General features: G+C 70.8%; 115 protein-coding genes, 4 tRNA genes and 2 riboswitches (2 of these 121 cut by a window edge). Of the genes, 62 read left to right on the top strand and 57 right to left on the bottom strand.

Annotation, left to right across the window (positions count from 1 at the left end):
- Nucleotides 1-682 carry the beginning of a DNA repair protein RadA gene (gene radA, locus AC5RV6_RS06585; protein ID WP_494006470.1) on the bottom strand. 686 nt of this gene lie to the left of the window's left edge, so the window shows 682 of its 1,368 coding nt (coding positions 1-682); the start codon lies at nt 680-682; its stop codon lies beyond the left edge, outside the window.
- A gap of 40 nt (nt 683-722) precedes the next feature.
- Nucleotides 723-1,853, bottom strand: coding sequence for an FUSC family protein (locus AC5RV6_RS06590; RefSeq protein WP_494006471.1), 1,131 nt, complete (start codon nt 1,851-1,853; stop codon nt 723-725).
- 231 nt (nt 1,854-2,084) lie between these two features.
- Between AC5RV6_RS06590 and pstS the strand changes: the two genes are divergently transcribed.
- From pstS to pstB, 4 genes are all read left to right on the top strand, one after another.
- The gene (pstS, locus tag AC5RV6_RS06595; RefSeq protein ID WP_494006472.1) at nt 2,085-3,203 is read left to right on the top strand and encodes a phosphate ABC transporter substrate-binding protein PstS; all 1,119 of its coding nucleotides are present in this window, start codon (nt 2,085-2,087) and stop codon (nt 3,201-3,203) included.
- Nucleotides 3,204-3,371: 168 nt separating this feature from the next.
- A complete protein-coding gene (gene pstC / locus AC5RV6_RS06600) occupies nt 3,372-4,307 on the top strand; it encodes a phosphate ABC transporter permease subunit PstC (RefSeq protein ID WP_494006473.1) in 936 nt (311 codons plus the stop codon).
- Nucleotides 4,307-5,410 (top strand): phosphate ABC transporter permease PstA, encoded by a 1,104-nt coding sequence (gene pstA, locus AC5RV6_RS06605; protein ID WP_494006474.1) that lies wholly within the window; start codon nt 4,307-4,309, stop codon nt 5,408-5,410. Before pstC ends, pstA begins: the two co-directional genes overlap by 1 nt.
- Nucleotides 5,411-5,441: 31 nt before the next feature.
- On the top strand, nt 5,442-6,221 hold the full coding sequence (gene pstB / locus AC5RV6_RS06610) for a phosphate ABC transporter ATP-binding protein PstB (RefSeq protein ID WP_494006475.1): 780 nt from the start codon (nt 5,442-5,444) through the stop codon (nt 6,219-6,221).
- Between the two features lie 14 nt (nt 6,222-6,235).
- On the opposite strand, the gene AC5RV6_RS06615 is transcribed toward pstB, so the two are convergent.
- The 3 genes from AC5RV6_RS06615 to AC5RV6_RS06625 all read right to left on the bottom strand — a co-directional run bounded on the left by AC5RV6_RS06615 (nt 6,236) and on the right by AC5RV6_RS06625 (nt 8,762).
- Nucleotides 6,236-7,249, bottom strand: a complete 1,014-nt coding sequence (locus AC5RV6_RS06615; RefSeq protein ID WP_494006476.1) for an inorganic phosphate transporter — start codon at nt 7,247-7,249, stop codon at nt 6,236-6,238.
- Nucleotides 7,250-7,867, bottom strand: coding sequence for a DUF47 domain-containing protein (locus tag AC5RV6_RS06620; RefSeq protein WP_494006477.1), 618 nt, complete (start codon nt 7,865-7,867; stop codon nt 7,250-7,252).
- 250 nt (nt 7,868-8,117) lie between these two features.
- Nucleotides 8,118-8,762 (bottom strand): hypothetical protein, encoded by a 645-nt coding sequence (locus tag AC5RV6_RS06625; RefSeq protein WP_494006478.1) that lies wholly within the window; start codon nt 8,760-8,762, stop codon nt 8,118-8,120.
- 170 nt (nt 8,763-8,932) lie between these two features.
- Between AC5RV6_RS06625 and AC5RV6_RS06630 the strand changes: the two genes are divergently transcribed.
- Nucleotides 8,933-9,005: transfer RNA gene (locus AC5RV6_RS06630), tRNA-Lys, on the top strand.
- A 71-nt stretch (nt 9,006-9,076) separates the two neighbouring features.
- Here the strand turns inward: AC5RV6_RS06630 and AC5RV6_RS06635 are convergent.
- Both AC5RV6_RS06635 and AC5RV6_RS06640 read right to left on the bottom strand, forming a co-directional pair.
- Nucleotides 9,077-9,343: a CDGSH iron-sulfur domain-containing protein gene (locus AC5RV6_RS06635; protein ID WP_494006479.1), complete on the bottom strand. Its 267-nt coding sequence runs from the start codon at nt 9,341-9,343 to the stop codon at nt 9,077-9,079.
- Entirely contained in the window at nt 9,340-10,431 is a 1,092-nt protein-coding gene (locus tag AC5RV6_RS06640) for an iron-containing redox enzyme family protein (RefSeq protein WP_494006639.1), read from the bottom strand. The genes AC5RV6_RS06635 and AC5RV6_RS06640 overlap by 4 nt, the downstream gene beginning before the upstream one ends.
- A 210-nt stretch (nt 10,432-10,641) precedes the next feature.
- Between AC5RV6_RS06640 and AC5RV6_RS06645 the strand changes: the two genes are divergently transcribed.
- From AC5RV6_RS06645 to AC5RV6_RS06660, 4 genes are all read left to right on the top strand, one after another.
- On the top strand, nt 10,642-11,232 hold the full coding sequence (locus AC5RV6_RS06645) for a hypothetical protein (RefSeq protein WP_494006480.1): 591 nt from the start codon (nt 10,642-10,644) through the stop codon (nt 11,230-11,232).
- A gap of 49 nt (nt 11,233-11,281) precedes the next feature.
- The gene (locus tag AC5RV6_RS06650) at nt 11,282-11,590 is read left to right on the top strand and encodes a GNAT family N-acetyltransferase (RefSeq protein WP_494006481.1); all 309 of its coding nucleotides are present in this window, start codon (nt 11,282-11,284) and stop codon (nt 11,588-11,590) included.
- Between the two features lie 145 nt (nt 11,591-11,735).
- Nucleotides 11,736-12,455 (top strand): hypothetical protein, encoded by a 720-nt coding sequence (locus AC5RV6_RS06655; RefSeq protein WP_494006482.1) that lies wholly within the window; start codon nt 11,736-11,738, stop codon nt 12,453-12,455.
- Nucleotides 12,452-13,198, top strand: a complete 747-nt coding sequence (locus tag AC5RV6_RS06660) for a hypothetical protein (protein WP_494006483.1) — start codon at nt 12,452-12,454, stop codon at nt 13,196-13,198. The genes AC5RV6_RS06655 and AC5RV6_RS06660 overlap by 4 nt, the downstream gene beginning before the upstream one ends.
- A 176-nt stretch (nt 13,199-13,374) precedes the next feature.
- Here AC5RV6_RS06660 and AC5RV6_RS06665 read toward each other — a convergent pair whose 3' ends face one another.
- The 4 genes from AC5RV6_RS06665 to AC5RV6_RS06680 all read right to left on the bottom strand — a co-directional run bounded on the left by AC5RV6_RS06665 (nt 13,375) and on the right by AC5RV6_RS06680 (nt 18,725).
- Nucleotides 13,375-13,653 carry an HPr family phosphocarrier protein gene (locus AC5RV6_RS06665; RefSeq protein ID WP_494006484.1) on the bottom strand — a complete coding sequence of 93 codons (279 nt, stop codon included), beginning with the start codon at nt 13,651-13,653 and terminating at the stop codon, nt 13,375-13,377.
- A gap of 66 nt (nt 13,654-13,719) precedes the next feature.
- Entirely contained in the window at nt 13,720-15,423 is a 1,704-nt protein-coding gene (ptsP, locus tag AC5RV6_RS06670; protein WP_494006485.1) for a phosphoenolpyruvate--protein phosphotransferase, read from the bottom strand.
- A gap of 30 nt (nt 15,424-15,453) precedes the next feature.
- On the bottom strand, nt 15,454-17,706 hold the full coding sequence (locus AC5RV6_RS06675) for a PTS fructose transporter subunit IIABC (RefSeq protein WP_494006486.1): 2,253 nt from the start codon (nt 17,704-17,706) through the stop codon (nt 15,454-15,456).
- Nucleotides 17,706-18,725, bottom strand: a complete 1,020-nt coding sequence (locus AC5RV6_RS06680; protein WP_494006487.1) for a 1-phosphofructokinase family hexose kinase — start codon at nt 18,723-18,725, stop codon at nt 17,706-17,708. The genes AC5RV6_RS06675 and AC5RV6_RS06680 overlap by 1 nt, the downstream gene beginning before the upstream one ends.
- A gap of 183 nt (nt 18,726-18,908) precedes the next feature.
- On the opposite strand from AC5RV6_RS06680, the gene AC5RV6_RS06685 reads away from it, so the two are divergent.
- The 3 genes from AC5RV6_RS06685 (at nt 18,909) to AC5RV6_RS06695 (ending at nt 20,851) form a co-directional block, all read left to right on the top strand.
- Nucleotides 18,909-19,529 (top strand): alpha/beta hydrolase, encoded by a 621-nt coding sequence (locus AC5RV6_RS06685; RefSeq protein ID WP_494006488.1) that lies wholly within the window; start codon nt 18,909-18,911, stop codon nt 19,527-19,529.
- A gap of 158 nt (nt 19,530-19,687) precedes the next feature.
- Nucleotides 19,688-19,954, top strand: a complete 267-nt coding sequence (locus AC5RV6_RS06690; protein WP_494006489.1) for a GlsB/YeaQ/YmgE family stress response membrane protein — start codon at nt 19,688-19,690, stop codon at nt 19,952-19,954.
- 141 nt (nt 19,955-20,095) lie between these two features.
- Complete coding sequence (locus AC5RV6_RS06695) at nt 20,096-20,851, top strand: hypothetical protein (protein WP_494006490.1); 756 nt, start codon at nt 20,096-20,098, stop codon at nt 20,849-20,851.
- 27 nt (nt 20,852-20,878) lie between these two features.
- Here the strand turns inward: AC5RV6_RS06695 and AC5RV6_RS06700 are convergent, their stop codons facing one another.
- The gene (locus tag AC5RV6_RS06700) at nt 20,879-22,135 is read right to left on the bottom strand and encodes a DUF445 domain-containing protein (protein ID WP_494006491.1); all 1,257 of its coding nucleotides are present in this window, start codon (nt 22,133-22,135) and stop codon (nt 20,879-20,881) included.
- 194 nt (nt 22,136-22,329) lie between these two features.
- Here AC5RV6_RS06700 and AC5RV6_RS06705 point away from each other — a divergent pair, with 194 nt between their 5' ends.
- The 3 genes from AC5RV6_RS06705 to AC5RV6_RS06715 are packed head-to-tail and all read left to right on the top strand — an operon-like array spanning nt 22,330 to nt 24,199.
- A complete protein-coding gene (locus tag AC5RV6_RS06705) occupies nt 22,330-23,229 on the top strand; it encodes a glycerophosphodiester phosphodiesterase (RefSeq protein ID WP_494006492.1) in 900 nt (299 codons plus the stop codon).
- Between the two features lie 50 nt (nt 23,230-23,279).
- Nucleotides 23,280-23,675, top strand: a complete 396-nt coding sequence (locus AC5RV6_RS06710; protein WP_494006493.1) for a DoxX-related protein — start codon at nt 23,280-23,282, stop codon at nt 23,673-23,675.
- The gene (locus tag AC5RV6_RS06715; protein ID WP_494006494.1) at nt 23,675-24,199 is read left to right on the top strand and encodes a metallophosphoesterase family protein; all 525 of its coding nucleotides are present in this window, start codon (nt 23,675-23,677) and stop codon (nt 24,197-24,199) included. The genes AC5RV6_RS06710 and AC5RV6_RS06715 overlap by 1 nt, the downstream gene beginning before the upstream one ends.
- Here the strand turns inward: AC5RV6_RS06715 and AC5RV6_RS06720 are convergent.
- Together AC5RV6_RS06720 and AC5RV6_RS06725 are read right to left on the bottom strand one after the other, a co-directional pair.
- Nucleotides 24,196-25,554, bottom strand: coding sequence for an MFS transporter (locus AC5RV6_RS06720; protein ID WP_494006495.1), 1,359 nt, complete (start codon nt 25,552-25,554; stop codon nt 24,196-24,198). The two genes, AC5RV6_RS06715 and AC5RV6_RS06720, sit on opposite strands and share 4 nt — an antisense overlap.
- Before the next feature lie 216 nt (nt 25,555-25,770).
- The gene (locus tag AC5RV6_RS06725; RefSeq protein WP_494006496.1) at nt 25,771-26,952 is read right to left on the bottom strand and encodes a zinc-dependent alcohol dehydrogenase; all 1,182 of its coding nucleotides are present in this window, start codon (nt 26,950-26,952) and stop codon (nt 25,771-25,773) included.
- A 117-nt stretch (nt 26,953-27,069) separates the two neighbouring features.
- On the opposite strand from AC5RV6_RS06725, the gene AC5RV6_RS06730 reads away from it, so the two are divergent.
- Complete coding sequence (locus AC5RV6_RS06730) at nt 27,070-27,762, top strand: AzlC family ABC transporter permease (RefSeq protein ID WP_494006640.1); 693 nt, start codon at nt 27,070-27,072, stop codon at nt 27,760-27,762.
- Nucleotides 27,759-28,070 carry an AzlD domain-containing protein gene (locus AC5RV6_RS06735; RefSeq protein ID WP_494006497.1) on the top strand — a complete coding sequence of 104 codons (312 nt, stop codon included), beginning with the start codon at nt 27,759-27,761 and terminating at the stop codon, nt 28,068-28,070. Before AC5RV6_RS06730 ends, AC5RV6_RS06735 begins: the two co-directional genes overlap by 4 nt.
- A gap of 15 nt (nt 28,071-28,085) precedes the next feature.
- Here the strand turns inward: AC5RV6_RS06735 and AC5RV6_RS06740 are convergent, their stop codons facing one another.
- From AC5RV6_RS06740 to pta, 3 genes are all read right to left on the bottom strand, one after another.
- The gene (locus AC5RV6_RS06740; protein ID WP_494006498.1) at nt 28,086-28,592 is read right to left on the bottom strand and encodes a hypothetical protein; all 507 of its coding nucleotides are present in this window, start codon (nt 28,590-28,592) and stop codon (nt 28,086-28,088) included.
- Nucleotides 28,593-28,724: 132 nt separating this feature from the next.
- Nucleotides 28,725-29,894, bottom strand: a complete 1,170-nt coding sequence (locus AC5RV6_RS06745) for an acetate/propionate family kinase (protein ID WP_494006499.1) — start codon at nt 29,892-29,894, stop codon at nt 28,725-28,727.
- The gene (pta, locus tag AC5RV6_RS06750; RefSeq protein ID WP_494006500.1) at nt 29,894-31,969 is read right to left on the bottom strand and encodes a phosphate acetyltransferase; all 2,076 of its coding nucleotides are present in this window, start codon (nt 31,967-31,969) and stop codon (nt 29,894-29,896) included. Before pta ends, AC5RV6_RS06745 begins: the two co-directional genes overlap by 1 nt.
- Before the next feature lie 214 nt (nt 31,970-32,183).
- Here pta and AC5RV6_RS06755 point away from each other — a divergent pair, with 214 nt between their 5' ends.
- From AC5RV6_RS06755 to AC5RV6_RS06770, 4 genes are all read left to right on the top strand, one after another.
- A complete protein-coding gene (locus AC5RV6_RS06755) occupies nt 32,184-33,701 on the top strand; it encodes an APC family permease (RefSeq protein ID WP_494006501.1) in 1,518 nt (505 codons plus the stop codon).
- A 2-nt stretch (nt 33,702-33,703) separates the two neighbouring features.
- Nucleotides 33,704-34,030 carry a thiamine-binding protein gene (locus AC5RV6_RS06760; RefSeq protein WP_494006502.1) on the top strand — a complete coding sequence of 109 codons (327 nt, stop codon included), beginning with the start codon at nt 33,704-33,706 and terminating at the stop codon, nt 34,028-34,030.
- A 72-nt stretch (nt 34,031-34,102) separates the two neighbouring features.
- The gene (locus AC5RV6_RS06765; RefSeq protein ID WP_494006503.1) at nt 34,103-34,651 is read left to right on the top strand and encodes a GNAT family N-acetyltransferase; all 549 of its coding nucleotides are present in this window, start codon (nt 34,103-34,105) and stop codon (nt 34,649-34,651) included.
- A gap of 189 nt (nt 34,652-34,840) precedes the next feature.
- On the top strand, nt 34,841-35,731 hold the full coding sequence (locus AC5RV6_RS06770) for a spermidine synthase (protein WP_494006504.1): 891 nt from the start codon (nt 34,841-34,843) through the stop codon (nt 35,729-35,731).
- Here AC5RV6_RS06770 and AC5RV6_RS06775 read toward each other — a convergent pair.
- Nucleotides 35,728-37,155 carry an NCS2 family permease gene (locus AC5RV6_RS06775; protein ID WP_494006505.1) on the bottom strand — a complete coding sequence of 476 codons (1,428 nt, stop codon included), beginning with the start codon at nt 37,153-37,155 and terminating at the stop codon, nt 35,728-35,730. The two genes, AC5RV6_RS06770 and AC5RV6_RS06775, sit on opposite strands and share 4 nt — an antisense overlap.
- 134 nt (nt 37,156-37,289) lie before the next feature.
- Here AC5RV6_RS06775 and AC5RV6_RS06780 point away from each other — a divergent pair, with 134 nt between their 5' ends.
- Entirely contained in the window at nt 37,290-37,958 is a 669-nt protein-coding gene (locus AC5RV6_RS06780; RefSeq protein ID WP_494006506.1) for a copper resistance CopC family protein, read from the top strand.
- 185 nt (nt 37,959-38,143) lie between these two features.
- The gene (locus AC5RV6_RS06785; protein ID WP_494006507.1) at nt 38,144-39,148 is read left to right on the top strand and encodes a universal stress protein; all 1,005 of its coding nucleotides are present in this window, start codon (nt 38,144-38,146) and stop codon (nt 39,146-39,148) included.
- A gap of 37 nt (nt 39,149-39,185) precedes the next feature.
- On the opposite strand, the gene AC5RV6_RS06790 is transcribed toward AC5RV6_RS06785, so the two are convergent.
- Nucleotides 39,186-40,118: a cation diffusion facilitator family transporter gene (locus tag AC5RV6_RS06790; RefSeq protein ID WP_494006508.1), complete on the bottom strand. Its 933-nt coding sequence runs from the start codon at nt 40,116-40,118 to the stop codon at nt 39,186-39,188.
- A gap of 13 nt (nt 40,119-40,131) precedes the next feature.
- Nucleotides 40,132-40,503: a metallopeptidase family protein gene (locus AC5RV6_RS06795; protein ID WP_494006509.1), complete on the bottom strand. Its 372-nt coding sequence runs from the start codon at nt 40,501-40,503 to the stop codon at nt 40,132-40,134.
- A gap of 155 nt (nt 40,504-40,658) precedes the next feature.
- Here AC5RV6_RS06795 and AC5RV6_RS06800 point away from each other — a divergent pair.
- The 9 genes from AC5RV6_RS06800 (at nt 40,659) to AC5RV6_RS06840 (ending at nt 44,301) form a co-directional block, all read left to right on the top strand.
- A tRNA-Glu gene (locus tag AC5RV6_RS06800) sits at nt 40,659-40,731 on the top strand.
- A gap of 58 nt (nt 40,732-40,789) precedes the next feature.
- Nucleotides 40,790-40,863: transfer RNA gene (locus AC5RV6_RS06805), tRNA-Asp, on the top strand.
- Nucleotides 40,864-40,918: 55 nt separating this feature from the next.
- Nucleotides 40,919-40,994, top strand: a tRNA-Phe gene (locus tag AC5RV6_RS06810).
- A gap of 129 nt (nt 40,995-41,123) precedes the next feature.
- Nucleotides 41,124-41,570 carry a pyridoxamine 5'-phosphate oxidase family protein gene (locus AC5RV6_RS06815; protein WP_494006510.1) on the top strand — a complete coding sequence of 149 codons (447 nt, stop codon included), beginning with the start codon at nt 41,124-41,126 and terminating at the stop codon, nt 41,568-41,570.
- A gap of 55 nt (nt 41,571-41,625) precedes the next feature.
- Nucleotides 41,626-42,288: an Asp23/Gls24 family envelope stress response protein gene (locus AC5RV6_RS06820; protein ID WP_494006511.1), complete on the top strand. Its 663-nt coding sequence runs from the start codon at nt 41,626-41,628 to the stop codon at nt 42,286-42,288.
- Nucleotides 42,289-42,373: 85 nt separating this feature from the next.
- Nucleotides 42,374-42,565 carry a hypothetical protein gene (locus AC5RV6_RS06825; protein ID WP_494006512.1) on the top strand — a complete coding sequence of 64 codons (192 nt, stop codon included), beginning with the start codon at nt 42,374-42,376 and terminating at the stop codon, nt 42,563-42,565.
- Nucleotides 42,562-42,948 (top strand): hypothetical protein, encoded by a 387-nt coding sequence (locus AC5RV6_RS06830; RefSeq protein ID WP_494006513.1) that lies wholly within the window; start codon nt 42,562-42,564, stop codon nt 42,946-42,948. The genes AC5RV6_RS06825 and AC5RV6_RS06830 overlap by 4 nt, the downstream gene beginning before the upstream one ends.
- On the top strand, nt 42,945-43,619 hold the full coding sequence (locus AC5RV6_RS06835; RefSeq protein WP_494006514.1) for a DUF6286 domain-containing protein: 675 nt from the start codon (nt 42,945-42,947) through the stop codon (nt 43,617-43,619). Before AC5RV6_RS06830 ends, AC5RV6_RS06835 begins: the two co-directional genes overlap by 4 nt.
- A gap of 61 nt (nt 43,620-43,680) precedes the next feature.
- Entirely contained in the window at nt 43,681-44,301 is a 621-nt protein-coding gene (locus AC5RV6_RS06840) for a hypothetical protein (RefSeq protein WP_494006515.1), read from the top strand.
- 64 nt (nt 44,302-44,365) lie between these two features.
- Here the strand turns inward: AC5RV6_RS06840 and AC5RV6_RS06845 are convergent, their stop codons facing one another.
- The 4 genes from AC5RV6_RS06845 to nadE all read right to left on the bottom strand — a co-directional run bounded on the left by AC5RV6_RS06845 (nt 44,366) and on the right by nadE (nt 48,640).
- Nucleotides 44,366-45,967, bottom strand: coding sequence for an HNH endonuclease (locus AC5RV6_RS06845; protein WP_494006516.1), 1,602 nt, complete (start codon nt 45,965-45,967; stop codon nt 44,366-44,368).
- 99 nt (nt 45,968-46,066) lie between these two features.
- Nucleotides 46,067-46,921, bottom strand: coding sequence for a DUF8083 family protein (locus tag AC5RV6_RS06850; RefSeq protein WP_494006517.1), 855 nt, complete (start codon nt 46,919-46,921; stop codon nt 46,067-46,069).
- Between the two features lie 3 nt (nt 46,922-46,924).
- Complete coding sequence (locus tag AC5RV6_RS06855; RefSeq protein ID WP_494006518.1) at nt 46,925-47,728, bottom strand: exodeoxyribonuclease III; 804 nt, start codon at nt 47,726-47,728, stop codon at nt 46,925-46,927.
- Between the two features lie 84 nt (nt 47,729-47,812).
- A complete protein-coding gene (gene nadE, locus AC5RV6_RS06860) occupies nt 47,813-48,640 on the bottom strand; it encodes an NAD(+) synthase (RefSeq protein ID WP_494006519.1) in 828 nt (275 codons plus the stop codon).
- 156 nt (nt 48,641-48,796) lie between these two features.
- Between nadE and pyrE the strand changes: the two genes are divergently transcribed.
- Both pyrE and AC5RV6_RS06870 read left to right on the top strand, forming a co-directional pair.
- Entirely contained in the window at nt 48,797-49,366 is a 570-nt protein-coding gene (gene pyrE / locus AC5RV6_RS06865; protein ID WP_494006520.1) for an orotate phosphoribosyltransferase, read from the top strand.
- Nucleotides 49,367-49,421: 55 nt separating this feature from the next.
- Nucleotides 49,422-50,423 (top strand): alpha/beta fold hydrolase, encoded by a 1,002-nt coding sequence (locus AC5RV6_RS06870; RefSeq protein ID WP_494006521.1) that lies wholly within the window; start codon nt 49,422-49,424, stop codon nt 50,421-50,423.
- On the opposite strand, the gene AC5RV6_RS06875 is transcribed toward AC5RV6_RS06870, so the two are convergent.
- Nucleotides 50,420-51,211 carry an HAD-IIA family hydrolase gene (locus AC5RV6_RS06875; protein WP_494006522.1) on the bottom strand — a complete coding sequence of 264 codons (792 nt, stop codon included), beginning with the start codon at nt 51,209-51,211 and terminating at the stop codon, nt 50,420-50,422. The two genes, AC5RV6_RS06870 and AC5RV6_RS06875, sit on opposite strands and share 4 nt — an antisense overlap.
- A 77-nt stretch (nt 51,212-51,288) precedes the next feature.
- On the opposite strand from AC5RV6_RS06875, the gene AC5RV6_RS06880 reads away from it, so the two are divergent.
- From AC5RV6_RS06880 to AC5RV6_RS06890, 3 genes are all read left to right on the top strand, one after another.
- Entirely contained in the window at nt 51,289-51,999 is a 711-nt protein-coding gene (locus AC5RV6_RS06880; RefSeq protein ID WP_494006523.1) for a TrmH family RNA methyltransferase, read from the top strand.
- Between the two features lie 101 nt (nt 52,000-52,100).
- Nucleotides 52,101-53,120, top strand: coding sequence for a class II fructose-bisphosphate aldolase (fbaA, locus tag AC5RV6_RS06885; protein ID WP_494006524.1), 1,020 nt, complete (start codon nt 52,101-52,103; stop codon nt 53,118-53,120).
- A gap of 2 nt (nt 53,121-53,122) precedes the next feature.
- Entirely contained in the window at nt 53,123-53,551 is a 429-nt protein-coding gene (locus AC5RV6_RS06890) for a DUF3151 domain-containing protein (protein WP_494006525.1), read from the top strand.
- 338 nt (nt 53,552-53,889) lie between these two features.
- Here the strand turns inward: AC5RV6_RS06890 and AC5RV6_RS06895 are convergent, their stop codons facing one another.
- The 4 genes from AC5RV6_RS06895 to AC5RV6_RS06910 form a co-directional block, all read right to left on the bottom strand.
- Nucleotides 53,890-54,783 (bottom strand): lantibiotic dehydratase C-terminal domain-containing protein, encoded by an 894-nt coding sequence (locus AC5RV6_RS06895; protein WP_494006526.1) that lies wholly within the window; start codon nt 54,781-54,783, stop codon nt 53,890-53,892.
- Nucleotides 54,784-55,299: 516 nt separating this feature from the next.
- Complete coding sequence (locus AC5RV6_RS06900; RefSeq protein ID WP_494006527.1) at nt 55,300-56,022, bottom strand: class F sortase; 723 nt, start codon at nt 56,020-56,022, stop codon at nt 55,300-55,302.
- A 22-nt stretch (nt 56,023-56,044) separates the two neighbouring features.
- A complete protein-coding gene (locus AC5RV6_RS06905; protein ID WP_494006528.1) occupies nt 56,045-56,422 on the bottom strand; it encodes an excalibur calcium-binding domain-containing protein in 378 nt (125 codons plus the stop codon).
- 299 nt (nt 56,423-56,721) lie between these two features.
- Nucleotides 56,722-57,345, bottom strand: a complete 624-nt coding sequence (locus tag AC5RV6_RS06910) for a hypothetical protein (RefSeq protein WP_494006529.1) — start codon at nt 57,343-57,345, stop codon at nt 56,722-56,724.
- A gap of 201 nt (nt 57,346-57,546) precedes the next feature.
- Here AC5RV6_RS06910 and AC5RV6_RS06915 point away from each other — a divergent pair, with 201 nt between their 5' ends.
- On the top strand, nt 57,547-58,836 hold the full coding sequence (locus AC5RV6_RS06915; protein ID WP_494006530.1) for an adenylosuccinate synthase: 1,290 nt from the start codon (nt 57,547-57,549) through the stop codon (nt 58,834-58,836).
- A 92-nt stretch (nt 58,837-58,928) separates the two neighbouring features.
- On the opposite strand, the gene AC5RV6_RS06920 is transcribed toward AC5RV6_RS06915, so the two are convergent.
- On the bottom strand, nt 58,929-59,426 hold the full coding sequence (locus AC5RV6_RS06920) for a MarR family winged helix-turn-helix transcriptional regulator (protein ID WP_494006531.1): 498 nt from the start codon (nt 59,424-59,426) through the stop codon (nt 58,929-58,931).
- A gap of 100 nt (nt 59,427-59,526) precedes the next feature.
- On the opposite strand from AC5RV6_RS06920, the gene AC5RV6_RS06925 reads away from it, so the two are divergent.
- Nucleotides 59,527-60,360: an alpha/beta fold hydrolase gene (locus AC5RV6_RS06925; RefSeq protein ID WP_494006532.1), complete on the top strand. Its 834-nt coding sequence runs from the start codon at nt 59,527-59,529 to the stop codon at nt 60,358-60,360.
- A gap of 48 nt (nt 60,361-60,408) precedes the next feature.
- Here AC5RV6_RS06925 and AC5RV6_RS06930 read toward each other — a convergent pair whose 3' ends face one another.
- From AC5RV6_RS06930 to AC5RV6_RS06940, 3 genes are all read right to left on the bottom strand, one after another.
- Nucleotides 60,409-60,822 carry a VOC family protein gene (locus AC5RV6_RS06930; RefSeq protein ID WP_494006533.1) on the bottom strand — a complete coding sequence of 138 codons (414 nt, stop codon included), beginning with the start codon at nt 60,820-60,822 and terminating at the stop codon, nt 60,409-60,411.
- 144 nt (nt 60,823-60,966) lie between these two features.
- Nucleotides 60,967-61,173 (bottom strand): hypothetical protein, encoded by a 207-nt coding sequence (locus AC5RV6_RS06935; RefSeq protein ID WP_494006534.1) that lies wholly within the window; start codon nt 61,171-61,173, stop codon nt 60,967-60,969.
- A 105-nt stretch (nt 61,174-61,278) separates the two neighbouring features.
- Nucleotides 61,279-61,821: a CueP family metal-binding protein gene (locus AC5RV6_RS06940; RefSeq protein ID WP_494006535.1), complete on the bottom strand. Its 543-nt coding sequence runs from the start codon at nt 61,819-61,821 to the stop codon at nt 61,279-61,281.
- Between the two features lie 78 nt (nt 61,822-61,899).
- Between AC5RV6_RS06940 and AC5RV6_RS06945 the strand changes: the two genes are divergently transcribed.
- Both AC5RV6_RS06945 and AC5RV6_RS06950 read left to right on the top strand, forming a co-directional pair.
- The gene (locus AC5RV6_RS06945) at nt 61,900-63,201 is read left to right on the top strand and encodes an ATP-binding protein (RefSeq protein ID WP_494006536.1); all 1,302 of its coding nucleotides are present in this window, start codon (nt 61,900-61,902) and stop codon (nt 63,199-63,201) included.
- The gene (locus tag AC5RV6_RS06950) at nt 63,198-64,988 is read left to right on the top strand and encodes a tetratricopeptide repeat protein (RefSeq protein WP_494006537.1); all 1,791 of its coding nucleotides are present in this window, start codon (nt 63,198-63,200) and stop codon (nt 64,986-64,988) included. Before AC5RV6_RS06945 ends, AC5RV6_RS06950 begins: the two co-directional genes overlap by 4 nt.
- A gap of 18 nt (nt 64,989-65,006) precedes the next feature.
- On the opposite strand, the gene AC5RV6_RS06955 is transcribed toward AC5RV6_RS06950, so the two are convergent.
- Entirely contained in the window at nt 65,007-65,999 is a 993-nt protein-coding gene (locus tag AC5RV6_RS06955) for a DUF2804 domain-containing protein (RefSeq protein ID WP_494006538.1), read from the bottom strand.
- 273 nt (nt 66,000-66,272) lie between these two features.
- On the opposite strand from AC5RV6_RS06955, the gene AC5RV6_RS06960 reads away from it, so the two are divergent.
- Nucleotides 66,273-66,815 (top strand): RNA polymerase sigma factor, encoded by a 543-nt coding sequence (locus tag AC5RV6_RS06960; protein WP_494006539.1) that lies wholly within the window; start codon nt 66,273-66,275, stop codon nt 66,813-66,815.
- Nucleotides 66,812-67,741, top strand: a complete 930-nt coding sequence (locus AC5RV6_RS06965) for a hypothetical protein (protein ID WP_494006540.1) — start codon at nt 66,812-66,814, stop codon at nt 67,739-67,741. Before AC5RV6_RS06960 ends, AC5RV6_RS06965 begins: the two co-directional genes overlap by 4 nt.
- 25 nt (nt 67,742-67,766) lie before the next feature.
- Here the strand turns inward: AC5RV6_RS06965 and AC5RV6_RS06970 are convergent, their stop codons facing one another.
- Entirely contained in the window at nt 67,767-68,273 is a 507-nt protein-coding gene (locus AC5RV6_RS06970) for a CoA-binding protein (protein ID WP_494006541.1), read from the bottom strand.
- Nucleotides 68,266-69,648 carry an O-acetylhomoserine aminocarboxypropyltransferase/cysteine synthase family protein gene (locus AC5RV6_RS06975; RefSeq protein ID WP_494006542.1) on the bottom strand — a complete coding sequence of 461 codons (1,383 nt, stop codon included), beginning with the start codon at nt 69,646-69,648 and terminating at the stop codon, nt 68,266-68,268. The genes AC5RV6_RS06970 and AC5RV6_RS06975 overlap by 8 nt, the downstream gene beginning before the upstream one ends.
- Before the next feature lie 148 nt (nt 69,649-69,796).
- Between AC5RV6_RS06975 and AC5RV6_RS06980 the strand changes: the two genes are divergently transcribed.
- On the top strand, nt 69,797-70,057 hold the full coding sequence (locus AC5RV6_RS06980; protein WP_494006543.1) for a hypothetical protein: 261 nt from the start codon (nt 69,797-69,799) through the stop codon (nt 70,055-70,057).
- Here the strand turns inward: AC5RV6_RS06980 and acs are convergent.
- The 4 genes from acs to AC5RV6_RS07000 form a co-directional block, all read right to left on the bottom strand.
- The gene (gene acs / locus AC5RV6_RS06985) at nt 70,054-72,051 is read right to left on the bottom strand and encodes an acetate--CoA ligase (protein WP_494006641.1); all 1,998 of its coding nucleotides are present in this window, start codon (nt 72,049-72,051) and stop codon (nt 70,054-70,056) included. The two genes, AC5RV6_RS06980 and acs, sit on opposite strands and share 4 nt — an antisense overlap.
- Entirely contained in the window at nt 72,042-72,920 is an 879-nt protein-coding gene (locus AC5RV6_RS06990; RefSeq protein ID WP_494006544.1) for an ABC transporter permease, read from the bottom strand. Before AC5RV6_RS06990 ends, acs begins: the two co-directional genes overlap by 10 nt.
- Entirely contained in the window at nt 72,917-73,957 is a 1,041-nt protein-coding gene (locus tag AC5RV6_RS06995; protein ID WP_494006545.1) for an aliphatic sulfonate ABC transporter substrate-binding protein, read from the bottom strand. The genes AC5RV6_RS06990 and AC5RV6_RS06995 overlap by 4 nt, the downstream gene beginning before the upstream one ends.
- A gap of 123 nt (nt 73,958-74,080) precedes the next feature.
- Nucleotides 74,081-74,899, bottom strand: a complete 819-nt coding sequence (locus AC5RV6_RS07000; RefSeq protein WP_494006546.1) for an ABC transporter ATP-binding protein — start codon at nt 74,897-74,899, stop codon at nt 74,081-74,083.
- A 351-nt stretch (nt 74,900-75,250) separates the two neighbouring features.
- Nucleotides 75,251-75,343: riboswitch (SAM riboswitch) on the top strand.
- A 6-nt stretch (nt 75,344-75,349) separates the two neighbouring features.
- On the opposite strand from AC5RV6_RS07000, the gene AC5RV6_RS07005 reads away from it, so the two are divergent.
- Nucleotides 75,350-76,747, top strand: a complete 1,398-nt coding sequence (locus AC5RV6_RS07005; protein ID WP_494006547.1) for an LLM class flavin-dependent oxidoreductase — start codon at nt 75,350-75,352, stop codon at nt 76,745-76,747.
- On the opposite strand, the gene AC5RV6_RS07010 is transcribed toward AC5RV6_RS07005, so the two are convergent.
- The 5 genes from AC5RV6_RS07010 to AC5RV6_RS07030 form a co-directional block, all read right to left on the bottom strand.
- A complete protein-coding gene (locus AC5RV6_RS07010) occupies nt 76,748-77,698 on the bottom strand; it encodes a type I phosphomannose isomerase catalytic subunit (protein WP_494006548.1) in 951 nt (316 codons plus the stop codon). It abuts the gene before it with no gap.
- Nucleotides 77,699-78,053: 355 nt separating this feature from the next.
- A complete protein-coding gene (locus AC5RV6_RS07015) occupies nt 78,054-78,836 on the bottom strand; it encodes an ABC transporter permease (protein ID WP_494006549.1) in 783 nt (260 codons plus the stop codon).
- Complete coding sequence (locus AC5RV6_RS07020; protein ID WP_494006550.1) at nt 78,833-79,651, bottom strand: ABC transporter permease; 819 nt, start codon at nt 79,649-79,651, stop codon at nt 78,833-78,835. The genes AC5RV6_RS07015 and AC5RV6_RS07020 overlap by 4 nt, the downstream gene beginning before the upstream one ends.
- Nucleotides 79,648-80,520, bottom strand: a complete 873-nt coding sequence (locus AC5RV6_RS07025; RefSeq protein WP_494006551.1) for an ABC transporter ATP-binding protein — start codon at nt 80,518-80,520, stop codon at nt 79,648-79,650. Before AC5RV6_RS07025 ends, AC5RV6_RS07020 begins: the two co-directional genes overlap by 4 nt.
- Complete coding sequence (locus AC5RV6_RS07030; RefSeq protein ID WP_494006552.1) at nt 80,520-81,584, bottom strand: ABC transporter substrate-binding protein; 1,065 nt, start codon at nt 81,582-81,584, stop codon at nt 80,520-80,522. Before AC5RV6_RS07030 ends, AC5RV6_RS07025 begins: the two co-directional genes overlap by 1 nt.
- A gap of 186 nt (nt 81,585-81,770) precedes the next feature.
- Between AC5RV6_RS07030 and AC5RV6_RS07035 the strand changes: the two genes are divergently transcribed.
- The 3 genes from AC5RV6_RS07035 (at nt 81,771) to AC5RV6_RS07045 (ending at nt 83,501) form a co-directional block, all read left to right on the top strand.
- Nucleotides 81,771-82,493, top strand: a complete 723-nt coding sequence (locus AC5RV6_RS07035) for an AAA family ATPase (protein ID WP_494006553.1) — start codon at nt 81,771-81,773, stop codon at nt 82,491-82,493.
- Nucleotides 82,494-82,565: 72 nt separating this feature from the next.
- Nucleotides 82,566-82,823, top strand: a complete 258-nt coding sequence (locus AC5RV6_RS07040) for a metal-sensitive transcriptional regulator (protein WP_494006554.1) — start codon at nt 82,566-82,568, stop codon at nt 82,821-82,823.
- A 393-nt stretch (nt 82,824-83,216) separates the two neighbouring features.
- Nucleotides 83,217-83,501 carry a hypothetical protein gene (locus AC5RV6_RS07045; protein WP_494006555.1) on the top strand — a complete coding sequence of 95 codons (285 nt, stop codon included), beginning with the start codon at nt 83,217-83,219 and terminating at the stop codon, nt 83,499-83,501.
- Between the two features lie 15 nt (nt 83,502-83,516).
- Here the strand turns inward: AC5RV6_RS07045 and AC5RV6_RS07050 are convergent, their stop codons facing one another.
- Nucleotides 83,517-83,732, bottom strand: a complete 216-nt coding sequence (locus AC5RV6_RS07050; protein ID WP_494006556.1) for an FAD-binding protein — start codon at nt 83,730-83,732, stop codon at nt 83,517-83,519.
- 45 nt (nt 83,733-83,777) lie between these two features.
- Complete coding sequence (locus AC5RV6_RS07055) at nt 83,778-84,695, bottom strand: LysR family transcriptional regulator (RefSeq protein ID WP_494006557.1); 918 nt, start codon at nt 84,693-84,695, stop codon at nt 83,778-83,780.
- Between the two features lie 129 nt (nt 84,696-84,824).
- Between AC5RV6_RS07055 and AC5RV6_RS07060 the strand changes: the two genes are divergently transcribed.
- From AC5RV6_RS07060 to AC5RV6_RS07070, 3 genes are all read left to right on the top strand, one after another.
- A complete protein-coding gene (locus AC5RV6_RS07060; RefSeq protein ID WP_494006558.1) occupies nt 84,825-88,367 on the top strand; it encodes a bifunctional proline dehydrogenase/L-glutamate gamma-semialdehyde dehydrogenase in 3,543 nt (1,180 codons plus the stop codon).
- A 302-nt stretch (nt 88,368-88,669) separates the two neighbouring features.
- Nucleotides 88,670-89,317, top strand: a complete 648-nt coding sequence (locus tag AC5RV6_RS07065) for a maleylpyruvate isomerase family mycothiol-dependent enzyme (RefSeq protein ID WP_494006559.1) — start codon at nt 88,670-88,672, stop codon at nt 89,315-89,317.
- 81 nt (nt 89,318-89,398) lie between these two features.
- Nucleotides 89,399-90,172 (top strand): alpha/beta fold hydrolase, encoded by a 774-nt coding sequence (locus AC5RV6_RS07070; RefSeq protein ID WP_494006560.1) that lies wholly within the window; start codon nt 89,399-89,401, stop codon nt 90,170-90,172.
- A 16-nt stretch (nt 90,173-90,188) separates the two neighbouring features.
- Here AC5RV6_RS07070 and AC5RV6_RS07075 read toward each other — a convergent pair whose 3' ends face one another.
- Together AC5RV6_RS07075 and AC5RV6_RS07080 are read right to left on the bottom strand one after the other, a co-directional pair.
- Nucleotides 90,189-90,725: a GNAT family N-acetyltransferase gene (locus AC5RV6_RS07075; RefSeq protein ID WP_494006561.1), complete on the bottom strand. Its 537-nt coding sequence runs from the start codon at nt 90,723-90,725 to the stop codon at nt 90,189-90,191.
- Nucleotides 90,726-90,805: 80 nt separating this feature from the next.
- Nucleotides 90,806-91,567, bottom strand: a complete 762-nt coding sequence (locus AC5RV6_RS07080) for a 3-keto-5-aminohexanoate cleavage protein (protein WP_494006562.1) — start codon at nt 91,565-91,567, stop codon at nt 90,806-90,808.
- Between the two features lie 182 nt (nt 91,568-91,749).
- On the opposite strand from AC5RV6_RS07080, the gene AC5RV6_RS07085 reads away from it, so the two are divergent.
- The 8 genes from AC5RV6_RS07085 (at nt 91,750) to AC5RV6_RS07120 (ending at nt 99,119) form a co-directional block, all read left to right on the top strand.
- Complete coding sequence (locus tag AC5RV6_RS07085; protein WP_494006563.1) at nt 91,750-92,166, top strand: CoA-binding protein; 417 nt, start codon at nt 91,750-91,752, stop codon at nt 92,164-92,166.
- Nucleotides 92,167-92,233: 67 nt separating this feature from the next.
- Nucleotides 92,234-92,557 carry a hypothetical protein gene (locus tag AC5RV6_RS07090; RefSeq protein ID WP_494006564.1) on the top strand — a complete coding sequence of 108 codons (324 nt, stop codon included), beginning with the start codon at nt 92,234-92,236 and terminating at the stop codon, nt 92,555-92,557.
- A gap of 104 nt (nt 92,558-92,661) precedes the next feature.
- Nucleotides 92,662-92,759, top strand: a riboswitch (SAM riboswitch).
- Nucleotides 92,760-92,878: 119 nt separating this feature from the next.
- Nucleotides 92,879-93,730 (top strand): methionine ABC transporter ATP-binding protein, encoded by an 852-nt coding sequence (locus AC5RV6_RS07095; protein WP_494006565.1) that lies wholly within the window; start codon nt 92,879-92,881, stop codon nt 93,728-93,730.
- Nucleotides 93,723-94,388 (top strand): methionine ABC transporter permease, encoded by a 666-nt coding sequence (locus tag AC5RV6_RS07100; RefSeq protein WP_494006566.1) that lies wholly within the window; start codon nt 93,723-93,725, stop codon nt 94,386-94,388. The genes AC5RV6_RS07095 and AC5RV6_RS07100 overlap by 8 nt, the downstream gene beginning before the upstream one ends.
- 134 nt (nt 94,389-94,522) lie before the next feature.
- Nucleotides 94,523-95,455 carry a MetQ/NlpA family ABC transporter substrate-binding protein gene (locus AC5RV6_RS07105; protein ID WP_494006567.1) on the top strand — a complete coding sequence of 311 codons (933 nt, stop codon included), beginning with the start codon at nt 94,523-94,525 and terminating at the stop codon, nt 95,453-95,455.
- A gap of 24 nt (nt 95,456-95,479) precedes the next feature.
- Complete coding sequence (locus AC5RV6_RS07110; RefSeq protein ID WP_494006568.1) at nt 95,480-96,973, top strand: LLM class flavin-dependent oxidoreductase; 1,494 nt, start codon at nt 95,480-95,482, stop codon at nt 96,971-96,973.
- Between the two features lie 5 nt (nt 96,974-96,978).
- On the top strand, nt 96,979-97,872 hold the full coding sequence (locus AC5RV6_RS07115) for a MetQ/NlpA family ABC transporter substrate-binding protein (RefSeq protein WP_494006569.1): 894 nt from the start codon (nt 96,979-96,981) through the stop codon (nt 97,870-97,872).
- On the top strand, nt 97,869-99,119 hold the full coding sequence (locus AC5RV6_RS07120; protein ID WP_494006570.1) for an acyl-CoA dehydrogenase family protein: 1,251 nt from the start codon (nt 97,869-97,871) through the stop codon (nt 99,117-99,119). Before AC5RV6_RS07115 ends, AC5RV6_RS07120 begins: the two co-directional genes overlap by 4 nt.
- 9 nt (nt 99,120-99,128) lie before the next feature.
- Here AC5RV6_RS07120 and AC5RV6_RS07125 read toward each other — a convergent pair whose 3' ends face one another.
- Complete coding sequence (locus AC5RV6_RS07125; protein ID WP_494006571.1) at nt 99,129-99,956, bottom strand: DUF1206 domain-containing protein; 828 nt, start codon at nt 99,954-99,956, stop codon at nt 99,129-99,131.
- A 76-nt stretch (nt 99,957-100,032) separates the two neighbouring features.
- Here AC5RV6_RS07125 and AC5RV6_RS07130 point away from each other — a divergent pair, with 76 nt between their 5' ends.
- Entirely contained in the window at nt 100,033-100,419 is a 387-nt protein-coding gene (locus AC5RV6_RS07130; RefSeq protein WP_494006572.1) for an MmcQ/YjbR family DNA-binding protein, read from the top strand.
- 21 nt (nt 100,420-100,440) lie between these two features.
- Here AC5RV6_RS07130 and AC5RV6_RS07135 read toward each other — a convergent pair whose 3' ends face one another.
- Nucleotides 100,441-101,280: a DUF1206 domain-containing protein gene (locus AC5RV6_RS07135; RefSeq protein WP_494006573.1), complete on the bottom strand. Its 840-nt coding sequence runs from the start codon at nt 101,278-101,280 to the stop codon at nt 100,441-100,443.
- Between the two features lie 116 nt (nt 101,281-101,396).
- On the opposite strand from AC5RV6_RS07135, the gene AC5RV6_RS07140 reads away from it, so the two are divergent.
- Nucleotides 101,397-101,972, top strand: coding sequence for a DUF1990 family protein (locus AC5RV6_RS07140; protein ID WP_494006574.1), 576 nt, complete (start codon nt 101,397-101,399; stop codon nt 101,970-101,972).
- On the opposite strand, the gene AC5RV6_RS07145 is transcribed toward AC5RV6_RS07140, so the two are convergent.
- Nucleotides 101,936-102,520 (bottom strand): GNAT family N-acetyltransferase, encoded by a 585-nt coding sequence (locus tag AC5RV6_RS07145; protein ID WP_494006575.1) that lies wholly within the window; start codon nt 102,518-102,520, stop codon nt 101,936-101,938. The two genes, AC5RV6_RS07140 and AC5RV6_RS07145, sit on opposite strands and share 37 nt — an antisense overlap.
- 129 nt (nt 102,521-102,649) lie before the next feature.
- Between AC5RV6_RS07145 and AC5RV6_RS07150 the strand changes: the two genes are divergently transcribed.
- Nucleotides 102,650-102,973 (top strand): hypothetical protein, encoded by a 324-nt coding sequence (locus AC5RV6_RS07150; protein ID WP_494006576.1) that lies wholly within the window; start codon nt 102,650-102,652, stop codon nt 102,971-102,973.
- Between the two features lie 85 nt (nt 102,974-103,058).
- On the opposite strand, the gene purL is transcribed toward AC5RV6_RS07150, so the two are convergent.
- The 5 genes from purL to AC5RV6_RS07175 all read right to left on the bottom strand — a co-directional run.
- Nucleotides 103,059-105,365, bottom strand: a complete 2,307-nt coding sequence (gene purL / locus AC5RV6_RS07155; RefSeq protein WP_494006577.1) for a phosphoribosylformylglycinamidine synthase subunit PurL — start codon at nt 105,363-105,365, stop codon at nt 103,059-103,061.
- Complete coding sequence (gene purQ, locus AC5RV6_RS07160; protein ID WP_494006578.1) at nt 105,366-106,136, bottom strand: phosphoribosylformylglycinamidine synthase subunit PurQ; 771 nt, start codon at nt 106,134-106,136, stop codon at nt 105,366-105,368.
- Nucleotides 106,137-106,391 (bottom strand): phosphoribosylformylglycinamidine synthase subunit PurS, encoded by a 255-nt coding sequence (gene purS / locus AC5RV6_RS07165; protein WP_494006579.1) that lies wholly within the window; start codon nt 106,389-106,391, stop codon nt 106,137-106,139. It lies immediately after the preceding gene.
- 231 nt (nt 106,392-106,622) lie between these two features.
- Nucleotides 106,623-107,078 (bottom strand): hypothetical protein, encoded by a 456-nt coding sequence (locus tag AC5RV6_RS07170; protein WP_494006580.1) that lies wholly within the window; start codon nt 107,076-107,078, stop codon nt 106,623-106,625.
- A 190-nt stretch (nt 107,079-107,268) separates the two neighbouring features.
- Nucleotides 107,269-107,649, bottom strand: the 3' portion of a protein-coding gene (locus AC5RV6_RS07175) for a hypothetical protein (protein WP_494006581.1). 180 nt of this gene lie beyond the right edge of the window; 381 of the gene's 561 nt are visible here — the last part of the coding sequence; its start codon lies beyond the right edge, outside the window; the stop codon is at nt 107,269-107,271.

Here is a 107,649-nt window from a genome sequence, read left to right on the forward strand (position 1 = left end):
GCCGCGGCCCGGCGATGGAGCCGTCCTTGGTCACATGGCCGACCAGCAGGGTGGTCATGTTCCGGGTCTTGGCGGCGTTGATCAGCGACGCCGCGACCTCGCGGACCTGGCTCACGCCGCCGGCGCTGCCGTCGACCGCGGTGCTGCTGAGCGTCTGCACCGAGTCGACCACCAGCAGCCCGGGATCCACCTGTTCCACCTGCCCCAGGGCCTGGGCGAGGTCGGTCTCCGCGGACAGATACAGGGCGCTGCTGACGGCGTTGATCCGTTCCGCGCGCAGCTTCACCTGGGCGGCGGATTCCTCGCCGGTCACATACAGGACCCTGCGGCCCTGCCCGGCCACCCGCGCGGCGACGTCGAGCAGCAGCGTGGACTTGCCGACGCCGGGCTCGCCGGCGAGCAGGATCACGGCCCCGGGCACCAGCCCGCCGCCGAGCACCCGGTCCAGCTCGCCCACGCCCGTGGGCTGGTAGGCGGCGGTGGCGGCGTCGACCTCGCCGATCGGCAGGGCGGGGCGGGCCACGGTGGCAGCGGCGGTGGTGCGGGCGACGGTGTCGACGGCTTCCTCGACGGTGCCCCAGGCCTGGCACTCGCCGCAGCGCCCCACCCATTTGGCGGTGGTCCAGCCGCATTCGGTGCAGCGGTAGTTGGCGGCGGCGCGGGAACGGGTCTTGGTGGCCATGGCAAAAGGCTATCCCGGGGCGCCGACACCGCCGGCGGGGTCAGACCTCCGCCAGGTAGGACACCGCCTCATCGTGGGAAAGGCCGGTGGATTCCAGCAGGTCCACGAGCATGGGCCGGAAGAGCATGATCAGGGCGTCGCCCTGGGGATTGGTCACGTCCATGGCGCGCGGTTCCAGGCGCATCCCGACGGCGGCCAGCGCGTTCCGGGCGTGGCGCAGCAGCCGCTCGCGGGTGTCGGTCGATTCATGCCCGCCCAGCGCCCGGGCCAGGATGTCCACGGCCTCCGCGGTGTCCTGCAGCACCTCCGAGACGTTTTCGATCGCGTCGTCGCTGAGGGAGGCGTGGTTGATCACCGACGCCGCGCGCCGGGCCAGCACCCGGCTGTTGCGCACGGCCAGGTCAAGGTAGCTGATCGAGCCGCGCAGGTCGCCCAGTTCGGCCAGGTGGCGGCGGTAGGCGGGAGAGAGGCGCGCGATCTCCCTGGCGTCCCGGACACTGCGCTCGAGCAGGTCGAGCTGGGGCTGGGTGTTCCGCGCCCGCACGAGGGCGTGCCAGGCGGCCGTGGAGTCGCTGCGCGCCACGGCCTCGCCGGTCTGCCGCAGCACGGCCGACAGCTCCTGCAGCAGCTCCCGCACGGCGGTCCGCGGCTCGCGGCGCGGGTCCCGGGGCGCCAGCATCGTGACCAGCAGCGCGAAGAGGCCGCCGACGACGGCGTCCACGCTGCGGGTGAACGCCCCGCCCTCCGGGGCGGGCAGGAGCACCACCAGCAGCGACTGCAGGCCCAGCTGGGTGGTGAAGATGACGCCGCGGTCCAGGAAACGGGCGAGCATCACCGACACGAACAGCACGATGGCGGCCTGCCACAGGCCCGGGCCGAGCAGGGTCAGCAGCAGCTCGCCCACGGTGATGCCCAGGGTGCAGCCGATACCGACCTCCAGCACCCGCCGGGTGCGCGGTTCGCGCGAAAAGCCCAGGGAGACCAGGGCCGCCGTGGCGGCGAACAGGGGACCTTCGTGCCCGAGCACATATTCCGCGAAGGCGTAGGCGCCGACCGCGCAGATCGTCATCTGCAGGGCGGGGACCAGGGAGTTCCGGCTGCGCCGCAGCCCCACCTTGAAGCGGTTGCGCAGGAACCCCCGGCTTCGGGACAGGCGCTCGCGGGCTGGCATGGGTCCAAGTCTATGCGGCGGGCAAACCTACACGGGGGTTCCTCCGCTCTGTGACGGCCTGCAGCGCCGGGCGCGTGCCGGACACCGAAACTTCCCCGGCCGCTCCCCGGCAGTTCACCTGCCGTTCACCTTCGGGGTGCAGTCTCGTTCATGGGGAATCCCTCCCCGGACACAAAGGGTCCACCGGCGCCGGACCGGCCACATGGCATCCATCCCCTGAAAGGGACAGAAGTGAAAGCAATGCGTTTCGGCCGTACCGCGGCCGTCCTCTCGGTGGCCGCATTTGGTTTGGCGGCGTGCGGCAGCGACAGCGCCGCCCCGGCGGCGGGCAACACCGCCGGCGACAGCACCAGCACCATCACCGGCACCCTCTCCGGGGCCGGCGCATCGTCGCAGGACTCGGCCATGCAGGCCTGGATCGCCGGGTTCGCCGCGGCCCACCCCGGGGCGTCCGTGCAGTACTCGCCGGACGGCTCCGGCGCCGGGCGGGACGCCCTGCTGGCCGGCGGCGTGCAGTTCGCCGGATCCGACGCGTACCTTGACGATGAGGAGGCGGCCGCCGCCCTGGAGACCTGCGGGCCCGACGGCGCCCTCCACGTCCCCGCCTACATCTCCCCGATCGCCGTGGCCTTCAACCTGCCCGGCGTCGAGACCCTGAACCTGGACGCGGCCACCCTCGCCTCCATCTTCCGCGGCGGGATCACCGCCTGGAACGATCCGGCGATCGCCGCCCACAACGAGGGCACCGAACTGCCGGACACTCCGATCACCGTGGTGCACCGTGCCGATGACTCGGGGACCACGACCAACTTCACTGAGTACCTTGCCGCCGCCGCCCCCGAGGTCTGGACCGATGAGCCCGACGGCGAGTGGCCCGAGGCGCTCGACGGCTTCGAGAACGGCCAGGGCACCAGCGGCGTCGTCTCCGCCGCGTCCGGCACGGAGGGCGCCATCACCTACGCCGACGCGTCCGCCGTCGGCGGGCTGGGCACGGTCGCCCTGGAGGTCGGCGCGGACTACGTCGCCTACAGCGCCGACGCCGCCGCCAGGGCCGTGGAGGCATCCTCACCGGTCGAGGGGGAGAACCGGCCGGAGGCCGATATGGCGATGCAGCTGGACCGGACCACCACTGAGGCCGGCGCCTACCCGCTGGTCCTGGTCTCCTACCATGTCTTCTGCACCAGCTACGAAAACCGGGAGGCCGCGGACCTGGTGAAGGCCTTCGGCCACTACGTGATCAGCGAGGAGGGCCAGTCGGCGGCGGCCGACGCCGCGGGCAACGCTCCGCTCTCCGAGAACCTCCGGGAACAGGCGGAGACCGCCATCGACTCCATCCGGGCCGCGTCCTAGCGGATTCCGTCACAGCCGGGGCCTCCCCCGATCCGGTTTCCCGGAGCGGGGGAGGCCTGCGGCGGGACAGTCCGCCTCCCGACTTCGGTAAGGTAAAAGTGGCCACCGGCGAAGTCCCGAACACCAGATCCGTTACGTTCGCCGACAAGTTTGTTGAAGGGTAATTCAGTGACCAGCAAGTCCCTCAAGGGCGCCAATGACAGCGCCGGCCGGGCCGGAGACAGAGTCTTCTCCGGGGCCACCCTCTTCGCCGGCTGCCTGATCCTCCTGGTCCTCTTTGCCGTCGCCGTCTTCCTGCTCTGGCAGGCGCTGCCGACGTTCAGCGCACCGGGCGAGGACATCACCGGCGGACACGGGTTCCTCAGCTACATCCTGCCGCTGGTGGTGGGCACCGTCATCGCGGCGTTCATCGCCCTGGTCATCGCCACCCCGGTGGGCCTGGGCGTAGCCCTGTTCATCAGCCACTACGCGCCGCGGCGCCTCTCGCAGGGCCTGGGCTACCTGGTGGACCTGCTGGCGGCGATTCCGTCGGTGGTCTACGGAGCCTGGGGCATGCTGGTGCTCGCCCCCGCGTTGGTGGGTCCGTACAACTGGCTGGCCGAGAACGCCGGCTGGATTCCGCTGTTCACCGGACCGGCGAGCCAGACGGGCAAGACCATGCTGACCGCGGGCATCGTCCTGTCCGTCATGGTGCTGCCGATCATCACCTCGCTGTCCCGCGAGATCTTCCTGCAGACCCCCAAGCTGCATGAGGAGGCCGCCCTGGCCATGGGCGCCACGCGCTGGGAGATGATCCGGATGGCGGTCTTCCCCTTCGCCCGCCCCGGCATCATCAGCGCCGTCATGCTCGGCCTGGGCCGCGCCCTGGGCGAGACCATGGCCGTCGCCCTGGTCCTGTCCTCCGGCGGCCTCATCGCCAGCCTGATCCGGCCGGGCAACCAGACCATCGCCGCCGAGATCGCCCTGAACTTCCCCGAGGCCTACGGCCTGCGCCTCTCGGAGCTGATCGCCGCCGGCCTGGTGCTGTTCCTGATCACCCTCGCGGTGAACATGGTCGCCCGCTGGATCATTGCCCGCCACAAAGAATTCTCCGGAGCCAACTGATGAGCCAGACCGTCCTGAACCGACCGGCCGCGCTGCTGTCCAAGAACCGGCTGCCGGGTTATGCCGTCTGGGTGGTGCTCGGCGCCGCGATCGTGCTGGGGGCGGCACTGTCCGCCCTGATCGGCTTCAGCATCGCGTCCTTCGCGATCCTCTCCGCCGTCCTGTTCGTCCTCGGCGCCACCGCGGTGACCGGGATGGTCGAAGGCCGGCGCAAGGCCGTCGACCGCCTCGCCACCTACCTGATCTACGGGGCGTTCATCGTGGCCCTGGTGCCGCTGGTCTCGGTGATCTGGACGGTGCTGGCCCGCGGCCTGCCCGGCCTGTCCCCGGACTTCCTGCTCACCTCGATGGGCGGCATGACCGGCTCGGTGGACAACAACACCGTGGAGACCGGCGGTCCCGTCCTCGGCGGCGCCTACCACGCCATCGTCGGCACCCTCCAGATCACCTTCTGGGCCACCCTGATCTCCGTTCCTGTGGGCCTGCTCGCAGCGGTCTACCTGGTTGAATACAGCAGCGGCGGGCCCCTGTCCCGGGCCATCACCTTCTTCGTGGACGTGATGACCGGCATCCCCTCGATCGTCGCCGGCCTGTTCGCCGCCGCGTTCTTCGGCCTGATCCTCGGCCCCGGCGCCCGCATGGGCATCGTGGCCGCCGTCGCGCTGTCCGTGCTGATGATCCCGGTGGTGGTCCGCTCCACCGAGGAGATGCTCAAGATCGTGCCGAACGAGCTGCGTGAGGCCTCCTACGCCCTGGGCGTGCGCAAATGGCGCACCATCGTGAAGGTGGTCATCCCGACGGCGATCTCCGGCATCGCCTCCGGCGTCACCCTCGCGATTGCCCGCATCATCGGCGAGACCGCGCCCCTGCTGGTCACCGCCGGCTTCGTCAACACCATCAACTTCAACGCGTTCTCCGGCTGGATGACCACGCTGCCGACCTTCATCTACCGGCAGCTGATGAGCCCCACCTCGCCGACCAACACCGACCCCAGCACCCAGCGGGCCTGGGCTGCGGCGCTGCTGCTGATCCTCACGGTGATGCTGCTGAACCTCGCCGCCCGCCTGATCGCGCGCATTTTCGCCCCGAAGGCCGGGCGCTAGGCGCCGGGACCTGCAGAGAAAAGGAACCACAGTGTCCAAGCGAATCGATGTCAAGGACCTCAACGTCTACTACGGTGACTTCCTCGCCGTGGAGGACGTGAACATCAACATCGAGGCCCGGTCCGTCACCGCCTTCATCGGCCCCTCCGGCTGCGGCAAGTCCACCTTCCTGCGCACCCTGAACCGGATGCACGAGGTGCTTCCCGGCGCCCGCGTCGAGGGTGAGGTGCTGCTGGACGGAGAGAATCTCTACGGCCCGGGCGTGGATCCGGTCACCGTCCGCACCCACGTCGGCATGGTGTTCCAGCGGCCCAACCCGTTCCCCACCATGTCGATCCGCGACAACGTGCTGGCCGGGGTGAAGCTGAACAACAAGCGCATCTCGAAGTCCGACGCGGATGACCTGGTGGAGAAGTCGCTGCAGGGCGCGAACCTGTGGCGCGAGGTCAAGGACCGGCTGGACAAGCCCGGCTCGGGCCTCTCCGGCGGCCAGCAGCAGCGCCTGTGCATTGCCCGCGCCATCGCGGTCTCGCCCGAGGTGATCCTCATGGACGAGCCCTGCTCGGCGCTGGATCCGATCTCCACGCTCGCCATCGAGGACCTCATCGAGGAGCTCAAGAGCGAGTACACCGTGGTCATCGTCACGCACAACATGCAGCAGGCCGCCCGGGTGTCGGACAAGACGGCGTTCTTCAACATTGCCGGTACCGGCAAGCCCGGCAAGCTGATCGAGTACGACGACACCGCCACGATCTTCAGCACCCCGTCCCAGAAGGCCACCGAGGACTACGTCTCCGGCCGCTTCGGATAGGCCCGGGGCGTTCCTCAGCCCAGCAGGGGAGACAGGGCGAGGAACAGGATGCCGCCCAGCACCGCCGCGGCCGGCGCAGTGACCAGCCAGGTTGCCAGGATTTCGCGGAGCACGGACCGGCGCAGCGTGGAAAAGCGCTGGTTGACGCCGGCGCCCACGATCGCGCTGGTCATCAGCTGCGTGCTGGACAGCGGCATGTGCAGCCAGAGGCCGCCGAGGAACAGCATGCTTGAGCTGACCGCCTGCGCGCTCATGCCGCGCAGCGGATCCACGCGGACCAGGTTGTAGCCCAGCGTGTGCGTCAGCCGCCAGGAACCGAGCAGGGTGCCGGCGGCCAGCGCGGTGCCTGCGAAGATCTGCACCCAGAGCGGGATGGCCGCCGTGTCGGCGGTGCCCGCGGCGGCCAGGGCCAGCACGATCACGGCCATGGTCCGCTGCCCGTCCTGCAGCCCGTGGCCCAGGGCGAAGGCGGAGGTGAACACCGACTGCGCCATCCGGTTGCCGGCGTCGCCCCGCCGCGGGGAGCTGTAGCGCATCAGCCAGCTGGCGGGAAAGACCAGCAGGTAGGCCAGGGCGAAGGCGATCAGCGGGGACAGCAGCAGGGGCAGGGCGATCTGTTCCCAGATCACCCGGGCCGAACCGGCGATGTTCTCGCCGCCGACCAGGGTGGCCGCAGCTCCGGAGCCCACGATGCCGCCGACGAGGGCATGGGTCGAGGAGGAGGGAACGCGCCGCCACCAGGTCCACAGCCCCCAGCCGCAGGCCGCCAGCAGGCCCGCCAGCAGGATCCCGAGCCCGCCGGCGCCCGCGGGCAGTTCCACGAACCGGACCGTCAGCGCGACGGCGAGGGCGGTGCTGAGCAGGCTGCCCGCCAGGTTGAACCCGGCGGCCAGGCCGGCGGCGATCCGCGGGGTCAGCGCACGGGTGCGCACCGACGTGGCCACCGAATTGGAGACGTCATGGAAGCCGTTGATGAAGGCGTAGGCCCCGGCGATGAGCACGGTGGCGCCCAGCAGGACGGTGGTCACCTACGATTCACGCACCAGCACGCCGCCGACGTACGTGGCGGTGGAGCGCAGTCCGGACACCACCGAGGCCAGCTGGTCGGCCAGGTCGCGGTGGCGGGCGTACGCGGCGGGCTTGAGGTCCTGCAGCATCTCAGCCACCCACATGCGGTGCGTGCGTTCGGCCCGCTTGGTCAGGCGCAGCATCTCGATCCAGTACTCCTCCAGGTCCTGCAGCGACGCCAGGCGCCGCATGGCGGCCACGGTCAGCTCGGACTGGCGGTTGATCACCTCCAGCACCTCGGCGGCACGGCGGGAGAGCTTGGCGGGCCGGTACAGGCCGATGATCTCCGCTGCTCCGTCCAGGCGCTCGACGGCGGTGAGCAGCAGCAGGGACAGCTCGTACAGGTCTTCGCGGGGGAGGGGATTGATGAAGCTGGTGCGCATCTGCGTCATCAGGGCGAAGTGCAGATCGGTGGCTTCGGCTTCGATCCGGTGCATGTCTTCGACCAGCCGGTCGAATCCGTCGGGGTCCGCACCCAGCATTTCGGCCAGCACGGCCGTACCGTCCAGCAGCTGCCCGGCGGTCCGGGACAGCAGGTCCAGGCCGGCGGTGTCCTGGGGGAACAGGCGGAGCTTCACGACGCCGGACGAGGCTCGGTGATCATCACATCCAGAAGAATATCGGATGCTTTGGGCGGGGCGGCCGCGGCCGGCCCCGGACAGAGTAATGGTGCCGAACCGGGAGCGCCTCTCGGCGGAAGGCCGCTCGTAGCGGCTAAAGGTTGAAGCCCGGGGGTTCCACGGTTCGACACCAGTTTCAGTCTTCTACTCGCCGCGAATGATGTCAACACGGATGCCGGGCCCGGTGGCGGGTCTCACAGCAGCGGCCTCAGTCCAGTTCTCCGCGCCGCCAGGCGCGGGCGGATGCCTCGAGGTCCTCGGCCGTGCGGACCAGCTGCCGGGCGTTGCGCGTCAGTGCGGTGGCGCGCCCGCCGTTGGCGGCCTCGGCGTCGTCGGCGTGGTGGGTCTGCCCGAGGGCCACCACCCGGCAGAACGCGGCGAACCGTTCCAGGGCCACGTCGAAGTCGCCCTGGAAGGCGCCCGAGAGGATGGTGTCGGCCATGCCGCGCACCTCCGAGGCGCCGAGCGGCTCGGCCACCCCGGCGACCACCTTGGACACCTGGGCGACGTCCTTGCCGGCGGCGTAGTACGCGGCCACCCGCTCAGGATCCTGCTGGACGGCGGCGCGGAGCGCATACAGGCGCCACAGGGCGCCGGGAAGGGACCGGGCCGGGCTTTCGGCCCACAGCTCTGCGATGGATTCCAGGCCCTGGCGGTCGGCCAGTTCGACCAGGCGCCGGGTGATCTCCGGGTCGTCGGCGCGTCGGCCGTGATGGACCAGGGCCTGGGCGGCCAGGTGTGCGGCCTCGGAGACCCGGGCCGGATCGGCGCCGCCGGCGAAGTTCGCAAAGTCCTGCGGAGTGAACGGCTTGGGCTTGTGAGGGCGGGGAGGTTGGGATGAGGACTCGCTCATGCTTCGAGAATACTCCCGCCGGCGGCACCGGATCGAGGCGGATCCGGGGTCCCCGGGCCGTGACGCCGCCGACGGCGGGCGGCTGGGTTTTCCCGCGCCGGGTTCCGGTGGGATAAAGTAAAAACGCTGATTCGTGCCGGCCCTTCGGAGCCGGCGTCCGGATCGGTGGCGGGCCTTTAGCTCAGTTGGTAGAGCAGCGGACTTTTAATCCGCGGGTCGTGGGTTCGATCCCCACAGGGCCTACCGTCAAAGTGCCCCCGGAGCCGTTGGTTCCGGGGGCACTTTTTTGCTGTCCAGGGAGGAGCGGGGGCGGCTCAGCCGCCGGTGCCGCCGGGAAGGGTGCGCGGGGTGGGTGCCTTCGCCGTGGATTCCGTGTCGAAGTTCAACAGCTTGTGCCGGCCGTCGCAGAAGGGCTTGATGGCCGATCCGCCGCAGCGGCACAGGGCGACCGTTTCCCGGTCCCGCGGCACCGGTTCCCCTTCGGGAGTGACGATCTCGAAGTTCCCCCGCACCAGCAGCGGTCCGTTGGGATAGGCAACAATCGAGGCGGCTGCGCCGTCGGTCTGGTCGTCCCGGCTCATGCGGGCACTCCTTCGGCCAGGGCAGCGGCGTCGAGCGCGGCGCCGGCGGCTCCGGAACCGGCAGCCTCCGGGAAATAGAGTGCGGACCGCCCTTCCTTCCACGCCTCGAGCTGTTCCCGGCCGGCCAGTGCGTCCAGGGCCAGCACGGTGCAGGCGCCGAAGACGACGTCGGCCAGCAGCTCGGGCTCGGCTTCCACCAGCCCGCCGGCCAGGTCGCGTGCGGCAATCTGTTCATGCACGGCGTCGGCTTCCACATGCTCATCGAAATAGTGCACGACGGCGCCGTCGAACCCGTGCCGGCGGAAGCCGCGGGCGTAGAAGGAGTTCGGGATCGACGAGGTCATCTCGAAGGCGGCCAGATGCCCGGCCACCGCGCCGCGCAGCCGGCGGTTCAGTCCGAACAGGCTCATGGCGTTGTTGGCGGCCAGCACCAGGGCCGGGGCCCGGTCCAGGTAGCCGCCGTACGAGCTGTCCAGGCCCAGGCCGTCCATGGTCACGGCGAACAGGTGCGAGTGCATTTGGTCCGCCCGGCCGCCGCCGTACTCATCCGCCTGGATCTCCACCAGGGCCGCCTTGGCCCGGCCTACCGGCAGGCGCGGTATCGCCCAGCTGTGCGGATCGGCCTCCCTCAGCTGGTAGATGGAGCGCAGCATCAGGAACTCGCGGAGCTGGTCCAGGGTGGCCTTTTGGCCGATGAAGCGGGACACGGAGGGCCCGTCGTCCTCAGCAGCCAGGGCGAAGAGCAGCTCCGATACCGCCGCCGCCGTCGGCTCCGGAAGGTCGGGAAGGGTCACCGCGGCGCGCAGGGCCGTTTCGAAGGCCGTCTCCAGCACGCTCCGCAGCCGGATCAGCTCCGGATGCCACTCGGCGTCGGCCGGCACGCCGGGCAGCCCGCCGTAGTACAGCTCGTAGAGGCAGTACAGGCTCAGCTGCAGGTCGTTGTCCCGAAGCACGTCGGTGCCGGCTTCAATCCGGCGCTCCGCCAGGGCGAGCAGATCCGCAGTGCGGTCGTCGCAGGCGGTGTCCAGGGTTCCCAGGGCATCCAGCAGGGCGGCGCTCAGCGGCCCGCGGGCCTGCGGCATGGGCATCGTCATGGTCTATCCTCAGCTCCGGCGCAGCCGGGGTCGGGGCGGCGGGCCGTGGCGGCACCGCTGGGAACAATCAGCATACTTGGTTCGGCGCGGCGCGCGGGCGCGGCCAGGGGACGTTGCCAAGCGGCGCCGAACGGCATGAAATGGAGGCAGGCCGGAGCGCGGGGACGCCCCGGCCGCAGGCACCGGCGGAAAGGAAGCCAGGCGATGACGGGCCCGGGAGAGTGGCTGCAGTTCATTGCCGCCCTGGTACTGATGGGCGGCGCGGCCGGCGGCACCGCCTGGCTGGCCGACGCCTCGCTTCGACGCACGGGCGACGACGAGGCCGAAGACACCGAACGACTTTTCTGGGTGGTGCTCACCGGTGCCCTGGGCATGGTGCTGGGCGCGGTCTGGGCGGCCCTGGTCCTGCCGCAGCTCGCCCCGCTGGCCGGCGCGGTCCTGCTGGCTTCGGCCGGAGGCGCCGCCTGGTGGACCCACCGGCGACGGCGCGCGCTGCTGGCACAGAGGAGCCGCCGGCTGCAGCGGCGGCGGCTGGACTCGCTAGTGGAACGGCACGAGCTGGTGCTGGAGCAGTGGCGCAGCTACGAACTGGATCCCTTCAAGGCCCTGGAGCGGCCCGGCCTCAGCGATGTCTCCCAACCGCTGACCAGCTCGCTCATCCGCGCCATGAGGGAGGCGGAGGGGGCCCGGGGCCGGGCCCTTGAGGAGGCCTCCGACCAGCCCTCGTACGCCCGGGCCGTCGAGGCCCTGGAAACGGCGTGGCGGCGGCTGGACGGCGACGCCGGGCGCGGGTGAGCGGCGTCGGGCTATGGCCAAAACCGCCCGCCGGTGGCAGGCTCTGTCCATGGAACACAGGCGGGCAGATGTGCAGGTGCGGCGCAATGATGAGCTGGACCGATACGAGCTGCGGGTGGACGGTGAGCTGGCCGGCATTGCGGACTTCGTCCCGGAGGGCGGTGCGGTCGCGCTGACCCATACGGTCGTGGAACCGCGCTTTCGGCACCAGGGGTGGTCCTCGCAGCTGGCGCAGTACGCGGTGGAGGACATTGCCGGACAGGGCCGCAGGATCAAGCCGTACTGCTCGTATATGGCCCGGTATCTCGAAAAGCATCCAGGGTACAGCCACCTGGTCTCCTGGCCGCAGGAACCCTGAGGGCCCCACGGCGCCGTCGGGAACCGCGGCGTTAATTGGAGCTGGCTCCCCGCTCTGCATATGGGGGGAACGCAGAAGGGGGAGCCAGTGCCACAACTATACTGGGTGCCGTGGGGATAAATCCAATCAGGGGGCGGGGTGCGCCATGTCCGTGAGCGCAAAGGCCTTCACCGCCTGGCGCCAGCTGGCCGCTCCCGGGGAGTCCACGGCCGACCTCTGCCGGCTCGCCGGCATCAAACGCTCCACCCTCGCCCAGCAGCTGGTCCGGGGAAAGGTCTCGGAGTCGACGGTGGTCCGTGTGGCGCGGGCCTGCGACCAGGAACCGGTCCAGGCGCTGTCCTACTTTGACGAGTACTCCGGATTGGCGGCGGGCGTGCGCCCGCCGCTCGACGCGGAACTGATCAGCCAGGTCAACTACGTCAGCATCCTGAAGGTGCTGGTGGCCCGCAGCGAGGGTGAGGACCGGATGCCGGAGCTCTCCGCCTATCCGCATCCCTATTCCGTCCGGGCCTGGTTCGACGCCGTGGACCCCGGCGACCTGCGCCAGCGGCTTGCGGCGGAAACCGGGGTGGCGCCGCAGAATCTGTCCGCGCAGCTGCAGGCGGGCCGGCTCAGCCCGGAGCTTGCCGTCGCCGCCGGCCGCCTGGCCGGCGTCTCGCTGGCCAGCGGGCTGGTGGTCACCGGAGTGCTCACCCCCGACGAGGCCGGCTGGCCGCTGAAAGGCCGGGAGCAGGCGCTGTTCCGGCTCAGCGCGTCCGAGCTGGTCCTGCTGGCCCGGGACCGGCTGGAGGTCCTGGGCAAGGCGCTGAGAAAAATGGAACACGACGAAAACCGCAAACAGACCCTGTTGGAGAATCTCGGATGAATGCCGCCACGGCAATGCAGTGGGCCGCTTTGGTGATAACGGCCGTGGGATTCGTGGTGCGGGTCCCGGCCGCGGTACGCGGACGGAGCCGGGCGATGACCGTGTGCCTGCTGCTGCTGACCGTAGCCATGGCCCTGAGCCTGCCCAATTTCTATGAACCGGTTGACGCCTTCCTCGGCGGCGGCAATGTGGCAAATCTGCTGCTGAGATTCTGCCTCTATGTCATTTTCCTGATTCTGGGCTCCCGCATGGCGGTTGCCTTCGACGCGCCCCGGGCAGGACGCCTTGTCGTCGGTCCCCTCGGCCGGTGGGTGTTTGGCGTCGTGGGGGCGCTGACCGTCCTGACCTTCGTGCTGAGCGACCTGCCGGAGACCCGAACAGGGCTGGTCGGATACGACTATCAATTCAGCGTGGAGCTTTACGCCACGCTGGGGCGCCTTTATCCCGGATATGTTGCCGCCTGCGTGGCGGCGGCCGCGACGTCGACAGTTGCCCGCCCCGGCTATCCGGGCCTGGCGAGGGTCGCCGCCGGGCTCATCGCCCTCGGACTGCTGAAAGTGGTCCTTTTCGTGCTGCTCCGGCTGACCCCCATGGAGCTGGGGGACCTGAATTTCTACCTGCCGTTCTGCGCGGTGATAGCAGTCACGCTGGGGCTCATGGTGATCCAGGGCGTGCATTGGCGGCAGCAGCGGGACCGGCGGAACCTGCTGGCTTCCATTAACGCCGCGCGGCCGCAAACATAACACTTTCGAAACGGCGTTCACATTAACATGATCGTGTGCCAGAATAATGAATATGTAACGTCCGCTGCCTGTGGGGGGTCAGCGTGAAGTTACAGCCGAAGCCAGCGGCCTAACCGCCGCTGGCTTCGCCATGTCCGGAACTTTCCGGCTTTTCCGCCGGAATTCCCTGCACCCGGCTACTGCGCGTCCAGGTCCGTCTCCAGGACCTTGACCAGTTCATCCAGGGCTGTCTCCGCCCCGTCGCCCTCGGCCCGCAGCACCACCACGTCTCCGTTGGAGGCGCCCAGGCTCATCAGGGCCAGCATGCTCGCGGCATCCATCGCCTCCTCCGCCGGCTCGCCGTCCATCCCGATGGTGACATCCACCGGCTGTGCCGCCGCGGCCTCGGCGAAGATGGAGGCCGGGCGCGCATGCAGCCCGACCCGGCTGGCAATGGTCGCTTTTCGTTCCGCCATGTTCTGCCTTCCTTTCCCTGGACCGCGGCCCCGGCGGGGTGCGGAGTTCATCGAGCAGCGGCCGGGCTAGAGGCCCAGCTGTTCCAGCACCGGAAGCCGGGAGCGGACCAGGGTCCTGGCCTCCGTGGCGGTTGCCGCGGCGAGCGCCCGCGCCGCCAGCTCACGGGCCTCCTCGATGGTCACGGATGCCAGGACGGCCCCAACCGTGGCCAGCGCCCGGGGCGTCATGGACAGCGTGGTGACGCCCATGCCGGCCAGGACCACCGCCAGCGCCGGATCCGCGGCCGCCTCGCCGCAGACCCCGACCGGGCGGCCCTCCACGCCGTCGCCGGAGCCCTGCCCCGCCCGGCGGCCGCCGTCGACGGTCCGGGAGATCAGCTGCAGGACGGCGGGCTGCCAGGAGTCGTTGAGGGCGGCAAGGGTGCCGAGCTGGCGGTCCGCCGCCATCGTGTACTGCGTCAGGTCATTGGTGCCCAGCGACGCGAATCGCACCCGGCGCAGGATGGCTTCCGACATGACGGCAGCCGCCGGGACTTCGATCATCACTCCCGGCACGGCCAGCCCTGCGGCTGTGCACATGACAGCGAAATCGGCGGCCTCCTCGGCGGTCGAGATCATCGGCGCCATCACCCAGACATCTGAGCCGTGCATCCCGGCGGCTTCGGCGATCGCCTGCAGCTGGCGTTCGAGCACGCCCGGGAAGGCGTGGTCGGTGCGGAAGCCGCGCACGCCCAGGGCGGGGTTCGGCTCGCTGACATCGGTCAGGAACGGCAGCGGCTTGTCGGCGCCGGCGTCCAGGGTGCGGACCACGACCTTGCGGCCCGGGAACGCGGCGAAGACCGAGCCGTAGGCCTGCACCTGCTCCTCATGGGATGGCTCGGTGTCCCGGCCCAGGAAGCAGAACTCGGTGCGCAGCAACCCGACGCCCTCGGCTCCGGCGGCCGCGGCCTTCTCGGCGTCCTTGCCCGAGCCGACGTTGGCCAGCAGCGGGATCCGGTAGCCGTCCGACGTCGCACCGGTGCCGTTGAAGGGCGGCAGCGAGACCCGCGAGGCGTACTTCTGCGCGGCCTCCCGCTCCGCGACCCCCGGGTTGACCACTACGGTGCCGGCCGTCCCGTCCAGGAAGACCTCGGCGCCGTCGGCGATGGAGTCCGCGCTCAGCGCCCCGACGACGGCGGGCAGGCCGAGCGAGCGGGCCAGGATGGCGGTGTGGGACTGGGGGCCGCCGCCGCTGGTGACCAGGCCGATGATCTTCTTCGGGTCCAGGGTGGCCGTGTCGGCCGGCGCCAGCTCCTCCGCGGTGAGGATGAACGGCACCTCCGAGTCCGGAATGCCGGGGGCCGGCAGCCCGTCGAGCCGGGCGACGATCCGTGCCCGGACATCGAGTACGTCCTGCGTGCGCTCGGCCATGTAGCCGCCCAGGCCCTGCAGCATGGCCGCAACCTCCATACCGGCCTCCCAGACGGCGCGCTCGGCGCTCATTCCCTGGTTGATGTGCTTGCCGGCGGCCTTGAGCAGCATCGGGTCGGTGGCCATCATGGCCGTGGCCTCGAGGACGGCCTTCGAATCGCCGGATGCGGTGGCGGCCCGGTGCCGCAGGTCCTGCTGTACCGCTTCGGCGGCATCACGCAGGCGTTCCTTCTCGCCGTCGACGGTGCTGTCCGGACCGAACCGGGCGTCGGCGGCCGGCTCCGGCACCGGCGGCGGCATCCGCCGGGAGGGGCCGAGGACCCGGCCGGCGCTGACGCCGATTCCCTTGATGGTGCGCATATAGCTGCCTTCCTGTCGTGAGTGGAGAGCCTACGCGGCCGCAGTGGCCGCGGGTGAGGGCTGCCGGCTGCGGTCCCGGTTGCCGACCCGCATCAGGCCCACAAGAACCAGCGCGGAGACCACCATTCCGGCGAGGATGGCCACGATGAACATGAGGACGTTGCCGATCGCGAAGAACACGAAGATCCCGCCGTGGGGGGCCTGGCTGGTCACGCCGGAGGCCATGCAGATGGCTCCGGCCACAGCACCCCCGGCCATGGAAGCGGGAATCACGCGGAACGGATCCGCTGCGGCGAATGGAATTGCACCCTCGGAAATGAAGGCCGCGCCCAGCAGCCACGCCGCCTTGCCGTTTTCCCGCAGCGCCAGCGAGAACCGGTTCTTGGCCAGGACGGTGGAGGCCAGGGCCATGCCCAGCGGCGGCACCATGCCGGCGGCCATCACCGCAGCCATGATCTGCCAGGGCGCCTGGTTGTCGAGGCTGCCTGCGCCGAGGCCCGCGACGGCGAAGGCGTAGGCGACCTTGTTGATCGGCCCGCCGAGGTCCGAGCCCATCATCAGGCCCAGGACCAGGCCCAGGACGATGGCCGCGGCGCCGCTCAGCCCGCTGAGGGCATCGTTCAGCCACAGCGTCAGGGCGGCAATGGGCCCGCCGAGGACCAGGATCATCAACCCTGAGGCGATCAGCGATCCCAGCAGGGGGATGATGACCACGGGCATCAGCCCGCGGAGCCAGTTGGGAACCGTCCAGGTGCCGATCCAGCGGGCGACGTAGCCGGCCAGCAGGCCGCCGATGATGCCGCCGATGAAGCCCGCGTCCATGAACAGGGCCACGGCACCCACGGTGAACCCCGGCGCAATGCCGGGCCGGTCCGCCAGCGCGTACGCGATGTAACCGGCCAGCGCAGGCACGAGGAAGCCCATCGACAGGGTGCCGATCTTGTAGAAGACCGCGCCCAGGAAAAACAGCACACCTTCGGGCGGCGGGTTGAACAGGGTGTAGTCGGAGAGGATGACATCAGCCCGGAGCTGGTCATTGGTCGTCAGGGCCAGCTCCCACCCGCTGGAGCCGCCGAGCAGGAAGCCGAGGGCGATCAGCAGGCCGCCGCCTGCCACGAACGGAATCATGTAGCTGACGCCGGTGAGCAGGGCCCGCTTCAGCTGTCCGCCGAAGCTCTCGCCTGCCGTCGACTCCGGCTGGCCGGAGCTGTCTCCCCCGTCTCCGGAGACCCGGCGGGCGTTGGGATCCCGGGCGGCGGCGAGGGCTTCGTCGATCATCACGCCGGGCTCGTCGATGCCCCGCTTGACCGGCCCGTCCACCACCGGCTTGCCGGCGAACCGCCCCTTGTCCCGGACGTCGACGTCGGTCGCGAAGATCACTGCGTCCGCGTCGCGGATGACGGCCGGGTCCAGGGGAGTGGAACCGGCGGACCCCTGGGTTTCCACCTGCAGGTCGACGCCCTGTTCCGCGGCTGCCGCGGCCAGCGCATCGGCGGCCATGTAGGTGTGCGCGATGCCGGTGGGGCAGGCGGTGACGGCGACCAGGCGGGCCGGCCTGGAGCCGGTTCCGCCCGAATCCGCGCCGGACCCGGCAGCGGTTTCGGCACCCGCCACGTGGGCGCCGGTGGCACCGGCAGCACCGGCGCTCGCCGTACCCGCGGCGGAGGCGGCGTTCGCCGTCGGCCCGGCGGTATCCGCCGTTCCGGCCCCGGCCCCGGCAGCGGCAGGCGCCGCCGAGCCGGCGTTGGGGGTGGATTCCGCGCTCGCCGCCGTGCTGCCGCCTGCTGCTGCTCCGGCGGCACCCGCACCCGCACCGGCGTCGGCGGCCGGCCCGAGGCCGAGGGCGCCGTCGACCAGATCAACCACCTGCTCGGGGCTGGAAGCTGCGCGAAGGGACGCCGTGAAGTCCTTGCGGACCAGGGAGCGGGCCAGCTTGGCCAGCAGCTGCAGGTGCTCCTGGTCCGCGCCCTCGGGCGCGGCGATGAAGAACACGATGTCGGCCGGCCCGTCCTTGGCGCCCCAATCCACCGGCGGGCTCAGCCGGGCCATGGCGAGGGAGGCCTGGGTGACCGCGGCGGAACGGCAGTGCGGGATGGCGATGCCGCCGGGCACGCCGGTGGCGGTCTTTTGCTCCCGGGCCATGGCGTCGGCGTACAGCTGGGCGAAGTCGGTGGCCCGGCCGTCCGCGGCCACCTGTTCGGCCAGGTGCCGGATGACCTCGGCACGGTCCGTGCCCAGGCTGCGGTCCAGGGTCACCAGCTGTGGGGTGATGAGTTCAGACATCAGTCCTCCTCCTGTCCCGTTCCGGCCGGCGCAGGGGTGGGCGGCAGCGGGGCGGGGACGATGGTCGAGACGGTAACCGCCTCGGGCGTGGTGTCGGCGAGGGCCGGCAGGGCGGTGCCGGGCAATGCGGTTGCCGCAGCGCCGTGGGCCACGGCCTGGCGCAGGCAGTCCTGCGGAGATGCGCCGGCGACGGCGGCCACAAGGTACCCGGCAAGGGCGGAATCTCCCGCGCCCACCGTCGAACGCGGAACGATGGGCGGGTGCACTCCCATCCAGCAGCCTTCCGCCGTGACCAGGAGGGCTCCCTTGCCGCCGAGCGTCGCCAGGACGGTTTTGGCTCCCTGCCGGATGAGCACCCGGGCGGCGGCGGCGGCCAGCGCCGGATCCTGTTCCAGCTCCTCCCCGGTGGCGACGGCCGAGGCCTCCGCCAGCTCCTCCGCATTGGGTTTGATCAGGTCGGGGGAGCCCTGGTGCAGCAGCGCTCCGCGCAGCGGGGGACCCGAGGAGTCAACGGCGACCGCCGGCGCGTCCGGGCCCAGGGCCTCCCGCAGGGCGTGGGCGGCGAGGGCGTAGAAGTCGGCGGGCAGCCCCGGGGGCAGGGACCCGGCCAGCACCGCCCATCGGGCGGGCCCGTCGGCGGCGCGGCAGGCCCGGACCAGCAGGGCCAGCAGCTGCTCCTGTGCCCCGGCGGTGAAGACCGGGCCCGGTTCGTTGATCTTGGTGGTGGTGCCGTCCGGCTCCGTCAGCGTGATGTTGGACCGCAGCGCGGAGTAAATCGGCAGGTTCGCGTAGGGGACACCGGTGCCGGCGAGGGCGGTGATGAGCGGATCGGTGTCCGCCCCGGGCAGGACGGCCAGGGCCCGGGCGCCGGATGCCGTCAGGGCGCGGCAGACGTTGACGCCCTTGCCGCCCGGCTCTTCCGAGACGGCGTCGGCGCGCTGTACCGCTCCGCGAAGCAGCGGACCGGGAAGGGCAATGGTGCGGTCCAGGCTGGGGTTGGCGGTCAGGGTGACGATCATGCGGCCACCGCCGTCGGTGTGGCGTGCCGCCTTGGTCCGACTCTCATGCGCACCCGCAATCTGTGGCCTTAAGCCACGGGTATGTGCGTCTTAGCGACTCTAGGTTTCCCCCGTAGCTAATGCAATGGGACGGCGCATGGGGCCCGCGCCGGGGCCCGGATGGGACGGCGCTACGCTGGAGAAATGGAATCCGTTCTGTGGTCCGCGCCCGAGGGGCGGCGCGCCGGCACCCACCTGCTGGTCATGCTGCACGGCTACGGCTCCACCGAGGAGCGGATGCGGGACCTGTTCGCGGCGCTGCCCGACGGCGTGACGGGCGCCGCGCTGCGCGGCCCCTTCCCGGTGGGCAGCGACTACGGGTGGTTCCTGCTGGATCCCCTGCTGCAGTCGGATACCGGCGAGGTGATCGAGGCGGGCACCGTGCTGCTGTCGAGGATCGACCGGCTGCGCCGCGAGGGCGGGTTCACCGGGGTGAGCCTGCTCGGCTTCTCCCAGGGCATGGCCATGGCCGTGACGATCCTGCGGCTGCGCCCGCGGGCCTTCACCGCCGTCGTCGGGCTCTCCGGATTCGTCGCGGAGAACGAGCTGCTGGCCATGGCCGAGCCGCTCCCGGAGCCGGTGCCGTTCTTCTGGGGCAGGGACCGCCGGGACTGGATGATCCACGAGGATGCGGTGGTGCACACCGCCCAGTGGCTGGAGGCAAACACCGCGCTGACCATGCGCACCTACCCCGGAATGGGGCACCGGATCGGGGCCGAGGAGGTGCGCGACGTCGGCGTCTTCCTCCGCCGGTATCTCGCCTAGCCGGAGCGGGAATCAGGCCCATTTGGCCGCCGTGGATTCCACCTTCCGAAACCCCTTGACTTGCAACCTAAGCATGCTTATGAATAGTGTTGGGGGCAGCAGAGACCTACAGGTCAGCTGGAAAAGTCACTACTCGTACCACGCAAGGAGTATTCATCATGGGAATCATTGGTTGGATCGTCCTCGGACTGCTTGCCGGTCTGATCGCCAAGGCCATCCTCCCGGGCCGCCAGGGCGGCGGCATCATCATCACGATGGTGCTCGGCGTCGTCGGCGCACTGCTGGGCGGCTTCCTGGGCAGCGTCCTCTTCGACGCAGGCCTGGAGGACTTCTTCTCCATCCAGACCTGGCTGCTGGCCATCCTGGGCTCCATCGTCGTCCTGCTCGTCTACGGTTTCCTGACCAAGAACCGGGCACGCGCCTAACTCAAGGTCCCGCTCTTTGAAGCGGGCGACGGGGCGGTCCGGCGGAAGCACTCTTCCGCCGGGCCGCCCCTGACGTGTCTCACGTACCCTCTTCACAGGGCCGCCGCCCCGGACCCTGAAGGAAAGGAAGCTCTGTTCGCCATGGCCAAGAATTCCAACCGCGCCTTCCGCCTGGCCGGCCGCAGCGTGTTCGGCAAGGACGGCACCCCCAAACCCGCAGTGGTGCGCGGCATCGAAAAAGCGGTGGAGGTGCAGCGGCCCCTGGTCCTGGCCAACATCCGCCGGCTGCAGCGCAAGCACCCCGACGCCTCCGCAGCTGAACTCGTGGGCATCCTCGAAAAGCACTACCTGGGCGCGGTGACCGGCACCGGTGCCGCGGTCGGCGCCACCGCCGTCGTCCCCGCCGTCGGAACCGTCGCGGCGCTGGGGCTCTCCGCCGCGGCGACGGTGGGCTTCCTGGAGGCCACTGCGCTGTTTGCCCAGTCGGTGGCGGAGATCCACGGCATCCGGCTCGCCGACCCCGAGCGCTCGCGGACCATGGTCATGGCCATCATGCTCGGCGAAGAGGGCACCTCCCTGATGCAGCAGCTGGCGTCCGGCCGGGGCGGCTCCCCGTGGGCCGGAACGATCGGCGGCATGCCCTCCGGCGTCATGGGCAACCTCGGGGCCACCATCCGCCGCCGGTTCATGCGCAAGGTCGTCGCCCGGCAGGGCACCGCCATGCTGGGACGCGCGCTGCCGCTGGGCGTGGGCGCCGTCGTCGGCGGTGCCGGGAACCTCGCCATGGGACGGGCGGTCATCGCCTCCACACGGCGGGCCTTCGGCCCGGCTCCGGAGACGCTCGACGGCGAGCTGGCCGCCGACCTGCGGGCGCTGCCGGACGGCCCGGCGGCCTGACCCGGCCGACCGGGTTGAACGGCCGGATCAGCCGAAGACGGCGTGCGCGATCGTGAAGATCAGCAGGCCGGCCAGCGACCCGACCACGGTGCCGTTGATGCGGATGTACTGCAGGTCCCGGCCGACCTGGAGTTCGATCTTCTCCGAGGTCTCGACGGCGTCCCAGCGCTCCACGGTCTCGGTGATCACGCCGGCGATGTCGCTGCGGTAGGTGTTCACCAGGTAGGACGCCGCATCCGCGACGTACCGGTTAACCTTTCCGGCCAGCTCGGGCTCGTCGACCAGCCGCTGTCCGAACTCCCGCACCGCGGCCTTGAAATTGGTACTCAGCTCGCTGTCCGGATCCTCGACGGCCGTGACCAGGGCGCCCTTGACGGTGGTCCAGGTGCGGGTGACCAGGTCCCGGACGCGCGGGTCGTCCAGCACCTGCTCCTTGACGGAGTCCGCCCGGGCCATCACCTCCGGATCGGTCTGCAGGTCCTTGGCCACCCCGGTCAGATAGCCGTCCAGGGCCCGGCGCAGCTGGTGGTCGGGATCCTGCTGGACCGCCACCAGGAACCGGTCCAGCTCCAGCTGCACCCGCTCGGCCACCAGGTCGTCCACGAACGCCGGCACCCACGACGGCGACCGCTCGGCCACCAGGCGGGGCAGCACCCCCGGATTCTTCCGGGTCCAGTCCACGACGCTGTCCACGACCAGGTCCACCAGCCGGTGGTGGTGGCCCTGTTCAAAGACCTGCTCCAGCATCCGCCCGGCCGGCGGCCCCCACTGCGGGTCCACCACGTGGCGGCGGAAGATGGACTCGATGACGTCCCGTACGGCGTCGTCGTCGAGCACCCGCAGGATGCCGCGGATCGCGGCCGACCCCTCGGCCGCCACCCGGTCCGCACCCTCCGGGCGGGCCAGCCAGGCTCCGGCCTTCTCGGCCACCCCCACCGACGCGAGCTTGGAGCGCACGACCTCCTCGGACAGGAAGTTCTCCTCCACGAACTGGCCAAGCGAGGCGCCGATCTGGTCCTTGCGGCGCGGAATGATGGCGGTGTGCGGAATCTTCAGCCCCATGGGATGGCGGAACAGGGCCGTGACGGCGAACCAGTCGGCCAGGGCGCCGACCATGCCGCCCTCGGCCGCGGCCCGGACATACTGCAGCCAGGGCCAGCGCTCCTGGAAGGCGAAGGCGAACACGAAGATCACGGCCAGGACGCCCAGCAGGCCCGTGGCCAGCAGCTTCATCCGGCGCAGGGCCTCGGCCCGCTGCTCCTCGGTCACGGCTGCGACTGCCATCCGGTGCTCCTTCGTTCCTGGCGGCCGGGCGCCCGGGAGGATCAGCCCGGGTCCGGGATCCGGCTCCCCAGTGTAGTCCCCGGCCCTTGGCGGCCGCTGATGCGGATCGGTGCCCACTGCCCTGACAGGGGGCCCGGCCCTCGCCTAGGGTTGGAGGAGCGGGCCCGGCGCGGGCCGGCGGAACGGGAGGACCCTTGGACCAGCTGATCTTCGCCCACCGGGGCGCCAGCGGCCGGTACGCCGAGCACACCAGGGCGGCCTTCCTGCAGGCGCTGGCCGACGGCGCCGACGGCGTGGAGTGCGACGTCCGGCTCAGCCGGGACGACCAACCGGTCTGCATCCATGACGACACCCTGGACCGCACCTCCGACGGAACCGGTGACGTCTGGGACTACACGGTCCAGGAGCTGCGCGGCTTCGACTTCTCCTCCTGGAAGGGTGCGGCGGTGCCGGTGGAGTACGGGGCGCCGTCGGAGCAGTTCATGACCCTGGCGGACGTGCTGGACCTGCTGGCGGAGGACGGACGGGAGATCAGGCTCGCCATCGAGCTCAAGCACCCCAGCCCGTCGGGCCTGCTGCTGGAGGAGAAGGTCCTGGAACTGCTGCTCGAGAGGGGCTTCGACCCCGCCGTGTCCCGGCTGGGCGCGGTGCAGGTGAGCTTCATGAGCTTCAGCCCCGATTCCTGCCGGCGCATGCTGGAACTGGTGCCCCCGGCGGCGGTCTGCCAGCTGGTGGCCGACGTCGAACCGGAACAGGTGCGCGAGCGCGTCGCCGCCGGCCCGCTGGGCATGGCGGCCCTGGTGCACCTGCTGCGGATGGCCGTGAACGAGGGCGAGGCGCTGCTGGACAGCGGCGCGGCAGGCGTGGCCGGCCCCGGGGTGGAGTACGTCCGCGAGCATCAGGAACGGATCCGCAGCTGGATCGGAGCCGGGCTGGTGCAGCGCGTCTGGACCGTGGACAGCGCTGACGATCTGGCCTTTCTGCAGGATCTGGGGGTCCAGGAGATCACCACCAACCATCCGGCCGAGATGCTGGCCCTGCTGGGCCGGGGCGTGTCGGCCGTGCGGACGGACCGGGCGGGGGCGGAGGGTTAGGCTGGGCCCGTGCCCGCGACGGGCGTGGACGAGGCCCGGAGGCATCAGGGATGAACGGCAGGACGCTTTCCGCCGCAGCGATGGCGGCGCTGCTCTCCGCGAGTGCGGTGAACCATTTCCGCAACCCGCGGTTTTACAACCAGGTGGTGCCGCGCAGCATCTCCACCGACACGCAGGGCCGCTTCGGCGTGCTGACCCGCCGGCAGTGGGTCCACCTGAGCGGAGTGCTTGAGTTTGCCGCCGCGGCCGCGCTGCTGCTGCCGGCCACCCGCAGGGCCGCGGCGACGGCGACTGCTGCCATGTATGTCGGATTCATCGCCGGGCACATCAGTGCATTGGAGCGGGCGTTCTCGCCCCGCGGCAGCCGGCAGGCCCGGATCATCCACTCGCTGCGCCTGCCGCTGCAGCTTCCGCTGATCCGCTGGGCCTGGAGCCTGCGCCGCTGATGCCCACGCGAGTGCTGCTGCTGGCCGACACGCACCTGCCGCGCCGGGCCAAGGTGCTGCCGGAGGAGGTGTGGACCGCGGTGGAGGCCGCGGACCTGGTCATCCACGCCGGGGACTGGGTCAGCCTGGACCTGCTCGACGAGCTCGAGGCCCGTTCCCGGTCCCTGCTCGGCTGCTGGGGAAACAACGACGGGCCCGACCTGCGGGCGCGGCTGCCCGAGGTGGCCCGCGCCGTCGTCGAGGACGTGCGGATCGCCGTCGTGCATGAAACCGGGGCGGCCAAGGGCCGGGAGGCCCGGATGGAGCATGCCTTCCCCGGGACGGACCTTTTGGTCTTTGGGCACAGCCACATCCCGTGGGACACCACCGCACCCGGTGGCCTGCGGCTGCTCAACCCCGGCTCGCCCACCGACCGCCGGCGCCAACCGTTCTGCACCTACATGGAGCTGCAGATCGACGGTGGGGCGGTGCGGGCGGACCTGCGGCGGCTTCCGCCGCGCAGGTCCGGCCCGCCTGCGGCCTAGACGCCCGCGGTTTCCCGCGGCGCCGGAGCGGCAGCTGCCGACGCCGGGGCGCCCGCCTTCGCACGGCTGCGCAGCGAGGCGATCGCCAGGCCGCCGAGCACCATCGGCACGATGAACAGGAAGTACAGGTTGCCCGGCTTCCAGCCGCCGTCCATGAGCGCGCCGGCGACGATCGGGGAGATGATGGCGCCGATCCGGCCCATGCCGGTGATGAAGCCGATCGCCGTGGCCCGCACGTCGGAGGAGTAGTAGACCGGACCGATCGAGAACATGCCGGCAATGCCCGCGTTGACCAGGAAGCCGAGCAGCGCCGCGGCCGGCAGGGCGGTCGCCGTGGAGGCCGTGGAGACGGCGTACAGGGCGAAGCCGCCCGCGGCGAGGATGAAGAACGTCACCAGGACCCACTTGAGGTTCCAGCGGGCGGCGATGAGGCCGAACACGATGGAGCCGAAGATCGCGCCGAGGCTGAACAGGGTGCCGGCCGTGATGCCGTCCTGGGCCGAGTGGCCGGTTTCGGTGATCAGCTTGGGGGTCCATGAGTTGGCGAAGTAGAAGGAGGCCATGAGCATCAGGAAAGCCACGGACAGGAACAGCGTGGTGGCGGCGTAGCGGCTGGAGAACAGTGCCTTCCAGCGCGCGCCGGTGGTCACGGCGGTGCCTGCCGGTGCGTGCGGCACTTCGGTGACGGCGGGCTGCTCGAGCCGGGCGAGGATGCGGTTCATCTTGTCCAGGGCGCCGGCGGGGCGCTTGACCATCAGGTAGTCCAGGGACTCGGGCAGCACCTTGAGGATGAACGGAATCATGGCCAGCGTGATCAGGCCGCCGAAGATGAACGCGGCGTGCCAGCTGAACTGGGCGATGAGCACGCCGGCGATGATGCCGCCCAGCGCGCCGCCGATGGGCTGACCAGCGCTGTAGAGGCTGATGGCGGTGGAACGTCGCTTGGCCGAGGAGTACTCGGAGACGTAGACGTTCAGGCTGGCCTGCATGGTGCCGATGGCCAGGCCCGTGATGAAGCGCAGCACGAACAGGACCTGGTAGCTGGGCGCGAACGCCGAGGCCAGCATGCCGGCCGAGATCACCAGGGCGCAGATCAGGATGGTCTTCTGGCGGCCGATGACATCGGCCACCTGGGCCAGCAGGATGGAGCCGACCGCCATGCCGAAGAGGGCGGCGGAGAGCAGCAGGCCCAGCTCGGAGCCGCTGAGGTCCCAGTGCTCACTGATCGCGTTGGCGCTGAAGGCCATCACCAGCACGTCGAAGCCGTCGATCATGTTCAGGGCGACGCAGATGGCGACGATGCCGATCTGCGTGCGCTTCATGGGAGCCGCCTCGAGGCGTTCCTTGATTTCCATGGGCATTACCTAACTCATAGGGGGCGGCGGCGGTGCCGCCCCCGATCACTGTGTTCGCATACTGAACAACAGTTCGAAAAATGAACTTTTCGAGAGTACGCCCGGATTGCTGTGAGAGCAATTACAGCTATGAAGTCGGTTACATTTCCGGTTCACACACGCAGAGGGGCCCGCACCTCCGAAGGAAAGGTGCGGGCCCCGGCGGACGGTCCGGTGTCAGGCGGAGGGGTTCAGGACCACCTTGATGCAGCCGTCTTCCTTCTTCTGGAACTTCTCGTAGAGGGCCGGCGCCTCGTCCAGGCCGGCGCGGTGGGTGGTCATGTCCATGACGGCCAGCGGGTCCGAGGGGTCCTCCACCAGGGGCAGGAGGTCATCCACCCAGCGCTTGACGTTGGCCTGTCCCATCCGCAGGTTCAGCTGCTTGTCGAACATGTTCATCAGCGGCATCGGGCTGGCCATGCCGCCGTAGACGCCGGAGAGCGAGACGGTGCCGCCGCGGCGGACCGCGTCGATGGCCCCGTGCAGGGCGGAGAGGCGGTCGGTGCCGGCGGTCTCCATGGCCTTCTGCGCGAGCTTGTCCGGCAGCAGTCCCACCGCGTGCTGGGCGGCGGCGCCGACATGGGAGCCGTGCGCCTCCATGCCGACGGCGTCGACGACGGAGTCCGGCCCGCGGCCGTCGGTCAGGTCCCGGAGTTCGTCGGCGACGTTCTTGTGCAGGTCCAGCACCTCCGCGCCGTGGCGTGCGGCCATCTCGCGGCGTTCGGCAACCGGGTCGACGGCGAGCACGCGGTAGCCGAGGTGGCGGCCGATCCGTGCGCTGAACTGGCCCACCGGGCCGAGGCCGTACACCGAGAGGGTGCCGCCGGCGGGAACGTCGGCGTAGGCCACGGCCTGCCAGGCGGTGGGCAGGATGTCGGAGAGGAAGAGGTAGCGGTCATCCGGCAGTTCCTGCCCGACGACGATCGGGCCGTAGTCGGCGTGCGGCACCCGCAGGTACTCGGCCTGGCCGCCGGGCACGGAGCCGTAGAGCTCGGAGTAGCCGAAGAGCGGGGCGCCGGAGCCCTTCTCCCGGACCTGCGTGGTTTCGCACTGGGTCTGCAGGCCCTGGCGGCACATGAAGCAGTGGCCGCAGGCGATCTGGAAGGGGATGACCACCCGGTCTCCGGGCTTCAGGTTGGTCACCGCGGCGCCGACCTCCTCCACGATGCCCATCGGTTCGTGGCCGAGGATGTCACCGGACTTCATGTACGGGCCGAGAACCTCGTAGAGGTGCAGGTCGGAGCCGCAGATGGCGGTGGAGGTGACCCTGATGATCGCATCGGTGGGCTCCTGGATCACCGGATCCGGGACCTGCTCGACGCCGATCCTGCGCTTGCCCTGCCAGGTAACTGCCTTCATCTGTTGCCTCCTGTGGCGTTCATGGATGGGACGTTGGGCTCCATCCTGCCAAATAGTAAGGGTGCTGACAAATGGCCCCCGTGCAACTCGCGCTACCGTGGCAGGGTGAGAGCAGGGATGACGCCGGCGGTGCGGATCGGAATGGCCATTGCCGTGGGAACCGGCCTCTACGGTGTCTCCTTCGGAGCGCTCGCGGTGGCCGCGGGCCTTTCCTTCTGGCAGGCGGTGGCACTGAGCGCGCTGCTGTTCAGCGGCGGATCCCAGTTCGCTTTCGTGGGCGTCCTGGCCGGCGGGGGCAGCGGAGCCGCCGCCCTGGGGGCCTCCGCGCTGCTGGGCGTGCGCAACAGCATCTACGGGATGCAGCTGAACGCCCTGCTGCGTCCCCCGCGGTCCCGCCGGGCGCTGGCGGCGCATGTGACGATCGACGAGTCGACCGCCGTGGCAAGCGGCCAGACGGACCCGGACGAGCAGCGGCGCGGATTCTTGACAGCCGGGCTGGGAATCTTCATCCTCTGGAACCTTTTCACTGCGGTGGGCGCCCTCGCCGGCGAAGCCATGGGCGACCCCCGCGCCTGGGGCCTGGACGGCGCCGCCGTTGCGGCCTTCCTGGCCCTGCTCTGGCCCCGCTTGAAGAGCGGCGACGCCGTGGCGGTGGCGGTCGCGGCCGCCGCGGCGACCATCCTGACCGTGCCGCTGATCCCTCCGGGCCTGCCGATCCTGGTGGCCGGGGCGGTGGCGGTCGGAGCGCAGCTGCTGCTCGGGCGCGGCCCCGACGGCGCGTCGCCGGCTCCGGCAGGAGGGACAAGATGAGCCTGTGGCTGTGGATCCTTGCCGCCTGCGCGGTCGGCTACCTGACCAAGCTGGCCGGTTACCTCGTGCCGGTGCGGGTGCTGGAGAGGCCGTGGGTGACCCGGACCGCGGGAGCGCTGACCATCGGGCTGCTGGCCGGCCTCACGGCAATGAACACTGCCGCCAGCGGCCAGGAGGTGGTGCTCGACGCACGGCTTGCCGCCCTCGCAGCGGCCGCCGTCGCGCTCGTGCTGCGGGCCCCGTTCCTGGCGGTGGTCGTGGCGGGTGCCGCCGCCGCAGCCCTGGCGCGGCTGGCCGGCGCTGCCTGAACTGAAGCCGCCCGGCTACCCGAACCCGGAGACCGGACTCCTGCCGCTCTCCGGCCGGTCCTGCGGGGTCGGCAGGACGGAAGAGTCATGCAGCAGGAAGGCGCGGGCGAAGGCTTCCTCATTGCTCAGCGGACGCCGCTGCGACGCCGCAGTCCCGGCGGCGGGCACAGCAGCGGTCCCGGCGGTGGCCGCCGGGCCACCGCGCTCCAGCAGGCCGCGCGGGGCGCAGGCCGGCAGCGCTTCCGGCACCTCCACGGTCGCCGGGATGCCGGCCGGCCCGTCGGACGCCGCTCCTCCGGCGATCCGGGAGGCGGTGAGCTCCAGCAGCGCGCGCAGGGCCTCGCCGTCGATGTGCCGGGCCCGAAGCAGGTTCACCGCCATGACGGCGCCCAGGGTGGCGGTATGCCGGAGGATGTTCACGAGGGAGGGATAGGTCTCGGGGGTGAGGCAGCCGCGGACTTCAATCGCGGCGCTTGCCTTGGCCGTATCGACCCGGACCAGGACACGCAGGCTGTGTTCCATGACGGACTCCGCTGGCGCGTAGACGACAGGCCGCTGCTTGACCTTGCCTGTCGAGGCTAGCAGCGCCGCCGTGCGCCTGTCAGCGCCTAAGCGGCAGTTGTGGATCCGTTGCCCGCAGTCCCCTGCGGACTGCTAGCCGGCTCCTTCACCGGGCCCCGCACCGGACCCTTCACCGACGGACCGGGCGACCAGCTCGGCGGTCGCCAGGGCGATCGCTTCCTCCTCGTCGGTGGGCACCACGAGGACCGGAATCGCCGATTCGGGAGTGCTGATCACCGCCGGCTCCGACCCGGCGGTGAGGTTGGCGGCGTCGTCCAGTGTGATTCCCAGGGGCTCCAGGAGCCGGACGGTCCGTTCCCGGAAGTCGGGGGAGCGCTCGCCGATGCCGGCGGTGAAGGCCACGGCACGGGCCCCGCCGACCGCCACATGGTAGCCGCCGATGTACTTCGCCAGCCGGTAGGCGGCGAGGTCCAGGGTCAGGGCGGCCCGCTCGCTGCCCTCCCCGGCGGCGGCCTCGATGTTCCGCATGTCCGATTCGCCCGACAGGGCGAGCAGCCCCGATTCGCGGTTCAGCAGGTCATCCAGCTGTTCGGCGTCCCAGCCCCGCCGCTGCAGGAAGATCAGCACGGACGGGTCGATGTCTCCGCTGCGGGTGCCCATCACCAGCCCCGCCAGCGGCGTGAAGCCCATGGAGGTATCGATGCTGCGGCCGTGCCGGATGGCGGTGACGGACGCGCCGTTGCCCAGATGGGCGATCACGGCGTTGAACTCCTCCAGCGGTATGCCCAGCATTCCGGCTGCCTTGTCGGTCACGTAGCCGTAGCTGGTGCCGTGGAAGCCGTAGCGGCGGATGCCGTAGCGGCGGTACAGATCGTCCGGAACGGCGTACCGCCAGGCGGTCTCCGGCAGCGTGCGGTGGAACGCGGTGTCGAACACCGCGACCTGGGGCATCCTGGGCCAGCGTTTCTCGACGGCGCGGATTCCCATGGCGCTCGCCGGGTTGTGCAGCGGTGCCAGCGGGCTGAGCCGCTCGATGGCGCGGGTGATTTCATTGTCGATCAGCACCGGCCCGCTGAAACGCTCGCCTCCATGCACCACCCGGTGCCCGACGGCGTCGATCTGCTGCCCGTGCAGGGCCGGCTCGAGCTCGCGGCGCAGCACGTCGAAGGCGGCGGCGTGGTCCGGGACCTGCTCGCTGCCGATCCGTTCCACGTTGCCCTTGGCCAGCAGGTCATGCGTGTCGGTGTCCCTGAGCTGATACTTCAGGGAGGAGGAGCCGGAGTTGATCACCAGGACCAGCATCAGCCCTCCTCCTGTGCCTGGACGGCGGTAATGGCCACGGTGTTGACAATGTCCTCCACGGTGCACCCCCGGGACAGGTCGTTGACGGGCTTGCGCAGTCCCTGCAGGACCGGGCCCACGGCCACGGCTCCGGCGGACTGCTGCACCGCCTTGTAGGTGTTGTTGCCGGTGTTCAGGTCCGGAAAGATGAAGACGGTGGCCTGCCCCGCCACCGAGGATCCCGGCGCCTTCGACGCGGCGACCGAAGCATCCACGGCGGCGTCGTACTGGATGGGACCCTCCACCGGAAGCTCCGGGCGGAGCCGGCGGACCAGCTCGGTGGCGCGTCGGACCTTGTCCACCGACTCGCCGTGGCCCGAGGCGCCGGTGGAGTAGGAGAGCATCGCCACCCGCGGGCTCACGCCGAACTGTTCCGCGGTGCGGGCGGAGGCGACGGCGATGTCGGCCAGCTGCTCGGCGTCGGGGTCCAGGTTCACCGCGCAGTCACCGTACACCAGCACCCGGTCCTGCAGCAGCATCAGGAAGACGGAGGAGACGATGTGCACGCCTTCCCGGGTGCGGATGAACTCCAGGGCCGGACGGATGGTGTTGGCCGTGGTGTGGGCCGCTCCGGAGACCATGCCGTCCACGCGGCCCAGCTGGACCATCATCGTGCCGAAATATGCCCCGTGCAGCATACGTTCCTGCGCGTCCTCCAGGCTCACGCCCTTCTTGGCCCGGAGCTGCACGTACTCCCGCGCGAACTCGTCCCGGAGGCCGCTGGTGGCCGGGTTGATGATGGCGGTCCCGGACAGGTCGATGCCTTCGCTCGCGGCCAGCTCACGCACCTGGCCCTCCGGGCCGAGCAGGGTCAGCGCGCACACGTCGCGGCGGTGCAGGATCTCCGCGGCGCGCAGGATGCGCACGTCCAGCCCCTCCGGCAGCACGATGTGCCGGCGGCGGGCGCGCGCCCGGACGATCAGCTCGTTCAAAAAGCGCAGCGGGGTCGTCTTTTCCGGCCGCGGCAGCGCCAGCCGTTCCAGGAGTTCGGCCTCATCCACGGACCGGGTCCAGACGCCCAGCGCCGCCGCCACCTTGCGCCGCTGCCCGGAGGAGATCTCCCCGCGGACCTGGCTGATCCGGCGGGCGGTCGCGTACGTGTCCTGCTCCACGGTGAAGACCGGGAAGGGCGCCTGCGCCAGCAGGGAGAGCATGTGCGGATCGATCTCCAGCCCGCCGGTGAGGAACATGGAGCTGGGCACGGGGAACTCGGGGGAAAAGGAGGACGCCAAAGCCCCCACCATGATGTCGGAACGGTCGCCGGGAGCGATCACCAGGTTCCCGTCGCGCAGCTGCCCCAGGAAGTGCCCCACCGTCATCGCGCCGACCTTCGCGCCGCTCACGTCGCGTTCCATGGAGGCGCTGCCGGCCACATGGCGGGCCTCCAGCGCCCTGGCGACTTCGGAAACGGACGGCTGCGAGATGATGTCCAGCTCCGGAATGACGTAGACCGGCCGCCCGGAGGCTCCGGGCCGCATGCCGGTGCGGATGTCCTCGACGTCGTCGTCGTCGGCCCGGTTGACCATCATGGCCAGCAGGTCGCACCGCGCCGCCGCGAGCTGGCGGCGGGCGACGTCGACGGCGTCCACCGTCTCCTCCACGCTCGTGTCCCGGGCATTGACGACGGCGAGGACGACGGCGCCGAGGTTGTTGGCGAGCCGCGCGTTGAGGTCGAATTCGAGGGCGACGTCGTGGCCGCTGAGGTCGGTGCCCTCAATGATCACCACGTCGGTCTCCGCCGCGATTTCGTTGTAGACGGCCATGCAGCGCGCGTCGACCTCGCCGCGTTCCCCGGCCACCAGCAGGGACCGCAGCTGCCGGCGGGTCAGCCCGCCGCGGCAGTGTTTGGGATCGAGGTCGAAGCGGCGCTGCATCAGCCGGACCATCGGGTCCTCCGCCGGTTCGCCGCCCTCCACGATGGGGCGGAAGAACCCGATGCGGTCTGCGTGCCGGTGCAGCATGTCCGCCAGCCCCAGGCTGATCAGCGACTTGCCGGAAGCGGGCGTCATGGCGCTGATATAGATTCCGCGGGCCATGGGTGTTCCCTCCGTAGCGGCAAATCCGGACGCCGGCCGGAGCCGGAGTCCTCCCATAGTGGCAAACCGGGCCGGGCTTGTCAGCAGGTGCGCCCCCGACGCCAATGGTCCGGGGTGCGTCAGTGGCAGGGGCCACAGGGTCGGCTAAGCTTGAACGCACGCCTCCCGCAGGGGACGGCCGGCCAACGATCCCGAGCTCCAACCGAGGACGACCGTGAACCTGTTCCGAACCAAGCCCATTGAGAATTCGCTGGCCGACGCCGACGAACCCGGACGCCGCCTGAAGCGGACGCTGACCACCTGGGACCTGATGATCATGGGTGTCGCGGTCGCCGTGGGCGCCGGGATCTTCTCCGTCGGTGCCCGCGCGGCCGGCCAGTTCGCCGGGCCGGCGGTCACGGTCTCCTTCATCCTGGCCGCGGTCACCTGCGCGCTGGCCATCATGTGTTACGCCGAGTTCGCCACCGCGATTCCGGTGGCCGGCTCCGCCTACGTCTTCACCTACGCCACAATGGGCGAGCTGGTGGCGTGGATCATCGGCTGGAACCTCATCCTCGAGCTGTTCACCGCTGCGGCCGTGATCGCCAAGTACTGGGGCATCTACCTCAGCGAAGTCTTCGGCCTGATCGGCTGGGACATACCCGCGACCATCGACCTGGGCGCCCTGACGCTGACCTGGGGTCCGTTCCTGATCGTCGCGGTGTTCACCTTCCTGCTCGTGATGGGCACCAAGCTGTCCGCCCGGGTCGGCAACGTCTTCACCATCATCAAGGTGGGCGTGGTGCTGTTCGTGATCGTGGCCGGGTTCTTCTACGTGAAGGCGGAGAATTACACCCCGTTCATCCCGGACGCGGTGCCCACGTCCACCGACACCAGTTCGGGAGTGCTGCAGCAGTCCCTGTTCTCCTTCCTCACCGGCGCGGCCCCGGCCCAGTACGGCCTGTTCGGTGTCTTCGCCGGCGCCGCGATCGTGTTCTTCGCCTTTATCGGGTTCGACGTCGTCGCGACCTCCGCGGAGGAGGTCAAGGATCCGGGCAAGACCCTTCCGCGCGGCATCTTCGCCGGCCTCGCCGTCGTCACCCTGCTCTACATCGGCGTCTCGCTGGCGCTGACCGGCATGGTTCCGTACACCGCACTGGCCGAGGCCGAGGATCCGAACCTGGCCACCGCGTTTGCGCTGGTGGGCAACGAGGGCGCGGCGTCGGTGATCGCCGTCGGCTCCCTGATCGGCCTGACCACCGTGATCATGGTGCTGCTGATGGGCCTGGCCCGGGTGGTGCTGGCCATGTCCCGCGACGGGCTGCTGCCCCGCGCCCTGTCCCGGACCTCCGACAAGCACGCCACTCCGGCCCGGCTGCAGATCCTGCTCGGCGTCCTGGTGGCCCTGACCGCGGGCTTCACCCAGGTGGACGTGCTGGAGGAAATGATCAACATCGGCACGCTGTCCGCGTTCGTCGTGGTAAGCCTGGGCGTGCTGGTGCTGCGGCGGAAGCGTCCGGACCTGAAGCCGGCGTTCCGGGTGCCCTTCGGGCCGGTGCTGCCGGTGCTGTCCGCGGTGCTCTGCCTGTACCTGATGACCAACCTGGCCGTGGAGACCTGGATCTACTTCGCCTTCTGGCTCGTGGCCGGATTCGTCCTCTACTTCGCCTACGGCCAGCGCCATTCCCGGCTGAACGAAAAGTTCGCCTCGGTGCGCGGTGCGCACGAGGCCGGGCCCACCACGGAAGGATAGGAATGCTCGTCGCGTTTTCCGTTGCCCCGTCCGGAACCGGTCCGCTCAGCCCGTCGGGCGGCGGGGACGACGCCTCGGTGCACGACGCCGTGGCCGCCGCTGTCCGGGTGGTCCGGGAGTCAGGACTGCCCAACCGCACCGACGCCATGTTCACCACCGTCGAGGGCAGCTGGGAGGAGTGCATGGATGTCGTCCGCAGGGCCACCGAAGCCGTCGGACAATACGGCAGCCGGGTGTCCCTGGTGCTGAAGGCCGACATCCGGCCCGGCCACGACGGCGAGCTGACCGGCAAGATCGAGCGGCTCGAGGCGGCGCTGGACCGGCAGTAGCACCCCGGCGCACCGGGCCGGGCAGGGCAGGGAGTCAGCGCGAAGCAGAGGGCACGGGCTTACACTGCGGGCATGAATTTCACCGTCCGCCCTGCCGTCCCCGCCGACGCCGCCTCGATCATCCGGGTTCGCCACCAGGGCTGGCAGGAGACCTACGGGCACCTGCTGGCTCCGGAGTTCCTCGCCGCCATGGCGGCCGACATCGAAGCCCGTGCCCTGCGGGTTGCCGGCAGGATCGCGGAGACCACCGCCGAGGGGCGCACCGCGGACTGGGTCGCCTTCGATGACCGGAACCGGATGATCGGCTTCGCCGCAGCGGGCCCGGCCCGCCCCGAACATCCGATGAGCGCCCCCGGGCAGCGGGCGCCCGACCCGGAGGAGCCGCTCCCCGAGGAGGAGCTGTACGCCCTCTATCTGCTGGCCCGGGCGCAGGGCGGCGGCGCCGGACAGGCACTGCTGGACGAGGCGCTCGGCGGCCGTCCGGCCGTGCTGTGGGTGCTGGAGGACAACCCCCGGGCCCGTGCCTTCTACGAACGCAACGGCTTCCGGCCCGACGGCGCCGCGCTGGCGCAGGGCCCAGAGTGGCAGGGTGCACGGCAGATCCGGATGGTGCGCCGCTGAGGCCAGCCCGCCCGGGCCCCCACCCCTCCCTACCCCCGCCCGCACCGGCCCGCTCCCGCGGCCCGGCGGGGCCGCGCTGGCCTACGCTGGAACCATGATCCTTCCCTCGCCGATTCGCCGGGCCGGCAGCGTCGGCGCCCTGCGCGCCTGCTGCTTCGTCGTCGTTGCCGCCGAGGCGGGGCGGCGCTGATGGGCCGGCAGCGCACGGGGCGGTCCGGTCGGCAGGAACCGGCTGCGGAGCCGCAGTCCGGGCCGGTCGCCGGAACCTATGAGATCGACACCGGCACCTGCGAGCTGGTGCCGGACCGGTTCAACACCAACGGCTGGGTGCTGATGATCAACGGCGTCCACAGCTCGCACATCGACCTGTCCGCCCCGAAGCTGCTCGAGTTCGAGTACATGCGCTGGATCGCCGCCCTGGTGGAGTCGGAATGGCCGCCGGACACCCGGCTGCGCGCCCTGCACCTGGGCGGCGGGGCCTGCTCGCTGGCCCGGGCTTTCGCTGCCACCTATCCGAACGCCCGGCAGGTCGTGGTCGAGCTGGACGGCCGGCTGGCGGAGCTGGTGCGCGGCTGGTTCGATCTGCCGCGTGCCCCGCTGCTGCGGCTGCGGGTGGGGGAGGCCCGCGAAGTGACGGAATCCCTCACGGACAACACCCGGGACCTGATCATCCGGGACGTGTTCGCCGGGGACCGGACGCCGGTGCCGCTGACCACCGGGGAGTTCACGGCGCAGGCGTCCAGGGTCCTCGACGTCGGCGGGATCTACGTCGTGAACTGCGGCGACGGGCCGCAGCTGCGCACGGCGCGGCGGGAGGCGGCGACGATCGGCGCGGCGTTCCGCTACACGGCGGCCATCGCGGATCCGGCCATGCTCAAGGGCCGGCGGCGCGGAAACATCATCCTGGCCGGCAGCGACCGGCCGTTCGCGCTGGCGCCGGGGCTGCCCCGCACCCTGCTGGGCGGCGGGGTGCCGGCGCAGCTGTGGGACGACGCGCAGGTGCGCCGCTTCGCGGCAGGTGCCGCTGTGCTGCGCGACGCCGAAGCGGCACCGCGCAGCAGCAGCGGGGAAGACGCCTAGGCGAGCAGCTCGGTGATCGCACCCGCGGAGAAGAACACCACGAAGGCCGCGGCGACGATCCACATCAGCGGGTGGATCTCCCGCGCCCGGCCCTGGGCGGTGCGGATCACGACGTAGGCGATGAAGCCGGCGCCGAGGCCGTTGGCAATGGAGTAGGTGAACGGCATGACCGTGATGGTCAGGAACGCGGGAATGGCCAGCCCGATGTCGCCCCACTCGATCTTCGAGACCTGCGTGAACATCAGGTAGCCGACGACCACCAGGGCGGGGGCCACGGCTTCGAACGGCACCAGGTAGATCAGCGGCGTCAGGAACATCGCCGCGATGAACAGCAGGCCGGTGACCACGGAGGCCAGGCCGGTCCGGGCGCCCTCACCGATGCCGGTGCCGGACTCCACGAAGATCTGGTTGGAGGAGACGCCGGAGCCGCCGCCGGCCACCGCACCCGCGGCATCAACCAGCAGCACACGCTCCACGTTGGGGATGTTGCCGTCCTTGTCGATGGACCCGGCTTCGGTGGCCAGGCCCACCATGGTGCCCATCGCGTCGAAGAAGATGCTCAGCAGGATCACGAAGGCCAGCAGCGACGCGGCGACGCCGCCGAGCGTCTGGAACGCTCCGAACACGTTGGCCTGGCCGATCAGGGACAGGTCCGGCCAGGTCCAGTCCGGCAGGCTCGGGGTGACCAGCGACCAGCCGGTGGCCACGCCGGCGCCCTGCGCCCCCGGGTGGAAGAGGGCTTCGATGGCCAGGGACAGCCCGGTGGCGGCAACGATGCCGATGAGGATGGCGCCGCGGACCTTGCGGGACATCAGCACGATGGTCAGCAGCAGGCCGAAGAGGAAGACCACGGTGGGCCAGCCGATCAGGTCGCCGTTGATGCCCAGCTGGACCGGCACGGTGGAGTTGGCGGCGTCGGGCATCCGGCGCACGAAGCCTGCGTTGACCAGGCCGACGATGGTGACGAACAGGCCGATGCCCACCACGATGGCCATCTTCAGGCTCGCCGGGACCGCACGGAAAACAGCGGTGCGGAAGCCGGTGAGGACCAGGATCACCATGGCCAGGCCGGCGACGACCACCAGGCCCATCACGTCGGGCCAGGTCAGCCCGTCGTTTGCGGCAGCGGTCACGGCGACGAAGGCGTTGACGCCGAGTCCGGTGGCGATTGCGAACGGGTGCTTGGCCCAGACGCCCATGATGATGGTCAGCACGCCGGCCACGAGGGCAGTGGCGGCGGCGATGGCGGGGCCGGGCATGGTGTTGCCCAACGAGTCCTCGCCGCCGAGGATCAGCGGGTTCAGGACCACGATGTAGCTCATGGCGAAGAAGGTGGCCAGGCCGCCGCGGATTTCGGTGGAGACTGAGGAGCCCCGCTTGGATATCTCGAAGTATCGGTCCAGTTTGGAACCCTGTTTGAGCATGGTGCTTCCTCTTGGCATTCGTCAGATGGGCGCGGCGGGACACTACTTCGCCTTTTCGATCTTAAACCCGGCGCCCTGCCCGGGCCTGCAGAATGACGCCTCGCGGCAGTTCGCCCGCCGGTTAGGCTGGCCGGGTGAGTAACAAAGCGTCCCGCACCCGTGTCCCCGCTGTTTCGTCCGCCCGGCCGTGGGCGGCGCTTCTGATGCTCCTGGCGGCGGTGCTGTTCACTGGCCTTGCCGGTGCGCCTGCCGCTCAGGCCCACGATGAGCTGACCGGCAGCGCCCCTGCGGACGGTGCGGTCCTGGCCGAGGCGCCGGACCGGGTGGAGCTGACCTTCAGCAACAACCCGGCGGCCATCGGCTCACAGGTGCGGGTCACCGGGCCCGACGGCGCCGAGTGGGCCGACGGCGACGTCGAGGTGCTGAACAACGTGGCCACGCAGCGGCTGCGAACGGGTATGCCTGATGGGGAATATACGGTTCAGTGGCGCGTGGTTTCCTCCGACGCCCACCCGATCGAGGGCGGTTTCGGCTTCACGGTGGGCTCCGGCGCGACGTCGGGCCCCGGCGCAACGGCGCTGCCCTCGGCGCCCGGGGACGGGGCGGCCGACGGCGGGGTCGCCGAGGACGGCGGGGAGGACGGTGTGGCCGAGGACGGCGGGGAGGACGGCGTCGCCGAGGAGAACCCGGGTGCCGGGTCCGGCGTCTGGATCCTCGGGATGATCGGTGTGGTCGTGGCGGCAGGCCTGGTGGTTCTCGCATTGCTGGTCCGCAGCCGGGTCCGCGGACCCGGCGGCAGCTGACCGGGGGCATCAGCTGACCGGCGGTATCCGGCCGGCGGCGGTGTCCGGCCGGCGGCGGTGTCCGGCGGTGCCAGCCGGGGCATTCCGGCTTTGTAACAGTCCCGGAACCGGCCCCGGGTTCGGGAGTACGCTGAACATGCAGGCCGCGCAGCGCGGACCGGACCCGATGGCGGGAGGCAGGAACGATGGGCCAGGAACGCTGGGAAGACCACGCCGGTGAACTTGAACCGGCCGGCATCGTTGTGGGGGTCGACGGCTCCGACCAAAGCATCTGCGCGCTGGTGTGGGCCGCCCGGGAGGCGCAGCGCCGTCGGACGCCGCTGCACATCGTGACGGCCTACACGATTCCGATTTTCGCCGCCTCCTCCATGGACGCCGGCTACACCACCTTCGATGACGAGGTGGTCCGCGAGGGCGCGCAGAAGGTGCTCGACGCCGCGGTCGACAGGGTTTCCTCCTACGGCATCGAGGTGGTGCCGCGGCTGGAGACCGGTGACGCCTCCGCCGTGCTGCTGGAGCTCTCCGAGGAGGCGGAGCTGATGGTCGTGGGCTCGCGCGGGCGCGGGGGCTTCGTGGGCCGGCTGCTGGGCTCGGTGTCCAGTGCCCTGCCCGCGCATGCCAAGTGCCCCACGGTCGTGATCCCGCTCCGGACGGCGGGGCGGCTGCAGGACTGCGGCGTCGCCGCCCCTCCCGGGTCCACCGACCCGCGGGACGTGGAGCAGGTGGTGCTGGTCGGCGTCGACGGTTCCGAGCAGGGCCGCGCGGCGTCCCTGGCCGCGGCCGAGGAGGCCCGGCGGATGGGCCTGCCCCTGCATATCCTCTGTGCGCTGGCGCCGCTGAGCGGTTCGCTGGCCTGGGTGCCCGCGCCCATGGACGTGGAGGCGCTGCATGCGGACATCAACGCGTCGCTGCGTGCGGGGCGGGCCTGGCTGAAGAGCCACTTCCCGGACGTGGAGATGACCGTCGAACTGGTCGACGGCGTGCCCTCCGAGGTGCTGATCCAGCGGTCCGGCGCCGTTGAGCTGATGGTGCTGGGCACCCGCGGCCGCGGCGGCTTCGCCGGAATGCTGCTGGGCTCCACCAGCCAGAACGTGCTCCACCACGCCCGCGGCCCGGTGCTGGTCGTTCCCGACCGGCACGACCCGCGGCTGGAGGACCGGGCCACGTTCGGCTCCATGATGGACGAGTAGGTGCGGCGCGGAGGAATCCGCGCTCAACCGGCCGTGCTCAGGCGTGCTGGTGGCCTTCGTGGCTGGCGTGCCGGAGCGGCTCGATCTGGAACGTGCTGTGCTCGGTGTCGAAGTGGCTGCTCAGGCAGCCGGTGAGCCGGTCCAGCACCCGGTCCAGTCCGTCGGCGTGCAGCAGGTCCTCATCGACCACCACGTGCGCGGAGAAGACAGGCATGCCGGAGGTCATGGTCCAGATGTGGATGTCATGCGCATCCACCACACCGGGCACCCGCATGATGTGTTCCCGGATGGTTTCCACCTCCACGCCCTGCGGCGTGGCCTGCAGCAGCACGTCGATGACCTCCTTCAGCAGCGACCAGGCGCGCGGCAGGATCATCAGCGCGATCACGATCGAGGCCCAGGAGTCGGCGGCCTGCCAGCCGGTGAGCATGATGACGACGGCGGCCACCACCACCGCGGCGGAGCCCAGCAGGTCTCCGAGCACCTCGAGATAGGCGCCGCGGACATTCAGGCTCTCCCGCCGGCCGGAGTGCAGGATCATCAGGGAGACCAGGTTCGCCAGCCCGCCGACGATCGCGGCGGTCAGCATCAGCCCGGTGCCCACCTCGGGCTCCGAACCCAGCCGCCGGACCGCTTCCACGAACACGACGACGGCGATGACGATCAGGATGACCGAGTTCGCCAGCGCCGCGAGGACTTCCGCCCGCTGGTAGCCGTAGGTGCGCCGGGTGTTGGCGGGCCGGGTGGCGATCCAGGAGGCGAGGAGGGCGATCGAGACGCCGGCTGCGTCGGACAGCATGTGCCCGGCGTCGGCCAGCAGCGCCAGTGAGCCGGACAGCAGCGCCCCGGCGACCTGAATGAACACCACGGAGAGGGTGATGACAAAGACCGCCAGCAGGCGGCGGCGATGCCGGCCGGTGGCGGTTCCGGCCGCCGGCAGGCCGTGGTTGTGTCCGTGGTGAGCACCCATGGCTTAAGGCTAGCTAGGCCCAGCCGAGTTCATGAAGCCGGGCGTCGTCGATGCCGAAGTGGTGCGCGACCTCGTGGATGACGGTGATGCGGATTTCGGCAACGAGCTCCTCGCGGCTCCCGCAGAGCCGCTGCAGCGGGCCGCGGAAGATGATGATCCGGTCCGGCAGGGACCCGGCGTCCCACCAGCCGTCCCGCTCGGTCAGCGGGGTGCCTTCGTAGAGGCCGAGCAGTTCCGTTTCCGGGTCTTCATGCGGTGCCGGGACGTACTCGTCTTCGATGAAGACGGCCACGTTGTCCATGGCCTGCGCCAGGTCCGGCGGGATGGAGTCCAGGGCGTCGGTGACGGCGGCCTCGAAGGCGTCTTCGTCCAGTTCTATGGGCACGCTTCCACTCTAAGGCGGGCCCGCCTTGAAGCATCGGACGTGTGGTTTGCGGATGGATTTTGGAATTCGCGAAAGTACCCTCTATAGTTTTAGAGTCCACAACGGAGCGAAACGAACGGGTGCGAGCCCGGATCCGGATCGTCCAGTGTGTTCGGGCCCCCATCGTCTAGCGGCCTAGGACACCGCCCTTTCACGGCGGCGGCACGGGTTCGAATCCCGTTGGGGGTACAACGAGTGGTAATCACACCGGAGAAAGTCTGGTAGAGTTGACACTCGTGAAAAGCAAGGCCCTGTAGCGCAGTTGGTTAGCGCGCCGCCCTGTCACGGCGGAGGTCGCGGGTTCAAGTCCCGTCAGGGTCGCTCGGTTTTCCGAAGCGATTTGGAAGATCTCGGTGATCATCGTTGATGATGCCAAGGCTCTGTAGCTCAGTTGGTAGAGCGTTCGACTGAAAATCGAAAGGTCACCGGATCGACGCCGGTCGGAGCCACCAGCTAGGAACCCCGGACCCCATGGGTCCGGGGTTTTTCTTTGTCCATACTGCCCGGCCGGGCTGCGTCCCGCACTCTTTTCCCCGCCGCCTCCATGGGGAACCATGTGGAGGCAAGCGAAGGGAAGGTCAATGATGACGGCCGAAGAGCAGTACGAGTGGGAGAACGCCCGCCCGCACACCAGCGAGGACCTGAGCGAAGCCCAATGCTGGTCGCTGCTGCGGGACAGGAGCACCGGACGCGTGGCGTTCCTGGACGATGGACGGGTCATGGTGTTCCCCGTCAACTACGTTGTGCACGCGAACGCGGTCTATTTCCGCACCTCGGAGGACGGCTTCCTCGGGGCGGCGGGGGCCGTGCCGCGCAACGCGTCGTTCCAGATCGACGGGCATGACAGCGACCAGATGGCCGGGTGGTCCGTCCTGGTGAGCGGACAGGCCGGCCGGGTTGCCGACGAGCTGCTGCTGACCCAGCTGTGGGGCCGCCGGATGGCGGAGCCGTGGGGCGGCGGCCGCCGCGATGTCTTCGTCGGGATTGACCCGCGGGCCATCAGCGGCCGGCGCGTCGGCCGACGCTGACCGTACTGCCCCAACCGCCCTGCCCAGCGTGGGCCGCAACGGCTAGGCTGGCCGTATGGACCAGCCAAGCACCCCCAGCGTCCCTGATCCCCATGCCGGCCGGCGGCCCGGGCCCGCAGCCAACCGGCCCGAGGCCACCGCAGGGCAGCCTGCCGCCGGCCAGGGCATGGCCGGCCGGTCACAGGGCCGCCCCGGCCCCTCCGCCGCCGGGACTTCGGGAAGCGGAACCGGCGTGCCCGTTGAGGCGGCCGCGCCTGCGGGCGCGACGCCGGCCCCCGCCCCGCCCATCCATGTTGTGCTGGACATCAGCCCGGACGACATCGGCGGCAGGACGGTCATCGGCGAGCAGGCCGTCGCTCGGGTGGCGGCCGTCGCGGCCCGGTCGGTCGACGGGGTCCACGCTCTCGGGTCCGGTGGCTCACGGGCGCTGGGCGCGGTCCGGGAAGCGGTGGGCGGCTCGGGCGGCACCCAGGGGGTTTCCGCCGAGGTGGGAGAAACGGAGGCGGCGATCGATGTCACGCTCGTCGCGGTATACGGAGTGTCCCTGCTCCGGGTTGCGGATGAGGTGCGGGCAGCGGTCTACGCCGCCGTCGAGCAGATTGCCGGACTGAGCGTGGTGGAGGTCAACGTCACGGTGGCGGACGTGCACCTGCCCGACACGAGCGAATCCCGGCCCGAGCGCCCCGCCGGGGCGACCGCCGTCGAGCAGGACGGGTAGCGCGATGCCGTCAGGAACGGGCCCGGGGGATAGATTGGCAGGAGCGCATGTGGCCCGAAACGAAGCGGAAGTGAGGCGGCGAACCATGAGCCCGACGATTGTGGGAATGCTGACCGGCGCCGTGCTGGCCTTCACCGCCCTGGTGTTCGACTTCCGCGGCTTCCTTCTGATGGCCCTCTTCCTGGCCGTCGGCGCCCTGCTCGGCCGTGCCGCCGAAGGGAAGGTCGACTTCCGTGTGGTCCGTGACGCGCTGACCGGACGGCGCTCCTCGTCATGACCGCCGTGGCTCCGCCGCGGGCCGCCGTGACCCTGCCGCCCCTGGCCGGCCACACCCGCATCAGCACGCAGGCTTTGTCGAGTACGGCGGCCGCTGCCGCCGCTGAGTTCTTTGGAGTGGCCCCGCAGCTGATCCGGGTGGCCTGGTCCGATGACCGGGGCCTGCTGGCGTTGTCGATCTCCCTGCCGATGCCCGTCCAGCCGCTGCAGAAGCTGGCCCGCCGCCCGGACCTCGCCGGGCCCGGACAGACGGTGCTGGAACGGGCACGCGCCGCCAAGCCCGTCCTGCGGAGCCGGGTCACGGAGCTGACCGGTTCGATCGTCTCCCGGGTGGATATCCGCATTACCGGCGTCAGGGTGCAGGAAGGAGCACGGGTCCGATGACCGAGACACGTCCCGCGTCCGCTGATCATTCCGCGTCCCGGCCCTCCGCAGAGTCCGGGGTTTCCGCCGGACCTGAAGGCCCGGCTCTGGATGCGCAGACTTCGGCGCTGACGGCCCGCATCGTCCGGCGGGAAACGCACTCGCCGCGAACGGCGGCGTCGATCGTTGCCGCCGTCCTGGGACTGTTGTTCTGCCTGTACGTGCTGCTTGAAGCGATGCTCCAGGCGCTGGGACAGGACGAGTGGCTCCTGGACCCGCCCGCCATCGGACAGTGGCTGGCGGACCTGCCGTCGGCCGACCCGCTGGTCGTGGGACTGGTCGGAGTGATCGCCGGGATCCTGGGAATCTGGTTCCTGCTGCAGGGCCTGCTGCCGGGCCACCGGGCCCGCTATGCGCTGCCCAACCCGCGCGCCGCCGTCGTCGTCGATGCGGAGGTGCTGGCGGCATCGCTGGCGAGGCGTGCCCGGATCACGGCCGGGGTCAGCCAGGAACAGGTCCTCGTGACGGTCGGGCGCGGGACCGTCGAGGTCGCCATCCGCCCGACGTCGGGAATTCCGGTGGACGCCGACGCCATCCGCCGGGCCGTGGAGGATGAGCTGCTGCTGACGAACCTGGAACCCCAGCCCCAGGTCACCGTGCAGGTGGCAGCGATCGGAGCGATCGGGCAATGACGGGACGGCACACGGGAACGGGACGGCACACGGCGGCGGAACAGGCGAGGAGGGGGAAAGCGTGAATCAGACTCCGCGGGCGCTGAACCGGACACTGCTGGCCCTGCTGGGCCTCCTGCTGCTGGCGACCGGAGCGGCGCTGGTGCTGATCAGCACGTCCAGCGCCGCAGCAGAGGCCTGGCGCCGGGCGACTGAAAATGCCCTGTCAGGCCTGGAACGTGTTTTTGCCGGGACGAGCTTGCCGGGTGAGGGGCCAAGCTGGCTCTGGGCCCTGCTGGTGCTGCTGATGCTGGGCGTCATCGTGCTGCTGGCGGTCTGGATGTCGCTGCAGGGCCGTGGCCGCACAGGCACTCTCGTCTCTGTGTACAGCGTGGACGAGGGGGCCCCGGGCCGGGTGAGCATCAGCGGTGCGGTGGCCGAGCAGGCGCTGCGTGAGGCGCTGCTGCAGGACCCGGATATCGTCGGCGCGGCAGTCAGCACGTGGAGCGTGCCGGGCGGCGGCACCGCCCTCAAGGTGCGGATCCAACCACGGCAGGGCGCGGCCCCGCACCTCGTGGCCGCCGACGCAACCCATTTGGTGGAGGCGCTGGACCTTACCCTGGGCGGCAGCCGGCAACCCGTTTTGATCAGCATCGAGGCGGGTTCGCGCTTCCGGCTCGGACGCGAGGATCGCGTCCGCTGACAGCAGGGCAACACGCGGCCGTGTCGGCGCGGGCGCCGGAAGCGCCCCGGCTGGGTTTGTTTCGTCAGAAGGGGCAGCCCGCTGGGTCTTCGTTCACCCGCACTTCATCTACAGTCGGCGCTTTATCCACCGCCGGCTCTCCCTGCGCCCCCGGCGCTTCATCCACCCCTGGCCAGCCCCTTCCCGGGGCAGCGACCGTATCGACGACAGATTGCGAAGGACGGAGCTGGGGGCTTGTGTCGTAGGTGCGCCCCGCCGGGCTGGTCCACCTGATGGTGCCGCCGCCTGTCTGGGCCGCCCGCCAGTACCCCAGAGTCTTGAGGCGGTGGTGGCTGCGGCACAGATGCGCCAGGTTCGCCTCTTCGGTCGCCCCTCCGGCGGCCCAGGGACGGGTGTGGTCGATCTCCGAGCTTCTGGCCGAACGGCTGCAGCCGGGGAAACGGCAGGTACCGTCTCTGGCCTGCAGCCACCGCTTGAGTTCGGCGGGTACTTTTCGGCGTCGTCGGACGTCAGCGACAGCGCCCGACCGGTCCAGCGCGAGTCCGGTGATTCCGGCTGCCTCCGCAACAAGCCTGCGGGCCGTCTGCGCGCTGATGGGACCGTATCCGTTCAGCTCCGCCGGGTTCTCGTCCAGCCCGGCCAGCGTATCGGCGTTGATCAGGACCATCACCTCGGTCCGGAGACCGCCGGCCGCGGTATCCGGCCTGCCCGGGACGCCGGAGGCGGCTGTCCCTGGCACGCCGGAGGCAGGAGTCCCCGGAGCATGGGCAGGAGTACCCGACAGCAGCGAGACCAGAATGTCCGCGCGGAGCTGGTTCAGGAGGCGGGGGTCTCCGGCCTGCTGTTCTCCGCGGGCCGCGACTGTCAGGGCATCGAAGATCCCTGTGCCCCGGTCCGCTGCCAGATAGGCGGAGAGCACGCACATCCCGTCCGGGGCCGGATCGAGGAAAACGCCCCGCTTGGCCAGCCGTTCCTGATGGCGCTGCTCGGCGGTGCGCGGATCGGCTTCCTCCCTCAGCCGCCTGGCCAGGCGACGAAACTGGGCGACCGTCCTGTCCTCGGCAGCAGGCAGCAGCCGGGCTTCCAGCTCCCGGGCGACCGGTGCCTCCAGCCCCCCGGTGAACTCGGTCAGGACCTGGGCGTGCCGGAAGCTGAAGCGGCCCTCCTCGAGGGCCTGGAGCGTCGCGGTGCATCTTCCGTGGAGGGCTTCGGCGTCGCGGACCAGGGCGAGCGCAGTCACCTCGGGGACACGGAGCAGCGCACCGATCTCCGCGGCGCAGAGCCGTTCAGCGGTCAGCCGGCTGCCGGCTTCGTCCAGTTGGCTGCGGCGTGCCGGGGCCTCACCCTCCGGGGCAGGGCGGCCCCGGCGGACATGTTCGAGCAGGCTGCACGACGTTCGGAACACCAGGTGCATCTGCTGGGCAGCCGCCCAGGCTTCCAGCCGCGCCAGGTCGGCGAGGCCGGCCAGGGACTGGTCCAGCGTGACGGCGGAGGCATCCGCGGCGAGCATTCCCGCCACGCCGGTGCAGGCCGCAACGGGCCCCGGCAGGTCACGGATATCGGGAGCGGGCCAGGCGTTGGGGACTCCGCCGCGTCCGGGTGGCTCGGGGCCACCGGGAGGGCCACCGGCGGGGCCGTCGGGAGGGCGTTCGGAAGGCTTTTCCATGGCTCAATTCCATGCCCCGCCTCTGACACTTTCGGCTCGTTCCGGAGCCTGTCCACATAAGTGGTTGACGGCCGAAACCCAGGTATCCGCCCGCAGCGCCTAGGACGCCCGCGCGAGCTGGCGGATCGGAATCCACCGTCCGGCCAGCCGCCGGTAGGCCGCAGCAGCGCCGGTCATGTCACCGTCGGCCAGCGCCTCGATGCCCATCCGCACATCGGACGGCGAGTCATCGGGGAACACCAGGTCCGCCACCGGGCCGTAGTCCAATTCGACGACGGCGCGGGGCGAGAACACCTCCAGCCACGTCGCCAGCTCGGTCAGCTCGTCGAGCAGGTCCAGCTCCGGGGCCGCCAGGGCCAGCGCCGCGGCGGTCTGCCGGGCACGGTGCACGGCCTGCTGGATCGGGGCGCTGATCCGCACCGTCAGGACCCGGCCGTCGTCCTCCACCACTTCGGTGTGGTCCTCCTCGTGCAGCAGCACGAACCAGCCGAAGGGCACGCCCCACGTGGCGGAGCGGGTGTGCAGCTTCGCGAGGGAATCGGCGAACCGGTCCGGGTCCATGCGGTCCGCGTGCGCCTGCCGCGCCACTTCCGGGACCAGCACGTCCACCAGCGGCCCCCGGATCGTCTCGCCCAGGGACTCCGCGGCCAGCGAGGTGCGCACCGCCAGCTGGTTGGGGCAGTACAGCCGCTGCGGCACGCCGTCGGGCCCGGGATGGTTCAGCACCCGCACCAGGTCGGTGCCGCCGTGCGGGAAGGGGTCGGAGACGGTGCGCACCAGCCGTCGCATCGCCGAGGTGCGTTCCAGGTCCTCGGTCTCGTGCCGGGCGCGGGAGCGCTGCTCGAGGATGGCCAGCTGCTGGTCGTCGTCGAACGCGTCAAGCGGCTCGTAGACCCGCAGATGCGAGACGTACGGAAACGTGCGGATCGCGGCTGCGGGCTGCGGGCCGGCCATCGGCTAGTCCAGCTCCACGATCACCGGCGCGTGGTCGGAGGCGCCCTTGCCCTTGCGCTCCTCACGGTCGATCATCGCTCCGGTGACCGATTCGGTCAGGGCCGGGGAGCCCAGCACGAAGTCGATGCGCATGCCCTGCCGCTTGGGGAAGCGCAGCTGGGTGTAGTCCCAGTAGGTGTAGACGCCCGGACCGGGGGTGTAGGGGCGCACGACGTCGGTGAAGCCGGCGTCGAGGAAGGCCTGGAACGCGGCGCGTTCCGGCTCGGTGATGTGGGTGGCGTTCTGGGCGCGGAACCAGTCGATGTCCCAGACGTCCTCGTCCTGCGGGGCGATGTTCCAGTCACCCATCAGCGCCAGCTTCAGCGACGGATCGGCGGCCACCCAGGCGGAGGCCTCCTCCTTGAGGACCTTCAGCCACTCCAGCTTGTACGGCATGTGCGGATCCCCCACGGCGCGGCCGTTGGGCACGTACAGGCTCCAGACCCGCACACCGCCGCAGGTCGCGCCGATGGCGCGGGCCTCCGCGGCCGTGGTCGCCTCGGTCTTGCCGAAGTGCGGCTGGTTGGGGAAGGTGCGCTCGACGTCGTCCAGGCCCACCCGGGACGCGATGGCGACGCCGTTCCACTGGCTGAGCCCGAAGTGCGCCACTTCGTAGCCGTTGTTCTCGAACAGCTCCCAGGGGAAGTTCTCGTCCTTCGCCTTGGTTTCCTGGATGGCCAGCACATCGACGTCGGATCGTTGCAGCCACGCCTCCACCCGGTCGGCGCGGGCACGGATCGAGTTCACATTCCAGGTAGCAATCTTCACCCTTGCTACGTTACCGAATTCGGCCGGGCACTCCTACGGCGGCTGCGCCCGGCCGAATCCGTGTTGCCGCATGCGGCGGGCGGGTCAGGCCTGCTTCCACCAGGTGTCGGTGATGGTGACCGGGACGGTGCGCTTGTGCCGGGTCATCAGGAACCGCTTCTCGATGGCCTCCGCGGCCTCTTCGGGCACCTCGCGGCCCTCGACGTAGTCGTCGATCTGGTCGTAGCTGATGCCCAGTTCGGTCTCGTCGGTCTGGCCGGGGTTCTCGTCGAGCAGGTCCGCGGTCGGGGCCTTCGACACCAGCCGCTCCGGCGCGCCCAGCTCGGCGAGCAGCTGCCGGTTCTGCCGCTTGTCCAGGCCGAAAAGCGGCAGGATGTCCGCGCCGCCGTCACCGTACTTGGTGAAGAAACCGGTCACGGACTCCGCGCCGTGGTCGGTGCCGACGACGAGCAGGTTGCGTTCACCGGCCACCGCGTACTGGGCGGTCATGCGCACCCGGGCCTTGATGTTGCCCTTGTTGAAGTCGCTGATCTTCCCGCCGGCCATCTCGCGGTAGGCATCCTCGAAGCCGTCCACCGCCGGGCCCACGTTGTAGACCCAGGAGACGTCGGGGCCGATGAATTCCAGCGCCGCCTGGGCGTCGTCCTCATCGTGCTGGGTCCGGTACGGCAGGCGCAGCGCCACGAACTCCGCCTCGTGCCCCGCCTCCCGCAGCTCCTCGGCGGCCAGCTGGGCCAGCTTGCCGGCCAGCGTCGAATCCAGCCCGCCGCTGATGCCCAGCACAAACCCCTTGGTGTGCGAGGCGAGCAGGTACTCCTTGAGGAACTCCACCCGGCGGCGGACCTCCGCGGCGGCGTCAATCTCGGGGCTGACGCCCATTTCGGCTGTGATTTCGGCTTGTAGTTCGCGCATGTGGCCCACCCTATCCAACCGGCCCGCAGCTGCCGAGCAGTATTTCCGCGGCAGGGACAACATGGGGGACAACGGGGACCGCGGACGACGACGGCGGGGCAGTCACACAGGCGCCCCCGCCCGGTCCGCCCGGTCCGCCGCGGCTAGGATTGAAGCATGACGACGCCGAGCCGTACCGCCACCCGCGCCCGCCTGCTGGAACTGATCGGGGACCTTGCCGTGGTCCGCGGAAAGGTGACCCTGTCCAGCGGCGCGGAGGCCGACTATTACATCGACCTGCGCCGGGTCACCCTGCACCATGAAGCCTCGGCCCTGGTCGGCGAGGCCATGCTCGAAATGCTCGACGACGCCGGGATCGACTTCGCCGCCGCCGGCGGGCTGACCATGGGTGCGGACCCGGTGGGCACCGCCGTCATGCACGCCGCGCACCGCTCCGGACGGGCCGTGGACGCGTTCGTGGTCCGCAAGGCGCAGAAGTCCTACGGCATGGGCCGCCAGGTGGAGGGCCCCGACGTCGCCGGCCGTCCCGTGGTGGTCCTGGAGGACACCTCCACCACCGGCGGCTCGGCGCTGACCGCCGTCGAGGGCGTGCGGAACGCCGGCGGCGACGTGCGCGCGGTGGCGGTCATCGTGGACCGGGACACCGGAGCCAAGGAACGCATCGAAGCTGAAGCAGGCGTGCCGTACCTGGCCCTGTTCGGCAAGGACGAACTCGGGCTCGACTAGCCCGGCAGCCGCCAACGCACCCTCCCGCCGGACGGCGGCCCGGCACGGGGAAGCCATGACCCACGACCCAGCCGAGTACCTGCGCCGGGCCGCTGACCTCAAGCGGTTCTCCCGGCGGCAGTTCCTCGCGGGCTCCGCGCTGGGCGCGGCCCTGGCCGCCGACCTTGGCGTCACCCGGCTCATCCAGCGCCAGCGGGACGAAATGGAGATCCTGCGGGTGCGCGACGACGCCGCGGAGCGCCGCTTCCCCGCCGCCGGCTGGTTCCTCTTTCCCGGCTACAAGACCAGCTGGGAGGAAGCGGTCTGGATCGTCAACTCGCTGCGCCCGGCCCTGGCTGCCAGGGGCCGGATGGCCGCCGTCGGCTACTCCAACCGCGGCCTGGACCCGGCGGAGATCACCGCTGCCGTCTACCGGTACATCCGCAACCACCAGCTGCGTCGCGTCTACTTTTACGGGCACAGCTTCGGCGGGATGCTGGCCGTGCAGGTGGCCGCGGCCCTGCGCGAGCGCGGCGTAACGGTGGAGTTCATCCTGCTGGACTCCTCCCCGTGCACCCGGCAGGACGTGCTGGACCGGCGGATGTTCGAGGGCGTGGTCTTCCTGTACGACGCCGGCTACCGGATTCCCACCGTGCTGCGCGGCGGCTACGAGCTGGGCGAGCGGATCGTGAACCGCAATGAACGCTCCTGGCAGACCGTGCTGGACCAGACCCTCGAGCAGCTGTCTCCGCTCGCGCCCTCCAGCGTGCTGATCCAGTCGGAGTCCTCGTACATCTACCACTTCGATCCGCTGCGGTTCAACGGCGGGCTGGGGGAGACCCGGATGGCGTTCATCGGCAACCCGGACGACGAAACGGTGAACTACGCCGAGGCCCGCAACCGCTGGAAGGACCTGTTTCCGCAGAACCTGGTCAGCAACGACCTCGTCACCGAGGGGGCCCGGCCCGCTCACGCCAGCCCGCAGTGGAACCCGCGGATCTATCAGCGCACGGTCTCGGAGGTGCTGCGCCGGTTCTCCCCGGCCCCGCTCGGCGGCGGCCGGAAGGTCGTGTACTAGATCGTCGGGATCAGGTCCGCCACCGAGTCCACGATCTGCGTGGGCCGGAACGAGTAGGCGTTCACGTCCTCGCGCTGCGTGATGCCGGTCAGCACCAGGACCGTGCGCAGGCCCGCCTCGATGCCGGCGATGATGTCGGTGTCCATCCGGTCGCCGATCATCGCGGTGGTGTCTGAGTGTGCGTCGATCTTCTTCATCGCCGAACGCAACATCATCGGGTTCGGCTTGCCGATGACGTACGGCTCGCGCTTCGTCGCGGCGGTGATCAGCGCGGCGATGGCCCCGGTGGCCGGCAGCGGCCCCTCCGCGGACGGGCCGGTGACGTCGGGGTTCGTGGAGATGAAGCGGGCGCCGTCCAGGATCAGCCGGATGGCCTTGGTGATGGTGCCGAACGAATAGGTGCGGGTCTCGCCGAGCACCACGTAGTCGGGGTTGGTGTCGGTGAGGATCAGGCCCGCCTCATGCAGCGCCGTCGTCAGCCCCGCCTCGCCGACCACGAAGGCACGCCCGGGGGTGGGGGAGCCGGCCAGCTGGTCCTTCAGGAACTCCGCGGTGGCCAGCGCCGATGTCCACAGGTTCTCCTCCGGGACCTCCAGCCCGCTGGCCCGCAGCCGGGCCGCGAGGTCACGCGGCGTGTAGATGGAGTTGTTGGTCAGGACCAGGAACCGCTTGGAGGTCGCCACCCAGCGTTCAATGAGTTCCGCGGCGCCCGGAATCGGATGATTCTCATGGACCAGGACGCCGTCCATGTCCGTCAGCCAGCATTCGATGCCTTCGTTTTCGCCCATGTCCGACCCTTTCCTCCACAGGTGTTGGCCTTCACAGCGGCGCGCTGCGCCGGTGCTTCTCAGCTTAGGCTGGAACGGTGACCGAACGTGCACCTGCCCCCCAGCCTGCGGCTTCCGCAGCCGAACCCGCCGCGCCCGCGGAGCCCGACGCCGGTGCCGCCGCCGCGCCGCCCGCACCGGTCGGGGTGGGGCCCTGGGAGGGGCCCTGGCCCGAAGGTGAGCACTGGGACCCGGAGCTGCTGGCGGCCGGCGACAGCCGGAACGTGGCCGATCAGTACCGGTACTGGAAGCATGACGCGATCGTTGCCGACCTGGACACCCGCCGGCACCCCTTCCACGTGGCGATTGAAAACTGGCAGCACGACTTCAACATCGGCACCGTGGTCCGCACCGCCAACGCCTTCCTGGCCAAGGAGGTGCACATCATCGGACGACGCCGGTGGAACCGGCGCGGGGCCATGGTCACCGACCGCTACCAGCACGTGCGCCACCACCCGAGCGTGGAGGAGTTCACCGCCTGGGCCCGCAGCGAGGGCCTGACCGTGATCGGCATCGACAACTTCCCCGATTCGGTGCCGCTGGAAACCTATGAGCTGCCCGAGAACTGCGTCCTGGTGTTCGGCCAGGAGGGCCCCGGGCTCAGCCCGGAGGTGCACGCGGCGGCCGAGGCCACCCTGTCGATCGCGCAGTTCGGCTCCACCCGATCCATCAATGCCGGGTCCGCGGCCGCCGTCGCCATGCATGCCTGGGTCCGCCGCCACGTGTTCGGGCAGAAGACCGGCGGCTGAGCGCAACACTCCCTGCTGTGCGGAGGTCACATATGGCTAGGATGGGAGGAGTTGTTCAGGGCACACGCCCGCCGGATACCGACCTTCCACGAGGAGTCAGCATGCCTATTGCAACCCCTGAGATCTATGCCGAGATGATCGACAAGGCAAAGGCCGGCGGTTTCGCCTACCCGGCCGTGAACGTCACCTCCTCGCAGACCCTCAACGCCGCGCTGCAGGGCTTCGCCGACGCCGGATCCGACGGCATCGTGCAGGTCTCCACCGGCGGTGCCGCCTACTGGTCCGGCGCCGGGGTCAAGAACATGGTCACGGGTTCGCTGGCGTTCGCCGCCTACGCGAAGGAAGTGGCCAAGAGCTACAACGTGAACATCGCCCTGCACACCGACCACTGCCCCAAGGACAAGCTGGACGACTTCGTGCTGCCGCTGCTGGCCGCCTCCGAAGAGGCCGTCAAGCGCGGCCAGGATCCGCTGTTCAACTCGCACATGTGGGACGGCTCCGCCGAGACCCTGGAGGAGAACCTGCGCATCGCGAAGGACCTGCTGGCCCGCACCGCGGCCGCGAAGATGATCCTCGAGGTGGAGATCGGCACCGTCGGCGGTGAAGAGGACGGCGTGGAGAACGCGATCAACGACAAGCTCTACACCACCGAGCAGGACGCGATGGCCACCATCGAGGCCCTGGGCGACGGCAGCGAGGGGCGCTACATCACCGCCCTGACCTTCGGCAACGTGCACGGCGTCTACAAGCCGGGCGGCGTGAAGCTGCGCCCCGAGATCCTCAAGGACATCCAGGACGCCGTCGGGCAGCGGATCGGCAAGGAGCGCCCGTTCGACCTGGTCTTCCACGGCGGCTCCGGCTCCTCCGCGCAGGAGATCGCCGACGCCGTGTCCTACGGCGTGATCAAGATGAACATCGACACCGACACCCAGTACGCCTACACCCGCCCGGTCGCGGACCACATGTTCCGCAACTACGACGGCGTCCTGAAGGTCGACGGCGAGGTCGGCAACAAGAAGCAGTACGACCCGCGTGTCTGGGGCGCCTCCGCCGAAAAGGGGATGGCTGCCCGCGTCGTTGAGGCCGCCGAGCGCCTCGGATCCGCCGGAAAGGCCGTCTAGGGATGTCCGACGCCTTCCGCACCAACCTGCTCGGCCCCGAGCCCACCTACCTGCCCGAGGAACCCGAGGTCGTTGCCCGGCTGGCCGCCGGCGACGAGCCGGTCGACCTGGCCGCGAAGCACCCCACCTCCTCCCAGATCTGGGCCGCCCTGGCGGACGAGGCCTTTGAAGAGGGACGCAACGTGGAGTCCTACGCCTATGCACGCGTGGGCTACCACCGCGGACTGGACGCGCTGCGCCGTGCCGGGTGGCGCGGCGCCGGGCCGATCCCCTGGGAGCACGTGCCCAACCGTGGGTTCCTGCGCTCGCTGTACGCCCTGGGCCGGGCCGCCGGCGCGATCGGCGAGGCCGACGAGGTCGAGCGCATCCGCACCTTCCTCAACGAATCCGATCCGCGGGCCAAGGCCGCGATCGAGAACGGCGAAGGCTAGGTCAGACGCATCAGGGGGCCGACGGGCAACAGCCCGTCGGCCCCCTTTCGCGTCCCGCCGGCTCTTTCTTTTCGTCTCCGCGTGAATATGCGCCCGCCGGCGGGCAGAGTGCGGCGTTTTTCGTTCTTCGGCCTGACGCTGCAGCGGGCGTGGCCTGCATCTGCCTGAGGCGAAATGATTTTCCGATGCCTCCCTCCGCAGTGTAATTTCCCGATGTTCTGGTTTCCGGTGTGGTGTTCACCAAAAGTTGCGCTGATTGATCATTGGCTGCTCACTGCATGTGTTGAGATTTCATCTATTGACGATTTCATGTATTGCCCGCCTGCTGCGACGAGCGGCTAAAGCTGCAGGGTGCGCTCCCGTTCGACGGCCCAGTGCCGTGCCTGGATTCCCGCGGCAGCCTCGGCATGCGGGCCGAGCCCCATCCGCCCGGCCGTTTCGTGGATCTGGTGCAGGGTCAGGTGCTGGGCGCAGCGGCTGACCCCGGACTTGTCCGCGCGGTAGAGGTAGCGGTCGATGGCCCGCTGCCACCGGCGTCGCCAGTTGTAGACGGACCGCTCCGACGCCGCAGCCAGCATCACCGCGTGGTCCTGGTTCAGCTGGGAGGCGATGTTGCGGTGGAAGATCCGGCTGGCATGCCCGCTGGTCGGCGCCACCCGCCGCAGCGCGGCGTCCAGGTGGGTGTCCCAGAAGAAGTCCCAGGACACCCGGCGCCGGTCGGGCCAGGCGGTGGACCGCGGGCCGCGCATCATGGCTTCCGCCGCGTCGAACATCAGCAGCGCCAGCAGGGCGCGCCGGGTGGCGGGGGTGGTGAACCGCCCCACCGCCCACAGCGAGAGGTCCGATGAGAGTTCGAAGACCTCCTCGGCCAGGGCCAGTCCATCGGGCCCGCCGAGCCTGAAGAGCAGGGCCGCCTCATCCCCGGAGGACTCGGCGGCAACCGTGCCGGGGGCTCCCTGATAGGTCTTGACCGCCGTCTCCGGCCGCCCGAGCTCGGCGTCGGTCTGGTCCAGCAGGGCGGCCAGGAAGCCGGTGAGCCGCCGGCCGGAGTCCCGGGTGCCGGCGAACTGGGTTTCCAGGACCACCCCCTGGCGCTGGGGGCGCCTGGAGAAATGCCAGCAGTGGGACTGCCACTGCCGGGCCTGGGCGGCCAGGGGCGTCAGCAGCAGCGAGCAGGCGCGGTCCGCCTCGGCGTCCCCGGGGACACGGGTCGTGATGACGGTCCGCGTCACCTCTCCTCCATCGGAGATCCTTCCACCACGGACTTGTGCGTGCGTTGTCAGACTCATGTCGCTCCTTGCAAAGGGTGAGTGTGGCTGGGAAGAGGTAGCGGACGGCTCAGGCTTGTATATTCCAGATTGCGATCGCCAAGCAAGGGTCACAGGCCCTGAACCGTGCAGTTTCGGCCGAATCGGCTAAAAAAACCGCGCACACTACTCCCGCTGCCGTGCCGCTGCTACAGTTGTGGGTTCCCCCGGCCCTGATTACCAGTTGTGAAAGGCCGCAGCGTATCCGTGGAAACGCCGCATTGAATGCGGTTGCTGCCATTGGTGTAATTACTTTCTGCCCGGCCCGGGCGGCGTTGTTTGCCTTTCCTGCGGCGTTTTACCGAATTTCGAGGGGAGTGCTGGCGGCGGGCCGGCGATCCTCCTACGGTGTGCAGCGAAGCGCCGGCCGCGGGCACTCCTTTCCCTCCTGATCGGCCTCCGGCCGGCGTCTTCACCTCCTGGCGGAAAACCCGGGAAAGCTCAGCCGGCGCCTGAGCCGGCCAGCTTCGCATAGACCACGTAGTTGTCGCGGAACTCGCCGCTGTTCCGGTCGAAGCCGTCACAGGTGATCAGGCGCAGTTCGGGGCCGGCGGTGTTGCCGTAGACGGCCGCGGTGGGAAACGCGTCCTTCGCATACTGTTCGGCGCGCTGCACCGTGAAGACGGCCGTGCTGCCGTCCGCCCGGAGCACTTCCACGACGTCACCGGGCTGCAGTCGGCGAAGGTCCGCGAACACGCCCGGCCCGCCGCCGACGGCGTTGACGTGGCCCAGCAGGACCGCCGGCCCGGCCTCACCCGGCGTCGGCGAATGGAGGTACCAGCCGGCCGGTGATCCCGGCTCGCCCGGCGGCACCTCCAGCGTGCGTTCCGCCGTCAGGCCGAGCCGCAGCAGGTCGCTGCGCACTCCGAGCGTGGGCAGGTTCAGCGACACCGGATCCGATTCCGGCAGCGGCGCGGGCAAAGACGGTCCGGCAGGGTCAGCAGGCACGGCAGGGCCGGTCGGCGCGGCAGGCTCAGGCCCCGGCGGCCGCGTCTCCCGTCCGCCGCCGCTCTCCGCCCCGGCCTCCGGCGAGGGGGCGTAGGTGGTGACTCCCGCCGTCGGGGCGCCGTTGACTGCCCCCGGGCCCGCACATCCGGCGAGGAGCAGGACGGCAGCCGCTGCAGCCGCCGAAAGACGGCTGCAGCGGCTGGTGGCTCCGCTCATCGGTGTCCGTTCACAGCGTGCCTCAACCCTGCAGTGAGCGGTGCCGACGGACTACGTACGTTCCACCGGCCGCAGCGGCCAGGACCAGACCTCCGCCCAGGGCGAGGACTCCGGCGCCGGCCTGCTGCGGCTCCTCGGTGATGCCGGTGCCGGCCCCGCCGGCGGGAACCTGGCCGACCTGCTGGTGCGTCCAGGCGCCGCTGCCGTCCATCATCCAGCCGCCGCCGCTGTGCCCGCCGTCGGCGGCCGGTGCGGGCGTCCACGCAGCCATCGGCTTGGAGGCGTCCTCACATCCAATCCCGTCCATGTCCTCGTCCAGATGGGAGCCGTACCGGGGATGACCGGTCGGGATGTTGTAGACGCCCTCAGCGGCAGCCTCAGAGCAATTGGCGTAAGGCATCGGCGGGGGCGGCTTCGGGTCGCCCGGGCCTCCGGACGCAATTGCCGGAGCGGCCGACAGAACGGTGAAGCCGGCAGCTGCCGCAAGGGATAGGCCTGCAATGCGCTTGTTCATGGTGTCCCTCTTCTCTTGGGGGTGTGGAGGGTGCCCGGCGGCGCCGGACGGACAGAACAGTAGCCACGCAGCGTTTTGAGCTGGACTTGTCAAGAGTCTTTTTAAAGCAGTTGCACCCCAAATAACCGTCGTCAGCGGTGCCGCGGTTTCAGGCTCGGCGGCTTCAGCCCGGCTTCAGTCCGGCTTCAGCCCCGACGGCTCCGGCGTCGGGCGCGGGGGTCGTCGAGGATGGTGGTGGTGACGGCCAGGATCTGGGGCCGGGCCGGTACGGAGGAGAACCCGAAGCGGACAGGCGGCTGCACCGGAGCCAGCCTTCCCAGGTCCTGGCCGCGCCACGAACACCGAATGGAGGTAACTGCACGGATGGAGCGGATCCCGTAGACCTCCAGCCTGCCGCCCGAGCGGCCGGCGGTCCGCACCCCGCGGACGAAGAGTCCGGCGAACGGGTTGATCAGCCGCAGCCAGGCGGGGGAGACGGCCACCGCCGGCGGAACCAGTTCCAGCAGCCGGCCGAGCAGCGTCACCTGCCCCAGCTCGGCGCGCAGTTCAAGGGGCCCGCCGGCCACGCTCAGCCCGCCGTCGTCCAGCCGGGCGCTGAGCGGCACCACGTCCACCGCGTCAAAGGAGTAGGTGGCGGACACGTACTCGGCCACCTCATCGCTCGGCGCCAGCAGGAGCCGCGAGCCGAAGGGGTTTTCCACCATGACGTCCGTGAAGGGGCCCAGCGGGGATTCAGGCCAGTGGCCGACCACCAGACGGGTGCCCGAGGCGGTACCCACCCCGGCGATGTAGCCGCGGAAACGGTCCATGTGTTCCACCGTACGTCCACGCGTATGATCGGCGGCACGCCCCGCAGAGCGCTGAAAACCCGGATCGGCTAAACTTGACAGGTAAGAGCCCCGCACTACCGCTCCGGTACGGAACGGAACGTGCAGGGCGTTCTCATGCACGGCAGCGGTAATGCGCCAGGCAGGCGCAGCTGGCTCCGTATCGAAGTGGGGGAGGATCCCATGCCAGCAATCGTGATCGTCGGAGCCCAGTGGGGCGACGAAGGCAAAGGTAAGGCCACCGACCTGCTCGGCGGCCGCGTCGACTACGTCGTCAAGCCCAACGGCGGCAACAACGCCGGCCACACCGTCGTCGTCGGCGGTGAAAAGTACGAGCTCAAGCTGCTGCCCGCCGGCATCCTCAGCCCCAACGCGATCCCGGTGATCGGCAATGGCTGCGTGGTCAACCTGGAGGCCCTCTTCGCCGAGATCGACGGCCTCGAAGCCCGCGGCGCCGACACCTCCAAGCTGCGCATCTCCGCCAACGCCCACCTGGTGGCCCCGTTCCACCAGGTGATGGACAAGGTCACCGAACGGTTCCTGGGCAAGCGCGCCATCGGCACCACGGGCCGCGGCATCGGTCCTGCCTACATGGACAAGGTGGCCCGGCTGGGCATCCGAGTGCAGGACATCTTTGATGAGTCGATCCTCCGGCAGAAGGTCGAAGGCTCCCTGAAGCAGAAGAACCAGCTGCTGGTGAAGGTCTACAACCGGCGCGACGTCGACATCGAGGACACGGTCCAGTACTTCCTCGCCTACGCGGAGCGGCTGCGCCCGATGGTCATCGACTCCACGTACGAGCTGAACAAGGCGCTCGACGAGGACAAGGTCATCCTGATGGAGGGCGGCCAGGCCACCTTCCTCGACGTCGACCACGGCACCTACCCGTTCGTCACCTCCTCCAACCCGACGGCGGGCGGCGCGTCCGTGGGCTCCGGCATCGGCCCCACCCGCATTACCCGCTCCGTGGGCATCATCAAGGCCTACACCACCCGCGTGGGTGCAGGTCCCTTCCCCACCGAGCTCTTCGACGACATGGGCCTGTACCTGCAGAAGACGGGCGGTGAGTTCGGCGTGAACACCGGCCGGCCGCGCCGCTGCGGCTGGTACGACGCCGTCCTGGCCCGCCACGCCTCCCGCGTCAACGGCTTCACGGACTACTTCGTGACCAAGCTTGACGTGCTCACCGGCATCGAGAAGATCCCCGTGTGCGTGGCCTACGACGTCGACGGCGTGCGGTTCGACGAGATGCCGATGACGCAGACCGACTTCCACCACGCCAAGCCGATCTTCGAGTACTTCGACGGCTGGACCGAGGACATCACCGGCGCCAAGACCCTGGACGACCTGCCCGAGAACGCCCGCAACTACGTGCTGGCGCTCGAGAAGATGTCCGGCACCCGGTTCTCCGCCATCGGCGTCGGCCCGGACCGCGACCAGACCATCGTGGTCCGCGACCTGATCAACGAGTAATCCGTATCCACAAGAGCCCCGCTGCCTCCGGCAGCGGGGCTCTTGTCGGTTTCGACGGCCGCACACGCGTCCGGGGAAGGGGTGCCGCCGGATCAACGGCCGGGCTGTTTGGCAGGGTCGGCCCCTGTGGCCGGCTCCCTGGTCGCCTCCAGGATGTCCTGCAGCGTGAGCATGGCCGCTTCGAAACGGGCTTCGCCGGAATGCCCTGCCCATGCGCGTTCCAGTTCGGCGACTTTCGCTGACGCGTCCGCGAGCAGCTGCCGTCCCCTGGGCGTCGGCACGATGAGTTTGGCCCGCGCATCGGTGGGATCCGGTTCCCGGGCCAGATAACCCAGGGACTGGAGCTCGTTCACCAGCTCCGAGGTGGCCGCCAGGCTGAGCTGTGCCCGCGCCGCCAGCTTCGTAAGCCGGATTCCCTTGAGCCCGATGTTGCCGGTGATCTGCAGATGGGCGGGACGGATGTCTCCGTAGCCGTAGGCCTCCGCCTCTGCCAGAAGCTCCCTGCGGAACTCGGCCAGCAACCGCACCAGCAACTGGCCCACGGGAAGTCGGTTTGGCTTTTCGGAACCTCTTGACGCGGTATCGCTCACGGAGCAGAGTCTAGGTGAAAGCTTCGGAAACCGAAATAAAAACAGCAATGGATCGAGCGCCTGGAGGCGCATCATGAGTACGCAGCATCCTGAAGCATCAATGATTGACACTGCCGTTGGTCCCCTGGCCGTCAGGCGGACCGGATCCGGGCAGCCTGCCTTCCTGTGGCACAGCATGTTCGTGGATTCGGACACGTTCAGCCCGGTGGTCCAAGCACTGGCCAGGCACCGCGAACTGTTCCTGGTGGACGGGCCCGGCCACGGGGCCAGCCCTGGCCCGCGAAGGATCTACGATCTGCAGGACTGCGCCGTGGCGGCGGTGCAGCTGCTGGACGCGTTCGGACTCGACGGGCCCGTGGACTGGGTGGGCAACGCCTGGGGCGGGCACGTCGGCATCCTGCTTGCAGACGGATGGGCCTCCCGGTGCAGGACGCTGACGATGATCGGCACGCCGGCTCACCCGCTTCCGGCCGGGATGCTGCTGAAGACAAGGCTGCTGGTGCAGCTGTTTCGGCTCCTCGGTCCGTCACGGCTGAGCGGACTGGTGGTGGACGCGCTGGTCGGTCCGGAAGCCGAGGCAACTCCGGGTTCACGCGAAGCAGCGGAGTCCGTGCGCGCGTCCTTCATTCGAGGGGATCAGCGGGGCAAGTACTGGGCCATGCGGTCCCTGATGCTCCGCCGCCCGGATCTCCGCTCCACCTTGCCCCGAATCGGGGTACCTGTCCTGGTGATTGTGGGCCGGACTGATGCCCTGTACGACGCCGGGGATGCCGAGCAGCAGGCAGCCTCTCTTCCCCATGGCGCTCTGCGGGTTGTGGACGGCGGAGGACACGTGGCGCCTCTGTTCGTCTCCGCGGATGAAGTGACGCAGGCAGTCCTGGAGTTCTGGGCCGCACAGCGGCTGACCGACCGTGCGGATGACATCCTCGGCTAGAGTCCGGCTGCCCTTGGTTCCGCTTGGACGGGGCCAGAGCCCGTCGGTCTAGGCGAGCCGCTGCGGGGCCCGGCCGTCCTCCAGGGCGGCCTGCTCGGCCGAGCGCTGGAGGATGCAGAACTCGTTGCCCTCCGGGTCGGCCAGCACGACCCAGGTCACGTCGGGTCCCTGCCCGACGTCGGCGCGGACCGCGCCCAGGGCCAGCAGCCGGTCCACTTCCTCCTGCTGCGTGCTGCCGCCGGAGGAGCGCAGGTCCAGGTGCAGCCGGTTCTTGACCGTCTTTTCCTCGGGCACCGGAATGATGTCGATGTCCGGCCCGGAACCGCCGTCGGCCGGGATCAGGGACACCACGCCCTCCTCGTCCGTCTCCGCGATCCGGTAGCCCAGGGCCTGCGTCCAGAATTCCGCCAGCCGGGGCGGGTCGACGGCGTCGAGGGCGATCGAGGAAATGGCACTGGGCATGGCGGAACTCCTGACTGGGCGGGAAAAGCGTTGCCCGAAGCTAACAGCGCCGCAGGCGCGCCGTCAACGTGCGCCCTCGTGGGGCCGGGGCGGGTGCAATCAGGGCAGCGGCGGGGCGACAGGGGCGCGGCGGAAGGTCCGGCGTCAGCCCGCCCCGGAGCGCAGCCGACGCCGGATCGCCAGCGACGCAACGATGCAGGCCACCGACGCGGCGGAGGCCAGCACGTACAGGGTGACGGTGGCCGGCGGCGGCTGCAGCGAGGGGGTGTTCGCCCAGAAGATGAAGCAGAACCCGCATCCCACCAGGCCGGCCACCATCAGTGCGATGCCCAGGAAGGTCAGTCCCTTCATCGGCCCAGTATGCGCCGGGTCCGGAGGCGGCGGGCAGGGCCGGCAGCCGGTTTCGACGCCGCAGGAGAAAGGTTCCCACGCCGGCGGAGGCGCCCGCGTGGAGGTTCAGGCCAGGCGCAGGGTGGTCAGGCAGGTCGGGCTGTCGGCGGAGGTGCTGAAGTCCTGGACCGCGGTACCCCGCTCGGAGCTGACCTCGAGGGTTCCCGTGATGTCCTTGGGCAGCCAGAAACCGACAAACCCGTTGTCATAGGTGCTGACCGCCTCGTCGACCAGCACGTCGCCGGCCTCGTCCGTGATCCGCACCTGCAGCGGCTCGTTCACCAGTTCACCCTGGCAGCCGGAGAGGCTGTGGTGGAAGCACTCGTGCGTGGTGGTGGAGAAGGGCGCGACCGCCAGGTAGAACTCGTCCAGCGGCAGGGAGGTTTCGCCGTCGTCGTCGGCAAGCGTCACCTCGTCGTAGGTGACGGACGCGGCCAGGCCGGACGCGCGGTCCTCATTTGTGCGGTCCAGCTGCTCGACCACCTGGCGGGCATCGGCGCCCTGAAGCCCGTGGTTGCCGAGCACCGGGTCGGCGGCGCCGTCCCCGGACGAGCAGGCGGTGGCCGCCAGCAGGGCGGCGGCGGAAAAGGCCAGACGAAGCGCACGCATGCAGCCAGCCTAGCCAACCCTCTGCCTCGGACTTAATCCGGTGCGCGTCCGGCCCAAAGCGGGACTAGGATTTTCGGCATGGGGGGAATCAGTGAAGAGCTCGTCGCCAGCCTGCAGCGCGCCGTTGCGGCCAGCCCGCAGGACATCGCCTTACGGCTGCACCTGGCGGAGCTGCTGCTCAACGCGAACCGGGCCGTGGAGGCGTTGGGCGAGGTGAACGCGGCGCTCACGGCCGAGCCCGGCAACATTGCCGCGCTGGCTCTGCTCAGCCGCACCGCGGCCGCACTCAACCCGCCGCCGCCCAACCCGGCCGTGGCAGCCGCCGCACCGGCGGCGGACCCGCATTTGGAGGGCGGCGGGCAGCCCGCCGAGGCCGCCGAACGGGCCGCCGGTTTCGACTGGGAACGCGCCGAAGCCGACCTCGGCGCGGACGTGCCGCCCCCGTTCGTCGAGGCCGAGCTGAGGATCGGCGACCCCGGAACCGACGCCGCACCGCCGCTGGAGCCCGCGGGCCCGCCGGTGACCCTGGCCGACGTCGGCGGCCTCGAAGCGGTGAAGAAGCGGCTCAACGAATCCTTCCTGCAGCCGATGCGGCACGCCGACGTGGCCCGCGCCTTCGGAAAGTCGCTGCGCGGCGGCCTGCTGCTCTACGGGCCGCCGGGCTGCGGCAAGACCTTCCTGGCCCGTGCCGTGGCCGGGGAACTGGGCGCCTCCTTCGTCAACGTCACCATGACCGACGTGCTCGATTCCTTTGTGGGCGGCACGGAAAAGAACCTGCACGAGGTCTTCATGGAGGCCCGGCGCCGGGCGCCGGCCGTGCTCTTCCTGGACGAGGTGGATGCCCTGGGGCTGCGCCGCAGCAGCCTCAGCGGCGGAGCCGCCTGGCTGCGGCAGATGGTCAATCAGCTGCTGCTCGAAATGGACTCGACGGCCGGGAACAACGACGGGCTCTACGTCCTCGCCGCCACCAACCATCCATGGGACCTGGACGACGCGCTGCTGCGTCCCGGCCGGCTGGACCGGATGGTGCTGGTCACCCCGCCGGACCCCGCGGCCCGCGACGCCATCCTGCGCTACCACTTGGCCAACCGGCCGATCGCGGGCATCGACGTCCCCGCCATCGTGCACCGCACCGACGGCTTTTCCGGCGCGGACCTGGAGCATATCTGCGTCACCGCGGCGGAGAAGGCGATGACCGAATCCATCAGCGGCGGCGAGCTGCGCCCGATCAGCATGGAGCACATCAACGCCGCCCTGGCCGAGGTCTCCGCCTCCACCCGCTCCTGGCTGGAACAGTCCCGCAACGTGGTCCGGTTCGCCAACCGGGACGGACGCTATGACGACCTGGCCGACTACCTGCGTTCACGGAAGCTGCTGTGAGCACCGACCCCACCCGGGATGCCCTGCGGGCCCGCGTGGAGGTGCTCTCGGCCACCGGGCGCACCGCTGAGGCGGCCACCCTGCTGGAGGAGCAGGCCCCCGCGCACCTGGATGAGCCCTGGCTGCACACCGAGCTGGCCCAGCAGTACCTGCGCCTGGACCGCCCCGACGACGCCGAGCGGGCCGCCCGGCAGGCGCTGGCGCTGGAACCAGGGGCCCGCGACGCGCTGCTCCTGCTCGCCCTGGCCCTGAAGGCCGCCGAACGCTTCCCCGACGCGCAGGAGGCCGCCGCGGAGGCGGTCGCGCTGTATCCCGACGACGACGTCGCGCACCGGATCGCGGCCGCCATCCTCATCGTGTCCGGCACGGAGGAGGAGGCCGCCCGGGGCTGGCGGCACATCCAGCGCGCCCTGAAGCTGAATCCGCATGACCCCGACCACTACGTCGTGGCCGTCTACGCGAACCTGGCCGCCGGCGGCCCCGTCTCCCTGGGGCGGCGCCACCTCGAGGACGGGCTGGCCCTGGCTCCCGGCCATCGCGGACTGCTCCTCGCCGGCGAGGCGCTGGGCGACGCGCCCACGGGTCCGGACCGCGCGGAGCTGTTTGCTTCGGTGCTGGCCGTCAACCCGCTGGACGACGACGCGCACCGGTCCCTGCGCTCGGAGTTCTTCCAGCGGCTGATCAGCCTGGCCTTCATTCCGTGGCTGCAGGTGCTGTTCTTCGGGCTGCTGGCCAGTTCCTTCGGCGGCGGCGGGGTCAGCCCGACGGTGGCGCTGGTCCTGCTGGCCCTGCTCCTCGCCGTCGGATTCGTGCAGCGCCTGCGCCAGGCGCGCCGCATGGCTCCCGGACAGGCCGGAACCCTGTTCGAGGGCAACCTGCGCGCAGTCGGCGGCGCCGCCGCGGGCCTGGCCGGCCTGGGAATCCTTGCCGTCCTCCCGCACGTGGTTGATCCCGGCCCGGAGGTCAGCGCCGCGGCGGCACTGGCCCTGTCCGTCGTGCTGTTCCTCGTGGCTGCCGTACGCGCGGCCGCGCACCTCAGGCGCTTCCCGCTGGGCTATGCCCGGGACCTGCTTGGACGGAACCGGCGGGCGTGGGCGGGTGCAGCGGCAGCCCTGTCGGCGTTTGCTCTCGCCACCGCGGGCACGCTGTGGACGGCGGCCGACGGCGGGGAGGGCCCAGGGCTTTTCCTGCTGATGGCGACGGCGGTCCCGTCCGCGGCCGCCGTCCACCTGTTGGAGGGCGCGGAGCGTGGATCGGTGCCCCGCCGCGGCAGCCCGGGCTTCGCCGACTACCGCAGGTGGCGGGTGGGCATTTATGCCCGGCCGGTCTGGTACCTCATCGGCGGTGCCGTCCTCGCGCTGCTGCCGTTGCTGACGCAGCTGCGGGACCTTAAGCCGCTGGAGGGCGCCGCCGCGGTCACCGCCGGCGTCCTGCTCCTTGCCCGCGGCCTCCATACCCTCTTCCTCCTGCTGGCCGCCGCGCCGACGCCGGGCACCGGACGCGGAGTGCGGGAACGGCTGGCGGTCCGGGCCGGCCGGCGGGTCCTCATCTCGGGAGACAGCTTCATCAACTTCGCCCTGGTGTGCCCGCTGGTGATGGTGGTGGTCGGAACCGTCGTGCTGGTGGGCGGCACCGGCGACGGGGGCTGGCTGGACGGCCTGGGCCGGCTGCCCGCTCCGGACTTCGCGGGCGGCGGTTCCGGACCTTCGTTGCCGGACATCACGCCGGTTCCGATGCCGGAACCGACGCTGCTGCTGCCGGAGAACCTGCCCGCCGGCCGGGACTGATCAGCATCCCGCGAGCGGCTACCAGCGGTTCCGGGCCTCCTCGATCCAGCCCTGCAGCCCCTCCAGCCGGTGCCACCGGCCGTCCGGGGTCCGGGCCCGGCCCGACCAGGAGCCGAACGCCTGCCAGGTCTGCGAGGCGACGACGAGGGCGTTGGTGCGCGCATGGCGCCGGTGGAACGGGGTGAGCACCGCATCGAGCCAGGGTCCGCGCACATGCCAGGGGGACAGCGGCGCCGAGAGGTCGTAGCTGAAGTCCAGCTCGCCGTCGTAATGGTGCAGCCGGCCGTCCACGATCAGGGCGTTCTCCGTGGAGCCGGTGCCGGCGGTCCAGCCGCCGCCGAGCTGCAGGCCCAGCTGCGTGCCGTCCACTTCGCCGAAGCCCACGCCCCAGTTCCAGCGCCTCGCATACGGCCAGCGGCCGCGCCCGCGGTCCAGCACCGCGAAGGCGCCGGGGCCGACGTCGTACCCCCGTCCGTCCACGGTGACCGTTCCGGAGACGCTGCGGGCGACATCCTTGAGCGTGTACTGGAAGCGGGTCCGTGACCAGGGCACGACGACGCCGAGGCAGTCGCCGCCGGCCGGCGCGTACAGCCGCACCCGGATCCGGTCGGACTCGGCGCTCAGCCGGGTGCCGCCGTCGTCGTCCTGGAAGCGCAGCTGCAGGCCCCCCGCGGCGCCGCGGGCCTCCAACGGCGGAAGGCTGTCCGGGAGTTCGAGGTCCGTTCCCGAGGGCAGCAGCTTCAGGGGATCAAGGCTGATCTCCCCGCCGGTGGACCGCTCGTAGACATACAGCTGGAGCACCGCCGCGTAGTCGAGGCCGGCGATGGTCATCCCGAGGACCAGGTCATCGGTCATCACGCCCCAGTACTCCCAGCGCTTGGTCCGCCAGCCGTAACGCGGCCCGGCGGGCAGGGAGGTCAGGTGCAGCGGACGGCGGGTGAACCCCACCGACTCCGGATTGAGCATCCCCCCGGGCAGGGCCAGGGCGCGGGGGACCGTGATTTCCTTCATGGGCGTCAGTGTAGGGCAGGGGACCTGCCGCTCCGCCGCAGGGCCGGGAGAGGGGGCGAGGAGCGGGGCGCAGCGCGGGTTACGGAAATGTTCAGAAAAAAATATGCACCTGAATGAAACTTTCCCGAGACACCGTACGATTACCCCTGTGCAACGGCCGCGCCGAGGCCCATCCCCCCAACGAGCATCGGTGCGGCCGTTGCTTATGCGCCGGGAGTGGCGGGCGGGATAGGATTTGCTTGTTCCTCCCCCCGATCCCAAAGGCGCCTTCCCGTGGACACTTCGCTGACCGAGCACACGCTCGGCCAGGCGCGTTCCCGGGATCCTGAAGCACTGCGCCGGGTGTACGACGCTTTGGCCCCCGGGGTGCTGGCGTACCTCACCGCCAAGGGCTGCGACGATCCGGAAGCGCTGACCCAGGACGTGCTCCTGACCCTGTTCACGAAGCTGCCCGAGCTCAAGGGCGGCATCCAGGGCGTGCGGACCTTCGCCTACTCCGTGGCCCATGCCCGGATGGTGGATGACATCCGCCGCCGTCAACGGCAGCCCGTGTCCGCACCGTACGATCCGGACACCGACCGCAGGAGCACAGCCTCCGCGGAGGACAACCTGATGGGAGCCGCGGCGGCGGCGACCCTGCTGGAAGGGCTGCCGGACCCCCAGCGTGAAGTCCTCCTGCTGCGGATCCTGGCGGATCAGTCGGTGGAGGAGACCGCAAAGATCATGGGCCGCACCAGCGGCTCGGTTAAGACGCTGCAGCGCCGGGCGCTGCTGGCATTGAGGGAACAGCTGACCCGAAAGGAGGCGGTGGAATGAGCGGCAACGAAGCCCGAAACGACCTTCGCCGCCTGCTGGCGGAAAGCGGCGTGGAGGAGACCCCCGAACTGATTGACGCCCTCATCCGGCTCCAGGAAGCCGGGACCGGAACGGCGCCTGAACCGCACGGTGAGCTGGCCGAGCTGCTGGACAGCCCGCCCCGGCTGCGTTCCGTCGACGGGCCGAAAGGAGCGCCCCGGCGCAGGCCGCGGCGCGGATTCCTGCTCACCGCAGCTTTGATCGGCGCCATGGCCGCAGGGACCTCGGGAGTCGCCGCGACCCTCCGGGACCACCAGGTCACCGCCGACGTCGCGGACACCGCCTCCCAGCTCCCGCTGATGGAACAGGTGCCCGGGGTGGACCAGGCCGAGGGGGCGGGCGAGGCCGCGGGGACGTCCGCTGCAGACGCCTCCGCAGCTCCCGCTCCCGGAGGCTCCGCCTCCGCCGGCCAGGCCGAGGAGCCCGGCTCCCAGCCGGCACCCGCTCCCGTGGAGACGGCACCGGTTCAGCCGGCGCCGGAAGCGCCTGAGACAACCGGGCCGGCACCCGCACCCGCGCCCGGCGAACCGGACCGCGGCGCCTCGGTCCGCCCCGGCGGAGCCGGCCAGGGCCCGGCGGACCGTCCGGGCGGAACCGGCCAGGGCCCGGACCGGAGTGGCCGCGGCGAGGGCGGCGGGCCGTACGGCCCGGACCGGATTCCCGGCGCCGGACAGCGGCCCGACCACGCCGCCGACCACGGAAACGCGGGGCGGCCCGGAAGCCGGGACGCCGACCACCGGCAGGGCCCCGGCACCTCCTGGACCGACCCGGGTGCAGCCAAGGGGCCCCGGAGCCCCCAGGAGAACCGGGGAGGCGTCCGCCAGTCGGAGGTCGGGCCTCAGGAGCACTCCGCCGTCTACGGCGGGCGGAGCGGCCTGGGTCGTTGATCCCCCGGGCGCTCCGCCCGTCCGCTCAGGCGGTGAGCTGCCGCTTCGAGGAGATCACGCCGGTGTTGAAGCCGGCCAGGTTCAGGCCGCCGTGGAACCGGGCGTGCTCGATCTTCACGCACCGGTCCATCACCACGTCCATGCCGGCGGCCTCGGCGTCCCGCGCCACCTCCTCGTGCCAGGAGCCCAGCTGCAGCCACAGCGCCTTGGCGCCCACGGCCTTCGCCTCGGCCAGCACGGTGGGCAGGTCGTCATGGCGGCGGAACACGTCAACGATGTCCGGCACCTCGGGCAGGTCCGCCAGCGAGGCGTAGACCGGCCGGCCGAGGATCTCCTTGGCCACCGGGTTCACGAAATACACCCGGTACGGCGAGGAGGAGAGCAGATACGTGGCCACGAAGTAGGACGCCCGGGAGGGCTTGTCCGAGGCGCCGACAATGGCGATGGACTTCGCCCGGCGCAGCAGCGCCAGGCGTTCCGGGGCGCTCGGCCCGGTCCAGGTGCGCTCCGTGCCTGCGGTGTTCTCAGACATGGGCGGACTCCTGGGTCTCGGCGGCGGGCAGGGAGCAGGACGCGGCGCCGGCCGGCTCATCGGCTGTTGCGGACGCAGAAGCCGCACCTGCGGCAGCGGCGGCGGTCAGCGCCTGGTCGAGGTCCCAGAGGATGTCTTCCAGGTCCTCCAGCCCCACGGAGATCCGCACCAGGTCCTCCGGCACCCCGGCGGCGGCCAGCTGCTCGGGGGAGAGCTGCTGATGAGTGGTGGACCCGGGATGGATCACCAGGGTCCGCGCGTCGCCGACGTTCGCCAGATGCGAGGCCAGCTGCAGGGACTCGATGAACACCTGCCCGGCCGCCCGGCCGCCCTTCACGCCGAAGCTGAAGACCGAGCCGGGGCCCTTGGGCAGGTACTTCTTCGCCCGCTCATGGTGCGGATGGGATTCCAGCCCGGCGTAGGACACCCAGGCGACCCGTTCATCGGCCTCCAGCCAGCGGGCGACGGCGCCGGCGTTGGCCAGGTGCTCATCCATCCGCGGGGCGAGGGTCTCCACGCCCTGCAGCAGCGAGAACGCGGACTGCGCGGAGAGCGTGGGCCCGATGTCGCGCAGCTGCTCGGAACGCAGCTTGGTCAGGAACCCGTACTCACCGAAGTTGCCCCACCAGGAGATGTTGCCGTAGGAGGGCACCGGCTCGGTCATCGCCGGGAACTTGCCGTTGCCCCAGTTGAACCGCCCGGATTCGACGACGACGCCGCCCAGGGTGGTGCCGTGCCCGCCCAGGAACTTGGTGGCGGAGTGGATCACGATGTCCGCGCCGTGCTCGAAGGGCCGCACCAGGTACGGGGTGGACAGGGTGGCGTCGAGGATCAGCGGCACCCCGGCGTCGTGCGCCACCTTGGCCAGGGCCTCGATGTCGGTGACCTCGCCCGAGGGATTGGCCACCACCTCGGCGTAGACGGCCTTGGTGTTCTCCCGGATCGCCGCCGCGTAGTCGGCCGGATCGGTGCCCGGCACGAACGTGGTCTCGATGCCGAACCGGCGCAGGGTCACGTCCAGCTGGGTCACCGTACCGCCGTACAGCTGAGAGGCGGCCACGATGTGGTCCCCGGAGGAGCAGAGCGCGGCGAAGGTGACAAATTCGGCGGACATGCCCGACGCCGTCGCGACCGCCCCGATCCCGCCCTCCAGGGCGGCGATGCGCTCCTCGAACGCGGCGACCGTCGGGTTGCCGATCCGGGAGTAGATGTTGCCGTACTTCTGCAGGGAGAAGAGGTTCGCGGCGTCGTCGGTGTCCTTGAACACGAACGAAGTGGACTGGTAGATGGGCACGGCGCGGGCGCCGTGCACTGCATCCGGGGTTCCGCCGGCGTGCAGGGCGCGCGTGCGGAAACCAAATTGGCGGTCACTCATGGCAGAGTGCTCCTTCCTGAGGGGACTGGGCGGCTGCGGGCGGGGCAGGCGTTGCAACTTGCTCCGGTGCGGCCAAGAATGGGGGACGGGGCCGGGCCGGCCAGGGCCGCAGCCCCTGCGGACGGACCACGGAGGAGGGGAACCGGCAATGGACGAGTACGTGATCGTGATCGAGACCGGATACCGCCGTGCCGCCGCCACGCACACCATCACCTTCACCGATCCGATGCCGCAGGCGGAGGCCACCGCGCTGCTGCTGGAACTGATGGAGGGCGGGCACGAGGAGCTGCTTCCCGCGCGGGCCGACACGATGGTGCTGGAGGTTTCGCCCACGGAGTTCCTGCGGGTGCAGGAACTCGTCGGCGGCTCCGTGGTGATGGACCGGGTGACCCTGGCGCGCCGGCATTAGGCCGCCGTCCCGCCGGATCGCCGCGACGCGCAGATCCGCGCGATCGCCGGGATGCACGGCTCGTTCTGCAGGCTCGTGGTGTCGCCGAGCGTGCTGCCCTCGAACAGCTGGGTGAGCAGGCGGCGCATGATCTTCCCGGAGCGGGTCTTCGGCACGTCCGGCACGGGCACGACGGCGGCCGGCTTGGCGATCGGGCCGATCAGTTTGGCGACGTGGGCGCGCAGCACGGCCGTGGCGTGTTCCGGCTCGGCGTCGTCGGACAGCACCACGAACGCGACGACCGCGTGTCCGGTGAGCGGATCCGCGGCGGGGCAGACGCCGGCCTCGATCACCCAGGGGTGGGAGACCAGCGCGGACTCGATCTCGATGGTGGACAGCCGGTGCCCGGACACGTTCAGCACGTCGTCCACCCGGCCGAGGATCCAGGTGTCGCCGTCGTCGTCGTACTTCGCGCCGTCGCCGGCCAGGAACCAGCCCTGCTCGGCGTAGGCGCGCCAGTAGGAGTCCAGGTAGCGCTGCGGGTTGCCCCACACGGTGCGGGCCATGGCCGGGCCGATCCGGTCCACCACGATGAAGCCCTGGGTGTTCGGCGGCACCGTGTCGCCGGCCTCGTCCACGATCCGGGTGGAGACGCCGGGCAGGGCGCGGGTGGCGCAGCCGGGCTTGAACGCCGCGTCCGTGGGGCGCGGGGAGAGGATGGTGGCCCCGGTTTCGGACTGCCACCAGGTGTCCACCATGGGCACCTCGCCGCGGCCCAGGTTCTGCCGCAGCCAGCGCCACGCCTCCGGGTTCACGGCTTCGCCCACGGTGCCGAGCAGCCGGATCGAGGACAGGTCCCAGGTGTCCGGGACGCCGGCCGGGAAAGCGCCCATCAGGGACCGGACCAGGGTGGGCGCGGTGTAGTAGCTGGTGACCTTGTAGCGTTCGATGATCTCGAAGTGCCGGCCGGCATGCGGCACCGCCGGGGTGCCCTCGTAGATCACCTGGGTGACGCCGTTGGACAGCGGCCCGTAGATCTCATACGTGTGCGCGGTGACCCAGGCCAGGTCAGCGGTGCACCAGTGCACGTCCGTCTCCCGCTGCGCAGGGTCCGGGTGCGAGAAGAGGTACTCGTGGCTCCAGGAGGCCTGGGTGAGGTAGCCGCCCATGGTGTGCACCAGGCCCTTGGGCTTTCCGGTGGTGCCGGAGGTGTACATGATGAACAGCGGGGTCTCGGCGTCGAACGCCTCCGTAACGTGGACGTCGGAGGCGGTGTCCACGGTCTCGTGCCACCACAGGTCCCGGCCCGCGGTCCAGTCGATGTCCGAGCCGGTGCGGCGGACCACCAGCACGTGCTCGATGGCGTTGTCGCCGGCGACCGCGGCGTCGGCATTGGCCTTCACCGGAACGGCGGTGCCGCGGCGGAACTGCCCGTCGGTGGTGACCAGCAGCTTCGCGCCGGTGTCCTCCACCCGGAACTTCAGCGCTTCGGCGGAGAAGCCGCCGAAGACCAGCGAATGCACCGCCCCGATCCGGGCGCAGGCCAGGGTGATGACGATGGTTTCCACGATGACCGGCAGGTAGATGACCACCCGGTCGCCGCGGCCGATGCCCAGGGCGAGCAGCGCGTTGGCGGCCCTGGACACGTCCTTCTGCAGATCGGCGTAGGTGACGGTGCGCCGGTCGCCGGGTTCGCCCTCGAAGTGCAGCGCCACCTTGTCCCCGCGGCCGGCGGCGACGTGCCGGTCCACGCAGTTCACCGCCACGTTCAGGGTGCCGCCGGCGAACCATTGGATCCTCGGCACGGTGTACTCGGCGTCGGCGGCCGGCACCTCGGGAGCGGAGAGCCGGCGCGGCCGGTCAAAGGTGTGCGCGGTATGCCAGGGCGTTTCCCACTGCAGCCGGCGGGCGGCGTCCTCCCAGAACGCGATCCGCTCCGCCTCCGAGGCGAAGCCGGCGACGTCCTCCCGGCCGGCCGCCGGTACGCCTTCGGTGTCGGTGAGGTTCAGGCCCATCGCCGCACCGCCCACCGCTCGACGATGCCCAGCAGCGCATCGGTGGCCTTGCCGATCACGGCCAGCAGCACGATGGCCAGCAGCAGCCGGTCGGTCCGGCCGTTGTTCTGCGAATCGGTGAGCAGGAAGCCCAGCCCCATTGAGGAGGCGATCAGCTCCGCGGCCACCAGGAACAGCCATGCCTGGGCCAGGGCCAGCCGCAGGCCGGAGAACACCGAGGGCACGACGGCGGGCAGCTGCACCGTGCGCAGCAGCCGCAGCCCGTTCAGGCCGAAGGCGCGGGCCGCCTCCACCAGCTTCGCGTCCACGTGCCGCAGGGCCAGCGAGACGGTGGTGAAGACCGGGAAGAACGCGCCGATGGCGATCAGGGTGATCTTCGAGTCCTCGCCGATCTTCATCCACAGGATCAGCAGCGGCACCCAGGCCAGCGACGGCACCGCCCGCAGCGCGCCGATCGCCGGGCCGAGCAGCACGTCCGCCAGCCGGGACAGGCCGAGCAGGGCGCCGAGCACCAGGCCCAGGGCCGCGCCGATCGCGAAGCCGATCAGCACCCGCTGGGTGGAGATCGCCACGTGCAGGCCCAGCTCGCCGCGGGAGATCAGGTCGGCGGCGGCCGTGGCGACCGCCGTGGGGGAGGGCAGCTGCACCGGGCTGAACAGCCCGGCGGCGGTGACGGCCTGCCAGGCGGCGAGGATCAGGGCCGGGACCAGCAGGCCCAGGCCCAGCCGGGCCCACCGGTTGCCGAGGACGCCGCGGGCGCCGGCAGCCCGGTCGGGCTTCGGTGCGGCTGCGGGGGCACCCGCGGGGCCGGCTGCGCCGCCGGGCACGACCGCCGCGCCGGTGGCGTAGGGGACGTCGGGCGCCGTCACTGTGCGTCCCTGATGGCGTCGGGATCGGCCTGCTGCACGAAGGAGTCGTCGAGCAGGGTGGCGATGGCCTCGTCGATGGCCGCCTGGTCGGCGACGTCGCCGGTCTCCACGAAGCTCGGGCCGACCTTCTCCAGGACCGTGCGCTGCGCCTCGCCGGGGGCGGGGTCGACGTCGAGGTTGCTGCGCTCGAGGATCACGGTGCGGGCCACCTCCAGGTTCAGGCCGGCGACGTCGGCCAGGATCTGCGCGGTCTCCTCCGGATTCTCGGCGGCCCAGGCGCGGGCCTTTTCGTAGGCGTTCACCACGGCCTGCGCGGTTTCCGGCTGTTCCTCGAGGAAGGACTCGGTGGCGTTCAGGAAGCCGTAGGTGTTGAAGTCCAGGTTGCGGTAGAACAGCTCCGCTCCGGCCTGCTCGGCGCCGGCCATGATCGGATCCAGCCCGGCCCAGGCGTCCACGGAGCCGTTCTCCAGGGCGGTGCGCCCGTCGGCGTGCTGCAGGTTCTGCACGGTCACGTCGGAGGTTTCCAGCCCGGCCTCCTCCAGCGCCTGGACCAGGAAGAAGTACGGGTCGGTGCCCTTGGTCGCGGCCACGGATTTGCCTTGAAGGTCCGCGACCGAGGTGATGTCCGAGTCCGGGGAGACCAGCAGGGCCGCCCATTCCGGCTGGGAGTAGATGCTGATGGTCTTGATCGGGGAGCCGTTGGAGCGGGCCAGCAGGGCGGCGGAGCCGGCGGTGGAGCCGACGTCGATCGCTCCGGCGCGCAGCGCCTCGTTGGCCTTGTTGGAACCGGCCGACTGCACCCAGTTCACCTCGATGCCGTCCTCGGCCAGGGTCTCCTCCAGCCAGCCCTGGTCCTTGATGACCAGGGACAGCGGGTTGTAGGTGGCGAAGTCGATGTTCAGGGTGCCGGCGTCGCCGGTGCCCGCAGCGGCGGGATCGGCGGCGTCCTCACCGGCCACGCAGCCGGTCAGGGCCAGCGAGGCGGCGGCCGCGGCGGCCAGGAGGGTGAAGGGACGGCGGAGGGAACGGCTGTTCATGGGAGTCCTTTGCTGGGAACGTGCTGAGCATGGGTCGGGACACGGCGGTCCCGGAGCCGGCGTCGGGAGGACGGCGGCGGGGAAGGAAAAGGGGAAGCGGAGGCAGCGGGCGGCGTCGACGGCCTAGCGGCGTTCGACGCCGAGGCTTTCGAGCAGCTCGACCCGCATTCGGGCCAGCCCGGCCGAGGCACGGTCCCGCGGGCGCTCGCCGGGCACGTCGATGACGCGGGTGATGGTGGCGCCGGGGGCCTCGCCGTCGCGGCCGAGGACGATGATCCGGTCCGCGAGCTGCAGTGCCTCGTCGACGTCGTGGGTCACGAGGAGCACGGTGGCGGGGGTGGCCCGGTGGATGTCGAGCAAAAGGTCCTGCATCTTCAGCCGGGTCAGCGCGTCCAGGGCGCCGAACGGCTCGTCGAGGAGCAGGACGCCGGGGGTGCGGGCCAGCGCCCGGGCCAGGGAGGCCCGCTGGGCCATGCCGCCGGAGACGGCCGTCGGGCGGTGCTTGGCGAACCGGCCGAGCTCCACCAGCTCCAGCAGTTCGGCGACCTTGGCCTTGCCGGCGCTGGCGCTGATGCCGCGCGGCAGGCCCATGGCGATGTTCGCCTGCAGGGTCTGCCACGGCAGCAGCCGCGGTTCCTGGAACGCGACGGCGCAGCGTTCGTCAATGCCGGAGACCGGAGTGCCGTCGATCAGGACGGAGCCGCGGGTGGGGTGGTCCAGGCCGGCTGCGGCGCGCAGCAGCGTGGACTTGCCGCAGCCGGAGGCGCCGAGGATGGCGAGCACCTCACCGGCACGGACCTCGAAATCGACGTCGCGGAGCACGGTGTGCGCCTGCGGCCCGGAGCCGAAGGTCCGTTCCAGCGCGCTGAAGGTGACAGGAAGGGCGGAGCCGCGCCGGGTCTCGGCGGCGGCAGGGGACTGGGATGCCAGCACAGATGTCATAGATTTCTCCATCGATCCTGGCAGTAGCACCCTACGGAGATCGCCCTGGGCCCGCGGTGCGGGCCTCCTGCGGCGGTCTCCTCGTTATCGCCGCGCCTCAAGGAGGAAGCACGGCGACCAGGGTTGCTGCGGCGTCACGGAGCCAGGTCTCTCAGCCGCTCGGGATGGTCAAGAGACCACTAAACGCCCCCGCCCCGGGATCCGGCAAGTCCGGGCGTAACATTTCCTGCGCCTGCCCGGCCCGCTTTCCGGCGGCCTTTCCAGGCCGGAGGCGCGTACCGGCGTCGGGCATTACGGCCCGTGACCCGGCACGTTTGCCAGCCGGGCCGGCAGGGCCCACGATGGGACGCGTACCCATCCGGAGCGGCCGAGAGACCTGGCTCGTCGACGCCGCAGCAACCCCCTGTTCCGCAGGGACGGTGCTACTGCCAGGACCGATGGAGGAATCTCATGCCTGCTTCCGCGCGCCGCCAGATCCGTTTCAACGCCTTCGACATGAACTGCGTGGGCCACCAGTCCCCGGGCCTGTGGCGGCATCCGCAGGACCAGTCCGCCCGCTACACGGACCTGGACTACTGGACCAGCCTGGCGCAGACCTTGGAGAAGGGCCTGTTCGACGGGCTGTTCATCGCCGACGTGCTGGGCACCTACGACGTGTACGGCGCCTCCAACGAGGCGACCCTGCGGCAGGGCACCCAGGTGCCGGTGAACGATCCGCTGCTGACCGTCTCCGCCATGGCGCATGTGACCGAGCACCTGGGCTTCGGCGTCACCGCCGGCACCGCCTATGAGCACCCGTACCCGTTCGCCCGCCGGCTGGCCACCCTGGACCACCTGACCCGCGGCCGGGTGGGCTGGAACGTCGTCACCGGCTACCTGCCGTCGGCGGCGCGGAACATGGGCCAGGAGGACCAGCTCGAACACGACGAGCGGTACAACCACGCCGACGAATACCTCGAGGTGGTCTACAAGCTGCTCGAAGGCTCCTGGGAGGACGACGCCGTCGTCCGCGACCCCGAATCCGGAGTGTTCACGGACCCGGCGAAGGTGCACGAGATCCGGCACGAGGGCAAGTACTTCAAGGTGCCGGGCATCGCGATCACCGAGCCCTCCCCGCAGCGCACCCCGGTGATCTACCAGGCCGGGGCCTCGCCGCGCGGCGTCGCGTTCGCCGCCGAAAACGCCGAGGCGGTGTTCATCGGCGCGCACAGCAAGGAGAAGCTCAAGGCCACGGTGCAGCGGATCCGCGACGCCGTCGAGGTCGCCGGGCGGGACCGGCATGACGTAAAGATCTACACGCTGCTGACCGTGATCACCGACGCCACCGCCGAGGGTGCCGCCGCCAAGCACGAGGAGTACCAGCGCTACGCCAGCACCGAGGGCGCGCTCGCGCTGCTGTCCGGGTGGATGGGCATCGACCTGTCCGAATTCGACCTGGACGCGCCGATCGGTGACGTGCAGTCCAACGCCATCCAGTCCGCCGTTGCGAACTTCCAGAGCGGCGACGACGGCGGCGCGCCGTGGACGGTGCGCGACATCGCCGCCGCTGCGGGAATCGGCGGGCTGGGCCCGCGCCTGGTGGGCTCCGGCGCCGAGGTGGCCGAGGAGCTGATCCGCTGGGTGGAGGACACCGACGTGGACGGGTTCAACCTGGCCTACGCCATCACTCCGGGCACGTTCGAGGACATTGTCGAATTCGTGGTGCCCGAGCTGCAGAAGCGCGGCGCGTACCGGACGGCGTATGAGCCGGGCACGCTGCGGCACAAGCTGTTCGGCGCCGGAGACAAGCTGCCGCAGACGCACCGCGGCGCCCGGTTCCGGCTGCGTCCCGCCGAGGTCGCCCGCTGATCAGAGCGTCGAGGCCACGAAAACCTGCGCCGGCCCGGTGAAGGCGGCCGTCGCGGGCTCGCCGGCATACAGGATCTTGGCTCCGGGCTCGATCTCCGCCGAGGTCCCGTTCACGGTGATGCCGGCGGGGTCCAATGCGGCCAGCACTCCGCTGAACGGACCCACCCGGACGGGTTTCGGGTCCTTGCCGACGACCACCCTGCGCAGGTCCAGGCCGTCGCTCCAGAGCGGGATGCGCTGCTCGCCGTCGCCGACGTCGAGCACGGGCAGGGGGAAAGGGGCCGGCTGTCCGCGGCCGGTCAGCTGCTGCAGTTCGCAGAGATCCACGTACTCCTTGGTCAGGCCGGCCTTCAGCGCATTCTCCGAGGTGCCCATCACCAGCACGGCCTGGCCGGAAAGATAGGTGTGCAGGCATCCCGGAGGAATCACGGCTGCGTGGCCGGGATCCAGGTGGATCAGCTGCATGCAGACGGCCAGCAGAATGCCGCGGTCCTGAGGGAACAGCTGCTGCAGCCGGCGGACCACGGCCGCTGCCTCCGCGGCAGGTCCGTCAAGGCGAGGTGCACGGGCGACGGCCTCGGCGGTTTCCCGCAGGGCGGCAGCCGTTTCATGTGGCGTCATGCGCAGGATCGAGTGGATGGCCGTCTCGTGGCGGAAGCGGAGGTAGGAACGGAGCCAGGGCAGCTCCAGGTCCGCAGCTATGGCCTGAAGCTCCTCCGGAGTCCGTTCCCCTGCAAGCACGCGCAGGGGCGTGAGGGCCACGGCGACCTCACACTTCGGCTCCCGGTCCTTGTAATTGCGGTTGCCGGCGGCCAAGGGCACGCCTCGGGCCTGTTCCCGCACAAATCCCGCCAGGGCCTGCTCCCAGTGCGGGTGCAGCATGATCGGCAGCGGAACGTCGGCGTCCAGGACCTGGAGGCGGAAGGGAAACGGCGAGCCGGATTCGGTCACCGGAGGCGGCAACGCGGCGGCCTGATCCGAAGCGAATCGGGCCAGCGTTTGCCAATACGTTTCGGGATTCCAGTCGACGAGCACGCTGCGGGGAGACGGAGATACTGAAGGTCGGCGGGAGGGGGCTTCGAAGCCGGTATGTGCAGAATCAGTTCGCACGGGGAGTCACTGCATTCACTGGAAAAAAACTCACTGGAAAAGGGGACCGGAGGTGCCGGCGGCCGGGGACCGACCGTCCGCAACCACTTTTAATATTTTACGCTTCCAGGCCGGAAGACTCCCCGTGAGCCTGCTGCCGGGAGTGCGTTTTCCTGCCCCCGGTTTCCTGCCCCCCCGGGGTGCCGGGGCAGGCCCTTCAGGCCCCGGCCCGTCGCTTCACCGCCGCCTCCACCGCCGCGACCAGCGCGTACAGCAGGATCGAGGCAAGCGTCACCGCCACCACCGCCGCCCACACGTAGTCGTAGCGGGCCCGGGACACCGCCGACACGATGCCGTAGCCGATGCCCTGCCCCGTGGCCAGCCACTCAGCCAGCAGCGCTCCGGTCAGCGCGCCGGGAATGGACACGCGCAGCGCCGTGAAGAACGCCGGCGCCGAAGACGGCAGGGCCACCTTGCGGAAGGCATCCCAGCGGCTGCCGCCGTAGACCTGGATCACCTCCAGCATGGCCGGGGACGCTGAACGGAGCCCGACGACGATGGTCACCAGGGCGGGGAACAGCACCACAATGCCGCCCATCGCCGCCACCGTGAGCTGCCCGCGGCCGAAGATCAGGATGATCATGGGTGCCAGCGCGACCAGCGGCACCGAGCGCAGCAGCATGGCCAGCGGCATCAGCGCCTGCTCCACCCCGCGGAACAGGGTGAAGAGCGTCGCCGCCAGCAGGGCGGCGGCCATGCCGGCCGCAAACCCCATGCCCGCGTCCAGCAGGGTGTGGCCCAGTTCGGCCAGCACCAACGCCCGGTTCGCGCCGGCGTCGGCGTCGAGGACCAGGTAGCCGAACACGTCTGCCGGGCCTTTGCCGATGTAGGCGGAGACATCGAAGATCTCCAGCAGCGCGATCCAGAGCACCCCCACCACGGCCAGGGACGCAGCCAGGCCGAGCAGCAGCCGCCCGGAGGCCTGCAGCGCCGCCGTCACAGCGCACCTGCCCTGGTGCCGGCGGCCCACGGTGCCGCCCAGCGGGAGACCAGGCCCAGCAGCCCGTACGCCGCACCGGCCAGCGCGGTGCAGGCCAGGGCCACGCCCCAGACCCGGGCGGTTTCCAGGGTCTGCTGCGCGTTCACCATGGCCGGGCCCAGCCCGCGGTCGACGCCGCCCACGTATTCACCGAGGATGGCGCCCAGCAGCGCGGCCGGAGCGGCGATCTTCAGCGCCGCCAGCACAGCCGGCAGCGCGGCGATGATCCGCACCTTCACCAGCTGCTGGATGCGCCCGCCGCCGAAGACCGTCACCACATCCAGGCTGGCGCGGTCCGCGGCCTTCAGCCCGGCCAGCGCGCTGACCATGGTGGTGAAGAAGACCGAAAGGGCAGCCAGGGCGACGGCGGTACCGGAGGCCTCGCCGGTGCGCGGCGGCCCCAGCACGATGAAGATCACCGGCCCGACGGCGACCACCGGCAGGCAGTAGCTGACCACGGCCAGCTGGGTGGCCAGGCGCTCCAGCCGCGGCACCAGCAGCACCAGGAACGCCAGGCCAAGGGCGAGCGCATTGCCCCACAGGTAGCCGGCGCCGGCCTCGGCCAGCGTGACCGACGCGTTGCGCTGGTAGAACCCCCACCCGTCGGCTGCCATCTGGCTGAGCACGGCCCACGGCGTCGGAATGGCACCCGGCCCGCCGTCGGGCGGTGCGCCGACGCCGCGCAGGAAAGTGGCTGCTCCGATCCACCAGAGCGCCAGCACTCCGACGGCGCCCGCGGCGCCGACACTCCAGGGCGGAAGCTGCCGGCGTTTCACGGCGCCTCCGCTGCGTCCGTGCCGCCGAACAGCAGCTCGGACGCGTAATCGTGCAGGGCATGGAACTCGGGGGTGCGCATCATCTCCGGCGTCCGCGGCCGCGGCAGGTCCACGCTGATCACTTCCTTGATCCGGCCCGGCCTCGGGCTCATCACCGCCACCGTGTCGGAGAGGAAGATCGCCTCGGAGATGCCGTGGGTGACCATCAGGGTGGTCGCCGGCTTCTCGGTCCAGATGCGCAGCAGTTCCAGGTTCAGGCGCTGCCGGGTCATGTCATCCAGGGCGCCGAAGGGCTCGTCCAGCAGCAGCACCGAGGGTTTGAGGATCAGCGCCCGGGCGATCGAGACGCGCTGCCGCATGCCGCCGGACAGCTGCGCCGGGCGGGCCTTTTCGAAGCCGTCCAGGCCGACCAGACGGATCAGTTCACGGATGTACGCGTCGTCGACGGGCATTCCGGCGACCTCCAGGGGCAGCCGGATGTTCGCGTACACGCTGCGCCAGGGCAGCAGGGCGGAATCCTGGAACGCGATGCCGAGCTCGTGGCCGCGGCGCAGCTCCTCCGGCGTCTTGCCGTCCACGAGGACGTCGCCGGCGGAGGGCGTCTCGAGCCCGGCCAGGATCCGCAGGATGGTGGACTTGCCGCAGCCCGACGGCCCGAGCAGCGACAGGAACGAGCCGCGGTCGGTGCCCAGGTTGGCGTCGTCGAGGGCGGTGACCGTGCGCCGGCCGGTGCCGAACGTCTTGGTCAGGCCGCGCAGGCTGATGCCGGTGCCGGGCGGCCGGAGCGGGGCGGAGCCGCCGGCTGCCCCGGAGACGGGGTCGGACGGCGGCGCCGGCGGGGCGGTGTGGAGGGGTGTGCGGTGGGGCATTACTTCAGCTCCGGGTTTTCCTCGAGGACCTCGGCCAGCAGGCTCATGTCGAAGACCTGCTCGGCGGTGAGGTCAAAGCCGGCCAGCTTGAGGATGTCGATGTTCTGCTGCATGAGCTCCTCGGAGACGGTGAACAGGCCGTTGGCTTCGGTTTCCTCGGTCGCCACCAGCTTGGTGTTCTGCTCCTCGGCCTGCCGGATCTCCTTGGCCATGTCCAGGTTCAGGTCCGCGCCGTATTCCTCCACCGCGAGCCGGGCAGATTCCTCGGCGTCGTCCACGGCGTCCTGCCAGCCGCGCAGGCTGGCGGCCAGGAACGCCTTGAGCTCCTCACGCCGGGTCTCGATCGCCTCGTCGGTGGTCACGAAGCTCTCCGCGATGAACGGCAGCCCGTGATCGGCGAAGGGCAGCAGCGTGGGCGGCTGCCCCGCCAGCTCCAGGGTCAGCGCCTCATTGGTGAGGTAGCCAAAGAAGCCGTCCACCTCGCCGTTGACCAGCGGCTGCGGGTCGTACTGCACCGGCACCTTCTCCACGGAGGCGGCGTCGATGCCGTTGATATCCAGCAGCGCGTCGAAGAGGGTCTCGTTGACACCGGCCTGCACGCCGATCTTCTTCCCCACCAGGTCCTCGGGGGTGGCGATCTGCGCATTGAGGGAGATGATCGCGAACGGGTTCTTCTGATAGGTGGTGCCGATGATCTTCAGCGGCGCGTCCTCCTCCACGATCACCGGTGCGACGCCGACCGGGCTGGAGGTGCCGACCAGGGCTCCGCCGGAGAGCACCATGGCCTCCGTGGAGGTGCCGCTCGGGCCGCCGGCAATGAGGTTGACCTCGGAGAAGCCGGCCTCCTCGTAGTAGCCGTTGGCATCGGCGAAGTACAGGCCGGCGAACTCGGCGTTCTTGATCCAGGACAGGTTCACGTCCACGGTGCCGTAGTCCGCGCCCTCCGTTCCGGCGTCGGCGTCGGAACCGCCGCAGGCGGTGACCACCAGCAGGCTGGAGGCGGCGGCGAGGCCGAGGAGGACGCGGGCGGCTTTGAAACGCGGTGAACGCGGAATCAGGGTCATGGGTACCGGGACTTTCGGTGGAAGGAGCTGGGCAGCCTGAGCCTAGGAACGGCATGTTTCCGCTGCCGCGACGGGGCGTTACGCGGCGGTAAAGCCGGTGTTAACACCGTGTGCAGGCACGGCCCGCAGGTGCTGCCGGCCGCGTCGAAGGCGGCGGGAAGGCGCGGGGCGGGGCACAATGGCTTCGTGAGCACGCCGTTCAGCGACACCCGCCTCGTCCGCCGCATCCAGGCCTCGCGCGACGCCGCCTGGGACCGGTCCGCGTGGCCGGCGTCGGTGCCCGCCGTCGCCCAGGTGCTGGACTCCGGGTTGGAGCTGGGCCCGGGGGTCACCTTCCTCGTGGGGGAGAACGGCACCGGCAAGTCCACCCTGATGGAGGCCGCCGCGGCCGCCTACGGGCTGGGTCCCGAGGGCGGCACGGTGCATTCGGCGCACTCGACGTTCCGCTCGGAATCCGCGCTCGCGGACCTGCTGACCCTGGTGCAGCGGCCGGGCGTGCCGCGCTGGGGGTTCTTCCTGCGCGCCGAGACCATGCACGGCTACTACACCTTCCAGAACGAGCTCGGCGGCCCCGACTTCCACTCCATGAGCCACGGGGAATCCTTCCTGGCCGTCATCGGGTCCTACATGGGCCGCACCGGCTTCTACTGCCTGGACGAACCCGAAGCGGCGCTGTCCTTCAACTCCACGCTGGCGCTGATGGGGGTGCTCGGCGACCTGGCCGACGCCGGCAGCCAGGTGCTGTGCGCCACCCACTCGCCGGTGCTGGCGTCCCTGCCCGGAGCGGTGATCTATGAAACCTCCGACGCCGGGATCCGCCGCACCGAGTGGGAGGACCTGGACCTGGTGTTCAACTGGCGCTCCTACCTCAACGCTCCCGAGCGGTACCTGCGGCACCTGTTTTCCTAATCCCGGACCGGCCGCGGGATACCTAGGGGGGTATACTGGCAGCTACTCCAGCAGCCGTTCGAAGGAAGCCCCATGGAACTGAATCCCGCCGAGATGGGTCCGGTCATCAACCGCCTCAAGCGTGCCCAGGGCCAGCTGGCCGCCGTCACCCGCATGCTCGAGGAGGGCCGCGACTGCAAGGACGTGGTCACCCAGCTTTCCGCCGTCTCCAAGGCCGTGGACCGGGCGGGCTTCGCCATCATCGCCAGCGGCCTGGAGCAGTGCTATGCCGCCGGCGGCGAGGAGATGGACCGCAAGGAGCTCGAGAAGCTCTTCCTGTCCCTGGCCTGAGCCTGCAGCGCCGCCACCAAGGCTGCCCCCTCGTCCGGCGGCAGCTGGCTGTCCCGCCTGTTCGGACGCTGAGCATCGCGTGGCCGGGCGGGTGCGGCTCCGCCCGCCCGGCCCCTCGCTCCGCCTCCATGCCCCGCCCCGCCCTCCCGGCGCCCTCCCGGCGCCCGCCCCGCGCGGGGATGTGACCTTCCTTAGTTATTTTGAATTACTCAGAATAAGTCCGGTAGGCTGAAGACACGCCCGCAGCAGAGACTGCGAACCACCCGTCGATGATCCGCCGCACACCGCGGCGGCCGCGGGGATCCGGCTCGCCCGAGCCGGAGGCGCCAAGCCTTTTGCACGCCACCGTCGGCCCAGACGGTGATGCCGTGCTGCCGTCTTCAAGGAGCACCGTTGACTTTCACCACCACCCGCATCGATACCGCCCCCGCCGTCTTCGAGGAGGCCGTTACCGCGCAGCCGGCGCCCGCCGCCGCCGCGGCCCGCCGTGCCTTCCCGCTGGGCGGCAGCTACACCGCCGGCTTCGACCGGACCCGCCAGCAGGCGGTTGTATCCGGCGGCAACTACACCGGCGGCCGCCGTGCCGCCGCCCCCTCCGGATACGTCAGCGGGGCCCGCCCGGTCAGCGGCGGCTGCCCGGCCGGCAGCTACACCGGAACCTACGACGCCGGCCGCTAAGCCACCGGTTCGTCCTCAGCCGGCCCGGGCCGCATCCCGGGCCGCGATGAGGCCAAACACCAGCCCCTGGCCAATGGTTGCCCCTGCACCGGGGTAACTGCGGCCAAACGCGTTGGCGGCGGTGTTGCCGATCGCCCAGAGGCCCTGGAACGGCATCCCGTCCTGCTGCAGCACACGCCCCCGGGCGTCCGCGCGCAGCCCTCCGCAGGTGCCCAGATCGGACAGAGGCACTGTACCGGGTGCCGGCCCGGCCGGCGCGGAGGTGTCCGCCGCGCCTCAGGCCGGCGCGAACACCAGCGCGGCGGTCTCTTCCAGCACGGAGCGGACGGCGGCAAGCGCCGGCCCGGAGGCCCCGGACTGCCGGACGGAGGTAAAGATCGTCCGGCGTGGATCGCCCGGCAGATCCAGCAGGAGGCAGGGCGCGGTGCCCCCGGCCCACAGCAGGTCCGGCATGAAGCTCACCGCGTTGCCGGAGGCGATCAGGCGGGTCTGCGCCTGCAGGTCGGCCGTCTCAAAGCGCACATCGGGTTCGAACCCGGCCTGCCGACAGATCTGCTCCGCCCAGTGCCGGGATGCCGTGCCGCGCGGTTCCATCACCCAGGCCGCTCCTTCGACGGCCTCACGCAGGTCCTGCAGCGTACCGATCGGCCGCGGCGGCCAGGACGGCGGAACGGCGAGCCGGATGGCGTCGGTAGTCAGCGCCCGCCGGTCCAGCTCCGGATGATGCGCGGCCGCGTGCCCCGGATACTGCTCCGCCACCACCAGGTCGAACTCCCGCTGCCAGGTTTCCCGCAGCGCCGTCTCCGGTTCCCGCTGGATCATCTCCACCCGCACCGAAGGGAAACGCTGGGCCATGGCGGTGAGCGTGCCGGGCATCAGGGCCAGGGCCGCGGACTGGAAGACGGCCACCCGGACCGTGCCGGCGACCTCGGTCAGCGACGACGACAGGTCCGACTCGGCGCGTTCCAGGATGCGCAGCAGCTCCTCGGTATGTGCCACCAGGATCTCGGCCTGCGGCGTGAGCTGGACCAGGCGCCCGGCGCGGCGCAGCAGGGGCACCCCCGCCTCCTTCTCCAACAGGGCTAGCTGCTGGGAAACGGAGGACGGGCTGAGCCGCACGACCTCGGCCACAGCGGCCAGCGTGCCGTGCAGTTTCAGCTCCCGCAGCAGGCGGAGCCGCCGGACATCCAACACGCCTGGCACCCTTCAGGAAAACCAACGAATAAACCTCGGAAAACATCACTTTATCTAAAGCCCCGGAGAGCGCATAGTGGCTGGTAACGGGTACCGCCGTTCCCCATGAACCAGTATCGGAGCGTCGCCATGACCACTCTCCCCACCCCTCCAGGCCCCGGCACCACCGTGACCGCCCCGGACGGGGCACTGCGCACCCCGGCCCCGGCCACGGCGCCGGACGATGCGCTGCCCACCCACCTTGCCGACCAGGCCGCCGCCCTGGTCCGCCGCTGGCTCACCGAGGCCGCCGGCTACCCCGTGGACCGCTCCGCCGCCCAGCTGGCCGGCGTACTCCGGGACCCGGGCGGACTGGACTTCACCGTCGGCTTCGTGGACGGCGTGATCCGCCCCGAGGACAAGGCCGTGGCCGCCCGCAACCTGCGCCGCCTGGCCCCGCAGGTGCCCGCCTTCCTGCCCTGGTACCTGCGCGCCGCCGTCCGCACCGGCGGCGCCGTCGCCCCGGTGCTGCCCGGCGTCGTCATCCCCGCCGCCCGGGCCGCGCTGCGGCGCATGGTCGGGCACCTGATCGTGGACGCCACCGACCGGAGGCTAGGCCGCTCCATTGTGAAGATCCGCCGCGAAGGCATCCGCCTGAACGTGAACCTGCTCGGCGAGGCCGTGCTCGGCACCCGCGAGGCCGGCCGCCGGCTGGAGGGCACACACCGGCTGCTGGCCCGCGACGACGTCGACTACGTCTCCATCAAGGTCTCCTCCACCGTCGCCCCGCACTCACCGTGGGCCTTCGGCGAGGCCGCCGCCGACGTCGTCGAGCACCTGGCCCCGCTCTATGAGCAGGCCGCCGCTGCGGCCGTCCCCAAGTTCATCAACCTGGACATGGAGGAGTACAAGGACCTGGACCTCACCGTGGAGGTCTTCACCCGCATCCTCGACCAGCCGCGGTTCCGGAACCTCGAGGCCGGCATCGTGCTGCAGGCCTACCTGCCGGACGCCCTGGGCGCCATGATCCGGCTGCAGGAATGGGCCGCCGTCCGCCGCGCCTCCGGCGGGGCGCCGATCAAGGTGCGCGTGGTCAAGGGCGCCAACCTGCCGATGGAGCAGGTGGAGGCCTCACTGCACGGCTGGCCGCTGGCCACCTGGGGCAGCAAGGCCGAGACCGACACCAACTACAAGCGGGTGCTGAACTACGCCCTGCGCCCCGAACACACGGCCAATGTGCGGATCGGCGTGGCCGGGCACAACCTGTTCGACATCGCCTGGGCCTGGCTGCTCGCCGGCGAGCGCGGCGCCCGGGACGGCATCGACTTCGAAATGCTGCTCGGCATGGCCACCGGACAGGCCGAGGCGGTGCGCCGCGACGTCGGCGGGCTGCTGCTGTACACCCCGGTGGTGCGCCCGCAGGAGTTCGACGTCGCGATCGCCTACCTGACCCGCCGGCTGGAGGAAGGCGCCAGCTCCGAGAACTTCATGTCCGCGGTGTTTGAGCTCGCCGCCAACGAGGAGCTGTTCGAGCGGGAGAAGCAGCGCTTCCTCACCTCCCTGGCCGCCCTCGACACCGAGGTGCCCGGGCCTGCCCGCCGGCAGGACCGCACCCGTCCGGAGGCCCCGGCGCCCCGGGACCGGTTCGACAACACGCCGGACACCGACCCCGCCGTCGCCGCCAACCGTGCCTGGGGCGGGCAGATCCTGGCCCGCGTGCCCGGCAGCGAGGCAGGGGCGGCCACCATCGCCGCGGCCGCCGTCGACACCGGGGAACAGCTGCAGGCCGGCATCGCGGCGGCCCTGTCCGCCGGGGCCGGCTGGGGCGCCCTGACCGGAGCGCAGCGCGCCGAGGTGCTGCACGCCGCCGGCGACGCGCTGGCCGCCCGCCGTGCCGAGCTGCTGGAGGTCATGGCCGCCGAAACCGGCAAGACCCTCGACCAGGCGGACCCGGAGGTGTCGGAGGCGATCGACTTCGCGCACTACTACGCCGAGCAGGCCCGCGCACTGGACAGCGTGGACGGCGCCGAGTTCGTGCCGGCCCGGCTCACGGTGGTCACCCCGCCGTGGAACTTCCCGGTCGCCATCCCGGCCGGGTCCACGCTCGCCGCGCTGGCTGCGGGGTCCGCCGTCGTGCTCAAGCCAGCCGGGCCCGCCCGCCGGTGCGGCGCCGTGCTCGCCGAGGCGCTGTGGGAGGCGCTCGACGCCGCCGGCGTGTCCCGGGACCTGCTCGCCCTGATGGACGTGGACGAAGGCACCCTGGGCCGGCAGCTGATCGAGCACCCGGCCGTGGACCGGCTGATCCTCACCGGCGCGTACGAAACGGCCGAGCTGTTCCGCTCCTTCCGCCCGGACCTGCCGCTGCTGGCCGAAACCTCGGGCAAGAACGCGCTGATCGTCACGCCCAGCGCGGACTTCGACCTGGCGGCCAAGGACCTGGCCTACTCCGCGTTCGGGCACGCCGGGCAGAAGTGCTCCGCCGCGTCGCTGGTGATCCTGGTCGGCTCCACCGCCCGCTCCCGCCGCTTCCACGACCAGCTGGTGGACGCCGTGTCCTCCCTGACCGTGGACTGGCCGGCCAACCCGGCCGCGCAGATGGGCCCGATCATCGAACCGGCGGAGGGCAAGCTGCTGCGCGGGCTCACCGAGCTGGGCGAAGGCGAGAACTGGGTGCTGCAGCCGCGGCAGCTTGACGACAGCGGCCGGCTGTGGAGCCCCGGCATCCGCGCCGGCGTGCGCCGCGGCTCCGAATTCCACACCACCGAGTACTTCGGCCCGGTGCTGGGCATCATGACCGCCGACACCCTGGAGGAGGCCGTCGCCCTGCAGAACGAGGTGGACTACGGGCTCACCGCCGGCCTGCACTCGCTGGACCCGGCCGAGATCGGCTACTGGCTGGAACATGCTCAGGCCGGCAACCTGTACGTCAACCGGCACATCACCGGCGCGATCGTGCAGCGCCAGCCGTTCGGCGGCTGGAAGAAGTCCGCCGTCGGCCCCGGCACCAAGGCCGGCGGCCCGAACTACCTCATCGGGCTGGGCGACTGGCGGCGCGCTGCAAGTTCCAGGGCTGCCGGTTCCGGGCTCGAGGCCGCACCGGGCGCGACGCCGGATCTGAAGCTGCAGGCCCTCGTTGAGGCGGCCGGCGAGCTGGCCGGCGCGGACGCGGCCGGTTTCCTGGCCCGGTCGCTGGCCAGCGACGCCGCCGCCTGGGAACAGGAATTCGGCCAGGCCCGTGACGTGACCGGCCTCGCCGCCGAGCGCAACGTCTTCCGCTACCTGCCCGTCCCCGTCACGGTGCGGCTGGCCGACGGCGCCCCGGTGGCCGACCTGCTGCGCGTGGTCGCGGCCGGGCTGCGGGCCGGAGCGCCGCTGACCGTTTCCGCCGCCGCGCCGCTGCCGGCGGCCGCGCGGTCCCTGCTGCAGGAGGTGGGCGTCGAGCTGCGGACGGAGGACGACGCCGCGTGGCTGGCCTTCGCGGGCAACCTGGCCGGCGGCCGGGTCCGGCTGATCGGCGGCAACCGGGCGGAGACCATCGCCGCGACCGGCGGGCGTCCCGACGTCGCGGTCTACGCCGGGGAGGTCACCGAGGCCGGGCGCGTGGAGATGCTCCCGTTCCTGCACGAGCAGGCCGTGAGCATCACCGCGCACCGCTTCGGCACGCCCAACCACCTCACCGACCACCTGATCTGAGGTAAGGACGGGACAGCGGAGGGTCCGGCGGCGGTCCGGGCCCTCCGTTGTGCCGGTTTCCCTCCACTTGCCCGGGTTTCCCTCCACTTGCCCGGGTTTCCCTCCACTTGGAGCCGGAGGAAGGGGCACAAACTGGAGGGGGTCGCCGTGAAGCGGAGGGAAACCGGTCGGGGTGCGTCAGGAAGCGGAGGGAAACCGGCCGGGGTGGGCCGGGATCAAGACGGAGGCAGCCACCGCCGGGCGCGAACACCCTGAACACCCCGCGTGGTACGTTGCCGCACACCAATGTGAAGGGAAGCGGCATGCGGCGTCGTGAGGATGAACAGCTGTGGGACCTGGTGCACGCCGAGCGGGCGGCGCTCGCCGAGGACCTCGCCGGGCTCAGCCCGGAGCAGTGGCGGGAACCGTCGTTGTGCCCCGGATGGACCGTGGAGGACGTCGTCGCGCATCTCATCGCCGCCGCCAGCCTGACCCGGTGGCAGTGGCTGCGCAGCATGGCGGGCGCGCGGCTCCGCCCGGACCTGCACAACCAGCGCCGGCTCGAGGAGTTCCGCGGCGCGGACCCGGCCGGCACGCTCGCCCGCTTTCGGGCGGTCATCGGAAGCACGACGGCGCCCTCCGGCCACACGCCCGCATACCTGGGCGAAGTCCTCGTCCATGCCCAGGACATCCGCCGGCCCCTGGGCCTTCCCCGGGCCCCGTCGCTTAATGCCCTGACCCCGGTGGCGTGGTTCTTTGCCGCCCGCAACTTCGCGGTGGACAGCAGGACGGCAGCGGACGGCCTGCAGCTGCAGGCCGACGACGGACCCTTCCGTTCGGGCACCGGCCCGCTGGTGTCGGGGCCCACGCTGGCGCTGGTGATGGCCATGGCAGGCCGCCGCGCCTACCTCGAGGACCTCGACGGGCCGGGACTGCCGGTCCTGCTCGGCCGAATTCACGGAAGCCATTGACCCCCCAACCGGGCGGTTCCTACCCTTCGAGTGCAGCCAACCGCGCCGGCGGCCTTGCCGGGGCAAGGACAGGAGCACTCCATGGACACATCGGCCACCGCTTCCGGACGCGCCCTTTCCGCCGACGGCGTGCCCATCGCCTGGCAGCGCCGGGGCAGCGGCCCGCCGCTGGTGATCGTGGATCCCGTGCTGATGGACCGGACCACGTCGGTGGCCGCGACCCTCGCCGATCTGCTGGCGGAGCACCACACCGTCTACACCTATGACCGGCGCGGCAAGGGTGAAAGCGGCGACGGCGAGGAGTACACGCCCAACTCCGAGGTCGATGATCTGCTCGCCGTGATCCAGGTGGCCGGCGGCTCCGCAGCCCTCTACGGCTTTTCCTCCGGGGCGCTGCTCGCGCTGCGCACCGCGGCGCAGTCCGCCGTCGTCACCCGGGTGGTGGCACTGGAACCGCCGCTGGATTCCGACGCCGGCGGCGGCGAACAGCTGCGCCGGCAGCTGCAGTCGCTGATCGACGCCGGACAGCGGGCGGAGGCGGTGCGCCTGTTCCAGCGCTCCATCGGCGTGCCGGAGCACACCGCGGCGGGCATGGACGTTTCCGCCTTCGAAGACGCCGCCCACACCATCGCCTACGACCTGGTGCTCACGGAAACCACCGAGCTGGAGGGGCTGGCCGGCATCAAGGTGCCGGTGCTGGTCCTGGTCAGTGCCGGCAGTGATGTACGGATGCAGCAGTGGGCGCGGGACGCCGCCGACGCGATCAGCGACGCCGAACTGCGGGTCCTCGACGGGGACTGGCACGGCGTGGCCGACGAACCGCTCGCCGCGGCCATCGAGGAGTTCCTCGACTGAGCTCCGGCCGGGCCCGCTACGCCGGCGCGGTGAAAAAGACTTCGGTCCAGGCGCCGTGATTGACGTCGAGGTCCGGGCGGCGCTCCAGCCCCGCCGCCAGGGCGGTCTTCTGCGAGCCGAGGTTATCTGCCGTGGTGCGGGCCACCACCGGCAGCTCGGGCAGGTGCAGCCGGGCCTGCCGGACCGCCGCCGCGGCGCCCTCGGTGGCGTAGCCGCGGCCCCAGGCGGACGGGTCGTAGCGGTAGTACAGGTTCAGCGCCGGCTGCCCGGCGACGTCGAGCAGCCGCACCCCGGTGAACCCGATGAGCTCCTCGGGCCGCCCGGCCAGGGCCACCGTCCAGTAGCCGAAGCCTTCGGCCCGCCAGTGGCGCAGAAACGCCCGGAACGTCCGTTCCGCGGCGGCTTCGGTGACCGCGCCGGGATTGTGGGCGTTGGTGCGCGGATCGGCGTGCAGCCGGACCGCGGCGGCACGGTCGCCCTCCTCGGGCCGGCGCAGCAGCAGCCGCTCGGTCTCCAGGGGCGTCCAGAAGGTGGGGTCCTGCTTCCAGGTCATGGGGGCAGCCTAGCCGCGGGCACCCCCATTCCGGTTTCGGCTCCGGAGGGCAGCGTTCCCGGGGCTGTCGGCTGCAGGGATCAGTGATCGGGCCGGGGCCCACGGGCCACCCGGAGGGCCGCCGCGACCAGGTCCGCGCTGTCGGCTGCGGGCGTGCCGTCCGGCAGCACCAGGGTGTCCTCCAGCCCGATCCGGACGTCGAGGCCCCGCTGCCGGGCAAACCGCAGCACCGGCCAGGCCGTGGCGCCTTCCCCGTGCAGCAGGACCGGCAGCTCCGTCGGGCCCAGCGCCTCCAGCAGCTGCTTCGCCGAGGCGACGCCGGCGTCGTCGGGCGGGGAACCGGAACGGTTATGACCGCTCCCCGGCTGCTCATCCTGGACCTCCAGCAGCACGCGCAGGCACCGGTCCTGGAGCGCGGAGTGCTGCCAGGTGGCGACGGCGGCCGGCGTCCAGAGCCCGGCTTCGACGCCGATCCCGCGTCCGAGCAGCGCCGCGGCCACCTCCTCGGCGCCGTCCTCGTGCCAGTTCACCGACGCGAAATCCGGCAGCACCGTCCAGCTGCTGATCAGCCGCACCCGGGTGGCAGGGTCCGGTTCGGCCCATGCGCCGGTGGTGACGCCAACGGGCAGCCCCGGTGCCAGGGCTCGGACGGCGGTGACCGCCGCGGCATGCAGCAGCGGGTCGAAGGTGTCCCGGGCCGCAGCGTCCTTGACGTGCAGGTGTACGGCTTCGGCGCCCGCGGCTGCGGCGGCCGCTGCGGCTTCGGCCAGCTGCTCTGCCGTGACCGGCAGGGCAGGATGCTCATCGGGCAGCCGCGGCCCGTTCAGGCAGGCCTTGAGCATGGCTCCTCCTTGGAAATCGCAGCGGGCGGCGAGCGGGAAGACTGGAGCCCCGGCGGGCCCGGTCCGTGCCGGACAGTGTGCACGACAGCGGGCGGAGACGCGAAACGACACGCTCCAGTAGGCTGGGGCGAACCACGGCACCCCCGTGCAGGAACCATCTGCACCCGAGGCAAGGAGACCCCATGGCTCACGTGAATGACCCCGAAACCGTTGGACGACTGCTCACCACCAAGGGCCGCTGGGCCGTCGTCGGGCTGTCCAACAATCCGATGCGCACCGCCGTCGGAGTCTCGCGGTTCGTGCGGGACCGGCTCGGCATGGAGATCGTCCCCGTGAACCTCAAGGGCGAGGACTTCGACGGCGAAAAGGGCTACCGCACGCTGGCCGAGGTTCCGGGGCAGATCGACGTGGTGGACTGCTTCGTCAACTCGTCCAAGGTCGGCGCCGTGGTGGATCAGGCCATCGAGATCGGCGCGAAGGCCGTCTGGCTGCAGCTGGGCGTGATCGACGAGGCCGCCGCACAGCGGGCCGCCGACGCCGGCCTCGACGTCGTGATGGACACCTGCCCGGTGATCGAAGCGCCGCAGTTCGGGCGCTGACCCGCAGCCGCGGCCCGGCACGCACCGCAGTACAGGACCCATCCGTTCCCCGAGCAAGGAGATGAGCATGACCGAGAGCCCTAGCGACAACCTGGCCGGTTCCCCCAACGAGTTCAACGACGCCGTCACCCGCAAAATGACGGCCGACGCCGAAAAGGCGCGCCAGCAGGCCAAGCGGGACGAGGCCAAGGAGACGTCAGAGGACGCGGACGCCGGCGAAGGCACGGAGGACGCCGCCGGCAGCCAACTGGTGGATGAGAAGGCCGACCCGGCGGAGAACGCCGGTGACGCCGCCGTCGCCGAAGGCAACACCGGCGAGGACCGCGAGGAGCAGCCGGCGCTGGAAACCGACGAGAACAGCCCGGCGGAGGAAGCCGAACCCTCTTCGTAGGAACGGCCAGAGTAGATGTGACCCACGTCATGTGGCGGAATGTGTCGCCGCTGCACGGGCGGTCCTTGCGCATGTGCCTCCATTGCGGCAAGGATGGGTCCCGTTAACCATCCCGAGCGGCTGAGAGACCTGGCTCGCTGACGCCGCAGCAACCCCTTCACCGGCCGGTGAAGCACGGTGCTAATGCCAGGACCGATGGAGAAGGCAGCAGACTGCACCGCCTTTCCCGGCCCTGCCCGGCGCTGCCCTGCGCCCCCCGGGCCGGTTCCGGCAGTGCACGCACGCATACCTTCCTTCGGGCATGACGCCTAGGAGGATCACATGATCGAGACCTACCCGCCCCCCGCCGCAGCCGGAGGCAGCACCATCCGGCTGGAGGACGTGGGCACCACCTTCACCGTGGCCGGCGGCAGCTTCACCGCCGTCGACGACGTCAGCCTCACCATTCCCGGCGGCAGCATCCAGGGCATCATCGGCTTCTCCGGAGCCGGAAAATCCACGCTGCTGCGCAACATCAACCTGCTGGAACGCCCGACGTCGGGCCGGGTCTGGGTGGACGGCGAGGAGCTGACCGCGCTGGACGACCGGGCGCTGCGCCGCCGCCGGCACGGCATCGGCATGATCTTCCAGCACTTCAACCTGCTGAACAACCTGACCGCGGCGCAGAACGTGGAGGTGTCGCTGAAGTTCGCCGGCGTCCCGGGACCGGAACGGCGCCGCCGCGCCGCGGAGGCGCTCGACGTCGTCGACCTCGCCGACAAGGCCGGCACCTATCCGGCCAAGCTCTCCGGCGGGCAGAAGCAGCGGGTCGCCATTGCCCGCGCCCTGGCCACCAACCCGAAGGTGCTGCTCTGCGACGAGCCGACCTCCGCCGTCGACCCGCGCACCACCGCCTCCGTGCTGCAGTACCTGACCGACGTGAACCGGGAGTTCGGGATCACCGTGGTGCTGGTGACCCATGAAATGAACGTGGTCAAGGCGATCGCGGACAACGTGGCGGTGATGGAGGCCGGCCGCGTCGTGGAGCAGTTCGACCTCACCGAACTGGCCCGGCCCGGCTTCGCCCCGGCGACGGCGATCGGCCGGTACCTGGTTTCCGACGACGTCGAGCTGGACCGGCCCAAGGTCCGCGCCGCCGCTCCCGCAGCCACCCAGGCGGTGGCCGGTGTTTGAGCGCATCCTCGAAGTCTGGCCGGAACTGCTCGCCGCCCTCGGCGAGACCGGCACCATGCTGCTGGTCTCCATTCCGCTCGCCGTGCTGCTCGGCACCCCGCTGGGGGTGCTGCTGTACGCGATCGGGCCCAACGGGCTGGGGCACAAACCCAAGCTGCACCGGATCCTGGACTCGGCCGTGAACCTGGTCCGCTCGTTCCCGTTCCTGATCCTGCTGATCGCGATCATCCCGTTCACCCGGCTGGTCGTGGGCACCACCATCGGCACCGCTGCGGTGATCGTGCCGCTGACCATCAACGCGATCCCGTACTTCGCCCGCTTCGCCGAACAGAACATCACCCAGCTCGGCGGCGGCGTGGTCGAGGCGGCCCGCTCCATGGGCGCCACCCGCGGCCAGATCGTCCGGGACGTCCTGCTGGTGGAGGCGAAACCGGCGCTGATCGGCTCCATCACGATCATGACGGTCAGCTTCATCTCCTACTCGGCCATGGCCGGGCTGGTGGGCGGCGGCGGGATCGGCGACTTCGCCATCCGCTACGGCTACTACCGCTACGAGACCGGGCTGATGGTCACCGCGATCGTGCTGATGATCGTGCTGGTCCAGGCGGTCCAGCTCACCGGATCCCTGCTGGCCCGCCGCGCCGACAAACGCATCTAGCCCACCCCGGGCCACACCTCCGCTTTCCGGGCCCATCCCGACGGCGGCGCCTGACGCAGCAACCCGACGGCGCCGCCCCGGGGCCGGCCCGCATCCGCCCCGCACATTTCCGCATTCTTCCCGAAGAGGACATCTTGTACTTCACCACACCCAAAAACAGCTCCACCGTGCCCGGAGCCAGCCGCCGCACCCTGCTCAAGTACCTCGCCGCGGCCGGCGCCGCAGGAGCGGCCGCACCGCTGCTCGCCTCCTGCGGCCTGGGCGGCGCCTCCGCCGGGAACAGCCGCACCATCCGGCTGATCTCCTCGCAGGTGAAGGTCTACGAGGAGCCGGTGACGATCGCGGCCCGGCTGCTCAAGGACGCAGGGTGGGAGCTGCAGACCACCTTCGTCAACGACATCAACCAGCCCAACATCGCCGTCGCGAACGGTGAGGCGGACGCCAACTGCTTCCAGCACATGGCCTACCTCGCCCAGTTCAACCGGGACCAGGGGCTGGACCTGGTGCCGCTGTTCTACATCCGTAACTCCCCGGCGGTGCTCTACTCCTACAGGCACAAGGCCGTCAGCGACCTGCCCGACGGCGCCACCGTCAGCATCCCGGTGGACACGGCCAACAACGGCCGCGCCCTGTTCATGCTCCGCGCCCACGGGCTGCTGGAACTGGCCGACGGCGTCGCCGTGGTCACCGCCTCGCAGCAGGACATCACCGCCAACCCGCGGAACCTGAAGTTCGTGGAGGTGGACCAGCTTTCGCTCAGCCAGACCCTGGAAGACGTGGACGCCGGGTTCATGTTCCAATCCACCGCGGTGGACGCCGGCATCCACGAAAAGGCGACGGTGGTGGCCGAGGAGCAGGAGGACGACGAAATCCCGTACCGCTCCATCTTCGCCGGCAGCCGGGACTTCGCCGGCTCCGAAGCCGCGAACGCGCTGCGCATCGCCGTCCAGAGCGACGAGGTCCGGAAGTTCTTCACCGGCTACCAGGACGGCTTCTTCCAGCTGCCCTGGGGCGAGGATCCGCTGCCCGCCTTCGAACAGCTCTCCGCCTCCGTCACCGCAGCCTGACCCGTGCCTACCCGAAAGGACCTTATGAGCACCCCAAGCCCCCGCTTTCCGCAGGGCCGGCCCCGCCTGCTGCTGAACGCGTTCCTCATGAACACCCCCAGCCACATCCGCGGCGGGCAGTGGCGCCACCCCGACGCCGAACAGCACCGCTACACCGAGCTCGCCTTCTGGACCGGGCTGGCGCAGCAGCTGGAGGAGGCAAAGTTCGACGCCCTGTTCCTTGCCGACGTCGCCGGGCTCTACGGAGATCACGACGGCGGGTGGGCCTCGCACGTGCGCCGCGGCCTGCAGGTGCCGGCCAACGATCCGCTGATCCTGCTGTCCGCCCTGGCCGGCGCCACCAGCGACATCGGGCTGGCCGCGACGTCGTCGGTGGTGCAGTCCCATCCGTTCCAGTTCGCCCGGCAGGTCTCCACCCTGGACCACCTCAGCGGTGGCCGGATCGGCTGGAACATCGTCACTTCGGTGCTGGAGAACACGCACCGCAACTTCGGCGGCGACGGCCTGGCCGCGCACGCGGACCGGTACGACTGGGCGGACGAATACGTCGAGGCCGTCTACAAGCTCTGGGAAGGGTCCTGGGACGACGGCGCGGTGCTCGCCGACAAGGCGGCCGGCGTGTACGCCGACCCGGAGAAGGTGCACAAGATCCATCACCGCGGCGACCGGTACTCCATTGAGGGACCGCATCTGGTCGCCCCGTCGCCGCAGCGCACCCCGTTCCTGTTCCAGGCGGGCAGTTCCGGGCGCGGGCAGCGGTTCGCCGCAGCCAACGCCGAGGCGACGTTCATCTTCGCGCCCAACCCGGAGCACGCCGCGACGGTGGCCGCCGGGGTACGGCTGCATGCCGCCGACGCCGGGCGGCTGCCGGAGGACGTCCTGGTGTTCACCGGGCTGTCCTTCGTCGTCGGCGGCACCGAGGAGGAGGCACAGCGGAAGAAGCAGGACCTGGACGCCTACCTGGACCTGGACGCCGTCGTCGCGCACATCGGCGGCGGGCTCGGCGTCGACTTCGGCGGGCTTCCCCTGGACACCCCCATCGGGGACATCACCACCGAAGGCGGCCGCGGGGTGCTGGAGGCCATCATCGCCTCCACCCCCGGCCGCAACCCCACCCTGGCCGACGTCGCCCGGTACCGCACCGAGGCGCAGCAGATCGTCGGCACCCCGGAACAGATCGGCGACGAACTTGAACGCTGGCAGGACGCCGGCGTGGACGGCATCAACATCATCAATTCCCTCCTGCCCGGCTCCTACACCGACTTCATTGACGGTGTCCTGCCGGAACTGCGCCGTCGCGGCCTCGCCCAGACCGGGTACGCCGAAGGAACGCTGCGGGAGAAGGTCTTCGGACGCAGCGCCGCCTACCCCGGTGCGCATCTGAACGACCGGCACCCCGCCGCCCGCTGGCGCGGTGCCTTCCAGGGTTCCTCCGCGGCCGCCGAAACCCGGCGCGCCGCGGAGGGCCCCGTCCCTGCCCTTGCCCCCGTTCCCGTTTCCGCCGACTCCCAGGACTGATTCCCATGCCCCCTATCCCACGGCCCTCCCTGCAGCGGCGGGACTTCCTGCGCTTCAGCCTCATCGGCGCCGGCGCCGCCGCGCTGACCGCAGCCACGGGCTGCGGGCTCGGCTCCGCCGCCGCCGACGAGAAGCGGATCCGCCTGATCGTCACCGAATCCGCGCCCTACCAGGAGCCGACCAAGATCGCGCAGAAACTGCTCGCCGAGCAGGGGTGGACGCTGGAGGCCACCTACGTGACGGACATCGTGCAGCCGAACCTTGCCGTGGCCAACGGCGAATTCGATGCGAACTACTTCCAGCACGGTGCCTATCTGCAGCAGTTCAACGTGGACAAGGACCTGGAGCTGGAGCCGCTGTTCTACGTCTACGGCTCCCCGGCCGGCATCTGGTCCGAACGCTGGAGAACCCTGGCCGACCTGCCCGACGGCGCCCGGATCGGGTTGCCGGTGGATCCGGCGAACAACGGCCGCGGCCTGGTGCTGCTGCGGGACGCGGGGCTCCTGGAGCTCGAGGAGGGTGTGGGCGTCATCCACACCTCGCAGGAGAGCATCACCGCCAACCCGCGGAATCTGCAGTTCGTGGAAGTGGACCAGCAGTCACTGTCCAAGACGCTGCCCGACGTCGACGCCGGGTTCCTCTTCATCCGCCTCGCCGCAGAAATCGGACTCACGCGGGACGGTGCCCTGGCCTTCGAGGCGGACGCCAACCAGCTTCCCTTCCGCTGCGTCGTCGCCGGCACCGCCGACTTCGCGGCCTCCGAGAAGGCACAGGTGCTGCAGGAGGCCTACCAGTCCGGGGAAGTCCGGGCGTGGTTCGCCGGATACATGGGCGGGGTGCTGCCCACGCCCTGGGACACCGATCCGCTGGATGAGCTGACCCGGTGGTGGCAGGCATGAGCGCCCTCGGTACGGGCGCGGCGCCCGACGCCGCGCGGACGGCCGCCGGCCCGGAGGCCCGCTACGAGGCGCTCGCCGCGCGCTTTCGGCCGCTCTTCGCCCGGATCGCCGACGGCGCGGCGGACCGGGAGCGCACGCGCACCCTGCCGTTCGAGCAGGTCCGCTGGCTGCGGGAGGCCGGCTTCGGTGCCCTGCGCCTGCCGCCGGAGCACGGCGGGCACGGCGCCAGCCATGTGGAGCTCTTCCGGCTGCTGGTGGAGCTCGCGGCGGCTGACTCCAACGTCGCGCATCTGCTGCGCTCGCACTTCGCGTTCGTGGAGACCATCGGCCGGGGAGACGCGCAGTTCCGGGCCCGCTGGTATCCCCGGATCGCCGCCGGGCAGATCTTCGGCAACGCCGCCACGGAACGCACCGGCAACGCACTGGGAACCACCAACACCAAGCTCCGGCGCGGCCCGCAGGGCTGGATCCTCAGCGGGGAGAAGTACTACACCACCGGCAGCATCTTCGCCGACTGGATCACCGTGCTGGCCACCACCGAGGGCGTGGACGGCCGGCAGTACGCCGTCGTGCCTGCGGGCGCCGACGGGGTGGAGATCGCCGACGACTGGGACGGCTTCGGCCAGCAGCACACCGGCACCGGCACCGCCTGGTTCCGCGACGTGCCGGTGCCGGATGAGGACGTCATCTCCCGCGGCGCGGCCGGCGCCACCCTGGAGGCGGCCTTCTTCCAGCTGGTGCTGCTCGCGGTCCTGGCCGGGATCGGCCGCGCCGCGGTCCGCGACGCCGCCGCCCTGGTGCGGGGAAGGAAGCGGACCTTCAACACCGGCGGCGGGGAGCTGTTCCGGAACGATCCGCTGATCCAGCAGCTCGTGGGCAGGCTTTCCGCGAAGGCCGCCGCCGCGGAGGCGATTGTGCTTGCGGCGGCGGCCGACCTGGACGCCGCCGTCGACCCGGAGCTGGGGCTGGGCCCGGAGCAGGCGTATCTGCGCGCCGAGCTGGCCGTGGACCGGGCGCAGGTGACCGTGCCGGAGCTGGTGCTCGACGTCGCGCAGGGGCTCTTTGACGTGACCGGAGCCTCCGCGGTGTCCCGCGGCAAGGCCCTGGACCGGCACTGGCGCAACGCCAGGACCGTGGCCACGCACAACCCGGCGGTGTTCAAGGCCCGCGGCATCGGGGACTGGGAGATCAACGGAACCGTGCCGGAAGGCCTGGGCAGCATCGGCGACGCGCCGGGGAAGGCATAGGGGCGGCGGCTACAGCCGCTGGAACAGGGTACGGACCACCCCGATGTAGAGCCCGTAGGCAATCAGGCCGAAGCCGACGGCGGTCAGCAGCGCGGCGCCGAACGGCTGGTCCCGCAGCGTGCGCAGGGCGGCGTCGAGGCCGACCGGCTGGGCGGGGTCGGCCGTCACCGCGGCGGTGATGATGAGCAGGCCGATGATGCCCAGGGAGATCCCCTTGGCCAGGTAGCCGAGGACCCCGACCAGCTCCATGGCCCGCTCCAGCCCGGCGTGCCGCAGCCGGATCAGCTGGCGGCGGAACCTGCGGGTGAGGCCCACCCAGAGGAACCACAGTCCGCCGCCCAGCACGCCGGCACCGACGCCGGCCAGGACGGGCTGCCCGCCGGGAACCGCCAGCAGGCGGGCGGTCCACCCGGAGGACCCGTCGGCGTGCCCGGTGCCCACCAGGAAGGAAGCGAAGATGGCGCCCACGGCGGCGTAGACCACGACCTGGCCGGCGTCGGACACGCGGTCCTTGATCAGCTGCCAGCCGCGCATCGTGTCGCCGGCGACCACCAGGCGGGCCAGCTGGAACAGGGCCAGCGTCGCGCAGCCGGCGGCGCCCCCGGCGATGAGCAGCGTGCCCCCCGGCCGGTCGGCGAGCTCGGACACCGCTCCGGAGGTGCTGGCGACGCCGGCGCCGCCGCCGGCGATGCGCAGGGCGATGAACCCGACCAGCACGTGCGTGAGGCCGCTGGCCACGTACCCGGACCGGGCGGCCAGTTCGAAGCCGGGGGAGCGGGCGGCCCTGGCGGCGGCCCGGTCGGCCCGGCCCGCGGCGGCGGAATCCCTGCGGGCCACCGGCACCCCCTTTCGGCGTATGGCTGCCCCTGCCCCGGTCTGGCGGGGCGGCCGGCGCCGGCGCTAGGGTCGGGTCATGCTGCCGATCGAACTGCGCGGGCTGTGCCTGGACCTGCCCGGAGCCTTCGAGGACTTTCCGTTCGGCCCGGAGTCCTCCGTGTTCAAGGTACGGGTCGGGGCGGGCCGGGCCAAGATGTTCGCCCTCTGTGCGCTGGATGCCACCCCGCTAATGGTCTCCCTGAAGTGTGAACCCGAGCTGGCCGTGCAGCTGCGGGCCGCGCATCCGGAGATCACCGGCGCCTGGCATATGAACAAGACCCACTGGAACCAGCTGGACCTGACCGGCTCGCTTGAGGACCGGCTGGTGCAGGACATGATCGAGGATTCCTATGACCTGGTGGTGGCCTCGCTGCCCCGCCGGGACCAGGACAGGCTGCGCTGGCGGGGCCTGGCCGGAGGGTGAACGACGCCGGCCCGGTCCGGGCTACAGCTTCGCGAACCGTGCCTTGATGATTCCCACGTACAGGCCGTAACAGATCAGTCCCAGGCCCACCCCGCCCAGCAGCCACGGCCCCAGGGGCTGCCCGCGCAGGCTGCTCAGCGCGCCGTCGAGCCCGCTGGACTGTTCCGGATCGGCCTGCAGGGCGGCAACGAACACCAGGACGCCGACCGCCGCGAGCGACACGCCCTTGGCGATGTAGCCGACCGTTCCGGTCACCGTCACCACCCGGGGCCACGGGTCTCCGGGCAGGGGGCCGAGGTCCCGCCTGAAGCGGCGGGAGGCACCCTTGTACGCGAAGTAGCCGCCGACCACGGCGATCCCGACGCCGACGGCGGCCAGCAGCCACTGGCCGGCCGGCACCGACAACAGCCGGGCGGACCAGGTGGACGAGGACTCGCTGCTGTCGCTGCCGCCGGAGAGGGCAAAGGACGCGAACGTGGTGCCCAGCACGGCATAGACCACGGCCGGGCCGCCCATCTTCGCGATCTCCTTCCACCGGTCCGTGCCGTCCTCGCGCCGGCCGGCGAGGAACGCGCTGCACGCCAGGTACAGGGCCAGCAGGTAGCAGCCGAGCAGACAGAACCAGAGCAGGAAGGCGCCCGCAGGCTGCTCGCCGAGCAGCGCCACCGCGCCGCTCGGATCTGCGTTTTCCGACTTCGAGCCGCCAAAGGCCAGCTGCAGGGCGAGGAAGCCGATGACCACGTGGATCAGCCCGGTGGCCACCAGTCCGGCCCGGGCCAGCCGCTCAAACGTCCTCGACTCGGCCGCCTGCTCCGCGGCGCCGGCCGCTTCCCGGCCGGCGCGTTTGCCCATCTGGTTCATCCGGTGCTCCTCATCAGCTCGCTGGCAGTGCCCCTGCGGTGTTTCCGCGAAACACAGCAGGCTTCCTTCCATCATTGCATCGGGACGGGCGGCGCCCGGGCGGCTACCCTCGGTCCATGAGCGCCATGCAGTCCGAACCGACCCCCGGCGCCGCCGGGCCCACCTTCCGGCCCTGGCCGCAGCCCCTGGAGGGCGGCTGGCCTGCCGGATATCGGAGCGTAGTGCGGCACCGGGCCCTGCCCGCCCCCGATCCCGGGGCCGCCTTCCTGCACCTGGCCGAAGCCATCCTGGGCTGGGACCTGCACCGCGCCTCGCATCTGCGCGTCCGCGCGGACAGCCCGCGGGCGGTGCCCGGCGCCGTGGTCGCCGTCGGGGTGGGAGCGGGACCGGTCCGCTGGTACGCCCCCTGCCGGGTGCTGTGGAGCACCGAGCCGGTGCTGGACGCCGCGGGCCAGCCGGTGGGCGGCCAGCGTGCCGGTTTCGGGTACGAGGCGCTGCCGGGCCATCCGGAGTCGGGCCAGGAGGGCTTCTACGCCGAGCTGACCGAAGCGGGGCAGGTGTCCTTCGCGGTGACCGCCTACAGCCGCCCGGCGACCCGGGTGCTGCGGATGGGCCGGCCCGCCGTGGAAGCCGTGCAGGAACTGATCACCCGCCGCTATTTCGCGGCGGCGGCGAAGCTGGCCGGGGGCTGAAGCCAGCCGGCCCGCAGCTCAAAGCCCACGGTGCCCTGCCCCGGAAGGTCCTGTCCAGGAATGCCGGAATCCGCGGCCACCGCCTCACGGGTGGCTGGACGGAAACCGGCCGAGAGCAGCAGCGCCCGGGAGGCTGCGTTGTCCGCGGCAGTGTAGGCCATGACGGTGTGGATGCCCGGGACGGCCAGTGCGGACCGGACCACCGCCTCCACGGCTTCCCGTCCGAAGCCCTGCCGCCGCCGGGACGGCACCACGCTGAAGCTCAATTCCACCGTTCCCGCCACGGGCAGGCCGGTGAACCCGACCGTGCCGATGGCCAGGCCGCCGTCGCGCTCGCGGATCAACCGGTAGGCGAGGACCTGCGCGGCGTCGAACAGGCCGGCCTGGAAGGCGACGGTGGCGGCGTCGGAATCCAGCGGCTGGGGAAAGTCGGGCGCCCAGCCGGACAGCCGGCAGCCGCTGATCAGCGCGTCCAGCTCCACCGCGGTCAGCGGGCAGAGGTTAAGGCGCAGCGTGGCGACCGCGGGGCGGCCGGGGAACGGGTTCACCGCTCCATTGTTCCGGTCCGCCGGCGCCCTGTCCCGCAGCGGCGCGCCTGCACGGGGGCGGGCAGCGGCACCCGCCGGATATGGCAGGATGCGGTGATCCGCTCCTGCACAGAGAAATGAGGGCCCCTGATGTCCGCTGCCAACCTCCTGGCCAGCGCCGCGGCAGGCGTGTTCCTGGTCAATGCGGTGCCCCACGGCGTCAGCGCCGTGCAGGGGCGCAGGTTTCCGTCGCCCTTCTCCAACCCGCCGGGACGGGCCCCGTCCCCTCCTGCCGCCAACGTGGTGTGGAGCGCCGCGAACGCGGCGGCCGGGATCGTCCTGCTGCGCCGGCGCGGGGTGATGAGCACCCCGGAACGCGCCGCCCTGGCCTGCGGCGGGCTGGGGATGGCGTTCGTGCTCGCCGGCTGGTTCGGCAGGCTGAACACCGCCGAGTCCGGCGCCGGCCCCGCCTGAGCCGGCCGCACCGGCACATCCGGGCGAACAAAGCACGCTGCCCTGCCGGGAAGGTCCCGGCAGGGCAGCGTGTGGAGGGGAAAGGTCAGCCGAAGTACTTCGGCAGGGTCGCCTCGTGCGCTTCGCGCAGCTCGTCCAGCGGCAGGGCGAAGTGGCCCTGCACGTCCAGGGCGCCGATTTCGGTGTCCACCACGCCGATGCGCAGGTGCGCGTAGCCGCGGGCGGTGCACATGTCCTTGAAGCGGACCTCCTCGCTGCGCGGGACGGCGACGACGGCGCGGCCCTGGGACTCGGAGAACAGGGCGGTGCCGAGGTCGATGCCGTCCCGCTCGCACATTTCGTCCAGGCCGATCCGGGCGCCGACGTTGAAGCGCAGCGCCATCTCGGACAGGGCCGCGGCGAGGCCGCCCTCGGAGACGTCGTGCGCGGCGTCGATCATGCCGTCACGGGAGGCGTTGATCAGCAGCTCACCGAGCAGCTTCTCCTGCGCCAGGTCCAGCTTCGGCGGGCGTCCGCCCAGGTGGCCGCGCAGGTTGGCCCACTCGGAACCGTCCAGTTCGGTGCAGGTGGTGCCCAGCAGGTAGATGGCCTGCCCGTCCTCGCGCCAGCCCGACGGCGTGCGGCGGGCGACGTCGTCGAACACGCCCAGCACGCCCACCACCGGGGTGGGGTGGATGGCCACGCCGCCGGTCTGGTTGTACAGGGACACGTTGCCGCCGGTGACCGGGATACCGAGGTCGCGGCAGCCGTCGGCCAGGCCGCGGACGGCCTCGGCGAACTGCCACATGACCTCCGGGTCCTCGGGGGAGCCGAAGTTGAGGCAGTCGGTGACCGCCAGCGGCCGGGCGCCGGTGGTGGCGACGTTGCGGTAGGACTCCGCCAGGGCCAGCCGGGCGCCCTCGTAGGGGTCCAGGTAGGCGTAGCGGCCGTTGGCGTCGGTGGAGATGGCCACGCCCAGGCCGGTGGTTTCGTCCACCCGGATCACGCCGGCGTCGTCCGGCATGGCCAGGGCGGTGTTGCCCTGCACGTAGCGGTCGTACTGGTCGGTGATCCAGCGCTTGGAGCACAGGTTCGGTGAGGCCATCAGCTCCAGCACCCCGGCCCGCAGCGCGTCGCTGCCGGTGGGCGCTTCGCCGAAGGACTGCGCCTGCACGGTGTCCAGCCACTCCGGACGGGCGTACGGACGGTTGTAGACCGGGCCCTCGTGGGCGACGGTGCGCGGATCGACGTCGACGATGGTCTCGCCGTCCCAGTCGATGATCAGCCGGCCGGTGTCGGTGACTTCACCGAGCCAGGAGTATTCGACGTTCCACTTGTCCATGATCGCCTCGAACGCCTCGACGTTCTCCGGGGTGACCACGGCCATCATGCGTTCCTGGGACTCGGACATCAGGATTTCGCCCGGGGTCAGGGACGGATCGCGCAGCAGGACCTTGGTCAGCTCGACGTGCATTCCGCCGTCGCCGTTGGAGGCCAGCTCGGAGGTGGCGCAGGAGATGCCGGCGGCACCGAGGTCTTGGATGCCCTCGACCACGGAGGCCTTGAACAGCTCCAGGCAGCACTCGATGAGCACTTTCTCGGCGAAGGGGTCGCCCACCTGCACGGCGGGGCGCTTGGACGGTTTCGCGTCGTCGAAGGACTCGGAGGCCAGCACCGAGGCGCCGCCGATGCCGTCGCCGCCGGTGCGTGCGCCGAAGAGGACCACCTTGTTGCCGACGCCGGAGGCGTTGGCCAGGCGGATGTCCTCGTGCCGCATCACGCCCACGGCCAGGGCGTTGACCAGTGGGTTGCCCTGGTAGACGGAGTCGAAGACGGTCTCACCGCCGATGTTCGGCAGGCCCAGGGAGTTGCCGTAGCCGCCGATGCCGGAGACGATGCCGTGCACCAGTCGGGCGGTGTCCGGGTGGTCAATCGCGCCGAAACGCAGCGGATCCATCACGGCCACCGGACGGGCGCCCATCGAGATGATGTCGCGGACAATGCCGCCGACGCCGGTCGCGGCGCCCTGGTAGGGCTCCACGAAGGACGGGTGGTTGTGTGACTCGACCTTGAAGGTCACCGCCCAGCCGTCGCCGATGTCGACGACGCCGGCGTTCTCGCCGATGCCCACCAGCAGGTGCTTCTTCATCTCGTCGGTGACCTTCTCACCGAACTGCTTGAGGTGCACCTTGGAGGATTTGTAGGAGCAGTGCTCGGACCACATCACCGAGTACATCGCCAGTTCCGCGGCGGTGGGACGGCGGCCGAGGATCTCGACGACGCGGTTGAACTCGTCTTCCTTCAGGCCCAGCTCGGCCCAGGGAAGCTCGGTGTCCGGGGTTTCGGCGGCGTGCTCGACGGTGTCGATGCGGAACTTCTTCTGCCCGACGCCCAGGTTTTCAGAAACGGTCATTTACTTGCCTTCGACGAGCTTGGAGAGGACGGAGGTAAAGACACCGAGCCCGTCGGTGCCGCCGCGCAGGGGCACGGTTCCGGAGGCGGAGGAGTCGGGCCCGAAACCGGGCTCGACGGCGTGCTCGGGGTGCGGCATCAGGCCGACGACGTTCCCGGCGGCGTTGGAGATGCCGGCAATGCCGCGGCGCGAGCCGTTGGGGTTTTCGCCGTCGTAGCGGAACACCACCCGGCCCTCGCCCTCGAGCTCGTCCAGGGTCTTTTCGTCGGCCACGTACTGGCCGTCCTGGTTCTTCAGCGGAATGACCATCCCGGCGCCCGGCGCGTAGTCCGCGGTCCAGGCCGTGGTGTTGTTCTCCACCCGCAGCAGCTGGTCCGCGCAGGAGAACTTCAGGTGGTTGTTCTTGATCATGGAGCCGGGCAGCAGGTGCGCCTCGGTGAGGATCTGGAAGCCGTTGCAGATGCCCAGCACCGGCATCCCGCCGGCCGCAGCGTCCACCACCTTCTCCATCAGCGGCGCGAACCGGGAGATCGCTCCGGCGCGCAGGTAGTCACCGTAGGAGAACCCGCCGGGCACGATCACGGCGTCCACGTCGTGCAGGTTCGCCTCCGCGTGCCACAGCCCGACGGCGGTGCCGCCGGCGAGGGTGACGGCGCGGGCGGCGTCGCGGTCATCGAGGGTGCCGGGGAAGGTGATCACGCCGATGCGCACCGAGCGCAGGGCGGCGTCGTCGGGGGCGACGGAGAAGTCGCCGATCAGGGGGGTGCTCACTTAGGCCTCCGGGAGAACTTCGACGCGGGTGACGTCTTCGATCACGGGATTGGAGAGGAGCGTGGCGGCGGCCGTGCGGGCCTGGTCAAGGATTTCGGGGGTGACGTCGCCGTCCACCGTGAGCTCGAACCGCTTGCCCTGGCGGACCGAGGTGAAACCGGTCAGGCCCAGGCGGGGCAGGGCGCCGGCGATGGCTTTGCCCTGCGGGTCGAGGATTTCGGGCTTGGGCATGACGTCGACAACGATCCGGGGCATCCGGGCAGCTCCTGTAGGAAGGTATGGGTGTCCGCGGATGGTGCCGTCTCACGCTGATTCAGCGCTCCGCGAGCTTGCCCCTACATTCTAGCCAGCTTTGGGCCCGGGCCCCGCCGTGTTGCGGGCGGTTCGCGCGGGGCGGAGCGGGGTCGGGTTCCGGCCAGCCCCGGACGGTGCCCCGACGCAAAAGGCCGGACCGCGGCGTCGCGGTCCGGCCTTCTCCAATGCGGTTTAGGCGGGCAGCTCAATCTGGAAGCCGCACCCGCACCGCAGCACGGTGACTTCCATGCGCACGTTGTCCAGGGCTGCGGCGTCCGATGGAGAGGCGGCCGCTGGGGCGGCCGCAAACTCCTCGGTGCTCAGCGGGGCGAAAATGGACAGGGTGCGTGCGTCCTTCGGCTTCATCGGCTCGCCGCAGTGCATGTAGATCATCTCCTCCGCGGCGGGGGCCTCGGCCAGGCGGCGGGCCCAGAGCGGGGAGTGGCGGATGGGGTGGCCGTAGAAGCGGTCGCACTCCGAGCAGGTGTAGCTGATTTCCAGGAACTCCGCGGAATCCTCGGTGGTCGCGGGCTCGACGGATTCGATGATCAGGTATTCGTCGGTCCCGCAGTTATCGCACCAAGGCACGTAGGCCTCCGGCGCGGGAGCGCCGGCGGGCGTGCCTTCGGGCGTTGCCTCGATCGACATTTGTTCCTCCAGTTCAGGTCCGGACGGTAAACCGCTGCGTCCAGAACAGGTGGTAAGTAGCCTTACTCAGCATACGGCAAAGTAAGGGTGCTTGGTAACTATATCGACTGCCTAGGTACTTTGGTCAATCTTGCGTCTGCGTCTCGTCTTCGGGGCAGCGGACGACGGCGGCGGGTCGGGCCGAACCGCTCTAGAGCGTTCCCTCGGCCGGGCCCAGCAGGCCGGTCAGCTGCTCCCAGCGGGAGATCTGGCAGCCGTCCGTCAGGGAGAAGGAGGCGTCCACCGGCTGGCCGTCCACGCTGCCGGTGACCGCGGCGCGCTGCATGCCGGCGATCTGCTGGGTGCAGGAGACTGCGCCCCCGGCGGCCTTGTCCGTGAAAGGCTCCGCTCCCTGCTCGGCCAGCTGCGCGCATGCCGTGGCGGGATCCGGGACCCCCTCGCCCTGCAGCGGCTCCGCCCCCGCGCAGATGAGCTGATAGGTGGTGGTGGCGGTTCCGCCGTCGGCGCTGAACTCGACGGTGAGATCCGAGGTGGCCGCCTGGTCCGGCTGCTCGGCCGGCAGAGTGGCGGC

This window comes from Arthrobacter saudimassiliensis, assembly GCF_059090665.1.

Bases quoted from the DNA above. Each gene is read 5' to 3' on its own strand.
- AC5RV6_RS06645 (WP_494006480.1), top strand. From the start codon at position 10,642: ATGACGGGCCCGGGAGAGTGGCTGCAGTTCATTGCCGCCCTGGTACTG.
- AC5RV6_RS07030 (WP_494006552.1), bottom strand. From the start codon at position 81,584: ATGACCCTGATTCCGCGTTCACCGCGTTTCAAAGCCGCCCGCGTCCTC.
- AC5RV6_RS06835 (WP_494006514.1), top strand. From the start codon at position 42,945: ATGACCGAGACACGTCCCGCGTCCGCTGATCATTCCGCGTCCCGGCCC.
- AC5RV6_RS06915 (WP_494006530.1), top strand. From the start codon at position 57,547: ATGCCAGCAATCGTGATCGTCGGAGCCCAGTGGGGCGACGAAGGCAAA.
- fbaA (WP_494006524.1), top strand. From the start codon at position 52,101: ATGCCTATTGCAACCCCTGAGATCTATGCCGAGATGATCGACAAGGCA.
- AC5RV6_RS06725 (WP_494006496.1), bottom strand. From the start codon at position 26,952: ATGAAGGCAGTTACCTGGCAGGGCAAGCGCAGGATCGGCGTCGAGCAG.
- AC5RV6_RS07115 (WP_494006569.1), top strand. From the start codon at position 96,979: ATGCCCCCTATCCCACGGCCCTCCCTGCAGCGGCGGGACTTCCTGCGC.
- AC5RV6_RS06970 (WP_494006541.1), bottom strand. From the start codon at position 68,273: ATGTCTGAGAACACCGCAGGCACGGAGCGCACCTGGACCGGGCCGAGC.
- AC5RV6_RS06790 (WP_494006508.1), bottom strand. From the start codon at position 40,118: ATGGGTGCTCACCACGGACACAACCACGGCCTGCCGGCGGCCGGAACC.
- AC5RV6_RS07090 (WP_494006564.1), top strand. From the start codon at position 92,234: ATGACCGAGAGCCCTAGCGACAACCTGGCCGGTTCCCCCAACGAGTTC.
- AC5RV6_RS06820 (WP_494006511.1), top strand. From the start codon at position 41,626: ATGGACCAGCCAAGCACCCCCAGCGTCCCTGATCCCCATGCCGGCCGG.
- AC5RV6_RS06640 (WP_494006639.1), bottom strand. From the start codon at position 10,431: ATGCCCATGCCGCAGGCCCGCGGGCCGCTGAGCGCCGCCCTGCTGGAT.
- AC5RV6_RS07110 (WP_494006568.1), top strand. From the start codon at position 95,480: ATGAGCACCCCAAGCCCCCGCTTTCCGCAGGGCCGGCCCCGCCTGCTG.
- AC5RV6_RS07000 (WP_494006546.1), bottom strand. From the start codon at position 74,899: ATGACATCTGTGCTGGCATCCCAGTCCCCTGCCGCCGCCGAGACCCGG.
- AC5RV6_RS07095 (WP_494006565.1), top strand. From the start codon at position 92,879: ATGATCGAGACCTACCCGCCCCCCGCCGCAGCCGGAGGCAGCACCATC.
- AC5RV6_RS07170 (WP_494006580.1), bottom strand. From the start codon at position 107,078: ATGTCGATCGAGGCAACGCCCGAAGGCACGCCCGCCGGCGCTCCCGCG.
- AC5RV6_RS06850 (WP_494006517.1), bottom strand. From the start codon at position 46,921: ATGGCCGGCCCGCAGCCCGCAGCCGCGATCCGCACGTTTCCGTACGTC.
- AC5RV6_RS06995 (WP_494006545.1), bottom strand. From the start codon at position 73,957: ATGAACAGCCGTTCCCTCCGCCGTCCCTTCACCCTCCTGGCCGCCGCG.
- AC5RV6_RS06760 (WP_494006502.1), top strand. From the start codon at position 33,704: ATGCTCGTCGCGTTTTCCGTTGCCCCGTCCGGAACCGGTCCGCTCAGC.
- AC5RV6_RS06775 (WP_494006505.1), bottom strand. From the start codon at position 37,155: ATGCTCAAACAGGGTTCCAAACTGGACCGATACTTCGAGATATCCAAG.
- AC5RV6_RS06980 (WP_494006543.1), top strand. From the start codon at position 69,797: ATGGACGAGTACGTGATCGTGATCGAGACCGGATACCGCCGTGCCGCC.
- AC5RV6_RS06650 (WP_494006481.1), top strand. From the start codon at position 11,282: ATGGAACACAGGCGGGCAGATGTGCAGGTGCGGCGCAATGATGAGCTG.
- AC5RV6_RS07075 (WP_494006561.1), bottom strand. From the start codon at position 90,725: ATGACCTGGAAGCAGGACCCCACCTTCTGGACGCCCCTGGAGACCGAG.
- AC5RV6_RS06665 (WP_494006484.1), bottom strand. From the start codon at position 13,653: ATGGCGGAACGAAAAGCGACCATTGCCAGCCGGGTCGGGCTGCATGCG.
- AC5RV6_RS07005 (WP_494006547.1), top strand. From the start codon at position 75,350: ATGCCTGCTTCCGCGCGCCGCCAGATCCGTTTCAACGCCTTCGACATG.
- AC5RV6_RS06695 (WP_494006490.1), top strand. From the start codon at position 20,096: ATGGCCAAGAATTCCAACCGCGCCTTCCGCCTGGCCGGCCGCAGCGTG.
- AC5RV6_RS06675 (WP_494006486.1), bottom strand. From the start codon at position 17,706: ATGTCTGAACTCATCACCCCACAGCTGGTGACCCTGGACCGCAGCCTG.
- AC5RV6_RS06590 (WP_494006471.1), bottom strand. From the start codon at position 1,853: ATGCCAGCCCGCGAGCGCCTGTCCCGAAGCCGGGGGTTCCTGCGCAAC.
- purL (WP_494006577.1), bottom strand. From the start codon at position 105,365: ATGACCGTTTCTGAAAACCTGGGCGTCGGGCAGAAGAAGTTCCGCATC.
- AC5RV6_RS07080 (WP_494006562.1), bottom strand. From the start codon at position 91,567: ATGCTCAAGGCCTGCCTGAACGGGCCGCGGCTGCCCGATGAGCATCCT.
- AC5RV6_RS06825 (WP_494006512.1), top strand. From the start codon at position 42,374: ATGAGCCCGACGATTGTGGGAATGCTGACCGGCGCCGTGCTGGCCTTC.
- AC5RV6_RS06765 (WP_494006503.1), top strand. From the start codon at position 34,103: ATGAATTTCACCGTCCGCCCTGCCGTCCCCGCCGACGCCGCCTCGATC.
- AC5RV6_RS06690 (WP_494006489.1), top strand. From the start codon at position 19,688: ATGGGAATCATTGGTTGGATCGTCCTCGGACTGCTTGCCGGTCTGATC.
- AC5RV6_RS07135 (WP_494006573.1), bottom strand. From the start codon at position 101,280: ATGAACCAGATGGGCAAACGCGCCGGCCGGGAAGCGGCCGGCGCCGCG.
- AC5RV6_RS07060 (WP_494006558.1), top strand. From the start codon at position 84,825: ATGACCACTCTCCCCACCCCTCCAGGCCCCGGCACCACCGTGACCGCC.
- AC5RV6_RS06735 (WP_494006497.1), top strand. From the start codon at position 27,759: ATGAGCCTGTGGCTGTGGATCCTTGCCGCCTGCGCGGTCGGCTACCTG.
- AC5RV6_RS07040 (WP_494006554.1), top strand. From the start codon at position 82,566: ATGGAACTGAATCCCGCCGAGATGGGTCCGGTCATCAACCGCCTCAAG.
- AC5RV6_RS06715 (WP_494006494.1), top strand. From the start codon at position 23,675: ATGCCCACGCGAGTGCTGCTGCTGGCCGACACGCACCTGCCGCGCCGG.
- AC5RV6_RS06685 (WP_494006488.1), top strand. From the start codon at position 18,909: ATGGAATCCGTTCTGTGGTCCGCGCCCGAGGGGCGGCGCGCCGGCACC.
- AC5RV6_RS06770 (WP_494006504.1), top strand. From the start codon at position 34,841: ATGGGCCGGCAGCGCACGGGGCGGTCCGGTCGGCAGGAACCGGCTGCG.
- AC5RV6_RS06930 (WP_494006533.1), bottom strand. From the start codon at position 60,822: ATGCCCAGTGCCATTTCCTCGATCGCCCTCGACGCCGTCGACCCGCCC.
- AC5RV6_RS07025 (WP_494006551.1), bottom strand. From the start codon at position 80,520: ATGCCCCACCGCACACCCCTCCACACCGCCCCGCCGGCGCCGCCGTCC.
- AC5RV6_RS06625 (WP_494006478.1), bottom strand. From the start codon at position 8,762: ATGAGCGAGTCCTCATCCCAACCTCCCCGCCCTCACAAGCCCAAGCCG.
- AC5RV6_RS06740 (WP_494006498.1), bottom strand. From the start codon at position 28,592: ATGGAACACAGCCTGCGTGTCCTGGTCCGGGTCGATACGGCCAAGGCA.
- AC5RV6_RS06890 (WP_494006525.1), top strand. From the start codon at position 53,123: ATGTCCGACGCCTTCCGCACCAACCTGCTCGGCCCCGAGCCCACCTAC.
- pta (WP_494006500.1), bottom strand. From the start codon at position 31,969: ATGGCCCGCGGAATCTATATCAGCGCCATGACGCCCGCTTCCGGCAAG.
- AC5RV6_RS06945 (WP_494006536.1), top strand. From the start codon at position 61,900: ATGGGGGGAATCAGTGAAGAGCTCGTCGCCAGCCTGCAGCGCGCCGTT.
- AC5RV6_RS06655 (WP_494006482.1), top strand. From the start codon at position 11,736: ATGTCCGTGAGCGCAAAGGCCTTCACCGCCTGGCGCCAGCTGGCCGCT.
- AC5RV6_RS06905 (WP_494006528.1), bottom strand. From the start codon at position 56,422: ATGCCTTACGCCAATTGCTCTGAGGCTGCCGCTGAGGGCGTCTACAAC.
- AC5RV6_RS07130 (WP_494006572.1), top strand. From the start codon at position 100,033: ATGCTGCCGATCGAACTGCGCGGGCTGTGCCTGGACCTGCCCGGAGCC.
- pyrE (WP_494006520.1), top strand. From the start codon at position 48,797: ATGACGACGCCGAGCCGTACCGCCACCCGCGCCCGCCTGCTGGAACTG.
- AC5RV6_RS06635 (WP_494006479.1), bottom strand. From the start codon at position 9,343: ATGAGCCGGGACGACCAGACCGACGGCGCAGCCGCCTCGATTGTTGCC.
- AC5RV6_RS06955 (WP_494006538.1), bottom strand. From the start codon at position 65,999: ATGAAGGAAATCACGGTCCCCCGCGCCCTGGCCCTGCCCGGGGGGATG.
- AC5RV6_RS06745 (WP_494006499.1), bottom strand. From the start codon at position 29,894: ATGCTGGTCCTGGTGATCAACTCCGGCTCCTCCTCCCTGAAGTATCAG.
- pstA (WP_494006474.1), top strand. From the start codon at position 4,307: ATGAGCCAGACCGTCCTGAACCGACCGGCCGCGCTGCTGTCCAAGAAC.
- AC5RV6_RS07120 (WP_494006570.1), top strand. From the start codon at position 97,869: ATGAGCGCCCTCGGTACGGGCGCGGCGCCCGACGCCGCGCGGACGGCC.
- AC5RV6_RS07065 (WP_494006559.1), top strand. From the start codon at position 88,670: ATGCGGCGTCGTGAGGATGAACAGCTGTGGGACCTGGTGCACGCCGAG.
- AC5RV6_RS06910 (WP_494006529.1), bottom strand. From the start codon at position 57,345: ATGGACCGTTTCCGCGGCTACATCGCCGGGGTGGGTACCGCCTCGGGC.
- AC5RV6_RS06785 (WP_494006507.1), top strand. From the start codon at position 38,144: ATGGGCCAGGAACGCTGGGAAGACCACGCCGGTGAACTTGAACCGGCC.
- AC5RV6_RS06815 (WP_494006510.1), top strand. From the start codon at position 41,124: ATGATGACGGCCGAAGAGCAGTACGAGTGGGAGAACGCCCGCCCGCAC.
- AC5RV6_RS06845 (WP_494006516.1), bottom strand. From the start codon at position 45,967: ATGGAAAAGCCTTCCGAACGCCCTCCCGACGGCCCCGCCGGTGGCCCT.
- AC5RV6_RS07140 (WP_494006574.1), top strand. From the start codon at position 101,397: ATGAGCGCCATGCAGTCCGAACCGACCCCCGGCGCCGCCGGGCCCACC.
- AC5RV6_RS06730 (WP_494006640.1), top strand. From the start codon at position 27,070: ATGACGCCGGCGGTGCGGATCGGAATGGCCATTGCCGTGGGAACCGGC.
- AC5RV6_RS07070 (WP_494006560.1), top strand. From the start codon at position 89,399: ATGGACACATCGGCCACCGCTTCCGGACGCGCCCTTTCCGCCGACGGC.
- AC5RV6_RS06875 (WP_494006522.1), bottom strand. From the start codon at position 51,211: ATGGGCGAAAACGAAGGCATCGAATGCTGGCTGACGGACATGGACGGC.
- AC5RV6_RS06660 (WP_494006483.1), top strand. From the start codon at position 12,452: ATGAATGCCGCCACGGCAATGCAGTGGGCCGCTTTGGTGATAACGGCC.
- AC5RV6_RS06940 (WP_494006535.1), bottom strand. From the start codon at position 61,821: ATGCGTGCGCTTCGTCTGGCCTTTTCCGCCGCCGCCCTGCTGGCGGCC.
- AC5RV6_RS06710 (WP_494006493.1), top strand. From the start codon at position 23,280: ATGAACGGCAGGACGCTTTCCGCCGCAGCGATGGCGGCGCTGCTCTCC.
- ptsP (WP_494006485.1), bottom strand. From the start codon at position 15,423: ATGCGCACCATCAAGGGAATCGGCGTCAGCGCCGGCCGGGTCCTCGGC.
- AC5RV6_RS07085 (WP_494006563.1), top strand. From the start codon at position 91,750: ATGGCTCACGTGAATGACCCCGAAACCGTTGGACGACTGCTCACCACC.
- AC5RV6_RS07150 (WP_494006576.1), top strand. From the start codon at position 102,650: ATGTCCGCTGCCAACCTCCTGGCCAGCGCCGCGGCAGGCGTGTTCCTG.
- AC5RV6_RS06680 (WP_494006487.1), bottom strand. From the start codon at position 18,725: ATGATCGTCACCCTGACCGCCAACCCCAGCCTGGACCGCACCATTGCC.
- AC5RV6_RS06700 (WP_494006491.1), bottom strand. From the start codon at position 22,135: ATGGCAGTCGCAGCCGTGACCGAGGAGCAGCGGGCCGAGGCCCTGCGC.
- AC5RV6_RS06965 (WP_494006540.1), top strand. From the start codon at position 66,812: ATGAGCGGCAACGAAGCCCGAAACGACCTTCGCCGCCTGCTGGCGGAA.
- acs (WP_494006641.1), bottom strand. From the start codon at position 72,051: ATGGGCCTGAACCTCACCGACACCGAAGGCGTACCGGCGGCCGGCCGG.
- AC5RV6_RS06720 (WP_494006495.1), bottom strand. From the start codon at position 25,554: ATGGAAATCAAGGAACGCCTCGAGGCGGCTCCCATGAAGCGCACGCAG.
- purS (WP_494006579.1), bottom strand. From the start codon at position 106,391: ATGCCCCGGATCGTTGTCGACGTCATGCCCAAGCCCGAAATCCTCGAC.
- nadE (WP_494006519.1), bottom strand. From the start codon at position 48,640: ATGCGCGAACTACAAGCCGAAATCACAGCCGAAATGGGCGTCAGCCCC.
- AC5RV6_RS06870 (WP_494006521.1), top strand. From the start codon at position 49,422: ATGACCCACGACCCAGCCGAGTACCTGCGCCGGGCCGCTGACCTCAAG.
- AC5RV6_RS06900 (WP_494006527.1), bottom strand. From the start codon at position 56,022: ATGAGCGGAGCCACCAGCCGCTGCAGCCGTCTTTCGGCGGCTGCAGCG.
- AC5RV6_RS06975 (WP_494006542.1), bottom strand. From the start codon at position 69,648: ATGAGTGACCGCCAATTTGGTTTCCGCACGCGCGCCCTGCACGCCGGC.
- AC5RV6_RS06830 (WP_494006513.1), top strand. From the start codon at position 42,562: ATGACCGCCGTGGCTCCGCCGCGGGCCGCCGTGACCCTGCCGCCCCTG.
- AC5RV6_RS06935 (WP_494006534.1), bottom strand. From the start codon at position 61,173: ATGAAGGGACTGACCTTCCTGGGCATCGCACTGATGGTGGCCGGCCTG.
- AC5RV6_RS06925 (WP_494006532.1), top strand. From the start codon at position 59,527: ATGATTGACACTGCCGTTGGTCCCCTGGCCGTCAGGCGGACCGGATCC.